Origin of the sequence: Microbulbifer guangxiensis (assembly GCF_021729075.1) — a bacterium.
Taxonomy (GTDB): Bacteria; Pseudomonadota; Gammaproteobacteria; order Pseudomonadales; family Cellvibrionaceae; genus Microbulbifer; species Microbulbifer guangxiensis.
In genome coordinates this window covers 710,712-823,925 of sequence record NZ_JAJSAQ010000001.1, presented here as the reverse complement: position 1 = coordinate 823,925, position 113,214 = coordinate 710,712, and the positions used below count along the sequence as shown (strand labels likewise).

115 protein-coding genes (1 of these 115 cut by a window edge) are annotated in these 113,214 nt (G+C 61.5%); 73 read left to right on the top strand and 42 right to left on the bottom strand.

What is annotated here, in order from left to right:
• Positions 1–40: 40 nt before the first annotated feature.
• From LVD12_RS03670 to LVD12_RS03650, 5 genes are all read right to left on the bottom strand, one after another.
• Positions 41–799 (bottom strand): pyridoxine 5'-phosphate synthase, encoded by a 759-nt coding sequence (locus tag LVD12_RS03670; RefSeq protein ID WP_237065684.1) that lies wholly within the window; start codon positions 797–799, stop codon positions 41–43.
• A 3-nt stretch (positions 800–802) separates the two neighbouring features.
• Positions 803–1,387, bottom strand: coding sequence for a peptidylprolyl isomerase (locus LVD12_RS03665; RefSeq protein ID WP_237065683.1), 585 nt, complete (start codon positions 1,385–1,387; stop codon positions 803–805).
• Between the two features lie 66 nt (positions 1,388–1,453).
• Positions 1,454–2,140: a TIGR04211 family SH3 domain-containing protein gene (locus LVD12_RS03660; RefSeq protein WP_237065682.1), complete on the bottom strand. Its 687-nt coding sequence runs from the start codon at positions 2,138–2,140 to the stop codon at positions 1,454–1,456.
• A gap of 41 nt (positions 2,141–2,181) precedes the next feature.
• The gene (locus LVD12_RS03655; RefSeq protein WP_237065681.1) at positions 2,182–2,481 is read right to left on the bottom strand and encodes a YciI family protein; all 300 of its coding nucleotides are present in this window, start codon (positions 2,479–2,481) and stop codon (positions 2,182–2,184) included.
• 42 nt (positions 2,482–2,523) lie between these two features.
• Positions 2,524–3,240 carry a VC0807 family protein gene (locus LVD12_RS03650; protein WP_237065680.1) on the bottom strand — a complete coding sequence of 239 codons (717 nt, stop codon included), beginning with the start codon at positions 3,238–3,240 and terminating at the stop codon, positions 2,524–2,526.
• A 182-nt stretch (positions 3,241–3,422) separates the two neighbouring features.
• Here LVD12_RS03650 and LVD12_RS03645 point away from each other — a divergent pair, with 182 nt between their 5' ends.
• From LVD12_RS03645 to rluB, 5 genes are all read left to right on the top strand, one after another.
• Positions 3,423–4,334: a PHP domain-containing protein gene (locus LVD12_RS03645; protein WP_237065679.1), complete on the top strand. Its 912-nt coding sequence runs from the start codon at positions 3,423–3,425 to the stop codon at positions 4,332–4,334.
• A gap of 44 nt (positions 4,335–4,378) precedes the next feature.
• Positions 4,379–5,002 (top strand): L-threonylcarbamoyladenylate synthase, encoded by a 624-nt coding sequence (locus LVD12_RS03640; protein ID WP_237065677.1) that lies wholly within the window; start codon positions 4,379–4,381, stop codon positions 5,000–5,002.
• A gap of 58 nt (positions 5,003–5,060) precedes the next feature.
• Positions 5,061–6,086: a segregation and condensation protein A gene (locus LVD12_RS03635; RefSeq protein ID WP_237065675.1), complete on the top strand. Its 1,026-nt coding sequence runs from the start codon at positions 5,061–5,063 to the stop codon at positions 6,084–6,086.
• An 84-nt stretch (positions 6,087–6,170) separates the two neighbouring features.
• Positions 6,171–7,298 (top strand): SMC-Scp complex subunit ScpB, encoded by a 1,128-nt coding sequence (gene scpB / locus LVD12_RS03630; RefSeq protein WP_237065673.1) that lies wholly within the window; start codon positions 6,171–6,173, stop codon positions 7,296–7,298.
• Entirely contained in the window at positions 7,298–8,152 is an 855-nt protein-coding gene (gene rluB / locus LVD12_RS03625; protein ID WP_237065671.1) for a 23S rRNA pseudouridine(2605) synthase RluB, read from the top strand. Before scpB ends, rluB begins: the two co-directional genes overlap by 1 nt.
• A gap of 98 nt (positions 8,153–8,250) precedes the next feature.
• Here rluB and LVD12_RS03620 read toward each other — a convergent pair whose 3' ends face one another.
• The 3 genes from LVD12_RS03620 to LVD12_RS03610 form a co-directional block, all read right to left on the bottom strand.
• A complete protein-coding gene (locus LVD12_RS03620) occupies positions 8,251–8,973 on the bottom strand; it encodes an SRPBCC family protein (RefSeq protein ID WP_237065669.1) in 723 nt (240 codons plus the stop codon).
• A gap of 92 nt (positions 8,974–9,065) precedes the next feature.
• Complete coding sequence (locus LVD12_RS03615; protein WP_237065667.1) at positions 9,066–10,439, bottom strand: ATP-binding protein; 1,374 nt, start codon at positions 10,437–10,439, stop codon at positions 9,066–9,068.
• Positions 10,439–11,146, bottom strand: coding sequence for a response regulator transcription factor (locus LVD12_RS03610; RefSeq protein WP_237065666.1), 708 nt, complete (start codon positions 11,144–11,146; stop codon positions 10,439–10,441). The genes LVD12_RS03615 and LVD12_RS03610 overlap by 1 nt, the downstream gene beginning before the upstream one ends.
• A gap of 180 nt (positions 11,147–11,326) precedes the next feature.
• Here LVD12_RS03610 and LVD12_RS03605 point away from each other — a divergent pair, with 180 nt between their 5' ends.
• From LVD12_RS03605 to LVD12_RS03595, 3 genes are all read left to right on the top strand, one after another.
• Positions 11,327–11,836 carry a Spy/CpxP family protein refolding chaperone gene (locus LVD12_RS03605; RefSeq protein ID WP_237065665.1) on the top strand — a complete coding sequence of 170 codons (510 nt, stop codon included), beginning with the start codon at positions 11,327–11,329 and terminating at the stop codon, positions 11,834–11,836.
• A 224-nt stretch (positions 11,837–12,060) separates the two neighbouring features.
• Positions 12,061–12,612, top strand: coding sequence for a flavodoxin (locus LVD12_RS03600; RefSeq protein WP_237065664.1), 552 nt, complete (start codon positions 12,061–12,063; stop codon positions 12,610–12,612).
• Between the two features lie 5 nt (positions 12,613–12,617).
• A complete protein-coding gene (locus tag LVD12_RS03595; RefSeq protein ID WP_237065663.1) occupies positions 12,618–13,010 on the top strand; it encodes a hypothetical protein in 393 nt (130 codons plus the stop codon).
• A gap of 48 nt (positions 13,011–13,058) precedes the next feature.
• On the opposite strand, the gene LVD12_RS16200 is transcribed toward LVD12_RS03595, so the two are convergent.
• From LVD12_RS16200 to map, 9 genes are all read right to left on the bottom strand, one after another.
• A complete protein-coding gene (locus LVD12_RS16200) occupies positions 13,059–15,062 on the bottom strand; it encodes an alpha/beta hydrolase family protein (protein WP_237065662.1) in 2,004 nt (667 codons plus the stop codon).
• 330 nt (positions 15,063–15,392) lie between these two features.
• Entirely contained in the window at positions 15,393–17,483 is a 2,091-nt protein-coding gene (locus LVD12_RS03585; RefSeq protein WP_237065661.1) for a S9 family peptidase, read from the bottom strand.
• A 170-nt stretch (positions 17,484–17,653) separates the two neighbouring features.
• Positions 17,654–18,787, bottom strand: coding sequence for a succinyl-diaminopimelate desuccinylase (gene dapE, locus LVD12_RS03580; protein ID WP_237065660.1), 1,134 nt, complete (start codon positions 18,785–18,787; stop codon positions 17,654–17,656).
• Between the two features lie 115 nt (positions 18,788–18,902).
• Positions 18,903–19,934, bottom strand: a complete 1,032-nt coding sequence (gene dapD, locus LVD12_RS03575) for a 2,3,4,5-tetrahydropyridine-2,6-dicarboxylate N-succinyltransferase (RefSeq protein WP_237065658.1) — start codon at positions 19,932–19,934, stop codon at positions 18,903–18,905.
• A complete protein-coding gene (locus LVD12_RS03570; protein ID WP_237065656.1) occupies positions 19,934–20,290 on the bottom strand; it encodes an ArsC family reductase in 357 nt (118 codons plus the stop codon). Before LVD12_RS03570 ends, dapD begins: the two co-directional genes overlap by 1 nt.
• Positions 20,287–20,961, bottom strand: coding sequence for an endonuclease III (gene nth / locus LVD12_RS03565; RefSeq protein WP_237065654.1), 675 nt, complete (start codon positions 20,959–20,961; stop codon positions 20,287–20,289). The genes LVD12_RS03570 and nth overlap by 4 nt, the downstream gene beginning before the upstream one ends.
• A 47-nt stretch (positions 20,962–21,008) precedes the next feature.
• Entirely contained in the window at positions 21,009–22,181 is a 1,173-nt protein-coding gene (gene dapC / locus LVD12_RS03560; protein ID WP_237065652.1) for a succinyldiaminopimelate transaminase, read from the bottom strand.
• A gap of 29 nt (positions 22,182–22,210) precedes the next feature.
• Positions 22,211–24,934 (bottom strand): [protein-PII] uridylyltransferase, encoded by a 2,724-nt coding sequence (locus tag LVD12_RS03555; RefSeq protein ID WP_237065650.1) that lies wholly within the window; start codon positions 24,932–24,934, stop codon positions 22,211–22,213.
• 199 nt (positions 24,935–25,133) lie between these two features.
• A complete protein-coding gene (map, locus tag LVD12_RS03550; protein WP_237065648.1) occupies positions 25,134–25,904 on the bottom strand; it encodes a type I methionyl aminopeptidase in 771 nt (256 codons plus the stop codon).
• Between the two features lie 330 nt (positions 25,905–26,234).
• Between map and rpsB the strand changes: the two genes are divergently transcribed.
• From rpsB to rnhB, 15 genes are all read left to right on the top strand, one after another.
• Positions 26,235–26,984, top strand: a complete 750-nt coding sequence (gene rpsB, locus LVD12_RS03545) for a 30S ribosomal protein S2 (RefSeq protein WP_237065646.1) — start codon at positions 26,235–26,237, stop codon at positions 26,982–26,984.
• 122 nt (positions 26,985–27,106) lie between these two features.
• Complete coding sequence (tsf, locus tag LVD12_RS03540) at positions 27,107–27,970, top strand: translation elongation factor Ts (RefSeq protein ID WP_237065644.1); 864 nt, start codon at positions 27,107–27,109, stop codon at positions 27,968–27,970.
• A 192-nt stretch (positions 27,971–28,162) separates the two neighbouring features.
• Entirely contained in the window at positions 28,163–28,900 is a 738-nt protein-coding gene (gene pyrH / locus LVD12_RS03535; protein WP_067079836.1) for a UMP kinase, read from the top strand.
• Positions 28,897–29,454, top strand: coding sequence for a ribosome recycling factor (frr, locus tag LVD12_RS03530; RefSeq protein ID WP_237065642.1), 558 nt, complete (start codon positions 28,897–28,899; stop codon positions 29,452–29,454). Before pyrH ends, frr begins: the two co-directional genes overlap by 4 nt.
• On the top strand, positions 29,454–30,209 hold the full coding sequence (gene uppS / locus LVD12_RS03525) for a polyprenyl diphosphate synthase (RefSeq protein WP_237065640.1): 756 nt from the start codon (positions 29,454–29,456) through the stop codon (positions 30,207–30,209). The genes frr and uppS overlap by 1 nt, the downstream gene beginning before the upstream one ends.
• A 30-nt stretch (positions 30,210–30,239) precedes the next feature.
• Complete coding sequence (locus LVD12_RS03520; protein ID WP_237065638.1) at positions 30,240–31,085, top strand: phosphatidate cytidylyltransferase; 846 nt, start codon at positions 30,240–30,242, stop codon at positions 31,083–31,085.
• A 29-nt stretch (positions 31,086–31,114) separates the two neighbouring features.
• Positions 31,115–32,332: a 1-deoxy-D-xylulose-5-phosphate reductoisomerase gene (ispC, locus tag LVD12_RS03515; RefSeq protein WP_237065636.1), complete on the top strand. Its 1,218-nt coding sequence runs from the start codon at positions 31,115–31,117 to the stop codon at positions 32,330–32,332.
• Between the two features lie 85 nt (positions 32,333–32,417).
• Entirely contained in the window at positions 32,418–33,773 is a 1,356-nt protein-coding gene (gene rseP, locus LVD12_RS03510; protein WP_237065634.1) for an RIP metalloprotease RseP, read from the top strand.
• A 67-nt stretch (positions 33,774–33,840) separates the two neighbouring features.
• On the top strand, positions 33,841–36,408 hold the full coding sequence (bamA, locus tag LVD12_RS03505) for an outer membrane protein assembly factor BamA (RefSeq protein ID WP_237065632.1): 2,568 nt from the start codon (positions 33,841–33,843) through the stop codon (positions 36,406–36,408).
• Positions 36,409–36,483: 75 nt separating this feature from the next.
• The gene (locus tag LVD12_RS03500) at positions 36,484–36,999 is read left to right on the top strand and encodes an OmpH/Skp family outer membrane protein (protein WP_237065630.1); all 516 of its coding nucleotides are present in this window, start codon (positions 36,484–36,486) and stop codon (positions 36,997–36,999) included.
• A 16-nt stretch (positions 37,000–37,015) separates the two neighbouring features.
• On the top strand, positions 37,016–38,077 hold the full coding sequence (gene lpxD / locus LVD12_RS03495) for a UDP-3-O-(3-hydroxymyristoyl)glucosamine N-acyltransferase (protein ID WP_237065628.1): 1,062 nt from the start codon (positions 37,016–37,018) through the stop codon (positions 38,075–38,077).
• 128 nt (positions 38,078–38,205) lie between these two features.
• Positions 38,206–38,643, top strand: a complete 438-nt coding sequence (gene fabZ / locus LVD12_RS03490) for a 3-hydroxyacyl-ACP dehydratase FabZ (protein ID WP_237065626.1) — start codon at positions 38,206–38,208, stop codon at positions 38,641–38,643.
• 98 nt (positions 38,644–38,741) lie between these two features.
• A complete protein-coding gene (gene lpxA, locus LVD12_RS03485; protein ID WP_237065624.1) occupies positions 38,742–39,521 on the top strand; it encodes an acyl-ACP--UDP-N-acetylglucosamine O-acyltransferase in 780 nt (259 codons plus the stop codon).
• A gap of 37 nt (positions 39,522–39,558) precedes the next feature.
• A complete protein-coding gene (gene lpxB / locus LVD12_RS03480) occupies positions 39,559–40,716 on the top strand; it encodes a lipid-A-disaccharide synthase (RefSeq protein ID WP_237065622.1) in 1,158 nt (385 codons plus the stop codon).
• Positions 40,713–41,327: a ribonuclease HII gene (gene rnhB, locus LVD12_RS03475; RefSeq protein WP_237065620.1), complete on the top strand. Its 615-nt coding sequence runs from the start codon at positions 40,713–40,715 to the stop codon at positions 41,325–41,327. The genes lpxB and rnhB overlap by 4 nt, the downstream gene beginning before the upstream one ends.
• 33 nt (positions 41,328–41,360) lie before the next feature.
• Here the strand turns inward: rnhB and LVD12_RS03470 are convergent, their stop codons facing one another.
• Both LVD12_RS03470 and LVD12_RS03465 read right to left on the bottom strand, forming a co-directional pair.
• Positions 41,361–42,632 carry an HlyC/CorC family transporter gene (locus LVD12_RS03470; protein ID WP_237065619.1) on the bottom strand — a complete coding sequence of 424 codons (1,272 nt, stop codon included), beginning with the start codon at positions 42,630–42,632 and terminating at the stop codon, positions 41,361–41,363.
• A gap of 81 nt (positions 42,633–42,713) precedes the next feature.
• Positions 42,714–43,514 carry a cytochrome C assembly family protein gene (locus LVD12_RS03465; RefSeq protein ID WP_237065618.1) on the bottom strand — a complete coding sequence of 267 codons (801 nt, stop codon included), beginning with the start codon at positions 43,512–43,514 and terminating at the stop codon, positions 42,714–42,716.
• Between the two features lie 178 nt (positions 43,515–43,692).
• On the opposite strand from LVD12_RS03465, the gene ffh reads away from it, so the two are divergent.
• The 15 genes from ffh to lysS all read left to right on the top strand — a co-directional run bounded on the left by ffh (position 43,693) and on the right by lysS (position 59,178).
• Positions 43,693–45,105, top strand: coding sequence for a signal recognition particle protein (gene ffh / locus LVD12_RS03460; protein WP_237065617.1), 1,413 nt, complete (start codon positions 43,693–43,695; stop codon positions 45,103–45,105).
• A 149-nt stretch (positions 45,106–45,254) separates the two neighbouring features.
• A complete protein-coding gene (gene rpsP / locus LVD12_RS03455) occupies positions 45,255–45,494 on the top strand; it encodes a 30S ribosomal protein S16 (RefSeq protein ID WP_069948357.1) in 240 nt (79 codons plus the stop codon).
• 28 nt (positions 45,495–45,522) lie between these two features.
• The gene (rimM, locus tag LVD12_RS03450) at positions 45,523–46,062 is read left to right on the top strand and encodes a ribosome maturation factor RimM (protein WP_237065616.1); all 540 of its coding nucleotides are present in this window, start codon (positions 45,523–45,525) and stop codon (positions 46,060–46,062) included.
• A gap of 4 nt (positions 46,063–46,066) precedes the next feature.
• On the top strand, positions 46,067–46,834 hold the full coding sequence (trmD, locus tag LVD12_RS03445; RefSeq protein WP_237065615.1) for a tRNA (guanosine(37)-N1)-methyltransferase TrmD: 768 nt from the start codon (positions 46,067–46,069) through the stop codon (positions 46,832–46,834).
• A 79-nt stretch (positions 46,835–46,913) separates the two neighbouring features.
• Positions 46,914–47,264, top strand: a complete 351-nt coding sequence (rplS, locus tag LVD12_RS03440) for a 50S ribosomal protein L19 (RefSeq protein ID WP_237065614.1) — start codon at positions 46,914–46,916, stop codon at positions 47,262–47,264.
• Between the two features lie 109 nt (positions 47,265–47,373).
• Positions 47,374–48,276 carry a site-specific tyrosine recombinase XerD gene (xerD, locus tag LVD12_RS03435; RefSeq protein ID WP_237065613.1) on the top strand — a complete coding sequence of 301 codons (903 nt, stop codon included), beginning with the start codon at positions 47,374–47,376 and terminating at the stop codon, positions 48,274–48,276.
• 135 nt (positions 48,277–48,411) lie between these two features.
• A complete protein-coding gene (locus LVD12_RS03430) occupies positions 48,412–49,158 on the top strand; it encodes a thioredoxin fold domain-containing protein (protein ID WP_237065612.1) in 747 nt (248 codons plus the stop codon).
• 297 nt (positions 49,159–49,455) lie between these two features.
• Positions 49,456–50,796: a homoserine dehydrogenase gene (locus tag LVD12_RS03425; protein ID WP_237065896.1), complete on the top strand. Its 1,341-nt coding sequence runs from the start codon at positions 49,456–49,458 to the stop codon at positions 50,794–50,796.
• Positions 50,797–50,889: 93 nt separating this feature from the next.
• Complete coding sequence (gene thrC, locus LVD12_RS03420) at positions 50,890–52,287, top strand: threonine synthase (RefSeq protein ID WP_237065611.1); 1,398 nt, start codon at positions 50,890–50,892, stop codon at positions 52,285–52,287.
• Between the two features lie 68 nt (positions 52,288–52,355).
• Complete coding sequence (gene recJ / locus LVD12_RS03415; RefSeq protein ID WP_237065610.1) at positions 52,356–54,083, top strand: single-stranded-DNA-specific exonuclease RecJ; 1,728 nt, start codon at positions 52,356–52,358, stop codon at positions 54,081–54,083.
• Between the two features lie 254 nt (positions 54,084–54,337).
• A complete protein-coding gene (locus LVD12_RS03410; protein ID WP_237065609.1) occupies positions 54,338–55,246 on the top strand; it encodes a DMT family transporter in 909 nt (302 codons plus the stop codon).
• Complete coding sequence (locus LVD12_RS03405; RefSeq protein ID WP_237065608.1) at positions 55,246–55,884, top strand: LysE family translocator; 639 nt, start codon at positions 55,246–55,248, stop codon at positions 55,882–55,884. Before LVD12_RS03410 ends, LVD12_RS03405 begins: the two co-directional genes overlap by 1 nt.
• Positions 55,885–55,934: 50 nt before the next feature.
• Positions 55,935–56,369 (top strand): hypothetical protein, encoded by a 435-nt coding sequence (locus tag LVD12_RS03400; RefSeq protein WP_237065607.1) that lies wholly within the window; start codon positions 55,935–55,937, stop codon positions 56,367–56,369.
• A 131-nt stretch (positions 56,370–56,500) separates the two neighbouring features.
• A protein-coding gene (prfB, locus tag LVD12_RS03395) for a peptide chain release factor 2 (protein WP_237065605.1) occupies positions 56,501–57,596 on the top strand; the annotation gives its coding sequence in 2 pieces (ribosomal slippage) (positions 56,501–56,572 and positions 56,574–57,596; 1,095 coding nt in all).
• 94 nt (positions 57,597–57,690) lie between these two features.
• A complete protein-coding gene (gene lysS / locus LVD12_RS03390) occupies positions 57,691–59,178 on the top strand; it encodes a lysine--tRNA ligase (RefSeq protein ID WP_237065604.1) in 1,488 nt (495 codons plus the stop codon).
• A gap of 98 nt (positions 59,179–59,276) precedes the next feature.
• On the opposite strand, the gene LVD12_RS03385 is transcribed toward lysS, so the two are convergent.
• The 5 genes from LVD12_RS03385 to LVD12_RS03365 form a co-directional block, all read right to left on the bottom strand.
• A complete protein-coding gene (locus tag LVD12_RS03385) occupies positions 59,277–60,161 on the bottom strand; it encodes a PDZ domain-containing protein (RefSeq protein ID WP_237065603.1) in 885 nt (294 codons plus the stop codon).
• Between the two features lie 272 nt (positions 60,162–60,433).
• Positions 60,434–61,270: a PDZ domain-containing protein gene (locus LVD12_RS03380; RefSeq protein WP_237065602.1), complete on the bottom strand. Its 837-nt coding sequence runs from the start codon at positions 61,268–61,270 to the stop codon at positions 60,434–60,436.
• A 29-nt stretch (positions 61,271–61,299) separates the two neighbouring features.
• Positions 61,300–61,911 (bottom strand): TPM domain-containing protein, encoded by a 612-nt coding sequence (locus LVD12_RS03375; RefSeq protein WP_237065601.1) that lies wholly within the window; start codon positions 61,909–61,911, stop codon positions 61,300–61,302.
• Positions 61,911–62,663 carry a TPM domain-containing protein gene (locus LVD12_RS03370; RefSeq protein WP_237065600.1) on the bottom strand — a complete coding sequence of 251 codons (753 nt, stop codon included), beginning with the start codon at positions 62,661–62,663 and terminating at the stop codon, positions 61,911–61,913. Before LVD12_RS03370 ends, LVD12_RS03375 begins: the two co-directional genes overlap by 1 nt.
• 16 nt (positions 62,664–62,679) lie before the next feature.
• Positions 62,680–63,309: a LemA family protein gene (locus LVD12_RS03365; protein ID WP_237065599.1), complete on the bottom strand. Its 630-nt coding sequence runs from the start codon at positions 63,307–63,309 to the stop codon at positions 62,680–62,682.
• 87 nt (positions 63,310–63,396) lie between these two features.
• On the opposite strand from LVD12_RS03365, the gene LVD12_RS03360 reads away from it, so the two are divergent.
• Genes LVD12_RS03360 through ung form a run of 5 tightly spaced genes read left to right on the top strand, consistent with a single transcriptional unit; the run spans position 63,397 to position 66,785 of the window.
• A complete protein-coding gene (locus tag LVD12_RS03360) occupies positions 63,397–63,933 on the top strand; it encodes a YaeQ family protein (protein WP_237065597.1) in 537 nt (178 codons plus the stop codon).
• Between the two features lie 59 nt (positions 63,934–63,992).
• Entirely contained in the window at positions 63,993–64,475 is a 483-nt protein-coding gene (locus LVD12_RS03355) for a YajQ family cyclic di-GMP-binding protein (RefSeq protein WP_237065595.1), read from the top strand.
• Positions 64,476–64,483: 8 nt separating this feature from the next.
• Entirely contained in the window at positions 64,484–65,479 is a 996-nt protein-coding gene (locus LVD12_RS03350; protein WP_237065593.1) for an esterase-like activity of phytase family protein, read from the top strand.
• Positions 65,476–66,066: a uracil-DNA glycosylase family protein gene (locus LVD12_RS03345; protein WP_237065591.1), complete on the top strand. Its 591-nt coding sequence runs from the start codon at positions 65,476–65,478 to the stop codon at positions 66,064–66,066. Before LVD12_RS03350 ends, LVD12_RS03345 begins: the two co-directional genes overlap by 4 nt.
• Complete coding sequence (gene ung, locus LVD12_RS03340; RefSeq protein ID WP_237065590.1) at positions 66,063–66,785, top strand: uracil-DNA glycosylase; 723 nt, start codon at positions 66,063–66,065, stop codon at positions 66,783–66,785. The genes LVD12_RS03345 and ung overlap by 4 nt, the downstream gene beginning before the upstream one ends.
• A 42-nt stretch (positions 66,786–66,827) precedes the next feature.
• Here the strand turns inward: ung and ygfZ are convergent, their stop codons facing one another.
• Positions 66,828–67,871 carry a CAF17-like 4Fe-4S cluster assembly/insertion protein YgfZ gene (ygfZ, locus tag LVD12_RS03335; RefSeq protein WP_237065589.1) on the bottom strand — a complete coding sequence of 348 codons (1,044 nt, stop codon included), beginning with the start codon at positions 67,869–67,871 and terminating at the stop codon, positions 66,828–66,830.
• Between the two features lie 235 nt (positions 67,872–68,106).
• Here ygfZ and LVD12_RS03330 point away from each other — a divergent pair, with 235 nt between their 5' ends.
• On the top strand, positions 68,107–68,352 hold the full coding sequence (locus LVD12_RS03330; RefSeq protein WP_237065588.1) for an FAD assembly factor SdhE: 246 nt from the start codon (positions 68,107–68,109) through the stop codon (positions 68,350–68,352).
• Positions 68,327–68,785: a protein YgfX gene (locus LVD12_RS03325; protein ID WP_369413353.1), complete on the top strand. Its 459-nt coding sequence runs from the start codon at positions 68,327–68,329 to the stop codon at positions 68,783–68,785. Before LVD12_RS03330 ends, LVD12_RS03325 begins: the two co-directional genes overlap by 26 nt.
• Positions 68,786–68,795: 10 nt before the next feature.
• Here the strand turns inward: LVD12_RS03325 and nadB are convergent, their stop codons facing one another.
• The gene (gene nadB / locus LVD12_RS03320) at positions 68,796–70,403 is read right to left on the bottom strand and encodes an L-aspartate oxidase (protein WP_237065586.1); all 1,608 of its coding nucleotides are present in this window, start codon (positions 70,401–70,403) and stop codon (positions 68,796–68,798) included.
• 177 nt (positions 70,404–70,580) lie between these two features.
• Here nadB and rpoE point away from each other — a divergent pair, with 177 nt between their 5' ends.
• The 5 genes from rpoE (at position 70,581) to ycjG (ending at position 74,620) form a co-directional block, all read left to right on the top strand.
• A complete protein-coding gene (gene rpoE, locus LVD12_RS03315) occupies positions 70,581–71,195 on the top strand; it encodes an RNA polymerase sigma factor RpoE (RefSeq protein ID WP_237065585.1) in 615 nt (204 codons plus the stop codon).
• Positions 71,196–71,378: 183 nt separating this feature from the next.
• Positions 71,379–72,089 (top strand): sigma-E factor negative regulatory protein, encoded by a 711-nt coding sequence (locus tag LVD12_RS03310; protein ID WP_237065583.1) that lies wholly within the window; start codon positions 71,379–71,381, stop codon positions 72,087–72,089.
• Positions 72,090–72,091: 2 nt separating this feature from the next.
• Positions 72,092–73,150 (top strand): MucB/RseB C-terminal domain-containing protein, encoded by a 1,059-nt coding sequence (locus LVD12_RS03305; RefSeq protein WP_237065581.1) that lies wholly within the window; start codon positions 72,092–72,094, stop codon positions 73,148–73,150.
• Positions 73,151–73,154: 4 nt separating this feature from the next.
• On the top strand, positions 73,155–73,622 hold the full coding sequence (locus LVD12_RS03300; RefSeq protein WP_237065580.1) for a SoxR reducing system RseC family protein: 468 nt from the start codon (positions 73,155–73,157) through the stop codon (positions 73,620–73,622).
• Between the two features lie 50 nt (positions 73,623–73,672).
• The gene (gene ycjG / locus LVD12_RS03295) at positions 73,673–74,620 is read left to right on the top strand and encodes an L-Ala-D/L-Glu epimerase (protein WP_237065579.1); all 948 of its coding nucleotides are present in this window, start codon (positions 73,673–73,675) and stop codon (positions 74,618–74,620) included.
• On the opposite strand, the gene mpaA is transcribed toward ycjG, so the two are convergent.
• On the bottom strand, positions 74,608–75,336 hold the full coding sequence (gene mpaA / locus LVD12_RS03290) for a murein tripeptide amidase MpaA (RefSeq protein ID WP_237065578.1): 729 nt from the start codon (positions 75,334–75,336) through the stop codon (positions 74,608–74,610). The genes ycjG and mpaA overlap by 13 nt on opposite strands.
• Positions 75,337–75,556: 220 nt before the next feature.
• On the opposite strand from mpaA, the gene LVD12_RS03285 reads away from it, so the two are divergent.
• From LVD12_RS03285 to acpS, 9 genes are all read left to right on the top strand, one after another.
• Positions 75,557–76,954 (top strand): DegQ family serine endoprotease, encoded by a 1,398-nt coding sequence (locus tag LVD12_RS03285; protein WP_237065577.1) that lies wholly within the window; start codon positions 75,557–75,559, stop codon positions 76,952–76,954.
• A 167-nt stretch (positions 76,955–77,121) separates the two neighbouring features.
• Positions 77,122–78,927 (top strand): translation elongation factor 4, encoded by a 1,806-nt coding sequence (gene lepA, locus LVD12_RS03280; RefSeq protein ID WP_237065576.1) that lies wholly within the window; start codon positions 77,122–77,124, stop codon positions 78,925–78,927.
• A gap of 29 nt (positions 78,928–78,956) precedes the next feature.
• Positions 78,957–79,736 (top strand): signal peptidase I, encoded by a 780-nt coding sequence (gene lepB / locus LVD12_RS03275; protein WP_237065575.1) that lies wholly within the window; start codon positions 78,957–78,959, stop codon positions 79,734–79,736.
• Positions 79,737–79,748: 12 nt separating this feature from the next.
• On the top strand, positions 79,749–80,234 hold the full coding sequence (locus LVD12_RS03270) for a DUF4845 domain-containing protein (protein ID WP_237065574.1): 486 nt from the start codon (positions 79,749–79,751) through the stop codon (positions 80,232–80,234).
• Positions 80,227–80,907, top strand: a complete 681-nt coding sequence (gene rnc / locus LVD12_RS03265; RefSeq protein ID WP_439651317.1) for a ribonuclease III — start codon at positions 80,227–80,229, stop codon at positions 80,905–80,907. The genes LVD12_RS03270 and rnc overlap by 8 nt, the downstream gene beginning before the upstream one ends.
• Before the next feature lie 108 nt (positions 80,908–81,015).
• Positions 81,016–81,915: a GTPase Era gene (gene era, locus LVD12_RS03260; RefSeq protein ID WP_237065572.1), complete on the top strand. Its 900-nt coding sequence runs from the start codon at positions 81,016–81,018 to the stop codon at positions 81,913–81,915.
• Between the two features lie 2 nt (positions 81,916–81,917).
• The gene (locus LVD12_RS03255; protein WP_237065571.1) at positions 81,918–82,337 is read left to right on the top strand and encodes a GFA family protein; all 420 of its coding nucleotides are present in this window, start codon (positions 81,918–81,920) and stop codon (positions 82,335–82,337) included.
• A 45-nt stretch (positions 82,338–82,382) separates the two neighbouring features.
• Complete coding sequence (gene recO / locus LVD12_RS03250; RefSeq protein ID WP_237065570.1) at positions 82,383–83,138, top strand: DNA repair protein RecO; 756 nt, start codon at positions 82,383–82,385, stop codon at positions 83,136–83,138.
• Positions 83,135–83,530 (top strand): holo-ACP synthase, encoded by a 396-nt coding sequence (acpS, locus tag LVD12_RS03245; RefSeq protein WP_237065569.1) that lies wholly within the window; start codon positions 83,135–83,137, stop codon positions 83,528–83,530. Before recO ends, acpS begins: the two co-directional genes overlap by 4 nt.
• Positions 83,531–83,546: 16 nt before the next feature.
• Here acpS and LVD12_RS03240 read toward each other — a convergent pair whose 3' ends face one another.
• Entirely contained in the window at positions 83,547–86,387 is a 2,841-nt protein-coding gene (locus tag LVD12_RS03240) for a response regulator (protein WP_237065568.1), read from the bottom strand.
• A 147-nt stretch (positions 86,388–86,534) separates the two neighbouring features.
• Between LVD12_RS03240 and cysM the strand changes: the two genes are divergently transcribed.
• The 3 genes from cysM to mazG are packed head-to-tail and all read left to right on the top strand — an operon-like array spanning position 86,535 to position 90,536.
• The gene (cysM, locus tag LVD12_RS03235) at positions 86,535–87,425 is read left to right on the top strand and encodes a cysteine synthase CysM (RefSeq protein ID WP_237065567.1); all 891 of its coding nucleotides are present in this window, start codon (positions 86,535–86,537) and stop codon (positions 87,423–87,425) included.
• Positions 87,426–87,443: 18 nt separating this feature from the next.
• Positions 87,444–89,687: a GTP diphosphokinase gene (gene relA, locus LVD12_RS03230; protein WP_237065566.1), complete on the top strand. Its 2,244-nt coding sequence runs from the start codon at positions 87,444–87,446 to the stop codon at positions 89,685–89,687.
• A gap of 27 nt (positions 89,688–89,714) precedes the next feature.
• Positions 89,715–90,536 (top strand): nucleoside triphosphate pyrophosphohydrolase, encoded by an 822-nt coding sequence (gene mazG / locus LVD12_RS03225; RefSeq protein WP_237065563.1) that lies wholly within the window; start codon positions 89,715–89,717, stop codon positions 90,534–90,536.
• A 30-nt stretch (positions 90,537–90,566) separates the two neighbouring features.
• Here the strand turns inward: mazG and LVD12_RS03220 are convergent, their stop codons facing one another.
• Positions 90,567–91,562, bottom strand: a complete 996-nt coding sequence (locus LVD12_RS03220) for a 2-hydroxyacid dehydrogenase (protein WP_237065561.1) — start codon at positions 91,560–91,562, stop codon at positions 90,567–90,569.
• A 234-nt stretch (positions 91,563–91,796) separates the two neighbouring features.
• Here LVD12_RS03220 and adk point away from each other — a divergent pair, with 234 nt between their 5' ends.
• The 7 genes from adk (at position 91,797) to LVD12_RS03185 (ending at position 98,371) form a co-directional block, all read left to right on the top strand.
• Complete coding sequence (adk, locus tag LVD12_RS03215; RefSeq protein WP_237065559.1) at positions 91,797–92,450, top strand: adenylate kinase; 654 nt, start codon at positions 91,797–91,799, stop codon at positions 92,448–92,450.
• 139 nt (positions 92,451–92,589) lie between these two features.
• Positions 92,590–93,600, top strand: a complete 1,011-nt coding sequence (hemH, locus tag LVD12_RS03210) for a ferrochelatase (RefSeq protein ID WP_237065557.1) — start codon at positions 92,590–92,592, stop codon at positions 93,598–93,600.
• Between the two features lie 287 nt (positions 93,601–93,887).
• Positions 93,888–94,649 (top strand): hypothetical protein, encoded by a 762-nt coding sequence (locus LVD12_RS03205; protein ID WP_237065556.1) that lies wholly within the window; start codon positions 93,888–93,890, stop codon positions 94,647–94,649.
• A gap of 210 nt (positions 94,650–94,859) precedes the next feature.
• Positions 94,860–95,561, top strand: coding sequence for a tRNA (adenosine(37)-N6)-threonylcarbamoyltransferase complex dimerization subunit type 1 TsaB (tsaB, locus tag LVD12_RS03200; RefSeq protein WP_237065553.1), 702 nt, complete (start codon positions 94,860–94,862; stop codon positions 95,559–95,561).
• A gap of 6 nt (positions 95,562–95,567) precedes the next feature.
• Positions 95,568–96,365, top strand: coding sequence for an undecaprenyl-diphosphate phosphatase (locus LVD12_RS03195; protein ID WP_237065552.1), 798 nt, complete (start codon positions 95,568–95,570; stop codon positions 96,363–96,365).
• 3 nt (positions 96,366–96,368) lie between these two features.
• Entirely contained in the window at positions 96,369–97,262 is an 894-nt protein-coding gene (locus tag LVD12_RS03190; RefSeq protein WP_237065551.1) for an NAD(P)-dependent oxidoreductase, read from the top strand.
• A gap of 14 nt (positions 97,263–97,276) precedes the next feature.
• The gene (locus LVD12_RS03185; RefSeq protein ID WP_237065550.1) at positions 97,277–98,371 is read left to right on the top strand and encodes a tRNA-queuosine alpha-mannosyltransferase domain-containing protein; all 1,095 of its coding nucleotides are present in this window, start codon (positions 97,277–97,279) and stop codon (positions 98,369–98,371) included.
• Between the two features lie 346 nt (positions 98,372–98,717).
• Here the strand turns inward: LVD12_RS03185 and LVD12_RS03180 are convergent, their stop codons facing one another.
• A complete protein-coding gene (locus tag LVD12_RS03180) occupies positions 98,718–98,957 on the bottom strand; it encodes a hypothetical protein (RefSeq protein WP_237065549.1) in 240 nt (79 codons plus the stop codon).
• A 452-nt stretch (positions 98,958–99,409) separates the two neighbouring features.
• On the opposite strand from LVD12_RS03180, the gene LVD12_RS03175 reads away from it, so the two are divergent.
• From LVD12_RS03175 to LVD12_RS03165, 3 genes are all read left to right on the top strand, one after another.
• Entirely contained in the window at positions 99,410–100,417 is a 1,008-nt protein-coding gene (locus tag LVD12_RS03175; protein ID WP_237065548.1) for a tryptophan--tRNA ligase, read from the top strand.
• Between the two features lie 52 nt (positions 100,418–100,469).
• Complete coding sequence (locus LVD12_RS03170; RefSeq protein WP_237065547.1) at positions 100,470–102,047, top strand: AbgT family transporter; 1,578 nt, start codon at positions 100,470–100,472, stop codon at positions 102,045–102,047.
• A 61-nt stretch (positions 102,048–102,108) separates the two neighbouring features.
• Positions 102,109–102,438: a DMT family transporter gene (locus LVD12_RS03165; RefSeq protein ID WP_237065546.1), complete on the top strand. Its 330-nt coding sequence runs from the start codon at positions 102,109–102,111 to the stop codon at positions 102,436–102,438.
• A gap of 27 nt (positions 102,439–102,465) precedes the next feature.
• Here the strand turns inward: LVD12_RS03165 and LVD12_RS03160 are convergent, their stop codons facing one another.
• From LVD12_RS03160 to LVD12_RS03125, 8 genes are all read right to left on the bottom strand, one after another.
• On the bottom strand, positions 102,466–102,930 hold the full coding sequence (locus tag LVD12_RS03160; RefSeq protein ID WP_237065545.1) for a GNAT family N-acetyltransferase: 465 nt from the start codon (positions 102,928–102,930) through the stop codon (positions 102,466–102,468).
• 155 nt (positions 102,931–103,085) lie between these two features.
• On the bottom strand, positions 103,086–104,081 hold the full coding sequence (locus tag LVD12_RS03155) for a mechanosensitive ion channel family protein (protein ID WP_237065543.1): 996 nt from the start codon (positions 104,079–104,081) through the stop codon (positions 103,086–103,088).
• Between the two features lie 119 nt (positions 104,082–104,200).
• Positions 104,201–104,920, bottom strand: coding sequence for an esterase/lipase family protein (locus tag LVD12_RS03150; RefSeq protein ID WP_237065542.1), 720 nt, complete (start codon positions 104,918–104,920; stop codon positions 104,201–104,203).
• A gap of 99 nt (positions 104,921–105,019) precedes the next feature.
• Positions 105,020–105,529 (bottom strand): BLUF domain-containing protein, encoded by a 510-nt coding sequence (locus LVD12_RS03145; RefSeq protein WP_237065541.1) that lies wholly within the window; start codon positions 105,527–105,529, stop codon positions 105,020–105,022.
• Positions 105,530–105,738: 209 nt separating this feature from the next.
• Complete coding sequence (locus LVD12_RS03140) at positions 105,739–107,073, bottom strand: tetratricopeptide repeat protein (RefSeq protein WP_237065540.1); 1,335 nt, start codon at positions 107,071–107,073, stop codon at positions 105,739–105,741.
• 111 nt (positions 107,074–107,184) lie between these two features.
• Positions 107,185–107,595, bottom strand: coding sequence for a hypothetical protein (locus tag LVD12_RS03135; RefSeq protein WP_237065539.1), 411 nt, complete (start codon positions 107,593–107,595; stop codon positions 107,185–107,187).
• Between the two features lie 132 nt (positions 107,596–107,727).
• Positions 107,728–108,222 carry a PH domain-containing protein gene (locus LVD12_RS03130; protein WP_237065538.1) on the bottom strand — a complete coding sequence of 165 codons (495 nt, stop codon included), beginning with the start codon at positions 108,220–108,222 and terminating at the stop codon, positions 107,728–107,730.
• A 12-nt stretch (positions 108,223–108,234) separates the two neighbouring features.
• On the bottom strand, positions 108,235–108,660 hold the full coding sequence (locus LVD12_RS03125) for an MAPEG family protein (protein ID WP_237065537.1): 426 nt from the start codon (positions 108,658–108,660) through the stop codon (positions 108,235–108,237).
• A 228-nt stretch (positions 108,661–108,888) separates the two neighbouring features.
• On the opposite strand from LVD12_RS03125, the gene LVD12_RS03120 reads away from it, so the two are divergent.
• Positions 108,889–109,794 (top strand): patatin-like phospholipase family protein, encoded by a 906-nt coding sequence (locus LVD12_RS03120; RefSeq protein WP_237065535.1) that lies wholly within the window; start codon positions 108,889–108,891, stop codon positions 109,792–109,794.
• Here LVD12_RS03120 and LVD12_RS03115 read toward each other — a convergent pair.
• The 4 genes from LVD12_RS03115 to LVD12_RS03100 all read right to left on the bottom strand — a co-directional run.
• Positions 109,791–110,363 carry a DUF1415 domain-containing protein gene (locus LVD12_RS03115; protein ID WP_237065533.1) on the bottom strand — a complete coding sequence of 191 codons (573 nt, stop codon included), beginning with the start codon at positions 110,361–110,363 and terminating at the stop codon, positions 109,791–109,793. The genes LVD12_RS03120 and LVD12_RS03115 overlap by 4 nt on opposite strands.
• Before the next feature lie 7 nt (positions 110,364–110,370).
• Complete coding sequence (locus LVD12_RS03110; RefSeq protein WP_237065531.1) at positions 110,371–110,907, bottom strand: DUF2058 domain-containing protein; 537 nt, start codon at positions 110,905–110,907, stop codon at positions 110,371–110,373.
• Between the two features lie 61 nt (positions 110,908–110,968).
• Positions 110,969–112,570, bottom strand: coding sequence for an AbgT family transporter (locus LVD12_RS03105; protein ID WP_237065529.1), 1,602 nt, complete (start codon positions 112,568–112,570; stop codon positions 110,969–110,971).
• A gap of 130 nt (positions 112,571–112,700) precedes the next feature.
• On the bottom strand, positions 112,701–113,214 hold the end of the coding sequence (locus LVD12_RS03100; protein ID WP_237065527.1) for an alpha/beta hydrolase. The gene runs 653 nt beyond the window's last position; only the last 514 of its 1,167 coding nucleotides appear in the window; the start codon falls outside the window, past its right edge — the gene reads right to left on this strand; it ends in the stop codon at positions 112,701–112,703.

The following is a 113,214-nucleotide window of genomic DNA, read 5'->3' as shown; positions in this document are numbered from 1 at the left end:
GTCAGGCCGGGGTGAAATGGCGGGCCGGGCCCGCCCGGAGTCACTTGCCGCTGAGGCAGTTGAGGTAGGCCGAAACCGCGTTGGCAAGACCCATATTCAGGGCATCGACTGTCAGTGCATGGCCAATCGAAACTTCCTGCAGGCCCGGCAGTGTCCGGTAGCGGGGCAGGTTGATCAGGTTCAGGTCGTGGCCCGCATTGATCCCCAGGCCGAGTGTGCGGGCGTGTTCCGCCGCGGCGCAGTGAGCGGCAAAAATCGCTTCCAGCTGGTCGTTCTGTTTGGCCACAGCTTCCGCATAGGGGCCGGTGTAGAGTTCGATGCGGTCGGCACCGACATCACGGGCAAGGCTGATCTGCTCCAGGTCCGGATCCATGAACAGGCTCACACGAATGTTGGCATCCCTGAGTTGCCGGATGATCGGTTCGAGCCGGCTGCCATCGCGCTTCAGGTCAAAGCCGTGATCGGAAGTGAGCTGGTCGTTGCTGTCCGGTACCAGGGTGCACTGATCCGGTGCTGTCTCCAGGACCAGTGGCATCAGGCCCGGATAGTCGCCCTGGGGGCCGGCGAAGGGGTTGCCCTCCACATTGAATTCGATACCGTCATGGCCCGCGCAGAGTCTGGCCAGGTCGCGCACGTCCCCCGGGCGGATATGCCGCTGGTCCGGGCGTGGGTGCACGGTAATTCCCTGAGCACCGGTTTCCAGGCAGATGCGGCCGTGGGCAACGACATCCGGGAAATTACCCTCGCGGGAATTGCGGATCAGGGCGATCTTGTTCAGATTGACGCTCAGGTCGATCATGGCTCAGCCCTCCTTTGACTGTTGGTTTGGCCCGGCGCCGTCGAGACGCTCTGCCTTGAGGATCCTGACTGGCACATTGGGTGCATTGGGATAGGCCCGGTACAAGCCCTGAGGTTCTGCGGCGATCTTTTCCACGACTTCCATTCCATCGACAACCCGCCCAAAAACCGTATAACCGGGCTTGTCTTCTCCGGCGTCCAGATGGGTGTTGTTCGCCAGGTTGATGAAAAATTGCGAGGTGGCGCTGTCCGGGTCGCTGTGGCGCGCCATGGCGAGGGTGCCGCGTTTATTTCGCAGCCCGTTGTCGGATTCGTTGGCGATGGACTCGCCGGTTTCTTTCTTCTGAAAGTCAAACGTCAGGCCGCCGGTCTGGGCCATGAAACCGGGAATCACGCGATGGAAGATCACGCCGTCGTAGAAGCCGCTGTCTACGTAGCCAAGGAAGTTTTCAACGGTGACCGGTGCCTTGTCGGTGAACAGTTCGACCCGGATGGTGCCCAGGTCGGTCTGCAGGGCCACTTTGGGGTTGGCTGCGGCGGCGGGAAGAGCCGCCAGTACACTCAGGATAAGCGCGCACAGGATACGCATTGGGTTTTCCTTGTCCTTGGATGCGCCCCCATCGGGCGGGGGCGCGTCGATACCTGCAAAAGTGCGTCAGTTGGCCCACTCAGAGTGGCGGCGACGCCGGCGGAAATGGGGTGCAATCATGGCGAGGATAGCACCGGCTGCCACAGACACGGCACCATACATATACCATTTGTGCTGCTCACTGGCGGAAAGACGCTGGATTTCCGCCTCAGCCATGATCTGCTTCTGCTTGAGCAGCTCGTGCTGATGCAGCAGCTTCTGGTGGCGCTCGTTCAGGGCCACCGCATCGGCGGAGAGATTTTTCAGCTCCTTGAGCTCTTTCGCCAGCTGGTCAGCGTTTTCCTCTGCGCTGGACAGCTTGCTGGCCAGCTCCTGGTTTTCCGCTTCCAGGCGGCGCACCTCTCCACCGAGGTTGCCTTCCATTTTCTCAAACCGTTCCAGGTTGGCCTGGGCGCGCTGGAGTTTGATCTCGGCCGTGGGTTCACCCACCAGGTACTGGCTGCGAATCCAGCCCTCCTCACCTGCGGGGGTGCGAACCCGGGCCCAGCCCTGCTCCGATTTGTCTTCCAGTAGCACCAGCTTGGTACCACTCGGCAGGCCCCGGTGGAGGATGCGGAATTCATTGCCCATGCCAGAGCGCAGCGGCACATGTAGCTGGTCGGTGATGTAGCGATTGCCCCCGCTTTGCGCGAATGTGTTGAAGCTCGCCGCAAGCAGGGCGGCGGAAGCGAGTCCGGTCAGTGTTTTCATCATTTTGATACAGCGTTTTTTATCGGTTTGCGGTTCGGTGCCAGTCAGGGCAGCACGGCCTTGAAGGGTTTGACGGTGACTCTGGCGTACACGCCGGCGTCAACGTAGGGGTCGGCATCGGCCCAGGCCTGCGCCTCATCGAGGGAGGGGAATTCGGCGATCACCAGGCTGCCGGTAAAGCCGGCCTCACCGGGTTCCTCACTGTCGATGGCCGGGTGCGGGCCGGCGACCAGCAGGCGCCCCTCATCCTTGAGCCGGTTCAGGCGCGCCAGGTGGTCCGGGCGTGCGACCTTGCGCTTGGCCAGGCTGTCGCTCACGTCTTCACTGATAATGGCATACCACATGGTCAATTTATGCTCTTATGTTCTGGAAAAGTTGTCGGGAAGTTACTGCACTACCATCACTTCTTCGAGCTTGAGGCCCGTGAGTTTGCCGATGCGATGGAACAGGAAAAACAGGGCGCCCATCAGGATGATGGTGGCCGGCAGGGCAATGACCGGGAAGCTGAGAGCCGTCATCTTACCCAGCTCCTCATTAAATGCCGCAGTACCCGGCGGGCTCTGCAAGAGCACCTTGGCGAGGATGTAGTTCAGGGCGGACGACAGGAAAAAGGACCCGGCGATCATCCACGATGCGTGCTGCAGGCTGCGCTCGAAGGCCGGCAGGTTGCCGCGCCCCTCGAGTTCGCGGGCGATCTTGGCGGTATCGAGAATCCGGTCGTTGTACAGCAGGGTCCGCACCAGCGGCCAGCGGGTGTAGAGGGATCCCAGTGTGGCCAGGCCCAGGAGACCGGGTATCGCGGCTTCCTTGATGGCGATGTATTTGGCGTCCAGCTCCAGCAGACTGATGCCACCGGTAAGCAGGATGCTGATGATGCCGAGTGCCGAAAAGAAGTTGATTTTGCCGGACTGGGTGAAGTCGCGCAGGCCATAGACCAGCGGAAACGCCAGGGCCACGACAATCGCCAACTTTGTGCCCAGCCAGTCATCTCCGGACAGCTTGGTCAAGATCAGCGTCGGGATGACGATATTGAGCAGCAGGTTGAGCAGTAGGCTCTCCCGCTTCGGTTGCTGAACAGTGGTAGTGGGGTTGGTTTCGGTCATGCTCGGTTCCGGTGATAATGCCCGCGGTCGAGAAACGACACCGCCGGGGCCCATCCTGCCTGCCGGTGTCCGGGTCGGTGGCCTGGCCGCCGACAGTTGCGGGCGCAGCTATGACAGCTTTTTTGCCCGTTGGTTCAACGCGGATTATCCGATCCGCTGCCGAGAGATAGAGAGAGGCCGATGTGAAAGCCCTGCCGCCGACTGCGTTAACCGGTCTGGTCGACCTGCACTGCCACAGCACGGCGTCGGACGGTATTTTAAGTCCTGCACAGCTGGTGTCGAGGGCGAAATCACGGGGAGTGAGCCTGTTGTCCCTCACCGATCACGATACGGTGGCCGGCATCCCCGAAGCCCAGACCGCTGCAAGGGAGGCCGGCATCACGCTGTTGCCCGGGATCGAATTCTCCAGCCGTTGGGGCAAGCAGCAGGTGCACCTGGTGGGGCTGGGGGTGGATCCGGAGTCAGTCGCGCTGCAGCATGCCATCCAAAAGCGTGACCAGCTGCGGGCCGAGCGTGGGGAGCGCATTGCCGCGCGCCTCGAGAAACGGGGTTTTACGGGGGCTCTTGACGGGGCCCGTCGACTGGCGGGCGACGGGGTCCTGGGGCGGCCGCACTTTGCCCGCTGGTTGGCGGAGGCCGGTCATGTCGAAGATACCGCCCGCGCGTTCAAACGGTACCTCGGGGCAGGCAAGTGCGGCGATGTGACGGTCGAGTGGCCACAACTTGAACAGACCGTGGCGGAAATCCACAGCGCCGGTGGAATGGCAGTGCTGGCGCACCCCCTCAAGTACGGCATGACGCGCACCCGGTTGCTGCGACTGATGACCGAGTTCCACGGCGCCGGCGGCGATGCGGTAGAGCTGCTCAGTGGGCGCCAGAACCCGGTGCAGACCCGTGAGGTGGCGCAGTTGATGGCGAAGGCGTCGGCCGCAACGGACGCCCCGCAAGCGCTCCGCTGCTCGGTGGGCAGTGACTTCCACCAGCCGGATCAGCCGTGGCGGGAACTGGGCTGTGCGCAGTTGCCTGCGGACGTCGAGCCGGTCTGGAATCTGTGGCAAACTAGTGCCAATGAAACGGCCGCAACCCGCGACTGATGACCGGTCCGGGCGGTCGGCGAGAGCATTCTCAGGGGGTCACTTTGGCGCAGTTTTTCCAGATTCATCCGGACAACCCGCAGGCACGGCTGGTGAGGCAGGCTGCGGACATCGTCGCCGCCGGCGGCGTGATCGTCTTCCCCACGGATTCTGCCTATGCCATCGGCTGCCGGGTGGGGGAGAAGCTGGCGGTAGAGCGTATCCGTGTCCTGCGACAGCTGGACAAGCAGCACAATTTCACCCTCATGTGCCGGGACCTGTCCGAACTGGCCAGCTACGCCAAGGTGGACAACCAGATGTTCCGCCTGCTCAAGGCGCATACCCCCGGGCCATACACCTTCATCATGCCGGCAACCGCTGAAGTGCCGCGGCGGCTCATCCATCCCAAGCGCAAGACCATCGGGCTGCGAGTGCCCGACCATGCGATTGTGCAGGCCATCATCGAGGAACTGGGCGAACCGCTGATGAGCTGCAGCCTCATCATGCCGGGTGACACCCAACCGCTGACCGACCCCTACGAGATTCGCGACCTGCTCGAGCACCAGGTGGAGTTGATTATCGATGGCGGTTTCTGCGGCCTGGAGGCGACGACCGTGGTGGACCTCACCGGTGATGAGCCGGAGCTGATTCGCCAGGGGTGCGGGGCCATCGATGAGATCATCAGCTGACGACGCTGTCAGGGTAGCGGTGTATAATCCCGCGTTTGCATTTCGAGGGTAGGGCAGCGTGTCCAGTGAAGAGTTACTAGCCGAGGCAGAGCAGCAGATTCTCGCCGACGTGGCCGAGGCCGCGGAGCCGGCTGCCGAAGGCGACGCTGGAGATGACGCGGCAGTCAGTGCCGCTTCTCCCGACGGGCCCCGGCAGGGCGAGATGCCATTCGCCATGGTACAGGGCCAGGCGTTTACTGAGCTGCCTGCGGACCTGTACATCCCACCCGACGCCCTGGAAGTCATCCTGGAGGCCTTCGAGGGCCCCCTGGACCTGCTGCTGTACCTGATCCGCCGGCAGAACCTCGACATCCTCGAGATCAATGTCGCTGACATCACCCGTCAGTACATGGGCTATGTGGAGATGATGACCGCCATGCGTTTCGAGCTGGCGGCCGAATACCTGGTCATGGCCGCCATGCTGGCGGAGATCAAATCGCGCATGCTGCTGCCGCGACCGCCGGAATCCGAGGAAGAGGACGGTGAGGATCCCCGTGCAGCGCTGATCCGGCGCCTGCAGGAGTACGAACGTTTCAAGACCGCCGCCGAGGATATCGATGAGATTCCCCGCATGGGGCGGGATATCCACCAGGCCAGCGCCAAGGCCCCGGATCGCAGTATCACCCGCCCCGACCCGGAAGTGTCGCTGCAGGAAGTGCTGGTGGCGCTGTCGCAGGTGTTGCGCAGGGCGGATATGTTCGAGAGCCACCAGGTGTCGCGGGAGAAACTCTCTACCCGTGAGCGCATGACCCAGGTGCTGGACCGCATCCGCCACCGCCAGTTTGTCCCGTTCGTCAGCCTGTTCAAGGTCGAAGAAGGGCGTCTCGGCGTAGTCGTGACCTTCCTTGCAGTGATGGAACTGGTGAAGGAATCACTGGTAGAGCTGATCCAGAACGAGCCCTTTGGCGCCATTCACGTGCGCGCGGCCGGCCAGGGAGCTGAGGACGATGGTGACGGGGAGTTCTCCGCAGAGGCGGGTGAGAACGATGGTCCGCAGGAAGCCCTGCTGGAACCGGCCACCGAGCCGGCCGATCCGGCGGAGTGACCCGACACATCATCATTAATGATGCAGACTAGAAACAATTGAGGCCGCGCCTTTGCGTGGCCTATCTTGAACCAGAGTGAAGCAATGACCATTGCCCCGGAATTACTGCGCCGCATCGTCGAAGGCGCCCTGCTGGCATCGGGCCAGCCGCTGTCGGAGGACCGCCTGCTGTCCCTGATCGACGAAGGTGAACGCCCGGAAAAGAGCGCGCTGCGCGAAGTCCTGCAGGAGATCGCCGAGAACTGTGCCGAACGTGGTTTCGAGCTGTGCGAGGTGGCCAGCGGCTGGCGTTTCCAGGTGCCCGAGGACCTGGCGCCCTGGGTGAACCGCCTGTGGGAGGAAAAGCCGCAGAAGTATTCCCGCGCGGTGCTGGAGACCCTGGCGATCATTGCCTACCGGCAGCCGATCACCCGCGGTGATATCGAGGAGATCCGCGGGGTCGCGGTGAGCTCCCATATCGTCAAGACCCTGTCCGAGCGCGGCTGGATCAAGGTGGTGGGTCAGAGGGATGTGCCGGGCCGGCCGTCTCTCTACGCCACTACCCGGGAATTCCTCGACTACTTTAACCTCCGCACCCTGGACGATCTGCCGACCCTGGCGGAGATCCGTGATATCGACAGCCTCAACCAGGCCCTGGACCTCGATCAACACATGGATCAGGGGGGCGCTGCTTCTGACGGAGAGGCGCCGGAGGGCGAGGTTGCCGCGGAGCATGCAGCCCCTGAATCCGCTGAACACGCGGAAGCGGCTGCCGAAGTCGCCGATGAGCCCGATACGTATGACGGATCCGAATCGGGTGTCGAGTCGGTGAAAGAGCCGTTTGGCGATGAGTCTGTGGCTGATACCGCGATCGCCGGCGAGAGCGAACAGTCGGAAGAGGGCAGTGAGACCGGCCCTGAGGTCGGGCCCGGTGAGGATATGCCGGAAGCACGGCTCCCTGCTGACGACAGTCACCCCGAGGTTCCCGATGATCTGGAGCCCCTGACCGGATTTGACACTGTGTCCGGCGGTGAGGCTCCCGAAGCGGCGGCCAAAGAGACAGAGGAATCTGTGCCGGAGCAGGAGGAATCCTCAGCCGAACTGCCGCATGCACCGGAGGCCACGGCAGAGCCCCTGAATGGGGATTCTCCCGAGTCAACCACCAAACAGGAAGAACCCGCGGCAGAGGAGAGTGTGGTGCGGCGACGGAATGAACTGGAACCGGCAACCTGATGAGTGACGAAACGGCCCCGCAAGGGGAAAAATTACAGAAGGTGCTGGCGCGCACAGGACTCGGATCCCGCCGTGAAATGGAGCGGGCGATCGAGGCTGGCCGGGTGACCGTCAACGGCAAGGTGGCAGAGCTCGGTGAGCGGGTCACCGGCGACGAGCATATCGAGCTAGATGGCCGCCGTCTGCCCGCCGCCGAAGAAAACCGTTGCCGGGTGATCGTGTACAACAAGCCTGTCGGCGAGATCTGTTCCCGGCACGACCCGGAAGGGCGGCCGACGGTCTATGATCGCCTGCCGAAACTGCGCTCGGGTCGCTGGATTTCCGTGGGCCGCCTGGACTTCAACACCAGTGGCCTGCTGCTGTTCACCAACAGCGGTGAGCTGGCGAACCGGTTGATGCACCCTTCATCGGTGATCGATCGCGAGTACCTGGTACGCATTCAGGGCCAGGTCACCGATGAAATGAAAAAGCACCTGCTCGAGGGCGTGCTGCTGGAAGACGGGGTTGCCCGTTTCACCGATATCGTCGAGAGCGGCGGTGAGGGCAACAACCGCTGGTTCTACTGCGTGGTGATGGAAGGGCGCAATCGCGAGGTGCGTCGCCTGTGGGAGTCCCAGGGCGTTCGCGTCAGTCGCCTGAAGCGGGTGCGCTACGGCAGTGTCTTCATTCCCTCCAATGTGCGTGTGGGCCAGTGGATCGAAATGGAACCGAAAGAGATCGACGATCTCTGCGTGACCGCCGGTATGCCCAAACTGGGCCAGCGTCCGCTCACCCAGGCCGAACGCCAGAACCTGCAGCGACAGAGGCGCAAGCTGCGCAAACCGCCGGCCCGTCGCAAACCGTCGAAAGGCTGACAGTCCGCAGGTTCAGCTCCTGAATATTAGTAAGGCCGGAATTATCCGGCCTTTCTCGTTTAAGCCCCGGCGGGTTTAAGCCCCAGGCAGGGGCTGTCTCAGGTCGTCTCTTCTTCAACCGGTTCCTCGGCCTCTTCCTCGAGCATCTCATCGTCGAGCACTTCTCCCTGAATGCCGGGGTCCATCTCCCCGGGGTCAGTTTCCATTTCGTCCATGCCCTCGGGGTCTGCCAGCGGTAATTCGCTGTCTGAACCGTCGTCCTCGACCGGGTTATCGCCCAGGTCAGGCTCCGGTGTTCCCGCTTCAGATTCGACCAGGTTCTTCAGCTTCTGCAGGCCCTGTTCATAAGACTGGCCGATCATACGCTTGACCATCAGGCCGAACCAGCGGGCGATGGGGCTGCCACCGAGGTCTGTGCTGAACCACCAGGTGACATTGGTGCCGCTGCCCTGGGGCTGCAGACGGATCTCCGAAGTGGCCTGTCCCTGCGCGGCGAAGTCCAGGTCCATGCGCACCAGTGAGTGCGGTTGGCTGGTAACGATAGTCTGGGAGCCGGTGCCGACACTGGGGTTCTCACTCTGCCAGCTCATTGTCGCGCCGATGCCGGCATCCGGGCCGCTGTACTCATACTCGGTCGTCGGGTCCAGCTGGTACCACGGGGACCAGGCGTTGAAATTGCGCACGTTGTTGACATAGCTGAACACCGACTCGGGGGGCTTGGTGATGTAAACGCTGCGTTCGACGGTGATTTCACGGGGCAGCAGAAAGCCTGCCAGGATCAGCAGGGCGATAAATACCAGTGTGTAGAGAATCCAGCGCATATCGGACACCTTTTATTGTGGGATTGGCCCGGACCGCAGCCTTGCGCCAATGATCTTTGATCGCTTCGCTATGTGCAATGGCGGACGCCCGGCTACTCACCCAGTGACAGCAGTGGCAGGGAGATATCCACGCAAAGGCCGGCACCGGCCATATTGCGTGCGGTAATGCTGCCCCCGTGATGGCTGATGGTGCGCTGCGCGATGGCCAGGCCGAGACCGACGCCGCCGCTGTCCCGGGTGCGGGCGCTGTCGGTGCGGTAGAAGGGACGGAAAATTGCCTCCAGCTCGCTGTCCTCGACACCGCTCCCGGAATCGATCACCTGGATTTTACAGTGTTGTCCGTCGCTGCCGGCCACGACCGAAACGGAGCTGCCGGCAGGACTGTATTTGATCGCGTTGCGGAGGATGTTCTCCAGCGCAGCGGTCAGGGAGCTGCCACGGGTGGCCACCAGCAACTCCTCCTCTGCCTGTTGCAACCTGACCTGCAGGTTCTTCTGCTGCGCCTCGAGGTGCAGATCGTCGGTAAGGGCATGCAGCAGGGCAGCGACATCGACGACGTCGTCCAGCGGTCGCTGGTCCGCGCCGGCTACCGGCAGGGAGAGTACGTCCGCAATGATATCTTCCAGGTAGTCGGCAGCTTTGCCGATCCGGTCCAGTTCCCCATCCAGCTTGCCATCACTTTTCTGGCGGGCGATACCCAGGGCCACCTGCAGGCGGGCGAGGGGAGAGCGCAGTTCGTGGGACACATCCTTGATCAGCCGGCGCTGTTCTGCCATGGCGGACTGAAGCTGGGCGGTCATGGAGTCGAAATCCTCTGCCAGCTCCGACAGCTCGTCACCGCGCTTCGCCAGCGCGGGTGCGACGCGGTAATCCAGTTCCCCGACGGCAACCTGCCGGGTGGCCGCACGCAGTTTGTCCAGCGGGCGACTCAGGTAGCGCGCCAGCCAGTAACAGGCCAGACCGGATGCCAGTGCCGACAACAGCAAAATAGGCCAGAAATTGCGCAGGATAAAACGCAGCAGTAATTCTTCCTTGCTGCTGCCGGCAATGAACGCTACCCGCAGGCTGTCACCACCCCGCTGGGGCACGAAGAGGGCCACGGTCGGCTTGTTGCTCACCAGCCCCTGATCCTCGCGGTTGCGAAAATTCAGTACCTGGAGCAGAGGCACCATATCCCGGGGAATCGCACGGCCGAGTATTTCCGCACCGCTGCGGTCGATGGCGTAGATCCGCTCGCGCACCTCCGGAGGCTGTCGCTCGAGCCAGAAACGGAAGTACTCCGGGCCGTGGCGGCGTGTGCGCCTCAGGTGCCAGTTTAACTGCCGCATGATGGACCCGGCTTCCCAGCGATCCTCAAGGAGCGGGTCGCCCACCTCGCGAACCTGGGTGACATAGACTGTGGCGATCACCATGACCACGGCGGTGATCCAGGCACCGAAGAACATCTTCCAGAACAGGGAGCGCATCAGGCCTGGCCGCCCTTGGTCAGCTTGTAACCGGCACCACGAATATTGATGATCAGTTCGCGGCTGGCTCCCTGCTCGGAAAGCTTCTTGCGGATGTTGCTGACGTGCACGTCAATGGAGCGGTCGTATGGCATCAGCCGGCGACCCAGGGCCTTTTCCGTGAGTATCTCCTTGCTGACCACTTCCCCCGCCTGCTCCAGTAGTACCCGCAATACGGAAAACTCGGCACCAGTCAATGTGAGTGGTTGGTCGTGCCAGTAGGCCTGGTGCTCATCGGGTACCAGCTTCAGCGGCCCGCTGCTGAGAGGGCTGGCGCCGGAGTCTTCCGCCTCGACGCGGCCCCTGCGCAGCACGGCACGGAGCCTGGCCGCCAGTTCCCGCGGATTGCAGGGCTTGGGCAGGTAGTCATCGGCGCCCATCTCCAGGCCGACGATACGATCCACGGTATCCCCCTTGGCGGTGAGCATCAGCACGGGCAGAGAGCGAGAGGGGCCGGCTTCCTCACGCAGCTTGCGCAGCACATCGAAGCCGGAATGAACCGGGAGCATTACATCGAGAACCAGTGCATCAAAAGTCTCGCGCTGGGCGAGCGCAAGGCCGCTGGCACCATCGTTGGCCACAGTCACGTCAAAGCCCTCCGCGCTGAGGAACTCCCGCAGCAGGTCGGTCAGCTCCGTGTCATCGTCGACGAGAAGAATGCGGCTCATGTCTGGCTCCTGTCAGTTGCGGACCCATTATATGCAATGATCTGTCGGGGGATTCGACGCGCAAACCCGCTTTTAACCGTTCTTAACAGTTGTTAACCGCACTTATCCCCGTTCGTTGTTCACTCACTCTACTATCCATTGGACCGACAGAGAGAATCCCCCGAGGATGACGAGGACCTCATGATGAAAACAACTGGATTGAAGAAGCTGGCCGGCAGCGCGCTGCTGGCGACCCTGCTCGCTGCGCCGATGGCGACACTGGCCGATCACCACAAAGGTCAGGGCGAGGGCTTGAAGGAAGAACACCACGAGCGGATGCTGGAGCGCATGGCGGAGCGGCTGGAGCTCACGGAGGGGCAGAAAGCCCAGCTGAAGGTCAATCACGAGGCCAACCGGGAGCAGCGCATGGCCCAGCGCCAGGAAATGCGGCAGCTCCGCCAGCAGATCAGGGAAGCCATCGATTCGGGCGCGGACCAGGCCACCCTGGACCGCCTCGGAGCCCAGCTGGGTCAACTCCAGGTCAGCCAGATGCAGGACAGGCATCGCCGTCACCAGGAGCTTGAGTCAATTCTCACTGACGAACAGAAAGCCAAGCTGGAGGAAATGAAGTCCGACCGCAAAGCTCGCTGGCGCGAACGTCACAAGGGGCACCATAAGGGGCAGTCGAAGGACCCTGCGGAAGCGCAGTAAGCCCGGCGCACTCCCCCCCGACTCCGCCCTCTGCGCTCTCCCTGCCCCGGGAGGCTGGAGGTCATCCTGCTCGCCCCGCCAAGCGGGGCTTTTTTGTCCTCCAGACCCGGCCCATCGCCGGTTTTCCATGCCGGTGGCCCCTTGGCTACCTCCTTGCCCATGTCCGCCTTAGCTGGGAAAATACCGCGCCGCCGATCGTCGGCAGAGCGGACTGAGGAGTGATTGTGAGCAAAATCGGCTTGTTTTTTGGCAGTGACGAGGGCAACACCGAGGCAGTAGCCCAACGGATCGTCGCACGGCTTGGTGAGGATCGTGTCGATGTGCACGATATCGCCGATGTCACCCAGCTGGAGATCGAGAACTACCAGCAGCTGATTTTCGGCATCCCCACCTGGGATTTCGGCCAGATCCAGTCGGATTGGGAGGAATTCTGGGAGGACCTCCAGGAGATCGATTTCAGTGGCAAGACGGTAGCGCTGTTCGGGCTGGGCGACCAGTTCGGCTATGGCGACTACTTCCTCGATGCCATGGGCATGCTGCACGATGTGATCGTGGAGCGCGGCGCGACCGTTGTCGGCCAGTGGTCTACCGAGGGCTACGAATTCGAGGCGTCGAAGGCGGAGCTGGAGGGGCAGGGCAAGTTTGTTGGCCTGGGCATCGACGAAGACCAGCAGGAGGAGCTGACCAGCGACCGCCTGAACCGCTGGTGTCGCCAGGTTGCCGAGGAGTTCGGTCTCGATGGCGGCGCCGACAGCGTTGCAGAGCTGGACGACTGAGCCCGATGAAAACCTCCCTGACGTTCAAGGAGTTCTGGCCCTGGCTGGCCGAGCATCCCAACTGCATTCTCCGCGCCGGCAGTGCCGATTCGGTTGTCTACGACGATGACGACTACCACTGGCGCTTCACCGAGGAAGACCCGCGGACCCTGCTGGTTCAGGTCATGCGCGGCAAGCGTCCGGTCGCCGAGCTGTTCATCGAACCCGAGCACATTGCCTCTGTACAGGCGAGCCCGGGGGAGAGTGGCGAGTACAATTTCGATCTGCTGGTGGAGTGGCAGGGCCAGACACAGGTGGCTTATTTCTTTGTCCTGACCCACGGATTCGAGGATGGCGACAAGAAACCCGAGCCCCGGCGAGGCGGCAGCCCGGGTACACCGCGGGGGCGCCTGCACTAGCCGGGAATCCGGGCGCAGCGCCGATTGCGCCCGGAGAGGAAGTTTGTCCTACAGGCTGGCAGCAGCCCCCTGATCGCGATTTCCAGACTGTTCGCGCTCGGTTGAGCCGACCCCAATATGCCGGTCGAGAAATTCCAGCAACTGACCGTAAAGTTGCAGGTTGCTGTCCTCGGCGTAGAAGCCGTGTCCCTCGTTGGGCAATATCAGGCTCTGGTAGGGCTTGTTCGCGGCCTCCAGCTGCTCGATCAGCGCTTCCGCGTGTTCCACCGGTGCCCGCTGGTCCTGGGCGCCATGAACGATGAAAACCGGCAGTTCCAGCTTCTCGACGTTGTACAGCGGAGAGTTTTCCCGCAGAAACGACTCGTCCCGGCTGACCACTTCTTCCAGGTAGGCCACCCCCCGGTCCCGCCGGCGGATGTCTCCCCGCTTGTACAGCATCTCCAGGTCGTACACGCCCACGTATCCCGCAGCACACTGGTAGAGATCGGGGTATCGGATAGGGTTCATCAGGGCGGAATAGCCACCGAAACTGGCACCGAAGATACACACTCGTTCGGGGGTGGCGTATCCCTGGTCGATTGCCCACTGTGCGGCCTCGGCAATGTCGCGCTGGATCTTGTCGCCCCACTCGCGTGTGCCGGCCTGCAGGAAATGGTCGCCGTAACCCGTGGAGCCACGGAAATTCACCTGCAGCACCAGATAGCCGTTTTGTGACAGTATCTGGGCCTGGCGATCATACTGCCAGTAGTCCCGTGCACGGGGGCCGCCATGTGGGATCACCACCATCGGCAGGTTTTCCCGTCGCCCCTCCGGGAAGGTGAGGTAGACACCCACGCTGAGCCCATCCCGAGCCGTAAACGTGGCTGCCTCCATGGGGTTGAGGTGATCCGGTTGCAGCCAGTCCGCCGATGGCAGGAGAAAATCCGCGCGCTTTGTCTTCAGGTCAAGGAGAAAATAGTCTCCGGGCAGCCTGTCACCGGAGACCCTGAGAATGGCTTTGCCACCGTCTCTGGTGGCGCTGGTGAACTGGATCCGGTATCCCTCGAAGGCCTGCAGCAAGCCGCGGTAGAACGCCGCAAAGCCCTCTCCCTCATCGAAGAAATAGGTCTCCGGATAGCCGGGATCGACGTTGACCCCGAGGGGCTGGTTGGAAATCGGGTGGGAGATGATCCCGGAAATATCCACCTGTTCGTGACGGAAAACAGGTGTGATCTCCCCGGACTCCATGTCCATCCTGATGAGCTGTTCCGTCGCTCCTTCTCTCTCCCGGATCAGGTAGGCAGCTTTGGCCTCTCGGTCAAAACCCACCGGGACACTATCGGAGAGCTGCTCATCCTCGACCGGGGCCCAGCTGTTTTCCGCTTTGCGGTACAGCTCGTAATTGTTCTCCTCATCTGTACCATTGGCAAAGATCAGGTTACCCGCGCCATCGCTATACGCCCTCCCGCCAATCTGGGGAAGGTTGATGACCCGGTCCCTTACGCCCGTATAAATATTCACCCTATAGACACTGCCATGGCTCTCGAAATCGCGCGCCCAGGGGCGGGTCGAAACGAGGATTTCATCCCGATTTCCGGTCAATGGGTCGATGATCGTTGCATGGGCGCGGGTGCTTTCCGCCTTCTTGATCTTTGATCCGGTCTGCTGTTCCCCGGCGCGCCAGCCAAAAATGAGCTTTCCGCGGGATCCATCCGCGTTGATGGCGTAGAGGGAGCCATAATTTACCGGCTGCTCCAGTGCTGCCCGGCGTGACAGCAGTTCTGCCACCACTCGCTCGTCGTTTGCCCAGTAAAACTCCCCCACTTCTTCCTTGCCGCGGCCCCGCAGGCCACCGGTTATCTTTAGTGGTGACAGGGACATGAAGACCAGGACATGTTCACCCTCGTGCAGTTTGCGCACGGCGAGATGCTTGCCATCGGGAGAGATTTTCACCTGCTGGATTTCCGTGTGGCGAATCAGGTCTTCCAGGGGCAGGGATGACGCGGATGCCTGTGCGGGGCTGAGGAGAAACAGGAGTATCAGGGAGGAGAACAGGGAGACAACTGGGAGCACGGCAATTTCCTTGTGCTGGTAAAGAGATTGCCGTTGATTATGCCGGGGCGCAGCAGAGCCCTAAAGCCCTGCTGCGGAACTGGTTCACAGTTCACGGTTTCACATGAATACATATGAAATGTGGCTGACAGTCTGGCCGCTTGAGTAAATGAGCCAAGTAGAAAAGTAAATGGAACATCAATCGGCGTCATGCTGCCGGGAAAGACGCCAATCGTCAGCTTCGTCAATCTGCTTGGTGGACCCCAGAGCTACAAGAAACTGGCCTGCAACGCCAGTGTGGCAGTTTTTCACAATGGCGTTGCCAGGCTATTTGTTTGAGTAAGAATGGGCTTACCCTTTGGTTTCGTCACTAATATTGGTGGCTTGCTGTTCCCCGGGCTCCTCACTTTCCGGAGTGTATTTTTCAAACCAGTAAAGCACAGACGCAACCTTGGCAATCAACTGGCTCGGCCGGGCGGCAATTCCATGTGAGGCGCCCGGTATCCGGACCATCGCCGTCGGAACCTGACGTAGTTTCAGGGCTTGGTAGAACTGTTCACTCTCTGAAATTGGCGTACGAAAATCTTGTTCTCCCGTCAGCAACATCGTTGGTGTTGTCACATTGCCCACATATGTCAGAGGGGATCGCCGGCGATATTCCTCAGGCTTTTCCCAAGGCATTCCCGAAAACCAATACTTGCTAAAAAAGCGCGAGAAATCGGCCGTCAGTACGAAGCTTTCCCAGTTGATGACTGGTTTGGCCACCACTGCTGCTCTGAACCGATCTGTCTTACCAACGATCCAGGCGGTCAGTACACCGCCGCCACTGCCGCCCGTTACGTAAAGGCGCTTCTCATCGATGTAACCCTGATCTACTACCGAATCTACGGCAGTCATCAGGTCGTCATAATCATGACTTGGGTAGTTGTGATGAATCAAGTTGGCAAATTCTTCACCGTAGCTGGTAGAGCCTCGAGGATTTGTAAACAGCACCACGTAGCCAGCTGCGGCATAGAGCTGTATTTCAGCGGCAAAACGCGGCCCATAGTTGGCAAATGGCCCGCCATGGATCTCGAGCATCAATGGGTATTTTTTCGAGGTGTCAAAATCTGGTGGGAAGGCGAGCCAGCCCTGTATCTCACGACTATCATGACGCGATTGGACAACGATCTCCTGAAGGTGGGCGAGCTTGCGGTGGGGCAGAAAATCGCCATTCAAGTTCGTCAAATTGCGCGGAGCAGATGTATCGGCTTTTGCCAGTTCTGCGGGATAAAGCCCATTGGTACGTGTGTAGACGATATCGCCACGGGGGGATACGGCAAAATCGCTGCCGCCATATGGGCGGCCCAGGGAGAGGCCGCCGGCATCGGATGCAAGGACACGGTTACGCCCGCCGAGTCGCTTGACTGCAATTTTGGTATTGCCTCGGTCGTCATAGCTATATGCGATACTGCGGCTATCCGCCGTCCACTTGAATTGGTCAACACTACGATCACTCGCTGTTTCTATTTTGCGGCTCTCTCCGCTGTCCAGTTCCATCACATAGAGTGAGGTGTTTTCGTAGCCGCGGTGTTGGTCGTCAAAGCCCAGGTATGCGATTTTCTTGCCATCGGGTGAGACTTGCGGCGCAGCATCAGGGCCGTAGCGGTCTGTCAGTACAGCGACATCCAGCGTATCAAGACCGACACGGTATATTTCGGTGTTGAGCGGTTCCAGTTCATGATTTTCATGCCTGTTGGCTGAAAAATAAATGGCCTTCCCGTCTGCGGACCAACTGATCCCACTGAAACTCATTGGGTCATATTTACCGAAAGTCAGTTGTCTGGGGGTGCCGCCTTCTCGAGGGAGAATGAAAATCTGATCATTGCCCTGCTTGACGTATCCTCGTCCATCGACTCGGTAAGTGGCGCTATCAATAAATTTCGGGCCTTCAGCCCACTCGGCGCCCTTCGGCTTTTTGGGGAGCTCAACTGGCAGTGTCGAGTCCTCTGGTACGAACATGGCAAAGGCGAGGTGGTTGCCATCTGGTGACCAGGTAACGTTCGACGGGGGCTCTGGCAGTCTCGATATTTGTTGGAAGTCTCCCGTATCCAGCCATAGTAAGTGGATTTGTGCCGATCCACTTCTGTCACTGATGAATGCAATAACTTCTCCATCTGGTGATAGCTTGGGAGAGTGATCATTGTAAGCGCCAGAGGTCATTGGTCGGGACCTACCTGAAGCCATTTCAACCTGCCATAGATTGGAGCGCTGGAGATCTGCTTGTTTGTCCATGTAGTGACGCACGAAGTAGACTTTGTCACCTTTCGAATTGAATTCGGGGCTGCTGGCATATTCCAAATTGAAAACATCTTCGTACTGGAATTTTGAAACAACTGGTGAGAGTGTGTCAGCAGAGGCAGGAGTGAGAGAATTCAAAGCGAGGAAAATCGAGGATACCACGCATAGTTTCCTGATCATGGGTCCATCCCTTTTTTATTGTTGTTACTTTTTAACCGGCGAAATCAAGCGTAACCGATATCTTTTGGCTAGCACAGCCTAGATATGGCCGATTTGCCGGTTTGGCACACAATGCTCCCTCGGAAAAAACATGCCATCTAAGAGGGTGAGCGCTAGGTAAATAATCTTTTTAATATTTCTCTATATATATCCTTCAGCTGATCCAGGTCCGACGCGCGCACACACTCATCGACCTTATGGATCGTTGCATTGACCGGCCCCAGTTCCACGACTTGCGCTCCTGTAGGCGCTATAAAGCGTCCGTCTGAGGTGCCTCCCGCTGTGGAGAGCTCGGTGTCTTCGCCGGTGACCTGGCGAATGGCGGCTTGCGCGGCTTCTACCAGTGGACCTTCCGCGGTGAGGAAGGGCTGGCCGGAGAGGTTGAACCTGGCTTCATACCTGAGTCCATGCCTGTCCAGAATTGCACGCGTCCTTTGCCCTAATTCCTCGGCAGTGGTCTCAGTGGAGAAGCGCCAGTTACACACCACCTGCACTTCACCGGGAATGACATTGGTGGCTCCGGTACCGCCGTTGATGTTGGAGACCTGGAAACTGGTCGCGGGGAAGAACTCGTTGCCCTGGTCCCATTCCTCGCCGGCCAGTTCCGCCAGTGCCGGCGCCAGTCGGTGAATCGGGTTTTCCGCCAGATGCGGGTAGGCTACATGGCCCTGGGTGCCGAATACCGTGAGCTCGAGACCCAGTGAACCCCGGCGGCCGTTCTTGATGACGTCGCCAATCCGCTCGGTACTGGAGGGCTCCCCCACCAGGCAGCAGTCAATTTTTTCCCCTTTATCCTCGAGCCATTCCACTACCTTTACCGTGCCGTCTTTCGCCGGGCCCTCCTCGTCGCTGGTGATCAGGAAGGCGATACGACCACAGTGGTCGGCATGCTCCGACACAAACTCTTCGCAGGCTACCACCATGGCGGCAAGTGAGCCTTTCATATCCGCCGCGCCGCGGCCATACAGGTAGCCGTCCTCGATCACAGGCTCGAAAGGGGGGTGCTGCCAGTTTTGCTCCGGTCCGGTGGGCACGACATCGGTGTGGCCGGCAAAGGCAAACAGGGGTCCTTCGCCTTTGCCTTCGCGGACGGCCCAGAAATTGTCGGTATCGCCGCGTCGCAATCGGGTCGCCCGAAAACCGATTTTTTCCAGGCGCCCGATCATCAGGTCCATGCAGCCTGCATCCTCCGGAGTGACAGAGCGGCGTCGGATCAGGTCGCAGGCGAGTTGGGTGGTTGGGGTCACAGCTGTCGGTTCCTTGTGGTTTTTCCTGGCGGGTGTCGGGCCTCATGCCCCCGGGGCGCATCCTTGCGACTGCGGCGGCCCTCCCTGGCCGTCGCGTCTGGCAATGTTGGCGCACTCAGTTGCTGTGCAGGGCCTCATTCAGTTCGATGGCGCTCTTGTTGGTCAGGCACTCGACTGCACCATTGGTGGAGTTGCGGCGGAACAGCAGGTCGGATTTGCCGGCCAGGTCGCGGGCTTTCACATTTTCCACCAGCTTTCCACTGTCATCCAGCAATGCCACTTTGGTACCGGCGGTGATGTAGAGGCCGGCTTCCACGGTGCAGCGGTCCCCGAGGGGGATGCCGATACCGGCGTTGGCGCCCAGCAGGCAGTTCTTACCCACCGAGATGACGATATTGCCACCGCCGGAGAGCGTGCCCATGGTGGAGCTACTACCACCGAGATCGGAGCCTGCGCCGACGAATACGCCGGCGGAGATGCGGCCCTCGATCATGCCGGGACCTTCGGTACCGGCGTTAAAGTTAACGAAGCCCTCATGCATGATGGTGGTGCCCTCGCCGAGGTAGGCACCCAGGCGCACGCGGGCGGTGTGGGCGATGCGCACGCCGGCGGGTACCACGTAGTTGGTCATCTTGGGGAATTTGTCCACGCAGGCAACGTCGAGTACCTCGCCCTTGAGTCGTGCCTCGAGCTGGCGCTCCGGCAGCTCTGCCAGGTCGATGGCGCCCTGGTTGGTCCAGGCCACATTCACCAGCTTGCCGAAAATGCCGTCGAGTTTGGTCTCATGCGGTTTGACCAGGCGGTGGGAGAGCAGGTGCAGCTTCAGGTAGGCATCGGGGACCGACTGCGGCGCGGCGTCGCTGGCGAGCAGGGTGGCGACCAGCGGTCGCTGGGTCTGGGAGAACTGGCGCAGGATTCCGGCCTGGTCTTCGGCGCCGGCGGACTCCAGACGCTCGGCCAGTGGGGCGAGCTGGGCCGGATCGAGGGCGATGATTTCATTGCCACCGGTGGGCTTCAGGACCCCGGTAACCGCCTCCACCACCGCCGCCGGCGGGTTCAGTAGCGGTTTGGGGTAGTAGACTTCGAGCCATTCGCCCTTGCGGTTGCAGGTGCCGACCCCGAATCCGAGGCTGTACATCGCGTTCATCAGTTATTCCCCTTAAGTAACAGTTCTGAAAATTCATTCTCTTTGAAGCCAAACCGGGTTTGGCCTGCGCTCTCGGTCACCGGACGCTTGATCAGCGTCGGTGTCTCGCTGGCCAGTGTGAGCGCGAGGGCGTTGTCCATCTTCGTTTTCTGTTCATCCGTCAGGGCACGCCAGCTGGTGGAGCGGCGATTCAACACGTTTTCCCAGCCTGCCTCTTTCAGCCATTTTGCCAGTGGCACGGGGTCCATGCCGTCGTCGCGAAAATCGTGAAAGCTATATTCGATGCCATTCTTTTCCAGCCACTTGCGGGCTTTCTTGACGGTGTCACAGTTCTTGATGCCGTAGAGAGTAATCATGCCTTCTTCGTCTTTTTGGGGTGTTTGCGCGCGGGATAACAGGTGGTGCAGATATCACAGACGGTGCCATCGCAGCCTCGCGCCGTGCAGTATTCGCGGCCATAGAAAATGATCTGTAGGTGCAGCTTGTTCCATTTTTCCCGCGGGAAAAGTCGTTTCAGATCCTTTTCGGTCTGGGCAACATTTTTGCCGCTGGTCAGTCCCCAGCGCTGCGCCAGTCGGTGAATATGGGTGTCCACGGGAAAAGCCGGCTGGCCGAAAGCCTGGGCCACCACCACGCTGGCTGTCTTGTGCCCCACGCCCGGCAGGGTTTCCAGTGCCGCCAGATTCTCCGGAACCTGGCCATGGTATTCGTTGACGAGGATCTGGGAGAGTTTGCTGATGGCGTTGGCCTTTTGCGGGGACAGGCCGCAGGGGCGGATTACCCGCTGGATTTCCTCGACCGGAACCTTTGCCATGTCGGCCGGGTTGTCCGCCAGCTCCCACAGGGAGGGCGTGACCTGGTTGACCCGCTCATCGGTGCACTGCGCGGAGAGCAGTACTGCCACAAGCAGTGTGTAAGGGTCCTTGTGATCCAGGGGCACTGGTGTTTCGGGGTAGAGTTCTTCCAGGCGTTCGAGGATGTAGTCCACCCGCTCTTTCTTCAGGAGATTTTTAACTGCTGTCTCCACGTTGTTGCTTTCCTGTATCGTTTTTTTCTGTGAGAGGGTAGCGGAGCTCAGCCGCAGAATTGCCGGATGCGCCGCGCTGCTTCTGCGCATTCTTCGTGCGTCGCCACCAGTGCCATGCGTACGTACTCGGTGCCGGGATTTTCGCCTCCGGCCTGGCGGGCGAGGAAACTGCCCGGCAGGACAGTGATGTTCTGCTCGCGGAACAGCTCGCGTGCGAAGGTCTCGCCATCGCCGACCCGGGGCCAGAGGTAGAAGCCGGCCTCCGGCAGTTGCACATCCAGGCAGCCGCCGAGAGTGTCCAGTACCGAGGCGAACTTATCCCGGTAGAGGGCCCGGTTCTGCCGCACGTGCTCCTCATCCTGCCAGGCGGCGATAGAGGCGAACTGTGTCGGCAGCGGCATGGCGCAGCCGTGATAGGTGCGGTATAGCAGGAACTGCTCGAGGATTGCTGCATCGCCGGCGACAAACCCGGAGCGGAGCCCGGGCAGGTTCGAGCGCTTGGACAGGCTGTGGAATACCACGCAGCGGCGGTAATCAGTGCGGCCCAGTTGCTCGCACACCTGCAGCAGCCCCACCGGCGGCTGTGCCTCGTCGAAATAGAGTTCGGAATAACATTCGTCGGAGGCGATGGTGAAATCGTACCGGTCGGCCAGGGCGATCAGTTTTTTCAGGTCGTCGACACCGAGCAGGGCGCCTGTGGGGTTGCCGGGCGTACACAGGAACAGCAGCGAGCACGCCTGCCAGGCCTCGGCCGGCACGGCGTCAAAGTCTGGCCGGAAGCCATTGTCTGCGCGGCAATTGACGAAGTAGGGTTCGGCCCCTGCCAGCAGCGCCGCGCCCTCGTAAATCTGGTAGAAGGGATTCGGCATGATCACTTTGCTGCCCGGGGTCACTGCCGCCTGGGCGAACGCAAAGAGAGCCTCGCGGGTACCATTGACCGGTAGCACCTGGCTGTCGGGGCAGACTCTGGCAAGGCCAAAGCGGTGTTGCAGCCAGTCGGCAATGGCCGCGCGCAGCGGGTCGATTCCCTTGGTGGCGGGGTAGGCGGCCAGCTTGTCCAGGTTTCCGGCCAGCGCCTCGGCGGCGAAGGCAGGCGGTGCGTGCTTGGGTTCGCCGATTGACAGGGCGATATGGGGCTTGTCCGCCGGCGTGACACCCTGCTTCAGTGCAGCCAGCTTGGCAAATGGATAGGGCTGCAGTAGTTCCAGTCGATTGTTCATTGCGCGTCCGATCCTTAACGGCCTGTTTTTTAATGCGCCTGGTCTTTTACCTGGTGGGCGTCCAGCTCGCGGCAGATTGCCTGTTCGAGTTCGCGGTTTGCTGTCTCGTCCAGCAGCGGCTCGCCCTCGGCATCGGTAATGTGGAATACGTCTTCCACCCGCTCGCCCAGGGTCGAGATCTTGGCGTTATGCAGCCGCAGGTCGTGGGCGATAAAGATACGGGCGATACGGGCCAGCAGGCCGGGCCGGTCGGCGCTGATGATTTCCAGCGTGCTGTACTGGTCATCCGGTTCGGTGGTCAGCGTGGCGCGGCTGGCGAGCTCGAACATCTTCAGGCGACGGGGTGTGCGTCGCTTGATCACCTTGGAGTAATCCTCTACCAGTGACAGTTCCTGCTGCAGGGTATCGCGGATCTGCTCCAGCCGGCCGGGTTCGTCCAGCAGCGGTTGCCCGGATTCGTCCAGCACGTAAAAGGTATCGAGGGTGTAGCCGGCAGCGGAGCTGTACAGGCGTGCGTCGTGGATGTTCAGGTTCAGCATATCCAGACCGGTGACCACCGCGGCGAACACGTTGGCGCGGTCCGGCGTATAGACGAAGACCTCGGTTGCCCCGTCGTGCTCCCCCTGGCCGGAGTTGCGGGTCAGCACCAGGGTGTCATTGGGGTCGCCCTTCTCGTTGGCGCAGCGCAGCTGGTGGATTGCCGCCGTATGCCAGGTGATGTTGTCGGCGCTCTCGCGCACGAAGTAGTCCTCACCCATCTGGTCCCAGATCTCGCCGATGGCCTCGCGCTCGAGTCCCATGTCGAGCAGCCGCCTGCGGGCCTGGGCGTGGGTCTCCTCGATGATCTCTTCACGGTCGATGGGGTTTTCCAGTCCCCGCCGCAGTGCCTGGTGGGTGCTCTCGTAGAGCTGGCGCATCAGGCTTGCGCGCCAGCTGTTCCAGAGCTCCGGGTTGGTGGCGTTGATGTCCGCCACTGTCAGGGCATAGAGGTAGTCCAGGTGCTCGCGATCACCGACGACACGGGCAAAATCGAGCACCACTTCGGGATCGGAGATGTCCTGCTTCTGGGAGACGAAACTCATCAGCAGGTGCTTTTCCACCAGCCAGCAGACCAGGCGGCGGTCGCGGGACGAGAGGTGGTGGCGCCGGCAGAAGGCATCGGCATCGATCACGCCCAGCTTGGAGTGATCCCCGCCGCGCCCCTTGGCGATATCGTGATACAGGCCGGCGATGTACAGCAACTCAGGCTTGCGCATCCGGGCCATGATCTCTGCGGCGATGGGAAATTTCTGCCAGGCCTCCGGGCTGCGGAAGCTGCGCATGTTGCGCACCACCTGCAGTGTGTGGGCATCGACCGTATAGATGTGGAACAGGTCGTGTTGCATCTGCCCGGTGACGCGCCCGAACTCCGGCAGGTAGCGCCCGAGCACGCCGTAGCGCGTCATGCGGGTGAGCTGGGTGGATAGCCCCCGCGGCGAGCGCAGCAGCTGCATGAACAGCTCGGCGTTGCGCGGATCGCGGCGGAAAAGGTCGTCGATCAGGTGGCGCTGCTCGCGGATCAGGCGGATGGTGGAGGCGCGCACGCCCGCGATATCCGGGTTTTCCGCCATCAGCACGAAGATCTCCAGCAGCGCCGAGGGCTGCTCCACAAACACATTGGTCTGGGTGACCTCGATGGTGTCGTCCCGCAGCTGGAAGCGCTCGTTGATCGGTGTGACGGACTGCCGCTCACCGCGCTGCAGGATGGCCTCGTCGAGGAACTGCAGGAGCACGTCGTTCAGTTCCCGCAGCGCCATGACGATGCGGTAGTAACTGTGCATGAACTGCTCCACCGCCAGCTGGGTGCCGCTGTCCACGTAGCCGAACTGCTTCGCCAGCTCGCGCTGGTAGTCGAACAGCAGGCGCTCCTCGGCGCGGCCGGCCAGCAGATGCAGGCCGTAGCGGACCCGCCAGAGAAAGTCCTCCCCCGATTGCAGGATGGCGAACTCCTCCTCGGTGAAGAATCCCTTGCCCTGCAACTGTTTCAGGGTGCGCACGCGGAAGTACCGCTTGGCCACCCAGCCGATGGTCTGGATATCCCGCAGGCCCCCGGGGGCGTTCTTGATATTGGGTTCCAGGTTGTATTCTGTATCCCGCTGCCGGCTGTGACGCTCGCGCTGTTCGGCGTACTTCGCCGCGAAGAAGTCCTCGGCCGGCCACAGCTGCTCGGGGGCCATGCGCTCGTTCAGCCTTGCGCACAGGCTTTCGTCGCCCACCACGGTGCGGCACTCCATCAGGTTGGTAGCCACGGTGATGTCCTCGGCCGCCAGCTCGACGCAGTGGTCGACGGAACGCACCGAATGGCCGATATCCAGACCGAGGTCCCACAGGAAGGCGACCAGGCGCTCGATATTTTCAATCGTGTGCGGTGCGGAGGCGTCGTCGGTGAGGATCAGCAGGTCGATGTCGGAGTGGGGGTGCAGTTCTCCACGGCCATAGCCGCCCACGGCGAGCAGGGCGATACCGGCGGGCCAGTCATATTGATGCCAGGCGTAGTGCAGCAGGCAGTCCACGAACAGTGCCCGCTCGTGCACCAGGGTGCGCACGTCCTCGCCTTCGCGGAAGCGCTGGGCCATCTGATGGTCTGCGGCACCGACGGCGTCCTTGAAGATTTCCAGTGGCGGCTTGCTGCCGTCGGCCAGGGCACGGCGGAAGCGGGCCTGGTCGAAGAAGAACAGGGGGCGTTCGAAGTAGGGGATACTGGCCGGCTGCATGGAAGATCCGTTGGTGCTGAATTCAGTTGGCGCTGCTATCGAAACCTGGCGGCCCTGATACCGGAAGCCCCCGGCGCGACACGCCGTGCATACATCCCTGTAGGCTTGTCGGCCGGGTCCCTCCGACCGACAGTCGCGCCGGGGGCTTCCGCCACCAGGGCCTTAACATCTGGCGCCGTGCAGGCGCCGATGCCCTGATTTAAAAGTTCTCCTCGCTTCGCGCGGTCAGTACCTCAACACCGTCTTTGGTCACGACCATGGTGTGTTCCCACTGGGCGGACAGGCGGCGGTCCTTGGTTATGGCGGTCCAGCCGTCGCCGAGGACCCGGGTGCCGGCTTTGCCGGCATTGATCATCGGCTCGATAGTGAAGGTCATGCCCTCTTTGAGCGCCTCGCCGGTTCCGGGCTTGCCGTAATGCAGGACCTGCGGATCCTCGTGGAAGACGTCGCCAATGCCGTGGCCGCAGAAGTCGCGGACAACGGAGTAATAATTCTTCTCGGCGTGCTGCTGGATGACGTGGCCGATGTCGCCAAGGGTGGTGCCAGGGCGCACGATCTCGATGGCCTTGTAGAGGCACTCCTGGGTGATGCGCACCAGCCGCTCGGCATGGGGCGCCGGCTCACCGACGAAATACATCTTGCTGGTGTCGCCGTACCAGCCATCCTTGATGACGGTGACGTCAATATTGATGATGTCGCCCTTCTTCAGCACCTTGCTCTCGGAAGGGATGCCGTGGCAGACCACCTCGTTGACGGAGGTGCAGATGGACTTGGGGAACCCGCGGTAGCCCAGGCAGGCGGGGATGCCCTTCTGCACATTGACTATGTGGTCGTGGCAGCGGCGATCCAGCTCCTCGGTGGTGACGCCGGGGACCACGTACTCGCCTATCATTTCCAGGACTTCCGCGGCCAGGCGGCCAGCGGTGCGCATTTTGGCGATCTGTTCCGGGGTCTTGATGCTTGAACTCATACGGTTCCCTGAATTGGTTGCACGGCGGCGGGCAGAACCCGCGGGGCGCGCCATTGTAGCGGATTCGCCGCCGCCGGGCATTAAATGGCGGTTCCGGTCGCCCGCGGCGCTTTCCGTGGGGTTCGCGATATGGTATAAAGCGCGCCGCTTCGGGCCGCTGTGGTCCGCAGCGATTGCCAAAACGTCACACACACACCGGCACATGCGCCTGGGTGTCCTGCCTCGTGGTAACCGTCGAGCGGGATTGGTGCATGGGGTGTGTGGAGGATATAACCCGGGAAGCAGCCGCCAAAACACATCGGTGAGCTTCCACGATATTGAGGTTTAGTTATGCCGCAAGTCAGCATGCGCGATATGCTGCAGGCTGGTGTCCACTTTGGTCACCAGACCCGCTACTGGAACCCGAAAATGGATCAGTACATTTTCGGTGCCCGCAACAAGATTCACATTGTCAACCTTGAGCACACCGTGCCGGCTTTCAACGAAGCCCTGCAGGTAATCAAGGGTATGGCTGCCCAGAAGAAGAAGATCCTCTTCGTTGGTACCAAGCGCGCCGCTTCCAAGTCCATCAAAGAGCAGGCTGAGCGCTGTGGCCAGCCCTACGTCAGCAACCGCTGGCTGGGTGGTATGCTCACCAACTACAAGACCATCCGTGCTTCCATCAAGCGCTACCGCGACCTGGAGACCCAGGCCCAGGACGGCACTTTTGAGAAGCTGACCAAGAAAGAAGCCCTGATGCGCACCCGTACCATGGAGAAGCTCGAGCGCTCCATCGGTGGTATCAAAGACATGGGCGGCCTGCCCGACGCAATGTTCGTGATCGACGTAGAGCACGAGCGCATCGCGATCCAGGAAGCCAACAAGCTGGGCATTCCGGTGATCGGCGTTGTGGACACCAACAGCGATCCGGCTGGTGTCGACTACGTGATTCCCGGCAACGACGACGCCATTCGCGCAATCAAGCTGTACACCACTGCCGTGGCTGACGCTGTGATCGCCGGTACCGCTGAAGCGGGCGGTGCTGCTGCGAAAGACGAGTACGTTGAAGCGAGCGACGACGAAGCCGCTGCGGACTCTTAATTGAGAGAATCGCAGGGCAGAGCGGTGTAACACTGAATAGTTACGCTGCGAATTCGGAAAGGGGCCCAAGCATCGGCCCCTTTTTTCTAATTTTTTTGTGACAGAACCCCGAGGATTGAATCATGGCGATTACCGCGTCTATGGTAAAAGAACTGCGCGAACGCACCGGCCTGCCGATGATGGAGTGCAAGAAAGCACTGACCGAGGCGGACGGCGATATCGAAAAAGCGATCGAAGACCTGCGCAAGGCCTCCGGCCTGAAAGCCGCCAAGAAAGCCGGTCGTACCGCCGCTGACGGTGTGGTTGCTACCAAAGTGGCCGACGATGCCAGCTACGGTGTCCTGGTCGAAGTCAATTCCGAGACCGACTTCGTTGCCCGCGACGACAACTTCAAGGCATTCGTAGAGAAGGTTGTCGACAAGGCCTTCGCCGAGCGCCAGCAGGATGTTGCTGCGTTGATGGAAGGCGAGCTGGAGCAGGCCCGCGAAGCCCTGGTTCAGAAGATCGGTGAGAACATCGGCGTGCGCCGTATCCAGGTGCTCGAGGCGCCAGTGGTCGGTTCCTACGTACACTCCAACAACCGTATTGCCTGCCTGGTTGCCCTGACCGGTGGCGACACCGAGCTGGCCCGCGACGTGGCCATGCACGTTGCAGCGAACAATCCGCAGGTCAACAAGCCGGAAGACATGCCGGCCGACGTGCTGGAGAAAGAGAAGGAAATCATCAAGGCCCAGCCCGATATGGAAGGCAAGCCCGCCGAGATCGTCGAGAAGATGATGGGTGGCCGCATCAACAAGTTCCTGAAAGAGAACAGCCTGGTCGAGCAGCCGTTCGTCAAGAACCCGGATGTGACCGTCGGCAAGCTGGTGAAGGAAGCTGGCGCTGATGTGGCAACCTTCGTGCGCTTTGAAGTGGGCGAGGGCATTGAGAAGGAAGAAGTGGACTTCGCTGCCGAAGTGGCTGCGCAGGTCAAGGGCTCTTCCTGATTCGACCGCTACGAGCCGATATCGCCCTGAACGGCGCGATATCGGCACTCAGCCACCGGCAAGGTGGCTGACCGGACGGGGTGCCGCCGGCAGTGCTCTACAGGGTGCTGTCGGGGCACCCCTCTGTGTAAATGACCGAAATTGTTGTAATGTTCGGCGGCAGTGCCTGATTGCGCCACAGAGGACCCGAGAATGCCCGGAGTAAAAGACCGCAAGTACAAGCGAATCCTGCTCAAGCTCAGTGGAGAGGAGCTGATGGGGGATCAGGGCTTTGGAATCAGCCCCAAAGTTCTGGACAAGATGGCCCTGGAAATCGGCCAGCTGGTAGGTATCGGTGTGCAGGTGGGTCTGGTGGTTGGCGGTGGCAACCTGTTCCGCGGTGCTGCCCTGCACGCGGCTGGTCTCGATCGGGTGACCGGCGACCACATGGGTATGCTGGCCACCGTGATGAATGCCCTGGCACTGCGCGACGCGCTGGAGCGCTCTAATATCTCCTCCCGGGTCATGTCGTCGATCCAGATGAGCGGTATCGTCGATCACTACGACCGCCGCGCAGCCATTCGCTACCTGGAACGGGGCGAAGTGCTGATTTTTGCTGCCGGCACCGGCAATCCCTTCTTTACCACCGACTCTGCCGCCTGCCTGCGCGGCATTGAGATTGAAGCCGAGCTGGTCCTGAAGGCCACCAAGGTGGACGGCGTCTATTCCGCCGACCCGGTGCTCGAGCCCACGGCGACCCGTTACGACCGCCTCACCTTCGATGAGGTGCTGGACAAGAAGCTCGGGGTAATGGATTTAACCGCAATCTGCCTGTGCCGGGATAACAACTTGCCCGTGCGGGTCTTCCGCATGAACAAGGCCGGCGCGCTGCTCAATATCGTTGTGGGCGGCGAAGAGGGCACGCTAATTGAAGAGGAAGTGAAACAGTGATCGAAGACATCAAGAAAGATGCGCAGACCCGCATGAGCAAGGCGCTCGACGCGCTGGCCAGCAACTTCAACAAGATTCGCACCGGCCGCGCGCACCCGAGTATTCTCGACAGCATCCGTGTCTCCTACTACGGCTCTGACATGCCGTTGTCGCAGGTGGCCAATATCAACGTCGAGGATGCGCGCACCCTTTCCGTAACCCCGTGGGAAAAGAACATGGTGCCGGAAATCGAGAAGGCGATCATGAAGTCCGACCTGGGCCTCAACCCCAGCACGGCCGGTTCCGTGATCCGCATCCCGATGCCGATGCTCACCGAGGAAACCCGCAAGAACTTTATCCGCGAAGCCAAGGGTGAAGCGGAAACCGCCCGCGTCTCCATCCGCAACATCCGTCGCGATGCCATGGCCGAGATCAAGGCGTTGGAGAAGGAGAAGGAAATCTCCGAGGATGAGGAGCGCCGCGCCTCTGATGAGATCCAGAAGATCACTGACAAGTTTGTGGGTGACGTGGACAAGGCGCTGGCGGCGAAAGAAAAAGACCTGATGGAAATTTGATGTCTTCCAGAGGTACCGGAGACAATGTGCCGGCGGCGCCGCGCCATATAGCCATCATCATGGATGGCAATGGGCGTTGGGCGGCGCGCCGTGGGCTGTCCCCCTCGGCGGGCCACAAAGCCGGCGTCGAGCGCATCCGCGACCTGCTCTCCGCCTGTCGGGAGCGGGGCGTCGAGGTGCTGACGCTGTTCGCTTTTTCCAGTGAAAACTGGCAGCGCCCACCGACAGAGGTGGAGTTGCTGATGAGCCTGTTCCACTCTTATCTCGGCCGCGAGGCGCGCCGGATGCGGGAGGAGGGCGTGCGCCTGAGAGTGATCGGCAGGCGGGATCGCTTTTCACCGCGTCTGCAGAAAGCCATTGCCGATGCGGAGGCCGTGACCGCTGCCGGTGAGCGCGGCACCCTGGTAATCGCTGCCGATTATGGCGGCCGCTGGGATATTGCCCGGGCAGCCAGGCAGATGGCGGAGGAGGTGGCAGCGGGCACCCGCACCGCCGAATCCATCAGCGAAGAGTCGCTGGGTGGTTATATGGCGCTGGCGGACCTGCCGCCGGTGGACCTGGTGATCCGCTCCAGTGGCGAGCAGCGGATCAGCAATTTTATTTTATGGCAGGCGGCCTACAGTGAATTCTATTTCACAGATACACTGTGGCCTGACTTCGGCACGGAAGAGCTGGATAAGGCGATTGAGGCCTACCAGCGCCGGGACCGCCGTTTTGGCGGTCGCAGTGACGGCGGGCTGGCGGCACAGGCCTGACGCCGGGAGATTCAGAAAAAGGGTTTGACGGTGCTAAAACAAAGAATAATTACCGCGCTGGTATTGGTGGCTCTGTTTCTCGGGGCGTTGTTTCTTCTCCCCATCCAGTGGTTCACAGTGGCAACCGTGGTTGTCATCCTGCTCGGCGGCTGGGAGTGGGCGAACTTGTCCAACCTGAACCGGGCGCTCCGTTTTGTATTCCTGGCGGCGCTCGGTGCTGTGTTGATCGCCGTTGCCCAATATGTATTTGCCATGGACTTTGCCCGGCCGGACACCTCCCGGGCGCAGGAAGTCCTGGCGGTGGCCTGTGGCTGGTGGGCGCTGGCCTTCCTGTGGGTGCAGAGCTATCCGGCCAGCGCCATCCTCTGGGGCAATCGCTGGGTGCGCGGCTTGATCGGGCTGGTCGTGCTGGTCCCGGCCTGGCTTTCCATGGTGATCCTGCGAGGGCTGGATCAGGGTGCCTGGCTGGTACTGTTCGTTGTGGCGGTGGTGGTTGCAGCGGATGTCGGCGCCTACTTTGTCGGGCGCAGGTTCGGCAAGCACAAGCTGGCCCGCGAGGTGAGCCCGGGTAAGTCCTGGGAGGGTTTCTTCGGCGGCCTGGCGGCCTGCCTGATCCTTGCCATTGTGGTGTCTGTCGTCCTGTCCTTGCCGATGAAAAACAGCCTGCTGTTTTCCTTCGGTATCCTGGTGACCGCGGTGGCTTCCGTGATCGGTGACCTGGTGGAGAGCATGTTCAAGCGTCACCGGGGCATCAAGGACAGCAGTCGTATCCTGCCCGGACACGGCGGCATCCTCGACCGCTTGGACAGTCTCTCTGCAGCATTACCGGTCTTTACCATGGCTGCCCTCGCCAGCGAACTGCCCAAATACCTGTAACGATTCCCGCAACCCGCACAAGGGTCCGGATGACAGAGGCCCGAGAGGTACTGAACGAGCCTATGCCAGCTTCGCAGCAACAATCCGTCACCGTCCTGGGTTCCACCGGATCCATCGGCGTCAGCACCCTGGATGTGCTGGCGCGCCATCCCCAGCGCTATACCGTCTTTGCCCTGACTGCCCGCGAACGGATCGCTGAGCTTGCTCAGCAGTGCCGGCGCTTCGAGCCCCGCTATGCGGTGGTGCCGGAGTCCCGGTCAGCGGAACTGCGCGATATGCTCTCGATCGACGGGCTGTCAACAGAGGTGCTCACGGGTGTTGACGGGCTCTGCCATGTGGCCGCGGCCGAGGATGTGGATGCGGTGATGGCGGCGATTGTCGGCGCCGCCGGCTTGCGGCCGACCCTGGCGGCGGTCGAGGCGGGGAAGAAAGTACTACTCGCCAACAAGGAGTCGCTGGTCATGGCGGGCCCGCTGTTCATGCAGGCGCTGGCCGCGAGTGGGGCGGAGCTGTTGCCGATCGATAGCGAGCACAACGCCATCTTCCAGTGCCTGCCGCACCCATGCACTGACCTCGAGGCCGCGGGTGTGGAGAAGATCCTCCTCACCGGATCCGGGGGGCCCTTCCGGAAGCGCGATCCAGAGGCGTTGCACAATGTCACCCCGGAAGAGGCGTGTGCGCACCCGAACTGGTCCATGGGGCGCAAGATCTCCGTGGATTCCGCCACCATGATGAACAAGGGGCTTGAGTTCATCGAGGCCTGCTACATGTTCCATGCCCGCCCGGAGCAGATCGACGTGGTGGTGCACCCGCAGAGCATCGTGCACTCCATGGTGCAGTACCGGGACGGATCCCTGTTGGCGCAGATGGGCAACCCCGATATGCGCACGCCCATCGCCCACGCGCTCGCATTCCCCCACCGTATCGACAGTGGTGTGGCGGCGCTGGACCTGATCATGCAGGGGCGGCTCGACTTCGAGGCCCCGGATCCCGAGCGCTTCCCCTGCCTGCGGCTGGCCCGCGAGGCCATCGATGTCGGCGGCAGCGCCCCGACTGTGCTGAATGCCGCCAATGAAGTGGCGGTGGAGGCATTTCTCGGTGGCCGGCTGTCGTTTACCGGTATCCCGCGGTTGATCGAACGGGTCATGAAAAGCACCCGGGTCATTGAACTGACGGGTCTGCAGGCAGTCGAAAGTGCGGATCGGGAAGCGCGTGCGCTGGCGCGTGACTATCTCGGGTCGGACTGAAACCGTCATCCGGCTGCGGGTGCGTTATGATGTGCGCCCCGTCGGCGCTCGCCGCCGACCAATTAGGTGAATCAGTAGTCAGTATATGGATTTTATTCAGACAGTAATCTGGGCCCTGGTGGCTCTCGGTGTGCTGGTCGCGTTCCACGAGGCCGGTCATTTCCTGGTGGCGCGCCTGTGCGGTGTGAAGGTGCTGCGTTTTTCTATTGGCTTTGGCCGCCGCCTGCTGTCCCGCTACGACCGTCACGGTACCGAGTTCACCGTTTCCGCCATCCCCCTCGGCGGTTACGTGAAAATGCTGGACGAGCGCGAGGGGCCGGTGTCCGCTGACCAGCTCGACCAGGCCTTCAACCGCAAGAGTGTCTGGGCCCGCATTGCCATTGCGGCCGCTGGTCCTGCCGCCAACTTCCTGCTGGCGATCCTGCTGTTCTGGGTAGTCTTCATGGGTGGCGCCGCCGGTCCGGTACCGATCGTTGACCGGGTGGAGCCGGGCAGTATCGCCGCCCGTGCCGGCCTGGAAGGCGGGCAGGAGATTATCGCGGTGGATGGTGAGGCCACCCCGACCTGGCAGGCGTTGAACTGGCGTCTTGCAAACCGCCTCGGCGACACCGGCACCATCGAATTTACCGTGCGCTACCCGGATTCTGATCTCGAGTACCATTCCTCCGTCGATATCGAGCGCTGGCTCGCCGCGCAGGAAGTGCCGGATCCCCTCGCCGAGATTGGCCTCACCCTGTGGACACCCTCCGTCACCCTGACCCTGTCCCGCGTCACTGAAGACAGTGCCGCAGAACGGGCGGGCCTGCTGGCCGGTGATACTGTCCTAGCCACCGATGGTGAGCGTTTTGAGGCCTGGGAAGCCTGGACCGAGTATGTCCGCGCGCAGGCAGGGCAGGTGATCCAGGTGGAGGTGGACCGCGATGGCGAGCGTCTGCTGCTGCCGGTCAAGCCGGAAGCGGTGACCCTCGAGGACGGGCAGGTGATCGGCCGTATCGGTGTGCTGCCGGTGGTGGAGACCTGGCCTGAAGACCGGGTCCGCACCTACCACTACGGATTTGCGGGCGCGGCGCTGAAAGGGCTGGAAGAGACCTGGGATAAGACCCGTTTCACCCTCAACAGCCTGAAGAAACTCATCTTCGGAGAGCTCTCCACCAAGAACTTGAGTGGCCCTATCACCATTGCTAAAGTGGCCGGCACCTCGGCGGAGGCCGGCTGGCAGTCGTTCCTGTCGCTGCTGGCGCTGCTCAGTATCAGCCTCGGGGTGCTCAATCTGTTGCCCATCCCCGTCCTCGATGGTGGACATCTCCTTTACTACGGTATTGAGGCGATCAAGGGCTCACCCGTCTCTGAGCGGGTGCAGATGATCGGGCTTCAGGTGGGGATGGTGCTGGTGCTCGGCATCATGGGGCTCGCCCTCTATAACGATATCCTGCGCCTGTAGCGGCGCTGAGTGCCGGCGGGGTCCGGTGACCAACTGGAATTGCGAATAAGAAACTCGGATTTAGTCAATGAAAGATTTCCTCAAAGCGGCCTCGCTGGGCCTGGCCCTTCCCATCAGTGCCGTGGCCCAGTCGTTTGTGGTCAACGACATCCGCGTGGAGGGCCTGCAGCGGGTGTCCGCCGGCACCGTGTTCGCAGCACTGCCGGTGCGCGTGGGTGACCAGATTGAAAGCCTGGAGATCCAGAGCGCGACCCGCGCGCTGTTCCGCACCGGTTACTTCCAGGATATCCAGATCGGCCGTGAAAACGGTGTGCTGGTGATCACCGTGCGCGAGCGCCCGGCGATCTCCAAGATCGAGATCACCGGTAACAAGGCCATCAAGACCGAGGACCTGCTGAAGGGCATGGAGGAAAACGGCCTCGCCGAAGGTCAGATTTTCAAACGCGCGACCCTCGAGGGCCTGGCTCAGGAACTTGAGCGGCAGTACGTCGCCCAGGGCCGTTACGGCGCCAGCGTGACTACTGAAGTGAACGAGCTCCCGCGTAACCAGGTGGAGCTGAAAGTGGTGGTGGACGAGGGTTCCGTCGCCGCCATCAAACATATCAATATCGTCGGCAATCGCGCCTTTTCCGATGAGGAACTGGCCGAGATCTTTGAGCTGCAGACTACCGGCTGGCTCTCCTGGCTGCGCAGCGACGACAAGTATTCCCGCGAAAAACTCACCGGCGACCTCGAGCGCCTGGAATCCTACTACCTGGACCGCGGTTATCTGGAATTCCGCATCGATTCCACCCAGGTGTCCCTGAGCCCGGACAAGCGCAGTGTATTCATTACCGTCAACATCAGTGAGGGCGATGTGTACACCGTCAGCGAGGTGGACCTGGCTGGCGACCCGGTGGTGGCGGAAGAGGAGATCGAGCGGCTGCTGCTCGTGCGGGAGGGGCAGACTTTCTCGCAGGTGCTGATGACCACCACCTCCGATTACATCACCAAGCGCCTGGGTAATGAGGGCTACACCTTTGCAGAAGTAAACGGCATGCCCGAGCCCAATGAGGAAGACAAGACGGTCAAGGTGACCTTCTTCATCGACCCGGGCAAGCGCGCCTACGTGCGCCGTATCAATTTCCGCGGTAACACCCGTACCTCCGACGAAGTACTGCGCCGGGAAATGCGCCAGATGGAGGCGGCCTCTGCCTCGTCTGCCCGTATCGAGCAGTCCAAGGTCCGCCTGGAGCGCCTGGGTTACTTCAAGGAAGTCCAGGTGGAGACCACTGAGGTCCCCGGGACCTCCGACCAGATCGACGTGGAGTACACTGTCGAGGAGCAGCCCTCCGGTACCATCGGCGGAACCGTGGGCTATGCCCAGGGCAGTGGTCTGGTCCTCGGTGCCAATATTCAGGAGAACAACTGGCTCGGCACCGGCAAATCCGTGGGCGTTGCGATCAACACCTCCCGCTACCAGACCGTGGCGAATTTCTCCTATACCGATCCGTATTTCACTCCGGATGGTGTCAGCCGCGGTTTCAACGTCTTCTACCAGGAGCGGGATTACTCCGAGATCAACCTCGCCAGCTATAACACTACGACCTATGGTGCCGGCCTCAGCTTTGGCTACCCGATCTCCGAGATCTCCCGCGTCGGCCTGAACTTCGGTTTCTCCCACCTGGAGCTGGGCAACAGCCGCAACTCGGTGAAGGAAATCAGCGAGACACCGCGCCCGATCGAGGGAGTAGAGGATTTCATCCTCTCCACGGATCTGGAGGCATCCCAGGAAGAATTGCTGGCGGCCGCCGAGGCGGGGGAGTCCCTGAGCCTGGGCACGCCGGTGGAGCCTGAATTGCTGAACACCGACCTGAACGGCTTTGTCGATGTGTACGGTGACACCTTTGATACCTTCTCGGTGACAACTTCCTACGCCCGTTCCACCCTGAACCGCGGTATCCTCGCAACCCGCGGTGCCTCTCAGCGGGCCTCGCTGGAAGTGGCGGTACCGGGTGGTGATCTCGAGTATTCCAAACTCGTTTACACGGCGCAGTACTTCCGCCCGCTCACCAAGGACCTGACCCTGCGGCTGCGCACCCGCCTGGGTTATGCGGACGGATTTGGCGATACCCCGGACCTGCCGTTCTTCGAGAATTTCTATGCCGGCGGCTTCGGTTCCGTGCGCGGCTTCGAGCGCAATACCCTGGGTCCGCGCTCCACTCCGGCCACGCCCTACCGCCTGGTGAGCTGTGGTACAGAGAATGGTGTGATCACCGAGAGTTGCTACGTGTTGGATGCCGACACGGACAGCCTTGCGGTGATCGACAACCGGCGCGAGCCGCAGCCTTTCGGCGGTAATATCCTGATCGAAGGCAGCGCCGAAGTGATCTTCCCGCTGCCGTTCGTGAAAGACCAGCGCTCCATGCAGTCGACCTTCTTCATCGACGCGGGTAACGTGTTTGATAGCAGCTGCGGAGAGACACAGCTCAACTGTTACGATGTGGACCCGGATTTCCTCAACGTGTCCGCTGGCATTGGCCTGACCTGGATTACCGGCTTCGGCCCGCTGCAGTTCTCTGTTGCCAAGGCGCTGCAGAAGAACGACGAAGACGAAGTCGAAGTGTTCCAGTTCACCCTTGGTAACAGCTTCTAAAATGCATGTGCGCCGCGTGATGTGGCAGAAACGTAAGTAAACCAACGATAAATAGAGCAAAACGGAGAATACGACGTGCTTAAAACCTTAAAGATTACCGCAGTACTGCTCGCCGGCTTCCTGGCTTCCGCTTCTGCGCTGGCCCAGACCAAAGTGGCAGTCTTCAACCTGCAGGCGGCCATCATGAGCACCGAATCCGCCAAGTCTAAGGTCAACGCGCTCAAGACCAGCTCCGAGTATTCAAAGCTCCAGAGCAGCGCTGAGTCCATCCGCGCCGAGGTGCAGAAACTCGCTGAAGACGCGCAGAAGAACGGCGTGACCTGGTCCGAGGAGCAGAAGGCCGAGCACCAGCGCAAGATGAACTTCAAGCGCTCCGACTTCGAAACCGCGGTGAAAAAACTGCGCGCCATGGAAGCGCAGGTAGGCCAGGACATCCAGAAGACCATGGCCCCCAAGGCCAAGACCGCTCTCGAGGCGATCATCAAGGAGCAGCAGCTTGACCTGGTTCTGGATGCCAGCACCGCCTATTTTGCCGGCCCGAAAGTCGACCTGACTGCCCTGGTTGTCGAACGCATGAACGCCGACAACTAACGACGCCCGTCCCTTCATGAGTGACAATCCGACTCTCGCCCAGCTGGCCGAACAGCTGGGCGCGGACCTGCGGCTGGCAGAGGGCGCCTCTGCCGGGCTGGTCCCCACCGGCCTCAGTACCCTCCAGGACGCGAGTCCCACCCAGGTCAGTTTCCTTGCCAGTGCCAACTACCGACGCTTCCTGACGGAGACCCGTGCCTGTGCGGTGCTGGTAACCGAGGACATGGCCGAAGTGTGCCCGGTTACCTCACTGGTGGTGGCCAACCCTTATCACGCCTTTGCCTTGGCCACGGCCATCTACGATCGCACGCCGAAACCTGATGCGGGTATTCACCCAGCAGCCACAGTCCATGCGGATGCGGAGGTGGATCCGACTGCCTGCGTGGCTGCCGGTGCAGTGATAGAGGCCCATGTACAGGTCGGGGCAGGCGCCGTGATCGGCCCCAACTGCGTGGTGGGGCAGGGCAGCGTCATCGGTGCGCGCACTCGCCTCAACGGGAACGTGACCGTCTATCATGGCTGTGCCATCGGCACTGACTGCGTCATTCACAGCCACGCGGTGATTGGTGCAGACGGGTTCGGCTTTGCCCCCGGTGGAGGGCAGTGGACCAAAATCCACCAGCTCGGCAGCGTGGAAATTGGCGATGAGGTTGAAATCGGAGCCTGTACCTGTATCGATCGCGGAGCCCTTGGCAATACGGTGATCGGGCGCGGTGTGAAGATCGACAACCAGGTGCAAATCGCGCACAATGTCCAAATTGGTGACTACTCAGCCATTGCTGCCTGTTCGGCGGTGGCGGGCAGCGCCAAGATCGGCAAGCACTGCACCATTGCTGGAGGTGCCGGGGTGGTCGGCCACGTGACTGTGGCGGACAAAACCCACGTAACCGCCATGACGCTGGTAACCAAATCCATCGACAAGGCCGGGTCCTACTCCAGCGGTACGCCCTTCTCAGACAGTCGCAGCTGGCGCCGCAGTGCGGTGCGCTTTGCGCAACTGGATGAAATGGCGAGGCGCCTGCGCGATCTCGAGAAGCAGTTGGCCAGTGCCAGCACCGGTTCCGGTGAAGGCGACTGACCCGGCCGGCCGCCTGGTTACTTTCTGAGCGAGTTATCTTTTCGGGGCGAGAGTCCTGTCTCACGTTAAAGTGATTTAACCTGTAGACAGTCTCTTTCGCCCCGAATGTTTTTGTGGGGACATTTCAAATGATGGACGTTCGCGAGATTCGTCAATACCTGCCGCACCGCTACCCTTTCCTGCTGGTTGACCGGGTAATCGAGCTGGAAGAGGGCAAATACATCAAGGGGTACAAGAATATTTCCATTAACGAGGAAGTATTCAACGGGCATTTCCCCGAGGTGCCAATCTTCCCGGGAGTCATGATTGTCGAGGCTCTGGCGCAGGTATCCGGTATCCTCGGTTTCAAGACATTGGGCCAGAAGCCGGAAGATGGCTACCTTTATTTATTTGGTGGTATCGACGATGTGCGCTTCAAGCGCCAGGTGGTGCCGGGCGACCAGTTGATGCTGGAGTCGGAAGTGGTTTCCGAGCGCCGGGGCATCTGGAAGTTTGCCTGCAAGGCCACCGTGGATGGTGAGCGGGCGGCCACAGCCAACGTGCTCTGTGCGGTGAAGAAAGTCTGAGTCCGGGTGGCCGGGAAATGGTGACCAATTCGGTTCCTTTATTCCCTTGGCGCATTTAAAGTAGCCGGATTTTTCAGCTTCGAGGAACGGGACGCAACATGCAGACAGAAATTCACCCCACGGCAATTGTCGACGAATCGGCAGTGATTGGTTCCGGGGTGCGTATTGGTCCCTACAGCATTGTTGGCCCCAAGGTAGAGATTGGCGACGGCTGTGAAATCGGCCCACACGTGGTCCTCAGTGGCCCGACCAGGCTCGGGCGCAACAACCGGATCTACCAGTTTTCTTCGGTGGGCCAGGATACGCCGGACAAGAAGTACCAGGGCGAAGACACCACTCTGGTGGTCGGCGACAACAATGTCATCCGCGAGGGTGTCACCATTCACCGCGGCACGGTGCAGGATCGCGGTGAGACCACGATCGGCAATGACAACCTGATCATGGCCTACGCGCACGTCGGCCACGACAGCGTGATTTGCAACAACACCATCCTCGTCAACAACGTGGCCCTAGCGGGCCATGTGGAAGTCCGGGACTGGGCCATCCTCAGCGGTTTCAGCCTTGTGCACCAGTACTGCACCATTGGTGAGCATGCGTTCACCGGCATGGGCGCTGCTATTGGCAAGGACGTGCCGGCCTATGTGATGGTGGCGGGCAATCCCGCGGAAGCAAAAACCATCAATGCCGAGGGACTGCGCCGACGCGGCTTCTCCCGTGATGAAATCTCCCTCATCAACAAGGCCTACAAGATTGTCTACCGCCGCGGCCTCACCCTGCAGGAGGCGCTGGAGGCCCTGATCGAGCTGCGTGAGCAGTCCGCAGTGGTGCAGCCGTGGATCGATTCCCTCAAGTCCTCCAGTCGCGGAATCGTTCGCTGAGACGCTCGCCATCCTGACTCCAGAAACCAGACCCGCTATGAGCGACAAAACAACCACCCTGCGGATCGGCATCGTGGCCGGAGAGGCGTCCGGAGATATTCTCGGCGCCGGCCTGATTGCGGCACTGCAACAGCGTTTTGACAGGGTCGTCGTGGAGGGCATTGCCGGTCCGCGCATGCTTGCGCTGGGTGCCGAGTCCCTGTTTCCCATGGAGCGGCTGTCGGTGATGGGCCTGGTGGAGCCGCTGAAGCGGTTGCCGGAACTGCTCGGCATCCGCAAGCGCCTTCGACAGCACTTCCTCGCCAATCCGCCGGACGTATTCGTCGGTATCGATTCGCCCGATTTCAACCTCGGCCTCGAGGAAGCGCTCCGGGCCGGCGGCATCCCCACGGTCCACTACGTCAGTCCCTCGGTGTGGGCCTGGCGGCGCGGTCGGATCAAGAAGATTGCCCGCGCCGTGGATCATATGCTGACCCTGCTGCCGTTCGAGGCAGATTTCTATCAGGAACACGGGGTGCCGGTGACTTTCGTCGGCCACCCGCTGGCCGATGACCTGCCGCTGGAGCCCGATGTACAGGCCGCCCGGGAGGCTCTGGGCTTTGCAGCGGAAGATCGCATTCTGGCCCTGTTGCCCGGCAGTCGGGGCGGCGAGGTGCGCTACCTAGGGCCTCTGTTCCTGCAGGCGGCGCGCTGGTGTCACCAGCGCCAGCCGGATCTGAAGTTCGTCCTGCCGGCCGCCAATGAAGCGCGCCTGGCCGAGATCCGGGCGCTGCTCGAGGGCTTCCCGGAATTGCCTCTGACATTGCTGGATGGCCGTTCCCATGAGGCGCTGACCGCCAGTGATGCGGTGCTGATCGCTTCGGGCACTGCCACCCTGGAGACTCTGTTGCTGAAGAAGCCGATGGTGGTCTCCTACAAGATGGGCAGTATGTCCTATGCCATTTTCTCCCGTCTGCTACAGACGCCATGGGTGTCCCTGCCCAACCTGTTGGCGCGCCGGGAACTGGTGCCGGAAATACTTCAGGACGCGGCTACGCCCGAGAGCCTCGGAGCCGAGGTACTCAAGTTCTTTCAGGATCCCCTGCTGCGTGACCAGCTGCAGCGGGAATTTGACGATATTCATCAGCAGCTGCGCCGCAATGCTTCCGCAAGGGCGGCAGATGCGGTCTGTGCGCTGGTCAAGGCAAAACAATGAGCAAAGTCGAACTGCCCCCGTATGTCTGCCCCTATACGGGCAATCTCCTCGCCGGTGTCGATGAGGTCGGCCGCGGCCCGCTGGCCGGCGATGTGGTGGCGGCTGCCGTCATCCTCGACCCCGCACGCCCAATCGAGGGGTTGGCGGATTCCAAGAAGCTGACCGAGAAAAAGCGTGAGCGCCTTTTTGATGAGATCCTCGAGCGGGCGCTGTCCTTTGCCATTGCCCGGGCGACGGTCGAAGAGATCGACCGCCTCAATATTCTCCACGCCAGCCTGCTGGCCATGCGACGTGCGGTGGAGCAGTTGTCCGTGCAGCCCGAGTTTGTGCTGGTGGACGGCAACCGCAAACCGGACTGGTCCTATGCCTGTGAGACCGTGGTGAAAGGGGACGGGCGTGTGGCGGCCATTGGCGCCGCTTCGATCCTGGCCAAAGTGACCCGGGACCGGGAAATGGCGGAGCTGGATCACCAGTACCCGGGTTACGGGCTCGCCGGCCACAAGGGGTACCCGACCAGGGCGCACCTGGAGGCACTGGAGCGACTCGGGCCGAGCCCGATCCATCGCAGAAGCTTCGGGCCAGTGAAGCAGCTCGCTATGGACCTTGCCTAGCAGGCAGACCGGTGAGTTGGGGGCACGGCGGGATCAGTGCCCCATTTTGCGCACCCGGGCGCGGGTGATCATCTTGTCGGAGACTTCCACGATCTCCACCAGGTAATCCAGGATGAAGAAGCTGATGTTGCCGTCCGGGATGCTTTCCAGGTGTTCCATCGCCAGCCCGTTGAACGTCTTGGGTCCGTCCGTGGGCAGTTCCCAGTGCAGGGTGCGGTTGATGTCGCGGATGGAGGTGCCGCCCTCGATCAGGAACCAGCCGTCGCCAAGCGCGGTGATCTCCTCGTCATCGTTGGGTACCGGGCTGGCCGTGAAATCGCCGACGATCTCCTCCAGCAGGTCCTCCAGCGTCACGATTCCCATGACCTCGCCGTACTCGTCCACCACCAGGCCCATGCGGCGCTTCTGCTTCTGGAAGTTCATCAGCAGGGTGGGCAGCGGGGTCGCCTCGGGCACGAAGTAGGGGTCATCGGTGTAGGCCTTCAGTCGATCGGCACTGAACCCCTCCGGGCCGTCGCGCAGGATCTGCGCTGCGCGGCGCAGGTGCAGTATCCCCACCACCCGGTTGATGTCGCCCTGGAAGACCGGCAGGCGGGTGTAGCTGCTCTCCGCCAGCTGTTGCAGGATTTCATCCCCGGTGTCTTCCAGGTCGACACCAACCACCTCATTGCGGGGGATCATGATGTCCTCCACCGTGGCCTGGTCCAGGTCGAGCACATTGAGCAGCATGCCCTTGTGCTTGCTGGGCAGCAGGGCGCCGGATTCGAACACCACCGTGCGCAGCTCCTCCGGTGCCAGGTGCTCGGCTTCGGAGCCGGCAGTGGCCTCGACCCCGACCAGGCGCGCGAGACCGTTGGAGATGCTGCCCACCAGCCAGACTACCGGGGCGAGCAGCCACAGTAGTGGTTTCAGGATCACAGAGGCGGGAAAGGCGATCTTCTCCGGATGCAGCGCGGCGATCGTCTTTGGTGTGACCTCGGCAAAGATCAGGATCACCAGGGTCAGGATGATGCCGGCGTAGGCGAGGCCGGCGTCACCATACAGGCGTGTGGCAATCGCCCCGGCAATCATGGAGGCGAGTACATTGACCAGGTTGTTGCCGATCAGGATCACGCCGATCAGTTTGTCCGGGCGCGACAGGAGTTCCATTGCCCGCTTGGCGCCGCGGTGTCCGCTTTTGGCCTGGTGGCGCAGGCGATAGCGGTTGAGCGTCATCATGCTGGTTTCGGAGCTGGAGAAAAAGGCGGAAATGGCAATGAGCAGGGCCAGCAGGCCGAACACCAGGCCGGGCGGTATCTCGTTCAATGTGGAACTCTGGTTATTGGCGAACGGGGATAGTGAAACAGAATTCCTGCAGCCGCAAGTGCAGGGACCTCGAAGCGGGCCTCAGTTGCGCTGGAGGATCACCTCGAGCACCAGTTTGCTGCCGAAGTAGGCCAGCAATAGCGCCGCAAAAGCAGCCAGAGTCCAGCGCACGGCGGTGTTGCCCCGCCAGCCCCATTTCCAGTGCCCCCAGAGCAGGATGCTATACAGCAGCCACGCCAGCATGGAAAGAGTGGTCTTGTGCACCAGGTGCTGGGCGAAGAGGTCGTCCAGGAACAGGAAGCCGGTGACCAGGGAGGCGGTCAGCAACAGTTGTCCGAAAGCGATGAGGCCGAACAGCAGGGATTCCATCGTCTGCAGCGGCGGCAGGAAGCGGCTGATGGCGCCCGGGCGGTGATTGTGCAGCTGCTGGTTCTGGTAGTAGAGGTAGATGGCCTGAAGGGTCGCCAGAGTCAGCAGGGCATAGGCGGAGATCGAGAGCAGGGCGTGCACGGCCACGCCGGCGGAGAGCTGTTCGCGGGGCACGCTTCCGCCCCAGCCATGGGCAGCGGCGAGTTCGGCCAGGGCACCCAGTGGGGCGAGAATCAGGATCAACAGGTGCAGCGGACGCTTGAACGCCAGTATCAGGATCAGCAGGTTCACCGTCCAGGCCACCAGTGACAGCATGGCCGTGAAGTCGAAGCGGTAGCCGGCCGGGGATATCAGGGTGTTGACCAGCGAGATGCCATGGGTCAGCAATGCGCCGGCGAGCAGGCCCAGCAGCAGATGGTTATCCGGTTGGCGCTTTCTGGTGACTGCCGCTGCAGCCACGAGGGTGGTCGCCAGGTAGAGAATGATTGCCGTCCAGTGGGCCAGGGCCGCCATCGATGAGTCCGTGTCTCGTTTGCGATAGGGCGGCAGTTTGTCACAGGCCGCGGTGGCAGGAAAGCCCGCCCCCGCGGGAGTTTCTGCCAGCCCCCGTCCTACGCTATACTGCCGCGCCTCAAAGACCGCACCGACGGCGCCCCGGGGCAGTCGTCACCAGAAATACCGAGACGTATCTATGTTCGACAATCTCAGTGACCGCCTCTCGTCGGCGCTCAAGAAAGTCACCGGCAAGGCCCGCCTCACGGATGACAACATCCGCGATACCCTGCGGGAAGTGCGCAAGGCGCTGCTGGAGGCGGACGTGGCGCTGCCGGTGGTCAAGGCTTTCGTCCAGCAGGTGCGCACCGCCGCGGTGGGCCAGAAGGTCAGCAAGGCGCTGAATCCCGGCCAGCAGTTCGTCAAGATCGTGCAGGACGAGCTGGTCAAAGTGATGGGGGAGGCAGCGACGCCCCTGAACCTGGCAGTTCAGCCGCCGGCGGTCATCCTCATGGCTGGCCTCCAGGGTGCGGGTAAGACCACCAGTGTCGCCAAGCTGGCCAAGCACCTGCAGGCCCGCGAGAAGAAAAAAGTGATGGTGGTCAGTGCGGACGTGTACCGCCCCGCCGCCATCAAGCAGCTGGAGACCCTGGCGGGGGAGGTGGGTGCGCTGTTCCATCCCTCGACACCGGAGCAGAAGCCGCTGGAGATCGCCAGAAGTGCCGTCGATGCCGCGCGCAAGCAGTTCGCCGACGTGCTGATCGTGGATACCGCCGGTCGCCTGCATATCGATGAGCAGCTGATGGACGAGATCCGCGAGCTGCACGGCGCCCTCGATCCGGCGGAAACCCTGTTCGTGATCGACGCCATGATCGGCCAGGATGCGGTCAATACCGCCAAGGCCTTCGATGAGGCCCTGCCGCTGACCGGTGTCATCCTCACCAAGGCGGACGGCGACGCCCGCGGTGGTGCGGCGCTGTCCGTGCGGCATGTGACCGGCAAGCCGATCAAGTTTATCGGTGTCGGTGAGAAGACCGATGCCCTGGAGACTTTCCACCCCGACCGGATCGCTTCGCGCATTCTCGGCATGGGTGACCTGCTGTCGCTGATCGAGGAGGCGGAGCAGAAGATCGACAAGGCCAAGGCCGAGAAGCTGGTCAAGAAGGTGCAGAAGGGCAAGGGCTTCGACCTGGAGGACCTGCGTGACCAGCTGCAGCAGATGCAGAACATGGGTGGCTTTGGCTCACTGCTGGAGAAGATGCCCGGCATGGGCAACATGGCCCAGATGGCCCAGCAGGCCGACATGGGTAAGGAATTCAAGCGGATGGATGCCATTATCAGTTCCATGACGCCAGCCGAACGCCGCAATCCGGACATCCTCACCGGCTCCCGCAAGCGCCGTATCACGGCGGGTTCCGGCACCCAGATTCAGGATCTGAACCGCCTGCTCAAGCAGCACAAGCAGATGGGCAAGATGATGAAGAAGCTCAAGGGTGGCGGCATGAGCAAGATGATGCGTGGCATGGGCGGTATGTCGGGCATGGGCGGCGGTGGTATGGGCGGCCTGGGTGGAATGCCGGGCGGTTTGCCACCGGGCTTCCGCAAGAAATAAGGGCGTGTAAACCCGATCAATTACACGCTATACAAAATTCAGGCGGTACATTAGAATACGCCGCCTTTCAGCCGGGTGAGCTACCGGCAGAGTTGTTGTAGGTGGTTGCCAGTCGCGACCACCCAGTGTTGAAACTACAGGAAAGCTACATGGTAACCATTCGTTTGGCTCGTGGCGGTGCAAAGAAGCGCCCGTTCTATCACCTGACAGTCACTGACAGCCGCAAATCCCGCGACGGTCGTTTCATCGAGCGCGTTGGCTTCTTCAACCCGGTTGCCCGTGGTCAGGAAGAGCGTCTGCGCATCGACCGTGAGCGCGTTGACTACTGGGTAAGCCAGGGCGCGCAGGTTTCCGATCGCGTCAGCAAGCTGCTGAAAGAAGCCGCTTAAGTTTTTGTCCCTGCTAGCGAGTACGCCCGTGGCTGATAAAGGTCCCGAATCCGGTGAGCTGGTCACAGTTGGGCGTATCACCGCTGTATACGGGGTCCGGGGGTGGGTCAAGGTCCACTCCTTTACCGACCCGATGGACAATATCCTGCAGTTCCAGCAATGGTGGCTGCAGGGTGAGAGTGGTTGGCAGCCCCTCGCGATCGATGGCGGCAAACGCCATGGAAAGGGGCTGATCATTCACATCAAAGGTGTGGATGACCGGGATGTGGCCGCTGGTTACTGCCAGCGGGATGTCGCTGTTTCCGCTGCGGAGATGCCTGCCCTTCAGGCGGGTGAGTACTACTGGCACCAGCTGGAAGGTCTGCGGGTGATCAGTCAGTTCGGCGGTGCAGAGCACGACTTTGGCCAGGTGGTCCGGTTGATGGAGACCGGCGCCAACGACGTCATGGTGGTGCGCGGGGGCAGTGATCGGCGCGAGCGTCTGATTCCCTATATCCCCGGGGAATTTGTCACCGATATTGACCTGGAAGCCGGTGTCATCACCGTCGACTGGGACCCGGAATTCTGAGCTGATGGCCGCCAAGCGAATCGCTCTGGTGACCATCTTCCCGGAGATGTTCGCAGCCCTGACGGACTACGGCATTACCGGCCGGGCCGTCAAAGACGGCCTGCTGGAGGTGCGCTGCTGGAATCCGCGGGATTTCACCAGCGATCGTCACCGGACCGTGGATGATCGACCCTATGGCGGTGGTCCCGGAATGGTGATGCTGGCGGAACCGCTGTACCAGGCCCTGTCCGAGGCTCGCACCTGGGCGGAAGAGGGCGGCGCTGCGGCGCGTTCCATCTATCTGTCGCCCCAGGGGCGGCAGCTGGATCAGTCCGGTGTGCAGGCCTTGTCCGGGGTCGGCAACCTGGTGCTGCTGGCGGGCCGCTACGAGGGCGTCGATGAGCGACTGATCGAGATGCTCATCGATGAAGAGTGGTCCATCGGCGACTATGTTTTAAGTGGCGGCGAACTGGCCGCCATGGTGATGGTGGACGCCATCACGCGGCTGATCCCCGGCGCGCTGGGGCACGATCAGTCCGCGGTGGAGGACTCCTTCGCCCAGGGCTTGCTGGACTGCCCGCACTACACAAGGCCCGAGCAATATCGGGGCTCGGTGGTGCCTGAGGTGCTGTTGTCCGGCAACCACGAGAGAATTCGTCGCTGGCGGCTGAAGCAGTCGCTGGCGCGCACGCTGCAGCGGCGTCCCGACCTGTTGGAAGGGTTGGCGCTCAGCGAGGAGCAGTTGCAAATGCTGGAGGAGATCCGGCAGGAGCACGACTCCGAAAATACTTGATGCCGGATTCGCCGGGAGGCGTGAGTAGTTCGGTGAACTAGCTGAGAAGCTACACAAACTCTGTTTGGGAGTATTCCAAATGACCAACAAAATCATCCAGCAGCTGGAACAGGAACAGCTGAAGAGCGAAATTCCGGCCTTTGCTCCGGGCGACACCGTCGTCGTACAGGTAAAGGTAAAGGAAGGTAACCGCGAGCGTCTGCAGGCGTTCGAAGGTGTGGTGATCGGCAAGCGCAACCGCGGCCTGAACTCCTCCTTCACCGTACGCAAGATTTCCCACGGTGTGGGCGTAGAGCGTACCTTCCAGACCCACAGCCCGCTGGTTGACAGCATTGCCGTCAAGCGTCGCGGTGACGTGCGCCAGGCCAAGCTGTACTACCTGCGCAACCTGACTGGTAAAGCAGCGCGCATTAAAGAGAAGCTCAACTAAGTTTCTCCCGCGTTATGCAGAAAGACCGGAGCTGAAGAGCTCCGGTTTTTTTTTGCCAAGATAACGGTGCACTTCGGTCTGCCCGCAAGGGGTGTGGTTAAATAAGTCGATGCAGAACTCACCGCAACAGGATACTTATATCGCCCGCTGGCTGGACATGCTCTGGGCCGAGCGTGGCGCCAGTGAACATACCCGCGCGGCTTATGGGCGCGACCTGCGCGCCTTTGCCGGTTTCTGTGCGCAGGCCGGCACCGGTTTGCTGGCGGTGGGGCGCGAGCATGTGCAGCGGTTTCTCGCCGAACGGCACCAGCAGGGTATTTCTGCCCGCTCCACCGCCAGGGCCCTGGCGGCGCTGAGGGGGTTTTACCAGTACTGCCTGCGGCAGGGTTTGATCCAGGAGGATCCGGTTGCGCTGGTGGAGAACCCGAAGCTGCCAAAACCCCTCCCCAAGTCCCTTTCCGAGGCCGATGTCGAAGCCCTGCTGGAGGCGCCGGACCTGGATGGGGCGCTGGGGGTGCGCGATCGCACCATGCTGGAGTTGCTCTACGCCTGCGGACTGCGCGTCACAGAGCTGGTCGGCCTGCGGGTCTCCCAAATCAACCTTCGTCAGGGGGTGGTGCGGGTGACGGGTAAGGGCCGCAAGGAGCGGCTGGTGCCCATGGGCGAGTCTGCGCAGTCCTGGTTGCAGCGTTACCTGAGCGAGGCCCGGCCGATGTTGTTGTCGCCGGGGCAGAGCGATGTCTGTTTTCCGGGGCGGGCTGGGCAGCCCATGACGCGCCAGGCATTCTGGTACCGGATCAAGCACTGGGCCGGGGTGGCAGGCATCGAAAAACCCCTGTCCCCCCACACTCTGCGCCACGCATTCGCCACCCACCTGCTGAACCACGGTGCGGACCTGCGCGTGGTGCAGCTGCTGCTGGGCCACACGGATCTATCCACCACACAGATCTATACCCAGGTGGCAAAAGCGCGGCTCAAGTCGCTGCATCGAGAACATCATCCCCGGGGGTGATCTGTTGCCATTGCCCCGTGATCCGGCGGTATCTGCTGCCACCGGCGACAAAGGGCGCCGTTTGATGCCATACTCGCGGGAACTGTGTGCCGGCGGCAACGTCGAAGCCATGAATAGATAGAGGAGCTATCCAGAATGAAGTATGTCAAGAAGCCGCTGGTGCTGGTCGGCGCTGTGCTGGCCCTGCTCGGTGGTGCCGCTCACGCGGAGGTCGATGCAGAGACCGCCAAGGCCATCAAGGCCCGCCTGAAGGAGGGCAACCCCAAGGCCACCTACGGCGAGGTGCGCGAGAGCCCGATGAAAGGGGTCTACGAGGTGGAAATGGACGGCGGCAACACCCTGTTCGTATCAGAGGATGGCAAGCACTTCATTTTCGGCGACCTCTACCAGGTGGAGGCCGGTAACCTGGTGAATGTTTCCGAGCAGCGCCGCGCCGGAGGGCGGGCCCAGGTGATGGCCGCGCAGAACCTCGACGACATGATCATCTTTTCCCCGAAGGGGAAAAAGAAAGCGCATATTTACGTGTTCACCGATGTGGACTGCGGTTACTGTCGCAAGCTGCACGATGATGTGCCGGAGCTCAACAAGCGCGGCATCGAAGTGCGCTACCTTGCGTTTCCCCGGGCGGGCCTGAATTCGCTCGGCTACCGCAAAGTCGCCACCGCCTGGTGTGCGGATGATCCGAACAAAACCCTGACCGCGCTGAAGAACCGCGAGAATGTGCCACTCAAGGTCTGCAAGGACAACCCGGTGGCCGCCCAGTACAAGCTGGGTAACGACGCCATCGATGTGCGGGGCACTCCCACCATCGTGATGGAAGACGGCACAGTGGTGCCCGGCTACCTGCCGCCGGACACACTGGCGAAAGCGCTCGGAATCTGATTCCTTCCCCGGGTGGCAAGCCCGCCCGGGTCTCCCGCCCTCTCCCGAGCTCCGGGGCCGGCCAACAGTCCCCGGGGTGTCTCCGACAACTTGCTCCAAGTGCGCAATTTTATTGACATTTTGCCCTGCCAGTCAGTAAGGTTGACTTCCTTTTTCTATTTTTAAAATCAATTATTGCGCTGTAACCTGGCTGCAATCCCGCTACCGGGCCCCGCTGTGAAGTGATGGGGCAGGTTCTGCGGGAGAGGGAAGCCGTTTGCGCGGGGGGAAGTTGTGAGCGCAACCGTCGAAGAAACCATCCAATACGTATCGCAGGAAAATCCGGATAAAAAACGGCGCACAGTGCGGGTCGGCATCTGTGGCCTGGGTACCGTGGGTAGCGGTACCGTGAATGTGATGGATCGCAACGCCGCGGAGATCACCGCGCGCTGCGGCCGCCCGGTGGAGGTCGTGCAGATTGGTGCCCGCCGTGACAACCCCGCCTGTGACACCACCAATGTGCCGGTCTCCCGCGAGATTTTCGACGTGGCCACCAATCCCGAGGTGGATATTCTGGTGGAGCTCATCGGCGGCACTACCGTTGCCCGGGAGCTGATCCTTACCGCTATCGAAAACGGCAAGCATATTGTCACCGCCAATAAAGCCCTGATCGCCGAGCACGGCAACGAATTGTTTGAAGCCGCTGCTAAGAGAGGCGTGACCATCGCTTACGAAGGGGCAGTGGCCGGTGGAATCCCGATCATCAAGTCCCTGCGTGAGGGCCTGGTAGGAAATCGCATTCAGTGGCTTGCCGGCATCATCAATGGCACCGGCAACTATATCCTCACCGAAATGCGGGAGAAGGGCCGGACCTTCGACGAAGCACTGGCCCAGGCACAGGCGCTGGGCTACGCCGAGGCCGATCCCACCTTCGATGTGGAGGGCATCGACGCGGCCCACAAACTGGTGATCATGGCATCACTGGCTTTCCGTATGCCGTTGGCCTTCGACAAGGTCTACACCGAGGGCATCAGTGCTATTTCCATCGAAGACATCCGCTACGCGGACGAGCTGGGTTACCGCATCAAGCACCTGGGTATTGCCCGCGGTACCGAGCAGGGGGTGGAGTTGCGGGTACACCCGACCCTGATTCCCCAGCGTCGCCTGATTGCCAGCGTCAATGGCGTGATGAATGCCGTGCTCGTCAGCGGCGATGCGGTGGGCCCCACGTTGTACTACGGCGCTGGCGCAGGTGCCGAAGCAACGGCCTCTGCGGTGATCGCGGACATCGTCGATGTGGCCCGCACACTTGAGGCCACCCCTGACCAGCGCGTGCCGCTCGCGGGTGTGGCAGCTGGAGGCCATGGGCAGAATGCTGTGCTGCCGATGGACGAGGTGGTGACCAGTTATTACCTGCGGATATCCGCGCACGACAAGCCCGGCGTCATGTCGCAGGTAGCCAAGATCTGCAGTGACCAGGGCATCAGCATCGAGGCGCTGATCCAGCACGAGCCGGCAGAAGGTGAGGCCCTGGTGCCAGTGGTCATTCTCACCAGTCGCGCCAGGGAGGCGCGCTTGCGGGAGGCTGTCAGCCAGATCGAGGCCCTGGATACCGTCGAGGGCGATGTCGTGCGCATCCGGGTCGAGCCGCTCGGCTGAGCCGCAGAGTGCGCCCGATACAAGGGGGAGCTTCGGGCTCTCCCTGCGTCCTCATGAAATCGTTCCCTGTTCCAACCAGCTAGCAGAAGCACCGTGAAATTTATCAGTACCCGCGGCCGCGCGCCGTCGCTCTCGTTTTCCGATACCGTCCTCGCCGGACTCGCCAGTGACGGTGGCCTTTATGTGCCGGAATCCCTGCCGAGCTTTTCTGTGGACGAGATCCGCGCGATGTCCGGTCTGGACTATCGCGAGCTGGCGTTCCGCATTATTCAGCCGTTTGTGGGCGGTGAGCTCACCGACGAGGAACTGCGTGGCATCATTCAGCGCGCTTACCGCAATTTCCGCCATAGCGCCGTGGCACCGCTGGTACAGACCGGCAGTAACGAATGGATTCTGGAGTTGTTCCAGGGCCCGACGCTCGCGTTCAAGGATTTTGCCCTGCAGTTCCTCGGCCAGCTTTTCGATCACCTGCTGAAGAAACGCGGCGAGCGGGTCGTGGTCATGGGGGCGACTTCCGGGGATACCGGCTCTGCCGCCATCGAAGGTTGTCGCCACTGTGAAAACATCGACATCTTCATCCTGCACCCGCACAACCGGGTATCCGAGGTTCAGCGCCGGCAGATGACTACGGTGCTGTCGGACAATGTCTTCAATATCGCCCTCGAAGGCAATTTCGACGATTGCCAGAACATGGTGAAAGCCAGTTTCGCCGACCAGTCCTTCCTCCCGGATGGGCGGCGACTGGTGGCGGTGAACTCCATCAACTGGGCGCGGATCATGGCCCAGATCGTTTACTATTTCTACGCGGCGGTCAGCCTGGGCGCACCCGACCGCACGGTGAATTTCTCGGTCCCCACCGGCAACTTTGGCGATATTTTTGCCGGCTACCTCGCCCGCGAGATGGGGCTCCCCATCGACCAGCTGGTGATTGCCACCAATGCCAACGATATCCTGCACCGCTGCATCAGCGATAACGACCACACGCCCCGGGAGCTGGTGCACAGCCTGTCGCCGAGCATGGATATCATGGTGTCGAGCAACTTTGAGCGTCTGCTGTTCGACCTCTATGGCCGCGACGGTACCGCCGTGGCAGAGCTGCTTGCCGATCGCTCTGCTCCCATGCACCTCAGCGAGGCTGCTTTGGACAGGGCCCGGCAGGTGTTCTCCTCGTGGACCGTGGATGACCAGCGCACCGTGGCGGTGATCCGCGAGGTCTACGAGTCCTGCGGCTACCTCCTCGACCCCCACACCGCCATCGGCGTGGAGGCGGCGCGGAAGGTGCGTCGCTCGCCGGCCGAGCCGATGGTTTGCTTATCGACGGCGCACCCGGCAAAATTCCCGGATGCGGTGGCCCGCGCGCTGCCGACAAAACAAATTCCCCTGCCGGCCCATATGGACGACCTGTTCCAGCGCGAGGAACGCATGAAAGTGCTTCCGAACGAGCTTGGAAGGGTGCACGACTTTATGGCCACGGCGCTCGGGGCCGGCTAAGGCGTTCACTTTCCATGCTGAGTGATCGGTTGAGAGGCTCCGGGGTACAACCGACCAGCTGAGCGAGAATGAACAAGAAAATTCAGCGACGGCCAGTGGACTTGTCCACTGGCCGTTTTGCTTCTGATACGCCGGAAATCCTGCAGCGAGTGCTTCTCGGTCGCGGTGTCACCAGTGACGAGGCGCTGGATCACCGGCTCAATCGCCTGCATGCCCCGGAAGCCATGCGCGGCCTTACGGAGGCTGTGCATATCCTCGAGCACTCCGTGCGCGCCAGTGAACGAATCCTGATCGTCGGTGATTTCGATGCTGACGGGGCCACCAGCAGCACGCTGGCGGTCCTGGCTTTGGGGGCCATGGGTGCGGCAGGAGTGGATTTCCTGGTGCCCAATCGCTTCGATTATGGCTACGGCCTTACTCCGGAAATCGTCGAGGTGGCGAAAGACTATCGCCCGGATCTGCTGATTACTGTGGACAACGGTATTTCCAGTATCGACGGCGTCGCCGCAGCGCGGGCCGCAGGCATGAAAGTGGTGGTGACCGACCACCATTTGCCCGGCAGCGAGCTCCCGGATGCCGACGCCATCGTCAACCCGAACCAGCCCGACTGCGATTTCCCGAGCAAGAACCTGGCGGGCGTCGGGGTGATTTTTTACCTCCTCAGTCGCCTGAAGACCGCGCTGGAGCAAAGCGGCTGGTTCGGGGAGGCGGGTATCGAGCCGCCGAATATGGCGGAGTACCTGGATCTGGTGGCCCTCGGTACCGTGGCCGACCTGGTGCCCTTGGATCATAACAACCGCATCCTGGTGCATCAGGGCATTGCCCGGATCCGCGCCGGTCGCTGCCGGCCGGGGATCGAGGCCCTGCTCGAGGTGGCGGGGCGGGACCGCCGGCGCCTGTCCACCACCGATATCGGTTTCATCCTCGGTCCGCGCATCAATGCTGCCGGCCGCCTGGATGATATCGGCACCGGCATCCGTTGCCTGATGACCCGCGATCCCCAGGAAGCCCGGGAGCTGGCGGCGGAGCTGGACGCCCTGAACCGCGACCGCAAGGCCATCGAGCAGGGCATGCAGCGGGAGGCCATGGCAGCACTGGAACAATTACAGCTGGGTGGGGAGATTCCCTGGAGCCTGTGTCTCTATGACGAGCAGTGGCACCAGGGGGTAGTGGGGATTCTCGCCAGCCGTATCAAGGAGAAATTCCACCGCCCGGTAATCGCGTTTGCCGAGGGCGACAACGGCCTGATCAAGGGTTCGGCCCGCTCGATTCCCGGCCTGCACATCCGCGACGCCCTGAGCGACGTGGCGGCCAGCCGCCCGGATCTGATCAGCAAGTTCGGCGGCCACGCCATGGCAGCGGGGCTCAGCCTGCCGCGGGAAAACCTGCCGGCGTTTACCGAGGCCTTCGAAGCGGCGGTGCGCAATCGTCTGACGGAAGCGCAGTTGCAGGCGGTAATCGACTCCGACGGTGCCCTGCAGCCGGAAGATTTCAACCTGCAAATGGCAGCGGCGCTGCGCGCGCTGGCACCCTGGGGGCAAGCCTTCCCGGAACCGGTTTTCGATGGCGATTTCCTCTTACTGCAACAGCGCATCGTCGGTGAGCGGCACCTGAAGATGGTGGTGGCACCGGAGTCCAGCCCCCAGCTGGCCCTGGATGCCATCGCCTTCAACGTGGACACCGACCAGTGGCCGCAGCCCGCGGAGCGGGTGCGGCTGGCTTACAAACTGGATATCAACGAGTTCCGTGGCCGGGAGTCGCTGCAGCTGCTGGTGAGTCACCTGGAGCCGGCTTGAGGTCGGCGAGTGTTTTCTCTCCTTATTACTGGGGCGGCCACGAAACCTGCCGGATCCGTCGGGGTAACTCCGCCCGGGACCGTCGGAGGCAGGGATGCCGACGCCGAGCGTGCAGGGATGCATTCACAGCGTGTCCCGGGCAGAGTTGCCCCGGCGGATCCCCGCTCGAAGCCGGGGGCTTTATCTGCTGGAAGTGATGCGGTGGCTTGGTAGCGACCCCGTTGGTTTTTATCTTTATTCAAGGTTTATCGGTAATGAAAACAGAACAGGCAAGAGCGGAGCTGCTGCTGTTGCTGGCCGCCTTTTTCTGGGGGCTGGCGTTTGTGCCGCAGAAGATTGCCATGGATCACCTGCCGCCTCTGGCCTTCAATGCCTGGCGCTTTATCCTCGGCGGACTGATCCTGATCCCGATCGTCTACTGGCTGTCTTCCCGCCGTGATGTGGCGACTCCGCAACCCGGAGTGCCGATCCGCAGTCGCTGGCGCGACTGTCTGGGCCCCGGCGCCATTCTCGGTTTCTGGCTGTTCCTCGGTGCTGCATTGCAGCAGGGCGGCCTGGTGTACACCAGTGCCGGCCGCGCCGGGTTTATCTCCGGCATGGAAATGCTGCTGGTGTCGGTGATCGGCCTCTCCCTCGGCAAGCCGACCAACCGCTGGACCTGGGGTGGTATCGCCATTGCCCTGTTGGGGCTCTATTGGCTCAGCGACTTCACCCAGGAAGCACAGCTCATTGGCGACCTGCTGGTGTTTGCCGGCGCTTTCGCCTTCGCGATTCAGGTGCTGACAGCCGATCGGCTGGTCCGTGGTTTCCACGCCCTGCGCCTGGCGGCGGTGCAGTTTCTCTGCTGTGGGGTGCTGTCGGCGATCGCTTCGCTGATCGTGGAGGACGCCTCCTTGGAGGGCGCAGTGGATGCGGCCTGGCCGATTGCCTACATGATGATCTTCTCCACCGCGGTCGCCTTTACCTTCCAGTTGCTGGGCCTGCGCCACGCGGCGACGTCGCACGCGACCGTGATCATGAGCCTGGAGGCAGTATTCGCACTGGTGGCGGGCTGGCTGATCCTCAATGAGGTGCTGGCATTGAAAGAGCTGATTGGCTGCAGCCTGATGCTGGCGGGTATGCTGCTCAGCCGCTATGGCGCCCATGCGGGGAGTCACCACTGATGCTGGAAGTGATCGACCTGTCCGTGCTGGCGCTGTTCGTGCCGACTTTTTTCTTCGTATCCATCACGCCCGGTATGTGCATGACCCTGGCGCTGACGCTGGGTATGACCGTGGGTGTCCGTCGCACCGGCTGGATGATGCTGGGCGAGCTAGCCGGTGTGGCACTGGTGGCCGTGTCAGCCGTGCTTGGCATCGCCGCGCTTATGTTGCGATATCCCGAGGCCTTCCAGCTGTTTAAATATGCTGGCGGCGCCTATCTGGCATGGCTCGGGATTCAGATGTGGCGTGCCCGCGGGCGGATGGTGATGGTGGCGCCGGAAGATCGCGCCAAGGGGCCGCCGCCGGCCCGCGCCGCGCTGGCACTGCAGGGATTTCTCACCGCCGTGGCCAATCCCAAGGGCTGGGCGTTCTTTATTGCTTTGTTGCCGCCATTTATCAGTGATGATCGGCCCCTGGCGCCGCAGCTGGTGGTACTGATTGCTATCATTCTGCTATTGGAAACCCTGTGCATGTTGATCTACGCCACCGGTGGCCGCACCCTGAGTCGTTTGCTCGAAAGGGGCGAAAACGTGCGCCTGATCAACCGCATTGCCGGCACGCTGATGCTGTCGGTAGGGGGGTGGCTGGCGTTCGGCTGAGTTGCTGCAGCCTGCATTTCGCGCGCCGGGATTCTCAAGGAGGAGAACTGATGAGACTGCAAACCTTTTGCCTTTTGATGCTGGCGTTCTTTGCGCTGGCTGGCTGTGCCCCTGAAGAGAAGGCGAAGCCCGCCGAGAAGCAGCAGGAGGCGAAACCCGAGGAGAAGAAAGAGGATCAGCCCCCCGCCAGGGCCGAGGAGCTGATCTGGGTGTTCCAGAGTCGTGGCAGCCTGCAGTGCGAGGGTGGGGGGACGACGCTCGCAGAGAGCCGCTCCCGTCTGGCTGCCGAGGGCGTGACAGTCCAGGAGTCCCGTTGTGGCGTCCGCACAGACCGTATGTACCCGTCAGTCTGTGGTGGCGCGACCGGCGACATACACCTCCACCTGATCGCCAAAAAATCCCTCGATACCGCCTTGCAGCTCGGATTTGACCCGGCGCAACAGGCCGAGTACCGGAGCAAGGACTGTCCCTCCGGGGAAAATTGACCTCCGGGATGCCGTCCGTTTCCTGAACCGGGCCCGGGGCGTGACCCCGGCCTCGCGCCCCCTCTGGCAGTACCCCATCGCGCTACGGTAGAATGCGCGCCGCCCTAAATTTGCCCGGAAGTCGAGCGACAATGGAAATCAACCCTCTCCTGAACCAGCTGAAAGACCTCGAGGAGCGCACTGACGTTCTTAGGGGGTATCTTTGACTATGCCAGCAAGAAAGAGCGACTGACTGAAGTCGAACTGGAACTGGCAGAGCCGTCCGTCTGGGACAATCCCGATCGGGCCCAGGAGCTGGGCCGCGAGCGCGCCTCCCTGGAAACCGTCGTGACCACCATCGAGAGCCTGGACTCCGGCATCGCCGACTGCCGCGAACTGCTGGACATGGCAGTGGAGGAAAACGACGAGGATTCCGTGGCAGAGGTCGCCAGCGAGATCGAGGGCCTGCAGAAGCAGCTGGGGGTGCTGGAATTCCGCCGCATGTTCTCCGGCGAAAACGACCCGAACAACGCCTATCTGGAAATCCAGGCCGGTTCAGGCGGCACCGAGGCCCAGGACTGGGCGGAGATGCTGTTGCGCATGTACCTGCGCTGGGGCGAGGCTCACGGCTTCAAGACCACCCTCGAGGAGGCCTCCGCAGGAGAGGTGGCGGGCATCAAGAGTGCCACCATCCACTTTGTCGGCGACCATGCATTCGGCTGGCTGCGCACCGAAACCGGTGTTCACCGCCTGGTACGCAAGTCGCCGTTCGATTCCGGCAATCGCCGCCATACCTCGTTCACCTCGGTTTTTGTCTCCCCGGAGATCGACGACAACATCGAGATCGAAGTGGACAAGTCACAGGTTCGCGAGGATACCTACCGCGCTTCCGGTGCCGGTGGCCAGCACGTGAACAAGACCGATTCCGCCGTGCGGCTGACCCATATTCCCTCGGGAATCGTGGTGGCCTGCCAGAGCGAGCGTTCCCAGCACCAGAACCGGGACAAGGCCTGGAAGATGCTGCGCGCGAAGCTGTACGAACAGGAGATGCTGAAGCGCAACGCCGAGAAACAGGCCATGGAAGACAGCAAGGCCGATATCGGCTGGGGCAGCCAGATTCGCTCCTATGTACTCGACGACCAGCGCATCAAGGACCTGCGCACCGGAGTGCAGACCAGTAACTGCCAGTCGGTACTGGACGGCGACCTGGACCAGTTTATCGAGGCCAGCCTCAAGGCCGGTCTCTGACACCTGTCGGGGTGCCCGCAGCCACAGAGGCCGGGCACCCGCTCAACCTTATTGAATCGCTTTCACCACTCAACATTCCGTATTGGAAGTTCCCATGACCGAGATCCAGCAAGACGAAAACAAGCTGATTGCCGAACGCCGCGCAAAACTGGGCGCGCTGCGGGAAAAGGGCAATGCGTTTCCGAACAGTTTCCGCCGCGAAAACCTGGCTGCCGACCTGCAGCAGGCGTTTGGCGAGAAGAGCAAGGAAGAGCTGGAGGCACTGGGCAAGTCCGCCTGTGTGGCGGGTCGTATCCTGGCGAAACGTGGTCCCTTTATGGTGATCCAGGATGTTTCCGGTCGTATCCAGCTGTACGCGGACAAAAATACCCAGAAGGATCTCAAGGAGCGCTTTGGCGGCTGGGATATCGGTGACATCGTTGGCGTGCAGGGCACCCTACACAAATCCGGCAAGGGCGACCTGTACGTGAACTGTGAGGAGTACACGCTGCTCACCAAGGCACTGCGTCCGCTGCCGGAGAAATTCCATGGTATCGCCGACCAGGAGCTGCGCTATCGCCAGCGCTATGTGGATCTGATTGCCACGCCGGAATCCCGGGATGTATTCCGCACCCGCTCACAGGTGATCAATTACATCCGGAGCTTCCTGAATGGCCACCACTTCATGGAGGTGGAGACGCCGATGCTGCAGGTGATTCCGGGTGGCGCCACCGCGCGCCCGTTTGTGACCCACCACAATGCGCTGGATATCGATATGTACCTGCGCGTGGCGCCGGAACTCTACCTCAAGCGCCTGGTTGTCGGCGGCTTCGAGCGGGTCTATGAGATCAACCGCAATTTCCGCAACGAGGGGCTGTCCACGCGGCACAATCCTGAGTTCACCATGCTGGAGTTCTACCAGGCTTACGCCGATTACAATGACCTGATGGATCTCACCGAGGAGATGCTGCGCGGTATCTGTGCCGACGTGATCGGTTCCACCACAGTGGAGTACCAGGGCAGCACCTACGATTTCGCCAAGCCGTTCACGCGCCTGTCGGTGTTCGACTCCATCCTGCGCTACAACCCGGGCCTGTCGCATTCCGATATCGACAATATCGAGGGTGCCCGCAAGGTGGCCGGAGACCTGGATATTCCGCTCAAGGACAGCTGGGGCCTGGGCAAGGTGCAGATCGAAATTTTCGAGAAGACCGTGGAACACCGCCTGGACCAGCCCACATTCATCACCGAGTATCCGACCGAAGTCTCCCCGCTGGCGCGTCGCAATGACGACAATCCGTTTGTTACCGATCGCTTCGAGTTCTTCGTCGGTGGCCGCGAGATTGCCAATGGTTTCTCCGAGCTGAATGATGCGGAGGACCAGGCCGAGCGTTTCAAGGCCCAGGTGGCGGAGAAGGATGCCGGTGACGATGAGGCCATGCACTACGACGCGGACTATATCCGCGCGCTGGAATACGGCCTGCCGCCGACAGCCGGTGAAGGTATCGGTATCGATCGCCTGGTGATGTTGCTGACCAACTCACCATCGATCCGCGATGTACTGCTGTTCCCGCATATGCGCCCTGAGGTCAGCGGCGAATAATAGGGGCCGGCATGCCCCCTGGGCAGGGCGGCTGCGGGTGAATACCCGCTGCCTGCAGCCCCTGGTCCCGACGCAACCAGTTTGCCTGGCAGGAATTGTCAGGGACTGTTTCCGCCCGAATTCCTTCCGGCAAAGACCGCGTTGAACGCGGTCTGTACGCCCAGTGGTCCGGCTGCAACATAGACCGTTTCCTCGGCGTCACCCTCCTGACGCCTGATTACCACTGGCACGCTGCTGCCGGGCACTGACTCGTTTAATAGTGAGCGCATGGTGGGTGCATCCGTCACGGGAACGCCGTTGTAGGACAGCAGCAGATCCCCGGGGCGTATCCCGGCACTGGCGGCGTTTGAGCCCTCCAGCACTGCTGTGATCACCATTCTCTCCCGGGGTGTTGTCGCCTCCCGGTACCGCTCATACTCAGACGGACTCAACTCACTACCGACGAGCTTCGGAATGTTGTCATAGCGCTCCAGCTCCCGGGCAACGGCGACAGCCTCGGCCGTCGATTGATCCTCCAGGTGCTTGTACTGATGGCCTAGTTGTTGCCGTTCGTATCTGAGCTCCCACTCCCGGCGCAGGATCCTTTCGGCCCGCTCCCGGCTGATCCCGGCCTCGATCAACAGCTCCCGACGTGACCTGGAAAAGTTGCGAGTGGGCGGACTGGTCGGCATGGCGCTTTCACGGGGAGCCCCATCGGCGGCCATCACTTTTCCCTCCGCTCCGGAAAGAGACTTAGTGCTCACTGGCTGCCCGTGCATTTCCTCAATCAATGCCAGCAGGTTTTCCTGTATTTCCCTGGCTCTGGCCATCGAGTTCTCGAGTCTGGCAAGGCGATTTTCCAGCGCAGGTGCAGACGTTTCGACGGTTGCGCCATCCCTTACCGGGGTTGTCGGGAGCAGCGGGAGACTGAAGAGAAAGCCGGTAACGGCTGCGAGCAGAAGAATGATTGGCGCTGGTATCGAGCGTTGCTGCAGGGCATGCATGGCGGCTCCATAAATTTTTTATTGTCAAATCAGTGCGAAATGGATCACTGCAGACAGATTTCTGGCGATCGGTTTATTGCCGTTATCGCTCCGATTCTGTCAATCCAGGGTTAGTTCTGCTTTGCTGTGGTTTTCGATGACAAAAGTATTCTGGCGCGCAGGGCAATCACTGGTCGGGTATTTACGCCCGTGTGTAATCAAGTTTCCTAGGGCGAGAGAAACCCTTGTGCAGAATCCTCGCCTATCGGTCAGTGGAGGCACCAGCCGATGTTCTATCCCTGTATCCCCAGCGGTCCGCTGGGTACATAGATGGTCTCGCGGTTATTGCTGCCGGCGCGCTCGATCTCGACGGCAACCATTTTCCCCGGCGGTACCCGATAGACCTGCTGACGCAGATCGCCCATGTGGAAGATCCGCTCGCCATTGTAGGAGATGATCCGGTCGCCGGCGCGCAGACCGGCATCGTGTGCCGGTGTGTCGGGTACGATGCGATCGATACTGATCTGCTGCCGCCGCCCGTTGGCTTCCAGATAGAGGTCGAACTCCTCGGGGCTGAGGAGGTGAGAGAACATCCGCTGCGGATTGCTGTGGATTTCCAGTTCCCGGCGCAGGGCCAAGGCTTCCTCAGAGGACTTGTCGGCCAGGTGACGGTACTGGTAGGAGAGGCGGGTATGTTCGAACTGGAAGCGCTCGGTCTTTTCCAGCACGAACTGGGCCCTGGCCGGGTCCATGCCTGCGTCGATCAGTCGCTCCAGCTGGGAATCGCGATACTGCTGTAGACGCTTGCTGCGGCCTGCTGTTTCATGCCGTCGCCGTCCGCTGTCTGCGGCATCCATTGTGGCGCTGTTTGTAGTGGGCTCGCCCACATAGGTGTCGCCCTCAATGGACTGGCGCAGTTCCTCGACGAGATCGAGGAGCTGGCGCTGGAACCGTCGGGATTCCTCCAGTTCTTGTTCCAGCCGCTCCAGACGCTCTGTCACGGACTGCGGCTCCTGTGCTTTCTGTTGGTATGCGGCTGTCTGGCTCTCGTTGCGGCTGGAGAGGGTGGCCGCCCCCACTGCGAGGGTTGCCACTGTGCCAAGGAAGATACCTGCAAGTCGTCGGTTCAATGGTTTTCTCTCCCGCACGCCGGCGCGCGCTATTCGAGCACCACCAGGTGATCGGGCAGTTCGTTCTTTGCCACTGTCAGCGGTGCGGCTTCCTCGAGGAGATCGCCGCTGCGCTGGATGCAGTGGATGAAGGCATCTGCGGTTCTGCCCCGTTTTACCTCACCGATAAACTGCTCGACGACTTCCCGCCAGGCTTCGTCGGTAACATGTTCTGCGAGTCCGCGGTCGGCGAGTATTTCCACGTAGTGTTCGGCTTCGGAGACAAAGATCAACAGCCCGAGTCGGCCGCGGGTGCTGTGCAGTTCCTGCTCGAGAAATTCCCTTCGGGCCAGGTTGGCGGCGCGCCAGTATTTCACCCGCTTGGGCACCAGTAACATGGTCAGCGGGCGCCAGCGGAAGAGGATCGCCAGCAGGATGAACAGCACCCACTGCAGGGTGAATGCCTCGTAGTACTCGATCCACCAGGGCAGGAACTGCAGCAGGGGCGCCAGCAGCAGGGCAAGGAACGCTGCCCAGAGCGTGGAGATATACAGGTAGTTGTCAGACTCCCGCGCGAGCACGGTGACCAGCTCGGCGTCCGTGCGGGACTCCGCCTCCCGAATGGCCTCGGATACGCGCCGGCGTTGCTGGCTCGTAAGCATTACCATCCCCCTGAAGCGCCTCCACCGCCAAAGCCGCCGCCGCCACCGCCGAAACCGCCACCAAAGCCACCGCCGAATCCACCACCGAATCCGCCACCGCCGTAATAGCCGCCGTAGCGGCCGCGCCGGTAGGTGCCGCGGCTGGGGGGAGGCCCCATCATCGAGCCGCCAAACAGCTGCAGCATGATCAGCAGCAGCACCAGTCCCACCAGCAATGCCACCCGGCGATCAGTGCCGGTCTCCGTGGGCTCCGCCACGTATTCGTTCTTGATCGCGGCGATGATCGATTCCAGACCCGCGGTCACGCCACCGTCGAAGTCTCCGTTGCGGAACCGGGGCAGGATTTTGGTGTGGATGATATTGGAGGAAAGGGCATCAGTCAGTGCCCCCTCGAGACCATAACCGACCTCAATCCGGACCTGGCGCTCGTTCGGTGCGACGATCAGCAGCGCGCCGTTATCTCTGCCCTCCTGGCCAATACCCCAGTGCCGGCCCAGCTGGTAGCCATACTCGGCGATGGTCTGCCCCTGCAGGTCCGGCACTGTCACCACCACCACCTGGTTGCTGGTCTCCTTCTCATGGGCCTGGGCCAGCTCTGTCAGTCGGTACTCGGCGGCCGGGCTGAGCAGGTTGGCATTGTCCACCACCCGGCCGGAAAGGGTCGGGAACTGGATCTGGGCCCAGGCGAACAGGGCACACAGGGTGGCCAGCAGTCCGGTCAGTGCAACGGTGGTAGCACGGCATCGCATCATTGCTGTTTCTGGGCGCTTACTGGAAGTCCACTTCCGGCGCTTCCTCGGCACCTTCTTTAGTCGCCGTGAACGTCGGGCGCAGGGGCATGTCGCTATAAAGGATTTTGTGCCAGATCAGGCCGGGGAAGGTGCGGATCTCCGTGTTGTAGGACTGCACGGCGGAGATATAATCACGCCTCGCCACACTGATGCGGTTCTCCGTGCCTTCCAGTTGCGACTGCAGCGCAAGAAAGTTCTGGTTGGACTTGAGGTCGGGGTAGCGCTCAACCACCACCATCAGCCGCGACAGGGCGCCGCTCAGCTGTTGCTGGGCCTGCTCGAACTGCTGCAGCTTGGCGGGATCGTTGATGATGTTCTCATCCACCTGCATCGAGTTGACCTTGGCCCGCGCCTCGGTGACCGCCTGCAGGGTCTCGCGCTCCTGGTCGGCGTAGGCCTTGACCGTCTTGACCAGGTTCGGGATCAAATCCGCGCGCCGCTGGTACTGGTTTTCCACCTGGGCCCAGGCGGCTTTCACCTGTTCGTCATTGGTGGGGATGTTATTGATGCCACAGCCGGTCGCGGAGACGACGAACAGCACCAGCAGTGGCCAAAAACAGAGGCGCCACGGAGCAAAGCCCCCGCGGCGGGATTTTACTGAAACCATACCCGAAATCCGTGTTTGTCTGACAAGCCCGACAATAATAGCCCCCCGCCGGCCGGCAGCCGGTGCCCTGCGATAACGAGACAGCGAATGGCACTCAAAGCGACAATTTTCAAAGCCCACCTGCAGATCGCAGACATGGACCGGGATTATTACGACAGTCATCAGCTCACACTGGCGCGGCATCCATCAGAGACCGACGAGAGAATGATGGTGCGCCTGCTGGCATTCGCGCTCAATGCCAGTGAACGACTGGAATTTACCCGCGGCCTTTCTTCCGACGATGAGGCGGACCTGTGGCAGTGGAGCCTTGGCGGCGAACTTGAGTCCTGGATTGAGGTAGGGCTGCCGTCGGAGGAACGGATACGCAAGGCCTGCGCCCGTGCCGGTCAGGTGTTGGTGTACAGTTACGGTCGCCGCACCGCTCCGGTATGGTGGCAAAAGGCGGCAGGTGCGCTGGCGCGTTTCGATAATTTGCGTGTTCTCCTGCTCCCCGCCGACGCCTGCGAGGCGCTCGCTGCCCTGGCCGACCGCAATATGGAATTGCAGGCAACCATTCAGGATGGTCATATCTGGATGAATGCCGGTGCAGAGAGCGTGGAAATAATTCCTGAAACACTGAAATAAACAGCCTGAAATAAACAGCCTGAAATAAACAGCCCGCACACAAGAAAACGGAGAAGCCAATGCCTTCCTTTGACATCGTGTCTGAAGTGGACAAGCACCAACTCACCAATGCCGTGGACCAGGTGAACCGCACTGTCGGCAACCGGTTTGATTTCAAGGGTGTCGACGCCGAAGTTGAAATGAACGAATTCACCCTGCTGATCCGTGCTGAATCGGAAATGCAGATCACGCAGATCGTGGATATGCTGCGCGGTTCGCTGATCAAGTGCGATATCGATCCCCTGGCAATGGAGATTGGTGAGATGGAGCAGTCCGGCAAGGCGGTAAAGCAGAGCGTGACGATGAAAAATGGCCTCGATAAAGAGCTGGCAAAGAAAATCGTCAAACTGATCAAAGACGAGAAAATGAAAGTCCAGGCGTCGATCCAGGGCGATCAGGTCCGGGTTACCGGTAAGAAGCGGGATGACCTGCAACAGGTGATTGCTCTGTTGCGGGGAAAAGACCTGGGCCAGCCGCTACAGTTCAATAATTTCCGCGACTGAGTTTGCGCATGGGACGCTTCCCACAGTTTCTCTTCGCTGCCATCGTGGCCGGCTGGGCGAGTGCCTCTCCGGCGCAGGTTGTGCATCGTGCGGAGCTGTTGGGAGCCTGGTGGCTTGCGTACAGCGCAGGTCTGGATATCTCCGGGCTGAGTGAATGCGGGGGGCAGTTACTGGCGGTCTCCGACAAGCGGGATGACCGTATCTACGAGATCCGCTTACCGGCAGTCGCACAAGCGCGGGTGGCCGGCCTTTCCGTTCACTGGCAATTCGAGGCCCCCCGGGCTCCGGCAGGTGGCGACCTGATCAGCCAGCTGGCGGCGCTGGTTCGCCCTGACACCCAGATGGATTTCGAGGGCCTGACCTGCGATGGAGAATTTACCTATCTGGTCAGCGAGCGCCATGATCGCATCACCCGCCTGAAGGGGACTGCTGGTGAGGTGGAGCTGGAGTGGCTGCCATTGCGCTGGCGGGAAGTGGCGCAATCACAGGATTACCTGCAGGTTTTCAATGCCGGTAGCGAAGGTATCGCACATTCCGGCGGTGTTGCGACTTCGGTTTTCTGGGTTGCCCTGGAGCGGCAGCCCCGTGGGCTGCTCCGTATCGCCACGCATGGTGTGGGCGAGGGCGCCGGGGAGGCTGCGACAGCAGCCCTGCAGCTGCTGAAACTCCCCCCGGTAGGTGGACTGGACTTCCGTGGCCGGGCGGAGGATCTCACCGGCCTCGATTTCTACGAAGGTGGACTGTACACCCTCGAGCGCAATGCATCGGCAGTGTGCCGTCGTTCACCGGAAAACCTTGAAGCTGGCTGGTGTATCGATTTCCATGCGATCGAGCATGCCCCCGAATTTGTCTATGCGGATACCCGGTTTGGCAAGGCGGAGGGACTGGCGGTAACCGCAAAAGGGATTTTTGTGGTTCTGGATAACAACAATGTGGCCCGTGCCGCTGATGTTACGGACAAGCGCGCACTGTTAATGTTGCTCGCGCACCCCGATCGCCCATGAGTAAACTGATTTCCCTGCTGGAGGAGGTGCGCGCCTGCCGCCTCTGTGAAGACGAATTGCCCCTCGGTGCGAAACCGGTCCTGCGTGCTTCGCCCACAGCGCGCCTGCTGATTGTCGGCCAGGCGCCGGGCACCAGAGTGCATGCGAGCGGCATTCCCTGGAATGACCCCTCCGGCGACCGGTTGCGGCAATGGCTGGATATGGACCGGGACACCTTCTACGATGAATCCCGAATCGCCATCATTCCCATGGGGTTCTGCTATCCCGGCCGCGGCAAGGGTGGCGACCTGCCGCCGCGAAAAGAGTGCGCACCGACCTGGCACGCCCGCTTACTGGAACAGCTGCCGAACCTGAAGCTCACCCTGCTGATTGGCCAGTATGCGCAGCGCTATTACCTGCCGCACTGGTATGGCAGCATCACCGAAAATGTCCGTCATTTTCGCGATGCGCTCGCCGCGGGCTTTTTTCCGCTGCCGCACCCCAGCCCGCGCAATACACTGTGGCTGAAACAGCGCCCCTGGTTTGAGAAGGATGTCGTGCCCGCGCTGCAAAAAGAAATAAAGAAACTTTTCCGGGACGAACCATGACCGCAGAGCAGAACATAAAAATCGATCCTTCCTGGCGCAAGGTGCTCGACGGTGAATTTCGCAAGCCCTATATGGCCCAGCTGCGGCAATTCCTGCAGGCGGAGAAGCAGGCGGGCAAGCGCATTTATCCGCCGGCCTCGCAGATTTTCAACGCCTTCAATTCCACACCTTTCGATAAGGTGAAGGTGGTGATCCTGGGGCAGGATCCCTACCACGGGGCGGGCCAGGCGCATGGCCTCTGCTTTTCGGTGATGCCCGGTGTGCGTATCCCGCCGTCGCTACAGAATATTTACAAGGAGTTGCACGCGGATCTGGGTATCGCGCCGGCAAAGCACGGCTGCCTGCAGCCCTGGGCAGAGCAGGGGGTGCTGCTGTTGAATACCACGCTGACGGTGGAGGACAGCAAGGCCGGTGCCCACCAGGGCCGCGGCTGGGAGCAGTTTACGGATGCCGCAATCCACGCACTGGCGGACCAGCGCGACGGGCTCGTGTTTGTTCTCTGGGGCAGTTATGCGCAGAAGAAGGGGGCGTTTATCGATCGCAAGCGCCACCTGGTGCTGAGGGCGCCGCATCCCTCTCCGCTGTCGGCCCACCGTGGCTTTTTCGGTACGCGCCCTTTCTCCCAGGCAAATGACTGGTTACAGCAGCATGGCCAGGCACCGATCGAGTGGGCGCTGCCGGAGGCTGCTGCGCTGCGGCGGGTGGCCGTGGAGATTTGATCGAGTTGAATGGCAGTGCTGCGCTGTCAGTCAGTCAGTCAGTCAGTCAGTCAGTGGGTCGGCATCCGCGTCGTAGGGCAATTCGAGCAGTTCGAGGGTACGTCCGTCTTCCAGCTGTAACGGACTTCCCCCGGCGACGCTGGCATTGGCGAGGACGGCCAGCAGGTCGATGCCGTTTTCGCTGCGTTCCGCGACCACCACTTCACCACAATTTTTCTGGCCCGGTGTTTCCACGATCGACTGACCCGGCGCCGGCAGTTTGCCTGATTCACAACGTGCCCGGTACATGCGGCGTTTGGCCTGTCCCAGGTACTGCAGGCGTGCGACCACTTCCTGGCCGGTATAACAGCCCTTCTTGAAGCTCACACCGCCGAGCAGGTGCAGGTTCACCATCTGCGGGATGAAGATGCCACTGGTTTCCGGGTGCAATTGCGGCATGCCATCGTGGATCAGTTGCAGTTGCCAGTGGCAGAAGCCGGCCGGCGTTGCCCCGGCAGACAGTTGTTCCCAGAGGGCGGGGGCGGCATCGATCGGTACCAGGATGGCGGCCTGCTGCCGGTTCACCATATGGATCAGCGCCTCCCCGTCGTCGAAGGTAAACGGGCGGGCGGCGCCGGGTTCCAGGTGTGCGATCTCCGGTACAGCCAGCAATTCCGCCGCGCGTGTTGCCGCATCGGTACCCTGCAGGCCGAGCCAGTGGTGGCTATGGTTGAGTTCCTTCAGGTCGGTCTTAAAGAACACGGCATACTTGGCCAGGGCGGCCAGCGCGATGGGCGCCAGCTCGCGGGGCAGGCTCAGGAGGATGTCATCCTGGGATTTCTTCAGCGCGTGAAAGGCGCTGATCATACGCCCTTTGGGATTGCAGTGGGCGCCGGCGGTACTGTGTCCGTCGGGGAGATTGACCAGGTCGCAGGTCAGCTGTCCCTGCAGGAATTTCTGGCTGTCCGGGCCGTGCACGGAAACGGCGCCCACGGGACTGAGATCGACCAGGTACAGATCCGACTGGATCTCAGGGAAATGGGCACTGTCGCCTTCCCACTTCGCGCCCTTGCCGGAGAGAAATTCCTGCCACTGTGTTCGATCCATTGTCATCGTCTGCTCGCTGTTCCTGACTGCCCGTGGGAGGGGAGTATCTTGGGTTGGCGGCACCGTTTTCAAGCGCGGCCTTCCGGTTTCCGGATCGGGTCTGCACGCCCGGCGCTGGCTATCCATGGAAGTGGGCGGCGGTTATACTGCGCGCAAAACACAGACTGAATTGAAAAGCGGCGCAGTTTCGCGCCGCCGCCGGCTCCCCGCCGGCCGCAGATACCGGATGAGAAGTATGGATCGTAACCGACTGTTCTGGGCCAGCCGCCGCGGCATGCTTGAACTGGACCTGGTGCTGTTGCCCTTCCTGGAGAACGTGTACGACACCCTCGACGAGGCTGACCAGCAGCGCTATGTCCAGCTGCTGGAGAGCGAGGATCAGGACCTGTTTGCCTGGTTCCTGCGCCGCGAGGATCCCTCTGATCCGGAGCTGCTGCGAATCGTGCAGATTATCCGTGACAACACCGGACTGCAGGAGTAACACCGCTTCCGAGCCTCTTATTGCCGGGCGCAGTGCCCGGTTGCGCTGCCCCGTGTCACCCTCCCGGCTTCTCTCCCTGTTGTTTGCTCTGATCATCACCCAGGCTTTGCTCGTGCTGTGGTTTGCCGGCTTCGCCGTGAGCCTGCTGTTGCCCGGCGCACTGTTGGTGATTGCCCTTGGGCTGCGCGAGTGGCGTCGCCTGCAGGGATACCGCGGTGAGCTCTCTACGACGGATCGGCGCTGGTTCTGGCGTGCGGCGGATGGGGAGATGGAGGAGCTTACGCTGTGCGGTGAGCTGGTGCTCTGGCCCTGGCTGATCGTGATCAACGCCCGCAACCCCCGTGGCCACCGCCGGCGCCTGCTGCTGGGCCGGGACAGTGTGGCGCCCGACGACTGGCGCCGGCTGCAGGTGGCGCTGCGGTACTCCCGCTGACTTTTTCCTGTCAGATGAACTGTCGCTGGTCGGCAAAGTTCTCCGGCACCAGGATGGTGTCCATGGCCAGTTCGCGCAGCTTCGGGTAATCCAGCGAGTAGTGCAGACCGCGGCTTTCGCGCCGGTCCAGCGCAGACCGGATAATCAGCTCGGAGACCAGGGCCAGGTTGCGCAGTTCGATCAGGTCACTGGTGATGCGGTAGTTGGCATAGAACTCCCGTATCTCACCCTGCAGCATTTTGACCCGGTGCTGTGCCCGCACCAGGCGCTTGCGGGTACGCACAATTCCCACATAGTCCCACATAAACCGCCGCAACTCGTCCCAGTTGTGCGAAATCACCACATCCTCGTCCGAGTCGGTAACGCGGGAGGCGTCCCAGGCCGGTGCCAGTCTCGGCGGCTGCACTTCCGAGAGGGTGGCATCTATATGCAGAGCGGCAGCGCGGGCGTAGACCACGCACTCCAGCAGCGAGTTGCTGGCGAGGCGGTTGGCACCGTGGAGGCCGGTAAAGGTGGTCTCCCCGATGGCGTAGAGCTGGTCCAGGTCCGTGCGGCCGTGTTCGTCCACCATCACACCACCGCACGTATAGTGCGCGGCCGGCACCACGGGAATAGGCTCTTTCGTGATGTCGATGCCGTACTGCAGGCAGTTCTGGTAAACGGTGGGGAAGTGCTCGCGGACGAACCTGGCATCCTTGTGGGAAATGTCCAGGTAGAGGCAGTCGGCACCCAGGCGTTTCATTTCGTGGTCGATTGCGCGGGCGACAATATCCCGCGGCGCCAGCTCCCTGCGCTTGTCGAAGCGGTGCATGAACCGCTGCCCGTCCGGCAGCTTCAGCTGTGCGCCCTCACCGCGCAGGGCCTCCGTGACCAGCAGCGCCTTCGCCTTGGGGTGATACAGGCAGGTGGGGTGGAACTGGTTGAATTCCATGTTGGCTACACGGCAGCCGGCGCGCCAGGCCATTGCGATACCGTCGCCACTGGCGCCATCCGGATTGCTCGTGTAGAGGTAAGCCTTGCTGGCGCCGCCGGTGGCCAGCACCACGGCGCGGCCCTGGAACAGCTCTACTTCGTCCGTGTTTTTGTTGTAGACGTAAGCACCGGCACAACGGAAGCGCCCCCGTTGCGGGTCGGGCTGGCGGATCAGGTCCAGGGCAATGTGGTGCTCGAAGCAGTCGATGTTGTCAGCGGCGCGAACTTTCTCGATCAGGGTGCTGTGTACCGCCATGCCAGTGGCGTCGGCACTGTGGATGATGCGCCGGTGGCTGTGGCCGCCCTCTTTGGTGAGGTGGTAATCACCAGCCTCGCGGGTAAAGTCCACCCCCTGGTCGATCAACCACTGGATGGCAGCGGCCCCATTCTCTACCGTGTGGCGCACCGCGTCCGGGTGGCACAGGCCTGCGCCCGCGTCTAAGGTGTCAGCGATGTGCGATTCCACGGAATCCGTGTCATCCAGCACGGCGGCAATGCCGCCCTGGGCGAACCAGGTGGAGCCGTCGCGCAGGCGCTGTTTGGACAGCAGGGCAACCCGGTAGCGAGCGGCCAGGTGCAGCGCCAGGGTAAGCCCCGCGGCGCCGCTGCCGATCACCAGTACATCGTAATTTGCCTGAGCGTTCATAATTTTCATTGTTGATGGGGGTGGCGTAGTATAGCGCCTCCTTCAAATTCGTCGATTTGGCACGGAACTTATGTCCTATCGCCAGTGTCTCGGACACAATAGAAAATACGCTTGTGCCGTCCGCTCCGGAACTACCCGGGCCATCTCCCGCGGTGCAGCTGTAAACGGGGGTAGGGGATGACATCGCAAAAGGCGTCACCGAGTGATCGCCAGCTGGTGGAGCGTGTCCAGAAAGGCGACAAGCGCGCCTTCGACCTGCTGGTATTGAAATACCAGCACAAGATCGTTGCTGTGATCAGCCGCTTTATCAAGGACCACGCGGAGGTCCAGGATGTGACTCAGGAGGCCTTCATCAAGGCTTACCGGGCCCTGGCGAATTTCCGCGGTGAAAGCGCCTTCTATACCTGGATGTACCGTATCGCCATCAATACGGCCAAGAACCACCTGGTATCCCGCGGCCGGCGCCCGCCGTCCTCCGACGTGGATCTGGAGGATGCGGAGTTTTACTCCGGAGCCGATCTCCTGCGAGACAATGAAACCCCCGAGAATCAGCTGTTCCGTGACCAACTGGAGACTGCGGTTCATGAGGCCATCCGCGCCCTGCCCGAGGACCTGCGCTCGGCGGTCACCCTGCGGGAAATGGAGGGTCTCAGTTACGAGGAGATCGCAGAGGTAATGGATTGCCCGGTGGGTACTGTGCGCTCGCGCATTTTCCGTGCGCGGGAGTCCATCGACCGTACAGTTCAGGCGGTCCTGGCTGGCGAACCAGAGCCCCTGGGGGATCGAAGCTGAGTGATGTGCTCCTTTTGCGATAAAAGGCGCAATTTTTTGTCTTCGGCGCGAAACAAATTCCGCTGCGCCCGGTCAGAACTGTTAACCGGCGTTAAGCAGTGTTAAGCAGCGTCGCAGAAACAGATCGTGAGCGGGAAGCCGTTTTGCGGTCACAGCGAGTTACTACAGAGAGGATCGGCCCGTATGTCCAACGGGAATCATGAGGATCGGCTAAACGAATCCCTGTCTGCACTGATGGATGGGGAGGCGAGTGAGCTGGAGCTACAGCGCCTGCTGAAGAGCAGTGCCACCGACTCCGAGTCGGGGCAGCGCTGGTCGCGCTACCAGCTGGCCGCCAGTGTCATGCGCGGTGACTCTGTCGCCAGGCCCGACAGTGACCTGGCGGCGCGGATTTCCGCCGCCGTGGCGCGGGAGGAGCCGCTGCAGCAGGCTGCACCTGATCGCGCCGTGGCAGCCAACGATGCCGGTGCCCGCTGGCGCCAGATGCTCTCTCGCGGCGCTGTGGCGGCCACGGTGGCTTTTGCGGCAATTCTGGGCGTGCAGCAGGTCTCCCAACCGGGCAGCGCCCCCGGGGTGAATACGGCCCCAGAGCTGGTAGCGGAAGCGGAGCGTCCCGTTCAGCAGCCGGCGCTGCAGCCGTCTCCCCAGCCGAGCAGTATTTATGTGCCCGGCCCCAGCACTCGCGCGGTGAGTACAGCGAGCCCCCGCGTGATGTTTGAGCCCCGGGGCGGTGTTCCCGGACAGGGGGCCATGATCCAGCAGGTGCCCACACCGGAACTGATGCGCCACCTCAATCGGGTGATGATCCAGCACTCCGAGCAGGCGGCCCATGTGGGCAACCAGGGTATGGTGCCTTTTGCCCGTGCCACTTATGGCGAGCAAGATGGTCAGTAGCATTGCAAACCACTGAATTCTTCAATACCCAACTGAAAGCCAACAGCCTGCTGTTGGCTTTGTTCTTGTGGGCCACTGCTCCTGCGCTGTCAGCGCAGACCACGGTCGTACCCAACCCCGGGCAGGACCAGCCGCAGCCTGCACAGCAGGCCCCGCAGCAACCCCAGGTCCAGTCACCGGCGACAGTGCCCGGGGACAGTCCGCAGGCCGGCACTGCCAGTGCCACCCCCTGGCTGGAAAAACTGGGTCGCGCGGTCAGCGAGCTGGAGTATTCCGGCCTGGTGACCTTCGAGCATGCCGGCATGCTGGAAACGCTCCGGGTCGTGCACGCCGTGCGCGATGGGCAGCAGGTAGAGCGGGTGCGTTACCTGAGCGGCGATCCTCGAGAGCTCGTCAGCCACGGGGTTACCCGTGCCTGTGAGGGGGCCGCTGGCCCCTTCAACCGTGCTGCACTGTTGAGTGCCGCCGGGCAGGAGCGTCTGCAGCAGGCCTACCAGTTCATCCTGCGCGGTGAGGAGCGCATTGCCGATCGGCCCACAGTGGTCATCGAAGCGCGTCCACGGGATCGTCACCGTCTCGGCATGCTGGTCAACCTCGACCGGGAGACGGGCCTGCCCCTGCGATCCATGCTGATAGGCCCGCAGGGCAAAGTGCTGGAGCGCTACCAGTTTGTCGAGCTGGATCTGGCGCCGGTAAAGGACAGTGATCTGCAGCCGCAGTCGGGCTCCGCGCGACGTATCGATAACAGCACGCCGTGCATTGCCGCCCAGACCCGCTGGCGCATGGGCTGGTTACCCAATGGCTACCGCCCGGTGGCGGTGCAGACTCTGACCGATGGCGACATGCTGGTGTTCAGCGACGGCCTGAGCGTGTTTACCGTCTTTGTGCAGCGCCTTGGCCCGGAACTCAATTTCCAGGGTAAGGCCATACGGGGTGCGACGGTGGCTTATATGGATCAGGTTGAAGCGGATGGCATCAACTATACCGTGACCGTGGTCGGTGAGATTCCCGACAGCACTGCCCAACTGCTGGCGCGTGCCGTGACCACCACCGGGGGCTGATCCGGTGATCGAGGAGCGCGGCCGGATCGTCGCCATTGAAACCAATGCCATCTGGGTGGAGACGATTCAGCGCAGCGGTTGCCACGGCTGCGCCGCCAAGCCCGGCTGCGGCACCGGCCTGCTGGGGGACTACTGGAGCAGTGCTTCGAGAATCCGTGTGGCACTGAACAGCTGGGATTCCCAGCGTATCCACCTGAACGACATCGCCGTGATCGGTATTGCCGAGCACACGCTCACCACGGCCGCGCTGCTGGTCTACCTGGTCCCGCTGTTGGCACTGCTGGTGCTCTCGTATGTGGGGCACCTCGCCGCCGGTGAGCCCGGCGCCATCGGCGGCGCCGTCGCCGGACTGCTACTGGGCGCCATGGCGGTGCGGTGGTTCAGCCGCCGCCACGACAGCGACCCGAATTTCTCTCCCTTACTCCTGCGTATCGAGCCCCGACAAGCGGGTCAATTGCCCCCCAGCGCCTAAACTGGGAGCAGGGCCCGCATCCGCGGTGCCCGGTTCGCTTGGAGACCCCAATGCGCGCTCGCTGCTATGCGGAAACCTGGCCCCTGCGCACCAGCTTTGTCATTTCCCGCGGTGCACGCACCCACGCCGAGGTGGTGGTGGTGGAACTGCATACCGGTACTCACCGGGGAATCGGTGAGTGCACCCCTTACCCCCGCTACGGGGAGAGTGTCAGCTCGGTCCTGGCGCAGCTGGAACCGGTGCTCAGGGATGTGCAAGCGGGTCTGGATCGTCAGCAGCTGCAGTCCCGGATGCCTGCCGGCGCTGCCCGCAACGCCCTGGATTGCGCCCTCGCGGATCTGGAAGCGGCTGCAAGTGGCGGGGTTGGTGGGCAGCCCGAATCGCTGACTACCGTCCAGACCCTGGTGGTGGACGAGCCGGAGGCGATGGCGGTGGCCGCCGCTGAGGCAGTCGCCGACGGTGTCAGCGTGCTGAAGCTGAAGCTGGATGATCGGCTGGTACTGGAGCGGGTCGGGGCGGTCCGGCAGGCTGCACCAGAGGCCCAGCTGGTGATCGACGCCAACGAAGCCTGGTCCCGGGACACGTTGATCGGGCGCTGCCAGCAGATCGCAGAACTGGGCGTCGCCATGCTCGAGCAGCCGCTGCCAGCCGATGACGATGAATTCCTCGCCACCTTTAGCCATCCACTGCCCATCTGTGCCGATGAGAGCTGCCATACCCGCAAGGACCTGCCACGCCTGCAGGGGCGCTACGAGATGATCAACATCAAGCTGGACAAGACCGGTGGCATCACCGAGGCACTGGCCTTGGCAGAGGCGGGTAAATCCTGCGGCTTCGACTTGATGCTGGGCTGCATGCTGTGCACGTCCCGCGCCATCCGCGCCGCCTGGCCCCTGGGCAGCAAAGTGCGGTTTCGCGACCTGGATGGTCCCACCTGGCTGGCGAAGGATGTGGATCCGCCGCTGCGCTTCACTGGCGGTCGCGTTTACTGGGGCTGACCTCGCGGCTCGCCGTCCTCGTAGGTGAGCAGGTCATACAGGGTGGGGAGGTAGTCCTCACTGGCGATATCGGCGGAGATCGGCGGAAATTCCATGGTGATACACGGCAGATTGCGCTCGGCACACCATGTCCCGAAGGAGCCGGGAGTCGGATAGCCGACCTCGGTGACCAGTGGCAGTTTCAGCCGCTCCGACAGCCAGGTGCCAAGGGCGCTCTCATCGGGGTCCTCGATACAGGCCAGGGGCTCGTGAATCGTCACCACCCAGGCCGGTGCCATCTTGTCGATCAGCTGGCACAGCGCTTCGGTTTCGGGCTCCGAGCCGCCGGTGTGACCGGTCTTGAGCCGTACATCGCGCTCTTCCGCCTGGCTGTTCCAGCGGTAGACACTGCCCTCGGCGGTCCAGTTACTGGTGGCGAAGTTGCGATTCAGATCCACACCGTTGGCGTTGGCCCGCAGTCCCAGCTGGCAGCCATCGGGGTTCACCGCCAGAACCACGTGGTGGCGTAGCAATTCCGGGGGCAGGGCGCGCAGAGCACAGGACAGGGCGATTACCGCGGCGGTCTCGTCACCGTGGGTGCCGGCGATGATCAGTCCGTGCTGTTTGCCGTGCTGGGCGGGGAAATAGAGCAGCGGAGCACCGAGTACGGACTGGCCGTACTGCTCACGGGGATGGGTAAACTGGCCCCGTTCGGGCCGGGGGCGCATGGTGGGCATAGAGTGTCCCGGCAAACTGCTGTTCCGGTGTTCAGTGAATCCTTACACTGCTTTACACTGGAAAAGCGAACTTTCGCGGCCAAAACGCCACTAAATGGTTACCGAAAACCCGTGGCTCACCGCGGTAAAACCGCACCACACAAGGGGTACGCCGTGGCTGAGGTCGATTTCTCGACACTTCGATTGGATAGTAGATGGGATAATCAAAGGTAACAAACCGATGCTAAAGCGCATTACGCATTCCTTTTTCATTCTTTGCCTGATGATCTCGGCATCCGCCTGCGCCCGGGGCTTCCCCGAGCTGACGGATCTGATCGAGGATAATTCGCCGGCTGTGGTGAAAATCAACACGGTCGAGCGGTCACGGGCCACCAGCGCCGTGCCGCCGCAGTACCAGCAGGATATCCCGGACATTTTCCGGCACCTGCTTGAGCCCCGCGGCAGGGAGCGACGCCCGGTGGCCAGCATGGGCTCAGGCTTTATCATCTCCAAAGACGGTTACGTGGTGACCAACAACCATGTGGTCGAAGGTGCTGACCAGGTGGTCGTCACCCTCACCGATCGCCGCGAGTACGACGCACAGGTGATCGGCACCGATGCCCGTTCCGACCTCGCCCTGCTGAAGATCGAGGCCGATGACCTGCCGACTGCGCGCTGGGGGGATTCCGAGTCACTGGAAGTGGGTGAGTGGGTCGTCGCCATCGGCTCCCCGTTCGGTCTCGACTACTCCGCCAGTGCCGGTATCGTCAGTGCCATGGGGCGCAGTATCCCCAACAACGAGAGTGGTGAGAACTACGTGCCGTTTATCCAGACGGATGTGGCCATCAACCCGGGCAATTCCGGTGGGCCCCTGTTCAACCTGAAAGGTGAGGTGATCGGTATCAACAGCCAGATCTACACCCGCAGCGGTGGCTCGATCGGCCTTTCATTCGCCATCCCGGCACGCCTGGCCCAGGATGTGGTCGCCCAGTTGCGTGACAAGGGGCGCGTGGATCGCGGCTGGCTGGGTGTCGGTATCCAGGATGTGGACCGCAATATGGCCCAGGCCATGGGACTGTCCCGCCCGGTCGGTGCCCTCGTTGCACAGGTACAGTCCGGTGCGCCTGCCGCTGAGGCCGGGATCCTTGCGGGCGATATCATTACCCGCTTCGACGGCCAGAAGATCATGGAGTCCGGCGACCTGCCCCATGTGGTCGGCCAGACGCGACCGGGTGCCGAAGTGCCGGTGGACCTGATGCGCAAGGGCAAGAGCATGCGTATACAGGTCACTGTCGGTGCGCTGGCTGGTGAGGATGACCCAACCGAGCAGGCTGCCGTCAACCCGACCAATGATGTCGGCGGTCGCCTGGGTCTGGTGGTGGAGGAAATACCGGCGGCGATGAAACAGCGCTGGGGTGTGCAGAGCGGCGTGCTGGTCAAGCAGGTGGTGCCCGGCAAACCCGCTGCCCGTGCAGGCCTCCGCAGTGGTGACATCGTCGCCCAGCTCGGGTTTGAAGAGGTCAACGACATGGAGGACTTCCAGCGCGTGGCCAAGACCCTGCCCAAGGGCGAGCTGCTGCCGATCCGCTTCTTCCGCGGGGGGCAACCCACGTTCCGTACCATCCAGATCGATGACTGATCGCCCTCCGGCGGGGTCGCCCCCGCCGGATTGCCCGGGCCACCGCCACCGGGATGGCGCGGTGTCACCGGGCACTCACTACTGATCCACAGTTCTGATAGACTTGCGCCACGCAACCGGAGCCATTCCGGTCTAACATTCTGATTTTTAAGGGTTTCTACTCCGCAGTGGCCACAGATCTCACCCATATCCGCAATTTCTCCATCATCGCCCATATCGATCACGGCAAATCGACCCTGGCGGATCGGTTTATCCAGGTCTGCGGCGGCTTGACCGACCGGGAGATGGCCGAGCAGGTCCTGGACAGCATGGACCTGGAGCGAGAGCGCGGCATCACCATCAAGGCCCAGAGCGTTACGCTCGACTACACCGCGCGGGACGGCAAGACCTACCAGCTGAACTTCATCGATACCCCCGGCCACGTGGACTTCTCCTATGAGGTGTCCCGTTCCCTGGCTGCCTGTGAGGGTGCACTGCTGGTTGTGGATGCCGCGCAGGGCGTCGAGGCCCAGTCGGTGGCCAACTGTTATACCGCCATCGAGCAGGGGCTGGAGGTTATTCCGGTCCTGAACAAGATGGACCTGCCGCAGGCGGATCCGGACAAGGTGGCGGAGGAGATCGAGGACATCATCGGTATCGACGCCACTGAGGCCACCCGCTGCAGTGCCAAGTCCGGGCTGGGTGTGGAGGACGTGCTGGAGGACCTGGTGCGCCTGGTGCCGCCGCCCGAGGGTGACGTGAACGCGCCGCTGCAGGCCCTGATCATCGACTCCTGGTTCGACAGCTACCTGGGGGTGGTATCCCTGGTGCGTGTGGTGCAGGGCACCCTGAAAACCAAGGAAAAGATAGTCACCAAGTCCATCAACCGCGCCCATGTGGTGGACAGCGTGGGTATCTTCACGCCCAAGCGCAAGGAGACCGGTGTGCTCCGTGCCGGAGAGGTGGGCTTTGTAGTGGCCGGGATCAAGGACATTCACGGTGCACCGGTAGGCGATACCCTGACCCACGCCAAAGGCGCCGAGGAAGTGGCCATGCTGCCGGGCTTCCAGAAGGTGAAGCCGCAGGTCTACGCCGGCCTGTTCCCGGTCAGTTCCGACGATTACGAGGCCTTCCGGGACGCGCTGGAAAAGCTGTCCCTGAACGATGCCTCCCTGTTCTATGAGCCGGAGACGTCTGACGCCCTCGGTTTCGGTTTCCGCTGTGGCTTCCTCGGCATGCTGCACATGGAGATCATCCAGGAGCGGCTGGAGCGTGAATACGACCTGGACCTGATCACCACCGCGCCGACCGTGGTCTACGAAGTGCTGCAGACTGATGGTACCGTGGTGAGTGTGGACAACCCGTCGCGTCTGCCCGAGGTGGGCTCGATCGAGGAGATGCGCGAGCCCATCGCCGAGGTGAATATCCTGGTACCGCAGGAGTACCTGGGCAATGTCATCACCCTGTGCGTGGAAAAACGCGGTATCCAGAAAGACATGCAGTATGTGGGCAGCCAGGTTTCCCTGCGCTACGAGTTGCCCATGAGCGAGGTGGTGATGGACTTCTTCGACCGCCTCAAGTCCGTGAGCCGGGGTTTCGCCTCACTGGACTACAGCTTTGCGCGCTTCGAGCCGGCAAAGCTGGTGCGCCTGGACATCCTCATCAACGGCGACCGGGTCGATGCACTGGCGCTGATCGTGCATCGGGATCACGCGCAGCAGAAAGGGCGTGCCATGGCAGAAAAAATGAAGGAGCTGATCCCGCGGCAGATGTTTGATGTCGCCATTCAGGCGGCCATCGGCGGCCAGGTGGTGGCGCGGACCACGGTCAAGGCCCTGCGCAAGAACGTCACCGCCAAGTGTTACGGTGGCGACGTGACCCGCAAGAAGAAGCTGCTGGAGAAGCAGAAGGCGGGAAAGCGCCGCATGAAGCAGCTGGGTCGTGTTGAAGTGCCGCAGGAGGCGTTTCTGGCGGTTCTGAAGGTGGACCAGTAGAATCCACCGGAACAACGAGAGAACGATAAATGGATATTAATTTCCCGCTGTCCTTTAATTTCAATTTCCCGCTGCTTCTGCTGTGGCTGGTCATTGTCACCGGTGCCATCTGGCTGGTGGACAGCCTGTTTTTTGCCCGCCGTCGTCAGCGGGACGCCGAAGAGCCGGCCGTGGTGGAGTATGCCAAGTCCTTCTTCCCGGTGCTGGCCATCGTCTTTGTCCTGCGCTCCTTCGTGGTAGAGCCGTTCCAGATCCCGAGCCGCTCCATGGTACCGACGCTGGAGGTGGGCGACTTCATCCTTGTGAACAAGTACGCCTACGGCCTGAGGCTGCCGATTTCCCGCAAGAAAGTGCTGGATATCGGTGAGCCGGAGCGGGGCGATGTGATGGTGTTTTTCCCTCCGCACCAGAATGAGACCTACTACATCAAGCGGGTGATCGGCCTGCCCGGTGACGAGATCCGCATCGAGGACAACGTGCTGTATATCAACGGCAAGCGCGCCTCACAGGAGCTGATCCAGGCACTGCCCCCGGCCAACCCGCAGTTCGAGGTGATGTGGGAGGAAATCGACGGCGAGCGGCACCTGATGGCCAAGCACGTGGTACCGAGCCCCTATGCCAATTACAGTGCAGTGGTGCCGGAAGGGCATTACTTCATGGTGGGTGACAACCGGGACAACAGCCTCGACAGCCGCAAGTGGGGCTTCGTCCCCGAGCGGGATATCGTCGGCAAGGCGTTTGCCATCTGGATGCACTGGGACGAGCTGCTCAGCCTGCCAAGTTTCAAGCGGGCGGGCTCGATCCAGTAGGTCCCTCCGTCAATGGAATCGAAAACTGGTCACAATAACAATATCGAGGGCTTTTCCATGTCTGGGCAATTGCAAACCTCCCTTCGCCGTCAGCGCGGCATGAGCTTCTGGACCCTTATTCTTTATGTATGCGGCTTTGCGCTCATCATCCTTTTTTCGGCCAAGTTGGCTCCGGCTTATGTGGATGCGATGCATGTCGAAAATGGACTGAAAGGCCTTGCGGAAAAGGAAAATCTTCGGGACATGAGCCGGGGTGAAATCGTTCGCGATCTGCAAACCTACTTCACGCTCAATAATGTCCGTGGTGAGCCTGCGAAGTCAGTAAAGGTCATTCGAGGCGCTGATGGGGTGCTGGTGAGTATCGACTACGAATTGCGCGAGCCATTGCTCCACAATATTGATGTGGTCATGAAGTTCAACAAACAGCTCAATACCGCCAAGCCGGAGCTCTGCTGTGAGCCGCTGGTAGAATTGGAACAATACCGCAAACGTGACTGATATCCTTCTCGAGCGCCTGTGCCTGCGGCTCGGCCATCAATTTTCCCGGCCTGACCTGCTGGAACTGGCGCTGACCCACCGCTCTGCCGGAAGCCGTAACAACGAACGGCTCGAATTCCTCGGCGACTCCATCCTCGGCTTCACCATTGGTGCGGCCCTGTTCGATAAATTCCCCCAGGGCAGGGAGGGGCAGTTGAGCCGCCTGCGTGCGCAACTGGTCAGCGGCGAGACCCTTGCCAAGCTGGCGCGGGAGATGGACCTCGGCGATTGCCTGCGTCTGGGTGAGGGGGAAATGAAGAGCGGTGGCTTCCGCCGTGCCTCCATCCTTGCCGATGCAGTTGAAGCGCTGATCGGGGCGATCTACCTCGACGCGGGCCTCGAGGCCGCGCGGGAGCGGGTGCTGGCCTGGTTTGCCAGCCGGCTGGAGAACCTCTCACTGGAGACCGCCAAAGACCCCAAGACCCGCTTGCAGGAATGGTTGCAGGCGCGTCAGCGACCGCTGCCCGAATATACTGTGGTGGATGTCTCCGGTGCCGAGCACGCCCAGCGCTTTGTGGTGGAATGCCGGGTAAAGGGCCTCAATGCCCCGGTCCGCGGGGAGGCGAGCAGCCGCCGCAGTGCCGAGAAGCTCGCCGCCACCGAGGCTTACAACCGCCTGACCGGCGAAGATTGACCTTACACTTTGATCGGATTCCCGCCCGGCCTGACCCACTGGTTTCGGTCACCGCCCGGCGGGTAAATCGCAGTCAAATGATGACGGCGCAAACCCCTGGAGAACACCTTGACTGAATCATCCTCCCGTTGCGGTTATGTGGCCATTGTCGGCCGCCCGAACGTGGGCAAGTCCACCCTGCTGAACCACCTGCTGGGGCAGAAACTGGCCATTACCTCACGGAAGCCGCAGACGACCCGCCACAACATGCTCGGCATCAAGACCGTCGGCAGTAACCAGATCATTTTTGTCGATACCCCGGGCTTGCACGCGGATGCCGACAAGGCGATCAACCGCTACATGAACCGTGCCGCCAGCAGTGCGGCCCGGGACGTGGACGTGGTGGTATTCGTGGTGGAGAGAACCCGCTGGACCGAGGGTGACCAGTTGGTAGCGGACAAGCTGCGCGGGCTGAAGTGCCCGCTGATCATTGCCGTCAACAAGGTGGACCAGCTGGAAGACAAAAACAACCTGCTGCCGCAGTTGCAGGCCCTCGCTGAACAGCATCCCAATGCCGAGATCGTGCCCATTTCTGCCCTGCGCAACGTCAACCTGGATACCCTGGAAGAGGTGATCGTCGAACGGCTGCCCGAGGGCGTGCACTTTTTCCCCGAGGACCAGATCACCGATCGCAGCTCCCGCTTCCTGGCGGCGGAGATCGTGCGGGAGAAGGTCATGCGTCAGCTTGGCGCTGAAGTGCCCTACCAGGTCACGGTGGAAGTGGAGGAATTCAGCCAGGATGGTCCCATCCTGCATATCAGCGCGGCGATTCTCGTCGAGCGTTCTGGTCAGAAGCGCATCATCATTGGCAACAAGGGCGAGCGCATCAAGCAGATCGGCAGTCAGGCGCGCGTGGATATGGAGCGCCTCTTTGACAGCAAGGTGATGCTGAACCTCTGGGTCAAGGTCAAATCCGGCTGGTCCGACGACGAGCGCGCCCTGCGCAGCCTCGGCTACCGGGACGACTGAGTATGCCCGTCACCGACAGCGGTTCCGCTGTCGAGAGGCTCGCCACCTGTAGCTGCGGTCAACTGCAGCTGCGGGCCAGCGGGGAGCCGGTGCGCATTTCCGTGTGTCACTGCCTCGCCTGCCAGCGCCGCACCGGCAGTGTCTTCGGGGTTCAGGCGCGCTTTCCGTTGGACAGGGTCTCCGTGCACGGGTACAGCAAGGCCTATCTGCGGATTGCCGACAGTGGTAACCAGCTTACTGGTCACTTCTGCCCGGAATGCGGCGCCACCGTTTACCTGACACTGGATATCGAGCCGGATCTGGTGGGTGTGCCTGTGGGGGCTTTCGCCGATCCGTGTTTCCCGCCACCACCGGCATCGATCTACGAGCAGCATCGTCATCCCTGGGTCGGTTTGCCGGAAGATATCGAACACTGGCGCTGACGGGTAGAATGGCCGCTCGACAGCGACTTTGACCGCACGATATTCATGGCGCAACCGCAATCACCACTGCTGCCGGCGTATATCCTCCACTCGCGCCCCTACAGCGATTCGAGTCTGATTCTCGAATTGCTCACACCGGAGCACGGGCGGATCGGCTGTGTGGCCCGGGGGGCGCGCCGCGACAAACAGCGCCGCCAGCAGGCCCTGCAGCCTTTCAGCCCGTTGTTGGTGACACTCATGGGGCGGGGTGAACTCAAGACCCTGGGGCCGGTGGAGAGTGCCGGCAGTTCGCACTGGTTGCGTGGTCGTGCGGTCTACGGTGGCCTCTATGTGAACGAATTGCTGGTGCGCATGCTGCCGGTCGCGGAAGCCCAGTATCAGGTTTTTGCGGCCTACCAGGACTTGCTGGGCGACCTCAACGCCCTGGGTGGCGAAGACTCAAACGAATTGCTGGCTCCCCTGCGGCGTTTTGAATTGAGGCTCCTCGGCGAGCTGGGCAATTGCCCCTCGCTGGACTACTGTGCGGGCACCCGGGGGCCGCTGGACAAGAGCGGGCGTTATCGACTGGTGCGGGAAACCGGTTTTATTCCCGTACACCGCGGCGAAGGTGCCGCTGCCCGCGTCGACGAGTTTACCGGTGCGGAACTCCTGGGGCTCCACAGTGTTTTACAGGGGGAACATTTTTCACCTGAATTTCTGGGGGCCGCCAAACGCCTGACCGGTTTGTTGCTGGGGCCGCTCCTCGGCGAAAAGCCGCTCCGGAGCCGGGAATTGTTCAGACAGGTTTACGGAAAACAGTGATCGTTAGTATCGGCACGGATATCTGCAGCTATACCCGTATCGAGGCGGCCTGGCGCCGCTTCGGGGATCGCTTTGTCGAACGGGTGCTCTGTGCCCCGGAGCGCGAGGCCTTCTATCAACTGGCGGTGCCCAACCGGGCTGCCTACCTGTGCAAGCGCTTTGCCGCCAAGGAGGCCCTGGGTAAGGCGCTGGGCACCGGCATCGGTGCGGGAATTTCCTGGCAGGATATTGAAGTGCGCCGCCGGCGGGGCCTCGGCCCGCAAGTATTGCTCAGCGGGGAGGCCCGTCGGCGGGCAGATACCCTCGGTGTCGGGAATATTCACCTGACGCTCTCCGACGAGAAGGATTTTGCCCTCGCGTTCGTGATCTTCGAGGGGGTTTCGGTCCTTTAGCCCGAAGGGCGAACCCTCAGTGCTCGTTGGCTTCCTGCAATTCAGCGAGGCCGAACAGCACATCCAGGTCCTGCTCTGAAGCCCACTCCCGCAATGCCCGGATCTGTCGGATCACCGCGTCCACTGCGACTTCATCGATCGTCGCCTCGTCCTGTCCCTGCAGGGGACGCAGCAGTTCCTGCAGGTGACCGGTGGCTTCCCGCAGGCGCGGAACACCGCAGTAACAACAGCCGCCGTGTACCCGGTGTACCAGTTCATAGAGGCCGCGGTGATCACCGGCGGCGAACAGGCGGTGTATCTCCTGCTCGTCGGCCAACAGCCCGCGGATCAGCATCTGCAGCATGTCCCGTGCAAGCGTTGCGTCGTTGTTACTCAGTTCCAGGCTCTCAGTGATATCCACCAGCCGCGGAAGATCGAGCGCGATTCGCTCAGTGCGCTCCGGGGCCAGTATCTTCATCCATCGCTGGATCGTATGAGTGAGCTGAGCCTCGCTGACTGGCTTGCTGAGGTAGTCGTCGAGCCCGGCGGCCAGCAGTCGCGCTTTCTCTTCGCTGCCTACATGGGCGGTAAGAGCGATGATGGGGGTGCGTTGGTCTCCCTCCTCGGCGCGGATCTGGCGCGTCGTTTCGATGCCGTCCATGCCCGGCATCTGAATATCCATCAATACCAGGTCGAAAGACCCCTGCCGGAACTGCGCCAGCGCTTCCTCGCCGCTGGCGGCGAGCACCGTTTCCACGCCGAGGCCCCGCAGCAGTTCGCTGATCAGCAGCCGATTGGCCTCGTGGTCGTCCACGGCAAGGACCCGGGTCGTTGTCGGCCCGGGCAGTGCCTGCTGGAGGCCTGTCTGCTTCACGGAGCTCTGGTGGGGGGCGGCACGGCGCAGTGCGCGCAACAGGTTGTCCCGGGTCACCGGCTTGGCCAGGAATGCCAGCGCGCGGGTGCGCAGCGGTTCATAGCAGCGGCGCAGCTCCACCGGCGAGCCCTGCACGATGATTCGGCACTGGTAGGTATCTGCGAGGCATTGAACGCAGCGGATAAACGGCTCGAAATCACCCTCAGCCATGGCGGTGTCAATGATCACTGCGTCGGGCAGGGCGTCGTGACGCCACATCTGCTCGATGGCGGGCTCAAGGGTGTCAGGCTCGGAGAGTTCGACGGGTTCCACCTGCCAGTGCTGAAGCAGCTGGGCCACTTGCATGCGCGTCATGCGGTTGGGATCTGCCAGAAGAACCCGGGCTCCCGGGAAGCGCTCGCGGATGGGGGCGGTGCGGTTGCGCTCCAGCCTCAATGGCAGGTGTATCCAGTAGGTCGCGCCGCCGCCCGCGGCCTCGTCCACACCGATACTTCCACCCATCTGTACGATCAGGCTGCGCGCGATGGCAAGTCCTAGCCCGGTACTACTGAGCTGCTGGTCCTGCTCGTGGGGCGAAGTTTCCAGCAGCTTGTGCAGTTCGACCCGGTCGTGCCCTACGGCCCGGTTGCCGAGATCGGTGACGCTGACGCGCACCAGCAGCTCGGAGTCCTTGCTGCTCTGCACGCTGATACGGATGGGGATATTGCCCTCGGCGGACTGGCGCACGGCGTTCCCGACCAGGCTGGTGAAGATCTGCTTGATGCGCAGGGGATCGCCAATCAGCGTGCTCGGGAGCTTGCTGTCGATCAGGGGCACCAGCTCCAGGCGATGATCGTAGGCGAAGGGGGCGAGGATCTGCAGGGTTTCCTCCAGCACCAGTCCAAGATCCATGGGGGTGTGGTCCAGCACCAGGTTGCCGGACTCGATGCGGGAGAAATCCATGATGTCGTTGATGGTCGTCAGCAGGTTCTCTGACGAGCGCAGAATTGTCTGCAGGTAATCCTGCTGCAGTTCGTCCAGCTCCGTTTTCAGCAGCAGGTTGGTGAAGCCAATAATGCCGTTCAGTGGCGTGCGGATTTCGTGGCTGGTATTGGCGAGGAAGGTGGATTTCACCCGGCTGGCCTCCACGGCTTTTTTCCGTGCCAGGTCCAGCTCGATATTCTGCTCTTCCATGGCATCCAGGGACTGGCGCAGGTCCTCCATGGACTGGAGGACATTCGACTTGTACTCCTCCTGGTAGCTCCGCAGGTTTTCGGCCATGGTGTTGATCCTGCTGGCCAGGCGGTGCAGCTCGCGGTTGTCCACCTCCTCATCGCGGGTTTCAAAGTGGCCGCGACCGATCGATTCCAGGCGGTCGCCCAGCCGCTCCAGCGTGCGGCTGAACTTTTCAGAAATAAAGGTGGACCAGATGAGTGCACCGAGGGTGCAGAGAATCAGACCCAGCAGTGTGACCAGCAGCACCTGGTAAGTTCCAACGGCGAAGTAGGGACGATGCAGCTCGATGCTGATCCAGCAGGTGATCTCTGGTCCCTTGAGCGGGTGCAGGACCTGCAGGCTGTCGCCCTTCTCGAAAATGAACGGGCCATTGCGCGCCACATCCCTGGCCGTGATCTCGACCCTTGGCCGGGGCCCCTGCTTGGAAAGCACCTTCAATTCGGCTTCGCCGGAGGCCCCGGCGCTCTTGACGGAGTAGACGCGGACCGAGCGTACCATGTCCTTCTCGAGCATCAGAGCCAGCAGGCTTTTCTCGAGCCATTCGCGACGCAGGTGGGTCGGGTGGTCACCGCTCAACTCGATCAGTTCGGCCAGTTGCTCGGCACTGGCGCTGCCGTGTGCCAGCAGCAGCTGGCGGCGCTCATGCATCTGCTGCAGCGTGAACAGCACGCCCAGCACCACAGCCAGTGCCAGTGCAGGCGCCAGGGTGAAGCGGAATACCAGGGCCCGCAGGGAGCGGAGGTGGGCCGGGGGCTGGTGGGCCTGTCCCGGAGACTGGGTTGCTGCCATGGGGGAACCCCCGATTGGTGGTCGTGTTATTTTTGTTCGATTCTACCCCCTTGGGCCCGATACTGGTAGGCGCCGGGAGTTGAGGTCGCGAGGGGCCCCAAGGGCAGGTAGAATGGCGCTCCGCTTTTCGTTGGATCAAGCTCGCATATGGAATACCCGACGATTGCCGACTGCGTCGGCAATACGCCACTGGTCAGACTGCAGCGCCTGCCGGGGCAGACCAGCAACACCATCCTGCTGAAGCTCGAGGGCAACAATCCCGCGGGCTCGGTCAAGGACCGGCCGGCCCTGTCCATGATCAGCCACGCCGAGGCCCGCGGCCAGATCAAACCCGGGGACACGCTTATCGAGGCGACCAGCGGTAACACCGGTATCGCACTGGCAATGGCAGCTGCCATCAAGGGCTACCGCATGATCCTGATTATGCCGGAGACCGCCACCGACGAGCGCAAGGCAGCCATGACGGCTTACGGTGCCGAGCTGATCCTGGTCTCCGGTGAAGCCGGTATGGAGGGTGCCCGCGACCTGGCCCTGGAGATGCAGTCCGAGGACAGGGGGCTGGTATTGAACCAGTTTGCCAATGCCGACAACCCGCTGGCGCATATGGAGGGTACCGGCCCGGAGATCTGGCGCCAGACCGGGGGTGAGGTGACCCACTTCATTTCCTCCATGGGCACCACCGGCACCATCATGGGCTGCGGCCGTTTTCTCAAACAGCAGAACCCGGAGATCCAGATTATCGGCCTGCAGCCTACCGAGGGATCGAGCATCCCGGGTATCCGCCGCTGGCCTCAGGCCTACCTGCCGCAGATCTTCGTGCCCGAGGAAGTGGATCGGGTCATCGACATGGATCAGGGGGAAGCAGAGGAAATGGCACGGCGCCTGGCGCGGGAAGAAGGCATATTTGCCGGCGTCTCCTCGGGCGGGGCGGTTGCGGCGGCGCTGCGGTTATCCGCCGAAGTGGAGAATGCGACCATCGTCGCCATCGTCTGTGATCGGGGGGACCGCTACCTCTCCTCGGGATTGTTCAGCCAGTAAACCGGTCGCGATTTATCCATGGTCCAAGTCCGTAAGCATCACTCCATCGGCACAGACGGCGAGCTGGATATCGAGTCCTGGCTGCGCCATGTGCAGACCCTGGCGAGCCTCGACGGCGGTGCGCTGGTCACCCTGCGCCGGGCGGCGGAGGTGAGTGCCGAAGCGGAAAAGCAGGCGATCGCCGCAGAGAATATCTGGGCCGAGGGAGCCAGCAGTTTCCTCACCGGCCTCGAGATGGCCGAGATCCTTGCCGACCTGCAGATCGACGGTGAAGCACTCTGTGCGGCGGTGCTGTACCGGGCAGTGCGGGAGAAACGCCTGCCGTTGAAGAGGGTCGAGGACGAGTTCGGCAAGACCGTCGCCAAGCTGATTCGCGGTGTCCTGCGTATGGCGGCAATCCGCAGCCAGAGTGCCGAGACCGGCAAGAATCAGAGCGTCGCGGTGGAGGAGCACTCCGAGAATATCCGCCGCATGCTGGTGGCGCTGGTGGATGATGTGCGCGTTGCGCTGATCAAGCTGGCCGAGCGCACCTGTGCCATTCGTGCGGCCAAGAACGCCGACCCGGCCAAACGCCGTCGGGTCGCCCGGGAAGTCGCCGATGTCTATGCGCCGCTGGCACACCGCCTCGGCATCGGCCACATCAAGTGGGAACTGGAAGACCTTTCCTTCCGCTACCTGGAACCTGACGATTACAAGCAGATTGCCAGGCTGCTGGACGAAAAGCGGCTGGCTCGCCAGAAATACATCGATGAAGTCCTGGAGCTGCTGCGCGGTGAACTGGAACGCGCGGATATTCAGGGCGAGGTCTACGGTCGAGCCAAGCACATCTACAGCATCTGGCGCAAAATGCGCCGCAAGAATATCGGCTTCTCACAGGTCTACGATATCCGCGCTGTGCGCATCCTGGTGCCGACCGTGCGCGACTGCTATGCAGTGCTGGGTATCGTGCACAACCTGTGGCGCAACATTCCCAATGAATTCGACGATTACATCGCCTCACCCAAGGAAAATGGCTACCGCTCACTGCATACGGCAGTGATCGGTCCGGAGCGCAAGGTGCTGGAGGTACAGATCCGCACCTTCGCCATGCACGAAGAGGCGGAGTACGGCGTTTGCGCTCACTGGCGATACAAGGGCACCGACCAGAAATCCGAGGGGCAGGACGGCTACGAGCAGAAGATCTCCTGGCTGCGCCAGGTGCTGGACTGGCACGAGGAAGTGGGGGGCAACCCGCTGCAGGACGACCTGCAGTCCAGCGATGTCGATACCCGCATTTATGTGTTTACCCCGGACGGCCATGTCGTCGACCTGCCCCGAGGTGCGACGCCGCTGGACTTTGCCTACAAGATTCACACCGAGATCGGCCACCGCTGCCGTGGTGCCAAGGTGGACGGTCGTATCGTGCCGCTCAACCACGAGCTGCTCACCGCCAACCAGGTGGAAATCCTGACCGGCAAGCGGGAGGCGCCAAGCCGCGACTGGCTCTCTCCGGGGATGGGTTACATCACCACCTCGCGGGCCCGCGCCAAGGTCATTCACTGGTTCAAGCAGCAGGCCCGCGATCAGAATATCGCTGATGGCCGCAGCATCCTCGACGGGGAGTTCAAGCAGCTGGCGTTGATCGACTTCGACTTCGAGAAGCTGGCGGCCAAGCTCAACATGCATTCCCTCGACGACCTCTACGCGGCCGTTGGTGCCGGGGATATCGGTGTTGGCCAGGTGCTCAATGCCGCCCAGCGCATGGTCAAGGTGGACCGGGTGGAGCCGACTCCATCGCTGACTGCCTCCGTGGCCCGCGGCGAGGGCATGGCGGATGTGTATATCGATGGTGTCGGCAACCTGATGACCCATATCGCCCGCTGCTGCAACCCGGTTCCCGGTGACGACATCATGGGCTACATCACCCTCGGTCGCGGTGTTTCGATTCACCGCAAGGACTGCCCCAATATGTTGCGTATGCATGCCGACGAGCGCGAGCGGGTCCTGCAGGTGGAGTGGGCGGAAAAGCCCAAGGAGCTCTACGCGGTGGAAATCATGATCGAGGCATACGACCGCCACGGCCTGCTGCGCGATATCACCGCGATGCTGGACAGCCAGCGTATCAACATCACCGCCATGCAGACCCGCTCCAACAAGCACAAGCACACGGTGGATATGGTACTGACGGCAGAGATCCACAATTTCGAGGAATTGAGCCGCGTGCTCCACCGCATCAACCAGTTGCCCAACGTGGCCTCAGCAAAGCGGCGCATGCTGCACTGACGGCCACTGGCGGAAAGGGACCCGACCATGGAAGCACATTACTCCGTTGACGACCTGCTTTTCCTCATGGCGCAGCTGCGCAGTCCGGATGGCGGCTGCCCCTGGGATTTGAAACAGGATTTCTCCACCATCGTGCCTTCGACCATCGAAGAGGCCTACGAGGTTGCGGAGGCCATCGAGAAGGAGGACTTCGAGCACCTGCATGAGGAACTGGGGGATCTGCTCTTTCAGGTGATTTTCTATGCGCAGCTGGGACGCGAGGCCGGGCACTTCGATTTTTCCCGTATCGTCGACACCCTGGTGCGCAAGCTGGTCCGGCGACATCCCCACGTTTTTCCCAGTGGCGAACTGTACGGTGATAACCGCGGCGGGGCAGTGGACGAGGCTCAGGTGAAGCAAAACTGGGAAGCCATCAAGGCCGGGGAGCGCGATGCCAGGGGTGAGGGCGGCACACTCGACGGTGTAGCGGCAGGGCTGCCCGCGCTGACCCGCGCCGCCAAGCTGCAAAAGCGGGCCGCCGGGGTCGGCTTCGACTGGCCCGCAGTGGATGGTGTGCTGGCGAAAATTGAGGAAGAGATCGCTGAATTGCGTGCTGCCATTGCCTCGGAAGATCGGGAGCACGTCCGGGAGGAGCTGGGTGATCTCCTGTTTTCCTGCGTCAATGCCGCGCGCCACCTGAATGTGGACCCGGAGACTGCACTGCGGCATTGCAACCGCAAGTTTGAACGACGTTTCAACATCGTTGAGCGGGAACTGCAGGCGCAGGGGCGCCAGCCGTCCGATGCACCCCTGGAGGAGCTGGATCAGCTCTGGAACCAGGCCAAGGGGCAGGAGAACGGGCTGAAATAGCGCGGCCGGGGCACGCCCGGCCCGGGGAGATCAGCCGGCGACCAGCCGGTTGGTGCAGTTGCCGGTTTTTTCGAATTCCCCGACATTCTCCAGCGTGGCCCTGGTGATATTGCTGATCGCTTCATGGGTGAAGTAGGCCTGGTGGCCGGTTACCATGACATTGTTGAACGTCAGCAGTCGCGCAAATACGTCGTCGCTGATCACCGAGTCGGAGTGATCCTCGAAGAACAGGTCTTCCTCTTCCTCGTAAACGTCCAGTCCCAGGTAGCCAATTTTGCCGGACTTGAGCCCGCGGATAATCGCCGCGGTATCGATCACACCGCCCCGGGAAGTGTTGATCAGGCACACCCGGTCACGCATCTCGCTGATCGCCTTTTCATTCACCAGGTGACGGGTATCGGGCAACAGCGGGCAGTGCAGGGAGATGATGTCAGAATTCCTGCAAAGCGTATCGAAATTCACGTAACGCATGCCAAGTGTGCGACAGTCCTCGCTCTCCACCGGGTCGCAGCCAAGCAGTTCGCAGCCAAAACCGTGCATGATGCGGGCAAACACCGAGCCGATCTTGCCGGTGCCCACAATCCCCACGGTCTTGCCGTGCAAATCAAAGCCCATCAAGCCCTCGAGGGAAAAATTTCCCTCGCGAACACGAGCCTGGGCTCGCACCAGGCGTCGGATCAGGGCGAGGATCATGCCAACGGCATGTTCGGCGACCGCATAGGGGGAGTATCCGGGCACGTTGGCCACCAGAATGCCCAGCTCGTTGGCCGCGGCGATATCCACGTGATTGAATCCCGCAGAGCGCAGTGCCAGCATACGGATGCCCCTTTCCCGCATGCGTTTCAGCAGTGGTTTCGGGACCGGGTCGTTCACGAATACACAGATGACCTCGGCATCGTCAGCCAGGACGAGTGTTTGCTCGTCCAGGTGCGTATCCACATAATGCAATTCATGGCGATGCTGACGGTTGTAGCGATCGAAGTAACGCTTGTCATAGCTGCGGGCATTGAAAACGGCGATCTTCATCGGTTATCCCCTTCGATGGGCAGGGCGATATGGTGTGTAGGCACCCACGATAATGAGCATAGTCACGGGCTTGTGACTGGTTGTTCAGTTATCGTCCTGGTTGGCTGTATGCCCCTGCCGGCGGGGCCGGGAGGGCGTTCGGCAACCTTGCCCTAGTCAGGGGCAGCGTGTAAGGTAGCGCTCTTTTGGCGCGGCGGGCATTGGCACGTCCGATAATCTGGAGGCAATCTGACTATGCGAATCATTCTCTTGGGGGCGCCGGGGGCCGGCAAGGGCACCCAGGCTCAGTTCATTACAGAGAAATTCGGCATTCCGCAGATCTCCACCGGTGACATGCTGCGGGCAGCGGTGAAAGAGGGGACTCCCCTCGGTCTGGAAGCCAAGGACATCATGGCCGCCGGCAAACTGGTGTCGGACGATCTGATCATCGCACTGGTCAAGGAGCGTATCGCACAGCCTGACTGCGCCAACGGCTTCCTGTTCGACGGTTTCCCCCGCACCATTCCCCAGGCTCAGGCTCTGCTGGATGCAGATGTGCCCATCGATCACGTACTGGAAATTGCGGTTGACGACGAAGAGATTGTCAAGCGTCTCTCCGGCCGCCGGGTGCACGAGGGCTCCGGACGTGTTTACCACGTCATATACAACCCGCCCAAGGATGAGGGTAAGGATGATGTCACCGGCGAACCGCTGGTCCAGCGCGCCGACGATACCGAGGAGACTGTCCGTAACCGTCTCAAGGTCTATCACGAGCAGACTGCGCCCCTGGTAGGTTTCTACCGGGAGCTGGCGGAGCGCGCACCCGAGGCTGCCCCGAAATGCAGCAAGGTGGAAGGCGTTGGTACCATGCAGGAGATTCGCGAAAAGGTCATGGCGGCACTGAGCTGATCCAGTCTGCCTCACCGATCGTAAAAGAGCCCCCGCCCTGGGGGCTTTTTTGTGTCCGTCCAGCGCGCAAATGGCGGATGGTGTAGCCTTTTGCGTGACTGATTTTCTGCTCACACCGATTACCGATAGGATCAAATACATGTCGACAGCGGTCATCCTGATGAACCTGGGGACTCCTGCTGAGCCGAGCGCCCCGGCGGTGCGACAATTCCTGCGGGAGTTCCTCTCCGATCCGCGAGTGGTGGAAATCCCCCGCCTGGCCTGGTTGCCCATACTGCACGGGATCATCCTGCCCCTCAGGCCCGCGCGTATCGCGCCGGCCTATGCGGAAATCTGGAACACCGGCCTGGATGGCGAGCCGGTGAAGGGTGCTCCGCTGTTTTACTACACCCGCCGCCAGGCCGAATTATTGCAGGAGCGGCTGTGGCAGAAGCGCCCGGACGTCCGTGTCGACTTTGCCATGACTTATGGCGATCCCCGGCTTTGTGATGTCATAGAGCGTCTGCAGCGGGAAGGCTTTGATTCCTTTATGGTTTTTCCTCTGTATCCACAGTACTCGGCGACCACAACAGGTTCTATTTACGATCAGGTGGCGCAAATCTATCGCCACAGCCGCAATATTCCGAATATCTCCCTGGTGCACGATTATTACCGGCACCCCATGTACGTGCGTGCCCTGGCAAATTCCGTACGTGAACACTGGGAAAAGCACGGTGCGGCGAAAAAACTGCTGCTGTCTTTCCATGGTATTCCCAAGGCAAATGTGGACAAGGGCGATCCCTATTACGATCAATGCCGGGGAACTGCCGAGCACCTGGCGGCGGAACTGGGGCTGGAAAAGGATCGCTGGCAACTCTGCTTCCAGTCCCGCTTCGGCAAGGCTGAATGGCTGCAGCCTTATACGGATAAAACACTCATCGAGTGGGGCAAGCAGGGCCTGGAGAGCGTCGATGTTATCTGTCCGGCGTTTGCGGCGGATTGCCTGGAGACCATCGAGGAAATCGCGGAGGAGAATCGCGCTAATTTTGTCGAAGCCGGTGGGGGGGAGTATCGCTATATCCCCGCTCTGAATATCCGCCCTGATCATATTGAAACCCTGGCCCGGATTGTTGAAGAGAGGCTTCCTCAGTTCTCAAAAGTATCCGGCTGAACGATAGGGATTCCTGTTTGCCGCCCCTTTAATTGGATTGGCGGCGGCAAATTTCCGCAAAAGTTATTTTTTATTGGCCTAAACACGGTTTTTTTTCCCTTTTTCCTTGCAAAGCAATTTTTTTTTATTAACTTTGATAAAGTTGCAGCGTTTACAACGTTGCGGCTTGCTGCAATTAAAGCCCGGGAGGTGGGTAAAAAGTCCCGGGGCAGCAAAACGGCAATACTGCCAGCACACTTTCAGATTGATTGCAGAGGTAGTTTTCCGACTCTGACAGGAGACAAGGGATGGCACGAGTAGCGAAGAAGAGAAAGCAGGCCAAACGCCCTGCGAAGGCAAAAGCCACAGCAGCCGTTTCACCGGTCGTCAGCAAAGCTGAAAAAGCAGTGGAGTCCGCAACCAAGTCCCTGGACACCCAGATGGATCGGGTTGCCAAGGCGCGTGAGCGGGCACAGAAAACCGGTACCGCCGCTGCAAAGAAAGCCCTGACCAGCGCAAATGCCAAGGCGAAGGATTTGCGCGCCAAGGTGGCATCGGCCAAGGTGGAACTGGCGAAGGCCAAGGCGATGGATTCGGTTCGCCAGGCGGAAGAAGCTGCCAAGGCAAAAATCAGCGATATGGCTGCGAAGCTCTCCGATAAAGCCGAGAAGGATCTGGCGGCAGCGGTGAAGGCATTTGAAAGCCGCTGGAGAAAGACCCGCGCCAAGGCTGATGCCAAGAAGGTGAAGGCTGCCGAGAAAAAGGCTCAGGCCAAGCTGAAGGCCTCGGCCAAGAAGGCGGCGGCCAAGGCCAAGGCCCTGGAGAAGAAAGCGGCGGCCAAGGCCAAGGCTGAAGCCAAAAAGGCAGCCAAAAAGTCGGCCAAGAAGAAGGCTGGTCGACCCAAGAAGGCAGCTGCGAAGAAGAGCGCAGCCAAGAAGGCGGCTACCAAGAAAACTCCCGGTCGACCGAAGAAGTCCGCTCGCCGCGGTCGTCCGCCCAAGGCGGCCAAGACCAAGGCCACAGCCAAAAAGACCATGGCTCGCCGCGGCCGTCCGCCAAAGAAGCAGTAATGTCCCCTTCAGGGCCTGCCAACCACGCCGGTGGCTGGACAGGGTCTGGATAAGGTGCAGCCAGAAGCCCCGCTCAGCGGGGCTTTTCTGTTTCAGCGGGCTCCACTGCCTTTCAGCCGGGCCTTTCCCTGCAAGTGGGACCCGTAAACATGACTCTCTCCCCCGACCGTGCCACAATTCGCCCCCGAGAAGTTGTCAGCCGAGTTACCCGTGAAATTACTAGCCCTGGATACCACCTCTGGCGCCTGTTCCGTTGCCCTCTATGAAGACGGCCGGGTTACCGAGCAGTTCGTCAGGGCAGAGCGGGATCATACCCGCCGGCTCCTGCCGATGGTCGACGAGGTACTGGCCCAGGGCGGTGTGGAAATTGCTCAGCTGGATGCGTTTGCGGTCAGTCGTGGTCCGGGCTCATTTACCGGCCTGCGCATCGCGATCAGCTGCGTACAGGGTCTGGCTTTTGCCGCCGACAAGCCCGTGGTGCCCGTCTCGAGCCTGGCCGCACTGGCGGCCGGAGCGCACCGGCAGCATCCGGAGTGGCAGCAGGCTCCGGTGGTGGCGGCACTGGATGCCCGCATGGGGCAGGTGTACTGGGGCGTATACTCGCCGAAAGCCCCCAACTGCAGCCTGTTACCTGAGGCAGTACAGGATCCCGCGCAGGCAGCGCAGCAATTGCGCGAATCCGACCTGCCGCAGGAGCTCTATGGCGTGGGGCCCGGCTGGCATTATGAAGAACTGGCTCAGGCACCGGTCCGGGCTGTGGAGGTGGAGGCTCTGATCCACGCCCGGGATATTGCCGAGCTGGCAGCACTGTTGTGGCAAAACGGGGTCAGTGTGCGTGCAGAGGAGCTGGAGCCGCTTTACCTGCGCGACGAAATCACCTGGCAAAAACGACAAAAAATCCGTTCGCAGTAACCATCCATGGAATTTTTTCATATCGTTATCCTGGCCCTGATCCAGGGCCTTACCGAGTTTTTGCCCATTTCCAGCTCGGCCCACCTGATCCTGCCGAAGGAAGTGCTTGGCTGGCCCGATCAGGGGCTCGCCTTTGATGTGGCGGTGCACTTCGGCTCCCTGACGGCGGTCATTATCTATTTCCGCAGTGAAGTCTGGGCTCTGCTCCGCGATGGTCTGGGCGGACTGGTGAATAACCGCTTCACCGATGACGGTCGGCTCGCCTGGCTGATCGTGCTGGCGACCATACCCGCCGGTCTCATTGGCCTGGCATTCAAGGGGTTTATCGAGACCCACTTGCGTTCGGCCGCGGTGATTGCCGCCACCACCATCGGCTTCGGCTTGTTGCTCTGGTGGGCGGATGTTTTCGGACGGCGCAAGGAGTCCCTCGCAGATCTCAACTGGAAAAAGGCGCTGATGATCGGTCTCGCCCAGGCGCTCGCTCTGATCCCCGGTACCTCGCGGTCCGGCATTACCATGACGGCGGGCCTGATGCTGGGAATGAAGCGCGAGGACGCCGCGCGCTTCTCGTTCCTGATGTCGATTCCGGTGATTGCGCTGAGCGCCATGCTGCTGACTTTTGACCTGCTGTCCCTCGATGCTGTGCCCTGGGGGGATATCCTGTTGGGCACGGTGCTGTCGGGTATCAGCGCCTACCTGTGTATTCACTTTTTCCTGCAATTTATCAGCCGCATCGGCATGGCGCCGTTCGCGATTTATCGCCTGTTGCTGGGTGCGGCACTGATCTGGATGATCTGGGGGTAAACCATGGCGACTGTCGCATTTCTCGGGCTCGGCGTAATGGGGTATCCGATGGCGGGCTTCCTGGCCAACGCCGGCCACAGCGTGCGCGTCTATAACCGCACTGCGAGCCGCGCCCGGCAATGGCTCGATAGCTATCCCGGGGAAGCCTTCGCAACCCCGGCCGAAACCGCCAGTGGTGCCGAACTGGTATTTGCCTGCGTCGGCAATGACAACGATCTACGGGAAGTCGTGACCGGTGAACAGGGCGCTTTTGCGGGAATGCAGGCCGGCAGCCTGTTCGTGGACCACACCACCGCCTCGGCGGATGTGGCCCGTGAGCTGGCGGCCATAGGTGCCGAGCGGGGTATTGGTTTCCTCGATGCTCCGGTTTCCGGAGGTCAGACCGGCGCGGAGAATGGTGCGCTGACCATCATGGTCGGCGGCGAACAAGCGGATTATGAGCGCGCACTGCCTTTTCTGCAGTGCTACGCCCGCGCCACCAACCTGCTGGGGCCGGTGGGCAGTGGCCAGTTGTGCAAAATGGTCAACCAGGTCTGCATCGCCGGTATCGTACAGGGACTCGCCGAGGGGCTCCATTTCGCCCGTGCGGCGGGCCTGGACGCGGAACAGGTGGTGGAGGTGATCTCCAAGGGCGCTGCCCAGAGCTGGCAGATGGAGAATCGCTACAAGACCATGTTGGCCGGTGAATACGAGCACGGGTTCGCAGTCGATTGGATGCGCAAGGACCTGGGCATCGTGCTGGACGAAGCCAAGCGCAACGGTGCCCTGTTGCCAGTGACCGCGCTGGTGGACCAGTTCTACAGTGAGGTGCAGGCACTCGGAGGTGGCCGCTGGGATACTTCCAGCCTGTTCGCACGGCTCATGCATGTGCGCCCCTTCGAAGACAAGACAGATTAGCCCACCCCTCCACCATGAAGGTCCTGCTCCTGTCCGCCTACGATGCCGGCAGCCACAAGCACTGGCGGCGCGGCCTGGTCGAGGCGATTCCGGACTGGCAATGGACCGTACTGACCCTGCCGCCGCGCTATTTCAGCTGGCGGATTCGCGGCAACAGCCTGAGCTGGGGCAGGGGGGAGGATGCCGCCGAACTCCGCCAGCCATGGGACCTGATTGTCGCCACCTCGATGACGGATCTGTCGGCGCTGCGGGGCCTGGTGCCGGAGATCGCCCGGGTGCCCACGGTGGTCTACTTTCACGAAAACCAGTTCGCTTACCCGCGCTCGAAAGACGCGTTCCAGTCTGTCGAACCGCAGCTTCTGAATATCTATACGGCCCTCTGCGCTGACCTGTTGCTGTTCAACTCTGAATTTAATCGCCGGACCCTGCTGGATGGTGCCCGCCGCCTGCTCAAGCGCTTTCCGGATTGCGTGCCGACGGGTGTCTGCGAGGAGGTCGAGGGCAAGTCCCGGGTGTTGCCGGTTCCAGTGGAGAACGACCTGTTTCAACCTGGCAGTTCCCGGGCTGAGCTGCCGGAGGAGACCCTGGTAATCACCTGGGCTGCGCGCTGGGAATACGACAAGGGGCCGGAACGGCTGCTGCAGATCCTTGACGGGCTTGTGGAGCGCGGAATCGGGTTCAGGCTGAACCTGCTCGGTGAGTCCTTCCGTAACAGCCCCGCGGAGTTTGAGGAGATTCGTCGGCGCTTCGGTCAGCAGTTGCAGGCTCTGGGCTATCAGGCCTCGACAGAAGCCTATCGGCAGTTACTGGGAGGCAGCCATGTCTTCCTGAGTACCGCTCACCACGAATTCCAGGGCCTCGCAGTGATGGAGGCTTGCGCACTCGGCTGTTCTCCGCTGGTGCCTGACGAGCAGGCATACCCGGATTACTATCCCGCGCAGTGTCGCTATGGCTCGGTCGGTGAGGCAGTCAACCGGCTGACCGCCCTGGCAGAGGTAGCGAAGTTGCGCCGACCACTGCCACAGGTGGATATGTCACCACTGTGCTGGAGCCGACTGGCCGGGGAATACCGGCGCTGGCTGGCACGAACGGCTGAAAGGAGCAGCTGAAAGGAATCGCTGGAACGACGCGTAGCCAGCGGTACCGGACCTGAGCCTCAGCGGCAGTCTTCATTACATGATCTTGCTGGGGTCGTTCAGCAGGAAAAGCTGGTCAGCAGGAACAGGAGTGCGAACACTCCGAAATCAACCGCCAGCGTTACCGGGCTGAAGGGTTCACCGAAAAGTTCATAGGCTCGGGGGGGTGCCAGTTGAGTTTTCAGGGGCTCGTTGGATTAGCGTTGAGATAAGGCTATCAGCAGGATCTGGAAGAGGTGCTCTCGCATTTGCGAGATCTTGCTTCAATTCCAGCCTGTGAAAAGGACTCCGTGGCAGGCCAGCAGAGGGCGCCTGCTGTTTACGGCTTGTTCGCCGCCGATGGGTTACGGGTCTCCGCTTTGGAGCCATTTTTCATCAGCAGTGGTCGGACAAGGATCAGGGCCGAAACAACACCCAGGCCCTGGAGCAGAATGAAAATGCCAACGGGAATCTCTGCACGGATTTTAACCAGTATGAATATGTAGGCGGCGAGTATTGCAATCATGATCGCCACCGCTGCCAGTCCCATCACTTTGATCAGCTTTGATTTTCTATCCACCGCTGAGCCCTTTTGCTGGAGAGCGCGAAAAATAAGACAGCGATCAGAATGCTGATAAACCCCGCAGTATTTTCCAGGCAGGCTCAGTGCTCTGCCTTACATTCTGTCCTGTCTGTGAAGCTTTTTCAGCAACCTGATCGATGGCCATGCTTCCCGGCGGCCCTGAGTCCGCGATACCTGAGCAGCAGCTAAGGTGGCCGTGTAAGGCAGTGGCCGGGGAACAACACAGTCGCAAGACGCTGCCATCATCTTATCTCTTTTTCCCGAACCACAATGTCGACTGTTACCGCTGGCGGGCAATTTTCCGGTTGGTCATTTTATGTCCGAAATCCTGGTTTTGCGGCTGCCTTGATTGGCGCCAGCCCGGGGCTAGGCGGCGTACAATCCAGTGTCCGAAAAGGGTATTATTCGCCCCTGACTCCCGAGAATGCAGCACGGAATTGATAGCGTTTATGAGTAAACAGCGTGTACTGACCGGTATTACCACTACCGGCACCCCTCACCTCGGCAACTATGTGGGTGCGATTCGCCCGGCGATCGCCGCCAGCCAGGACCAGAATAACCAGTCCTTCTACTTTCTGGCCGACTACCACGCGCTGATCAAGTGCCAGGATCCGGAGCAGGTGCACCAGTCCACCCTGGAGATCGCCGCTACCTGGCTGGCACTGGGGCTGAACACCGACAATGTGGTCTTCTACCGCCAGTCCGATATTCACGAGATCCCCGAACTCACCTGGCTGCTGACCTGTATGACGGCCAAGGGCCTGATGAACCGCGCCCACGCCTACAAGGCAGCCGTGGATGCCAACCGGGCCGATGGTGAGGACTCTGACTTCGGTATCACCATGGGCCTCTATAGCTACCCGATCCTGATGGCGGCGGATATCCTGATGTTCAATGCCAACAAAGTGCCGGTGGGCAAGGACCAGGTCCAGCATATCGAGATGGCGCGCGACATTGCCCAGCGCTTCAATCACCACTACGGCGAGCACTTCGCGCTGCCGGAGGCCGTAGTGGATGATCATGTGGCGGTCCTGCAGGGCCTCGATGGCCGCAAGATGAGCAAGAGCTACGGCAACACCATCCCGCTGTTTTTGACCGAGAAGCAGCTGAAGAAGCACATCAACAAGATCAAGACCAACCTGCTGGAGCCGGGAGAGCCGAAGGATCCGGATACCTCTACCGTGTTTCAGGTATGGCAGGCGTTTGCGACTCCGGAGCAAACCGCCGAGATGCGCAGGGCTTTCGAGGAGGGCATCGCCTGGGGCGAGGCCAAGAAGCAGCTTTTCGAGCTGATCAATGGCCAGATCGGCGATGCCCGGGAGCGCTATAACGAACTCCTTGCCAATCCGGCACAGATCGAGCTGGAGCTGGAAAAGGGGGCGGAAAAGGCACGGGTCTACTCGGCACCGTTTATCGACAAGCTCCGTCACGCGGTCGGTATCCGCAAGATCGGCTGAAGGCAGGTACGATATGGCTGGTGAGCAAAACAATAACAAAGAGGACAAACCGATGAGTGAATCTCCGGCAAATACCGCCGCACCGATGGATGCACCCAATGGCCCGGGCAAGGGCAGTTGGGTCGATCGTGCGCTCAACTTTATTGAAGTGGTGGGCAACCGGCTGCCGGATCCGGCGGTGTTGTTCCTGATCCTGATGGTGACGGTATGGGTGCTGTCCATGCTGCTCTCCGGCGTCAGTTTCGATGCCATCCACCCGGCTACCGGTGAGGCGGTCCAGGTGACCAACTTGCTGTCCGGCGACAACTTTGCCTATTTCCTCTCCAACATGGTCACCACCTTTACCGGTTTTGCGCCTCTCGGCGTAGTGCTGGTCGCCATGCTGGGTGTGGGTGTGGCGGAGCAGAGTGGCTTCATCAATGCGGTGCTCAAGAAGCTGCTCGGCGTGACCCCCCAGATGCTGCTGACGCCCATGTTGATCCTGGTGGCCATCGTCAGCCATACGGCGGTGGACGCGGGTTACGTACTGGTGATCCCACTGGGCGGTGTGATTTTCTACGCTGCCGGCCGCCATCCGCTCGCCGGTATTGCCGCGGCCTTTGCCGGGGTTTCCGGTGGTTTCTCGGCCAACTTCGTGCCCTCGGCGATCGATCCTTTGCTGCAGGGTTTCACCCAGTCGGCGGCGCAGATTGTCAGCCCGGAACTGCAGCTGAACCCGCTCAACAACTGGTTCTTTACCTCTGCCTCCTGCCTCGTCATCGTGCTTTTGGGCTGGTGGCTGACGGACAAGGTGATCGAACCGCGACTGAAAAAAGTGGCGATCGACGGCGACCCGGAAGATATGCCGGTGATGCAGGAAGTCGGTGCACGCGAGCGCCGGGCGCTGCGGCTCTCCACCCTGGTGATGCTGGTTGGCATCGGTGCACTGATTGCCTGGATGCTGCCGGGGGATTCTGCCCTGCGCGACAGTGCGGGTAACCTGGCGGCCTTCGGTGCCCCGGCGATGAAATCCATCGTGCCGCTGATCTTCCTGCTGTTCGTCATTCCCGGTGTGGTGTTCGGCTATGCGGCGGGTACCTTCCAGAAGTCCAAGGATGTCATCGATGCCATGTCGAAAACCATGGGCTCCATGTCCTACTACATCGTCATGGCATTCTTCTGTGCCCTGTTCATCGCCGAGTTCGGGCGCTCCGGGCTGGGCACACTGCTGGCGGTGGAGGGTGGCAACCTGCTGGCGGCGATGGCGCTGCCGGGGCCGGTAACCCTGATGGGCATTATTCTTCTGGTCGGCTTCGTGAACCTGTTCGTGGGCTCCGCCTCCGCCAAGTGGGCGCTGCTGGCACCCATTTTCGTTCCGATGCTGATGCAGGTGGGCTTCTCCCCCGACCTGACCCAGGCGGCCTACCGGGTGGGTGACTCCTCCACCAATATCATCACGCCGCTGATGCCCTATTTCCCTCTGGTGGTGGTTTACTGCCAGCGCTACGTGAAGAGCACGGGAATCGGCACGCTGGTCTCCCTGATGTTGCCGTACTCGTTGGTGTTCCTGCTGTGCTGGTCGATTTTCCTGGTGATCTACTGGTCACTGGGTATTCCCCTGGGCCTGCAGGCCAGTTACACCTACCCCTGATACAATCCGGGTTCACAGAGTGATGGGGGCCTTCGCAGCCCCCATTTTTTTGGATTGGAAGATGGCTTACGTTTATCTCGCGATCGCAATTCTGGCCGAGGTGGCCGGTACCACGGCACTGAAGGCTTCCGAGCAGTTTACCCGGCCGCTGCCGTCGGTGATTGTCGTTGTCGGTTACGGGCTCGCGTTCTATATGCTGGCGCTGGTGCTGCGAACCATCCCGGTAGGGATTGCCTATGCCATCTGGGCGGGGGTTGGGATTCTGCTGGTGGCGCTGGCAGGTGCAGTCATTTACCGGCAGATTCCCGACTGGCCGGCGGTAGTCGGGATGACGTTTATCATTGCCGGCGTTGTGATTATCAACCTGTTTTCCAAGACCTCTGCCCACTGAAGTGGAGACCGGTAGTGTCAGGGGCAGTCATTCATCTCCTGGGCGCAGCATCTCGATATGGGGGATGCCGTCCTCGTCGTAGGGCTCAGAGACCTGCGCAAAACCGAACTCCCTGTAGAAATCCGCCAGGTACTGCTGGGCAGAGATGCGGATAGGGCTGGGCCCAAAATGCGTATCGCACAGTGCCAGCCCCCGCGCCATCAGTTCGCGGCCGAGGCCGGTTCTCCTTGCAACGGGTGCCGTCAGTACCCGACCGATCGACGGCTCGGAGTACTTGTAGCCCGGGTCGACCACGCGCAGATAGGCCAGTAACTCCGGCTCGCTTTCCTGTGGTTGCCAGGCGGCGAGGTGCCAGCTGTGCTGGTCCCTCCCGTCTGCGTCCTGGTAGACACAGTCCTGTTCCTCCACGAAGACTGCCTGGCGGAGTCTCAGGATGCTGTAAAGCTGCTGCAGGGTGAGGTCTTCGAAGCGTGACCAGTGCCAATCTTGCATGGTGAATGCGAGTCTTATCGTTGCCAGGGAAGGTTCACCAGAATACCGGATTCCCGGACCTGAATCCCGCTCCGGGCTGCCTTTCGTTAAGGGCTGTTTTACGCTCGGGGCTGTTTTACGCTCGGGGCTGCTTTCCGGTCAGGGCTGCTTTCCGCTCAGGGCTGTTCCCCATCTGCTTGCGCACGCCAGCGGGGGCGGGTGCTGCCGTCCCGGGGGGCGGGCCAGCCTTCCCGCTGTTGCCCGCGGTCCCCATCGCTCTCCTCGGTCTGGTCGTGGAATAGCTGCACCCGGGTTTCGTAGGGCATGTCGATGCGGGCCTCATCCAGGGCCAGTTTGATGGCCCTGATGACATCCGAACCAATGTGATTGGCATTGGTTTGCCGGCTGTTGGTCCACCAGCGCATGCGGATGGTGACCCAGCTCGCGGCCAGTTCCCAGGGCAGGGCTTCTACGGGGGGCCTTTTCTGCACACCCTCGACTTTACTGACCGCATCCACCAGCACTTCGCAGGCGCGGTCGATGCCGTCGCCATAACCGATACCCACATCGTATTCGCTGCGCCGCAGGGGGTGGGCCGTCTTGACCACGACTGCATTGGTGTAGATATCACTGTTGGGGATGACCACCCGCTGGCCGTCATAGGTGCGAATCAGCGTTGCGCGGTTTTCGATTCTCTTGACGGTGCCTTCGAATTCCCCGACGCGGATCTGGTCGTTCACGCGAAATGGATGCCTGATCAGGATCAGCAGTCCGGCCAACCAGTTCTGCAGGATATCCTTGAACGCAAAGCCGAAGGCGACGGAGCCCACACCCAGACCTGCAACCAGGTCACCGGGATTCAGGGTGGGCATGACAATGGTGGCGCCAAGCAGGAAACCGATGCCGACCACGATCCACTTGACGAGACCACCGAGAACTTCCCCGAGGTTGGTGCGATCCCGGCGGGCAAAATGGCGACAGGTAAGGTAGCTGAACAGCAGGCCGAGCAAATAGAACAGCAGCAGGACGATCAACGCGGCAATGACGTTCGGCAGATGCTGAATGCCATCGGCAACCCAGGTATCCACCTTGTCCAGGGCAGTCTCCACACCCCGGTCCACCTGTTCCGGGAGTTCCTTGATCGCCTCAGTGCTGTCCTGCTGTGCTGCCATCACCGCTGTCCATTGCCGGGAACCCGCCTGTTAATTGGCGGGTCCCTCGGCAGCAGTTTAGCTGAGACGTGACGGTGGCATGTCAGCCTGCGGTCAAGGGGCAGGCGATGGGGCTGCGCTCAGGATGCCGGTGACTCCGTACGCTGGAAATGGCCGTGGCGCAGAAAGTGGATCACCTGCGTAATGACGGCATCATTCTGCATCATGAAAACATGGGTGACGGGCATCTCCAGGTGGTCGCTCATACCCTCGAGCCTGGTGCTCTCCACCGAGACCTTGCCGTCATCGCTGGCGGGAATGATCTGCGACAGGACGGGGTTGATACTGCGGGTGCCGGCAATGACGCCCACTTCGAAACCCGCTGGGCCCAGCCGGTTGGGCACACTCTCTTTCCCGGTACCGAGCTGCAGGCCGGCATCTCCGAGGATGAGCTGAAATCCGGGCATATCACCCAGGGAATCCACGACTTCGCTGCCCTGGTTCGGTGGGCCGAGCATCACTACACGACCGAGATTGGGGATGGTTACGCGGCTGAGATACTGGCGCACCAGAATACCGCCCATAGAGTGGGTCACGAAGTGCACCTTCGTGCTTCCTGCGCACTGATCCAGCGTGGGGGCGATCGCCTTACCGGCAAGCGCCTCGATGGGGTATTCAGTTGAGGGGTAGTCCACATTGACCACATGGAATCCTGCTGAACCGAGTCGCTCGGCCATTGTCTCCATGGAGCCGTCCGAGCGGCCCAGGCCGTGTAGCAGGATCGCACAATCTCCACTGGCGAATGACGGCAGGGGGAGGAACAGCAGGAGAAGTGAAGCTGCAGTGAGCAGGGCGTTCATGGTGGCAGGATCCGGTTCAGCGATGAGCACGCGCCCCGATGGGCACGCGGATCTCACTATAACGCCGAAATTCGCTGGCTGCAGCCGGGATTGACGGGATTAATTGGCGAGGCGGGATTTGCGAGAGAAGAGCGCACGCAGGTTGAAGCGTTTCGCTTTCCGGGTTGCCTCTGCGTTTTCGTCCCGTGCATGCTCGAAAAACTGCACCAGCGAATCGGCCTCCTCCTCAGAGAAGCGCAGCGGCTGGAAGCGGGTGTAGCCCCGGCGGCCGAGGAACTGTCGCAGGGACTGCTCTGCGGGGACATATTTCATCGACCAGTCGCTAAAGAGCCTTGCCGCGACAGTCTTCAGGGAAAGGGTGGTCACCTGGTGATGGCGGCTGTCGGCGCAGATACGCCGGAACGTTTCGTTCACCACCTCCCGTTCGCCCTCGAGGGCCTGGAAAAAATAACCATCGCCGAAATAGAGAATGCCACCCACATCACTGCGGCTGTTGTTCTGACGGCTCTGCATCAGGATACGGGCGACAGTGGGTTCGACGCCACTCTTGGCGGGTAGCGGGAAGAAGGAAGCCTTGCTGGCGTAGACCAGGCGTACGAGTTCGCCCATGCTGAGTCCCCTTGCTTGCTTTTTTTGTGAGCTATAGCGCACAAGTACGCAGGCGCGCCAGCGACAGATCACTGCGTCACATTTCATGCTCACTGTCTTCAGGTTAGTTGAATTCTGCGCTTGTGTGCGCGGTGCATCCTCCGGCACTTGCCTGGAGCCGGGGTGGATGAAGTTGGGGATCGTCGAGGGCGGAGGTGGCGCCTTGTCTTCTAGCCGGCAGTGGTTGGTTTCGCCCCGCTTGCACGGGCGACCATCTCGCGGACGTGGTTGCTATCGGGTTTCATTGCTAGGCGTTCCTCACAGAACGCCTCTGCAGTGCCGCGTTCTCCCAGTCGGAGGGCGGCCTCGGCCAGCGTCCAGTCGATGATGTCGCGCTGGGCGTGACTACCCCCGAAGGTATTGGCGATGGCACGGGCGCTGTGCAGATGGCGGATGGCACTGCCGTAATCGCCTTCCCAGAAGGCACTGAATCCCTCCACCAGGGGCAGACCGGTCTCCCAGCCCCAATGGCACACCTCGCGGTGGCTGTCGCGCCCGGCGCGCAGGCAGTTACCAACCCGCTCCAGTGCCTGCTGGCGGCCGGCGCCGAGAAATGCCATGGCGCCGTGCCAGTCATTGAACGGGTAGTGGTGACCGTCTGCGTGGGGCTCCCAGCAGTCCGCCAGTTCCTGCCAGCGTTCGCCGACGTCACAGCCGGCAAGGACCAGTCGCCACAGCAGCGCTGCTGCGTCTACGAGATCCAGTGCCATGACACTGGCGTCACGGCGGATCGGGCCGTCGTAGATTTCCAGGGCCTCTTCCGTTTCGCCCTGATCCAGGTGGTAGAGGGCCCGGTGCCACCAGTTGTGCACTTTGAAGAAATTGTCCTCCCCGGCCCAGAAGGGCTCACGTTCCTGCATCCAGCGGATTCCCTCTGCAGTGCGGCCCTGCATTTCCAGTACGTGGGCCACGGCGTGGTGCGCCCAGCAGTCGAAAGGTTCCAGCTCCAGCGCGCTGTGGCCGAAGGCTTCAGCACGTTCGTAGTCCGCGCACTCCTCCAGCCCGAAGGCATACATGCCGAGCAGCAGTGAATAGCCGGGGATTTCCGCCGACCACTGGGGTAGCACCCGCGCGATCCGGTCGCGCAGGTTGCGGCTGCTGGCACGGTAGAAATCCATCAGGTGTCCGCACTGGATGGCTACCAGATCGTGGGGGAAGCGACAGCTGTGGTAGTCCAGTGCCGTTGCCGCCTCGGTCCAGTTGCCACCGGTAAGGGATTTCAGCACCGAGACGTGGGAGCGCTCCTGCTCTGACAGGGGCAGCACCTGGGTGGCCACCAGGATCTTCTGGGCGGCTATATTGGCCGCCGGCTCGGTACTGGTGGCATACAGGTAGGCCTTGAGCAGGTGAGCCATGGCGAAACCGGGAGATTCGGCGATGGCATCTTCCAGCAGTGCGAAGGGATCGCCGCGATAGAGGTTGAAGGCAGTCAGGGCGCGCTGGTAATACTCGAGGGCGGCGGGACTGGCACCGGACAGGCGGTTTCCCTGTTGGTCAAATGGCATGGATATCCTTTTGGGCTAATCATGCATCTTCCGTTGCCTTTTCAGTATGGAAGCTCTGGTGAGGATTGCACGGTCATGCGGGGAGACCCGGGCAGCACAGGCCCTACGGGGTCAGGAGTCCGTGATTGCGATATCCAGGGTATATTCCGCTGTTTCCTCTCGCCTCGCGGCAGAGCGCATCATGTACACCTGAATGGTGTAAACACCATCTTCAGGCAGGGCCTGCATGAAACGGTTGCCATTGATGGACCCGATGAATACTGCCGCGTCACCGGGGCCCTTACCGGGAGGGAAAACATTGAAATAGCTGGCGCTATGACTGGTATCCATCACCACGCTCATCTGCTGGCCCGCCTGCGCGCGCAACTGGTAGGTGACTGTGTCGTAGCCTTTGATCGAGCCGCTGACCTGAGTGCTGCTACTACCCGCGGGAAAACGGATTTCGTGGGACTCTTCTGCCATAGCACCTGTCGCAAAAGCCAGCTGGAGGCAAACAATGGAAATCAGCAGCAATGGCTTCATGGCATTTTTCCAGGAAATTGCGCTCGAGAGAGGCACAGGCCATCGAGTCCCTGAAGAAACTCTAGCCCAGATCCCCTGGATATGAGCAGCGAAGCGATGGGATATGAGGGGTCACCTCGTGCCCGAGGGCGATCACGTTTGCCCGTTCAGGAGTTCCGCAGCCCGTGCCGGCCGATCCGGTGTGATCACCAGGGTGTGGGTCGGGAAACGCAGCACTACCGCATTTTTCTGGTCGGTGGCAAAGGCGCGGTAGCGGCCCAGTTTTTTATTGCGGAAAAGACCAATAAAGCCAAACAGGCCGCCATTGCCAAAGGTGCGGATGGAACCATCCATCGCCTGGGGATCGTGTTCCGCCTGCTCAAGTCCGGTCAGTGACAGGCTGGTCTTCCACAGCGGTCGCAACACCAGCAGGCGATCCGGCTCAATGATGAAACCGCGGATGGCAAACAGGGCGCTCAGGGCCAGAATAGCGAGTGGCAGCCAGATGCTGACCAGGTAAATCGCAGGTGGATTTTCCGGAGCCCGGTTGATCAGGATTGCCGGCAGGCCGAGCAGGAACAGGGTGAACACAACGGTCAGGATTCTGAGCTGGCGACTCCAGGGCGCGCCGAACTTTACTTGCTGCATGAACGCTTCCGCTTAAGTCAGGGCCATGATGGCACGCACCGTCAGTGCAAAGAGTGCCATGGAGGAGAGTACGAAAATCACAAAGCGAATTTCAATTCTGTTGACCAGCGCCTGAAACAGGCTGTGGATCACTCGCGTAACCACATAGACCCAGGTCAGAATCAGGTTCAGCCCGTCACTTTGGCCCACCAGCGCCAGTACCAGGGCGATGGCATAAAAGAGCGTCGGCTGCTCCATCAGGTGATTGTAGTTGTCAGCCTTCCAGCGCACCCGCGCCGGCAATTGCTGCATCTGTGTGCCCTGCGGGGCCGTGGAGTCCAGTTCCAATCCGGCGGCGCGGATTGCCGGCAGGCGCGTGGCGTACATCCAGATCCACATCAGCAGTGACCAGGCGACCAGGGCAACAACCGGCAGCAGTATCGGGGAATGGTTCGGCATGGTGGCCCCTGTTGAAAATCGAAAGTGAACTTTCGCGTCCGTAAAGTCTACGGCGCCGATACTCTAACGCCCGGGGCGGCGTCTGTCAGCCAGTAGCGCACCCGATGGGGCACGGCAGCGCTCTGGTCACTCGATTTGAGCGGGAAGGCGACTGTCGACGGCGGAAGGCAAAGTTAAAATTACCCACAGTAGCGAAACCACAACTGCCGATGCAGCAATGGAGAGTCAATGAGTCGAGATAGCGCAGTTTCCCAGGCGGCGCTCGTGGTAGAGGGCGGGGCGATGCGCGGCATCTTCGCCGCCGGTGTCCTCGATGCCTTTATCGAAGCGGACTTCCTGCCCTACGACTTTGCCATCGGTGTATCCGCGGGCTCCACCAACCTGATCGGTTACCTGGCGGGAGATCACGGGCGCAGTCGCCGTATCCTGATGGATCATGCCCGGCGGGAGGATTTCATCAACTGGCGGCGTTTCCTGAAGGGGGGGCACTTCTGTGACGTGGGGTGGCTGTGGCACGCCTCCTTTGATGAGGTGCCGCTGAGCCTGCAGCGTTACTATGACAACGGTGTGCCACTTTACGCGGTCACCACCAGCATTGACTCCGGTCAGGCGCACTACCTGGAAGTTACGGCAGAAAATATGCACGAGGTGTTTCCCGCTTCCTGTGCCATTCCGTTCGCCTATCGCGGTTTTCCGCGAGTCAATGGCGAGCCCATGACCGATGGTGGGCTGGCGGACTCCATTCCCGTCATTCGCGCCTACGAGCAGGGGGCCCGGGACATCACGGTGCTCCTCTCCCGCCCGCTGGGCTACCGCAAAAGGGAAACCCCGGCTCCGCAGTTCATGAAGCAGCTGTTCCGGGATCACGCGAGCCTGTTCGAGTCAGTGCTGGGGCGTGCCGAGCGCTACAATCGCGCGCTGGAGTTTATTCGGCAGCCTCCTGAGGATTGCCGGGTGCGGGTAATTTCCCCACCGGCCGATTTCCCGGTGGCGCGCTTTACCCAGGAGCCGGATCTGTTACAGCGAGGCTATGAGATTGGCCGCCAGGCAGGTAACGCGCACCTGGACACAGCAGGGAGCGATGGCGCGGAGACGGCTGCCGATCCGGATTGCCTGTCCGCCGACAGGGGTTAGTGCCCCCTGGAGTTGTCGTCCCGGAACAGGTAGGGGAACAATTGCAGGCATTGCTCAGCCGTCAGAGCCCGGACGCGGCGGATATTGTTTTCGGGAATCGATTCCGGGTCCGGGTATCTCTCCAGTACCTGCTCGATACTGGCCTCACGGATCAGGTGGAGGATCGGGTATGGGGCCCGGTTGGTGAGGTTCTCCGCATCCCCGGCGTCGGTGCCGGCAAACTGGTAATCAGGGTGGAAGGTCGCTAGCTGGTAGATGCCGCTGTAGCCCCCTCGTTCGATCAGCCACTCCGCCAGGTCCAGGAACTGGTTGAAGTCTTCAAACCGTTCGAGATGGCAGGGAACGATCACCAGGGTAGTCTCCAGCGTTTCGGCAGGTTCCCGGTCCAGTCGCTCCATTTCCACCCGCAGGTTTTCCATCAGCTCCTCGTCGGAACGGGCACCGCTGATGGCGTAACGGACCTGTCCGGCGCGCATGGGCTTGCGGGCAAAGGGGCACAGGTTCAGGCCCACCACCACATCGGTGAGCCATTGCTCCACTGCCCGCAGGATGTCCTCATCGTGGCTCAAGCGTGACTTACCACATCAGGTCGTCGGGGATCTGGTACTCCGCGTAGGGATCGTCCTCGTCCGGCTGGCCGCTGTCTGCGGGAGGCTGTACCACGGCGTCTGGTTTGCGTTCACTGATCTTCTCTGCGATTACCCGCGGCACCAGCTCGAACTGCTCGTCCAGACCCACAATCATCAGCCGTCCGGCCGCCAGGTGGTCGCGCACTGCCTCAGAGACATAGATCTTTTTGATCTTGCGCTCGAAGGTGAAGTTGTAGGCGATGTCGCCGTTGCCCTTGGACTGCTTGTTGCTTTCCACCAGTTGCTTGATCTGGGCCGTGATCGCCTTCTCTCGCGCGGCAGCGTCACGCTCGGCATTGAGTGCCCGGTCGCGGGCGGCTTTCTCAGCACGGGCCAGCTCTACCGCTTCGCGGGCCTCATCGACCTGCAGCTGGCCGGACTTCTTGGCCACTTTATTCTGCTTGCGCTTTTCCTTGTTGACCTGCTTGGCCTTTTTGGCATCCACCAGGCCGGCCTTGAGCAGTTGATCCTGCAGTGAACTCATGAATGAAACTCTCGCTGTGAAAAGGGCCGCACCTGCGGCGCAGCCCTCGAGTTTAACGCTATTAGCTGCCGAAGTAAGTGGCGGCACCCGGTCCCACCGGCAAGCCGAGCGCAAATACCCAGAGGAAGAACAGGGTGGTCCAGCCGATGAAGAAGAAAATCGAGAAGGGGATCATGGTGGCGATCAGCGTACCGATACCCAGGTCTTTCTTGTAGCGGGTGGCGAAAGACACGATCAGGCCGAAGTAGCTCATCATCGGCGTGATGATGTTGGTCACGGAGTCGCCGATACGGTAGGCGGCCTGGATCACCTCCGGCGCGTAGCCGAGCAGCATCAGCATCGGCACGAAGATCGGTGCGGTGACTGCCCACTGTGCCGAGGCACTGCCCAGCATCAGGTTCACGAAGCCGCACATCATGATGAAGAACAGGAACAGCAGCGGTCCGGTCAGGCCGATGCTCTGCAGGGTATCTGCGCCGACTACGGCGAAGATGGTGCCCAGGTTGGTGACCTTGAAGAAAGCCACGAACTGCGCCGCAAAGAACACCAGCACGATGTACATGCCCATGGTGCCCATGCTCTTTGACATGGCATTGATCACGTCGCGGTCATTCTTCATGGAGCCGGTCACGCGGCCGTAGACAAAACCGGGCACGGCAAAGAACACCACGATCAGGGCCACGATGCCCTTGAGGAAGGGGGAGCCGGAAACCTCGCCCGTTTCCGGATGACGCAGCACACCCCACTCGGGAACGACGGAAAGGGCAAACAGGGCGGAAACCGCCAGTACCGCGAGGCCGGCGAACTTGAGGCCGCGCTTCTCGGCATCGGTGAGCGCTCCCAACTTGTCCTGGGAGAGGTCCACCGATGCTTCCCTCGGGTCGTACTTGCCCAGCTTGGGCTCGACGATCGCCAGCGTTACCCAGCTGCCCACGGCAGTGATGAGGAAGGTGCTGGCGATCATGAAGAACCAGTTCACCTCGGGGCCCACGGTGTAAGTGGGGTCGATCATATGGGCGGCGGACTCGGTAATGCCAGACAGGAGCGGATCGACGGTGCCGATCAGCAGGTTGGCGCTGTAGCCACCGGAGACACCGGCAAAGGCCGCCGCCAGGCCGGCCAGCGGATGACGCCCGAGAGAGTGAAAGATCATCGCCGCGAGGGGAATCAGGACCACGTAGCCCAACTCGGAGGCGGTATTGGAGAGGATGCCGGCGAATACCACGATCACTGTCACGGTGCGCTGGGATGCCTGCAGGACCAGGCCGCGGACGGCAGCACTCAGCAGACCCGAGTGCTCAGCGATACCGACCCCCAGCAGGGCCACCAGCACCGTGCCCAGGGGCGCAAAGCCGGTAAAGTTGGTCACCAGGCTGGTGACGATATAGCGCAGCCCCTCGCCAGAGAAGAGGTTGAACACCTCGATGATGCCATCCGGATCGCGGCCGGCGGCCCCTACCGGACGTGGGTCGGCGACCGACAGGCCAAAGTAGGAAGCGATGCCGCTGATGACGATGACCGCCACCGCAAACATGGCAAAGAGAGTGATCGGGTGTGGCAGCAGGTTGCCGAGCCACTCGACGGTATCCAGGAAGCGGGTAAACGCCTTCCTCTGCGCGGGAGGGCTGTTTTGCTGTTCGCCTGAGGAAGCGGTGGTGCTCATGATGGATACCTGTTGTCTGTGGGCGCCGTATTCACCGGGGCTTTAACTGCGTCAATTACGCCAGATTGGCTAAAAATTGTGCTAAAAGCCCGAGATGATACACAAAAGCGGGGTTGGACTGAATGCCAATCTAATCGCTCAACAGTGGACTCCCGGTCAATTGGGCCGAGCCCCGGGTCAACTGTCGGGGGTGGCGCAGCGGCCGGGGGGCGGGTGCGAATGGCCCCGCCGGTGCGGCCCAGGTCGCCCTCAGCTGCCGGCTGAGAAAGCGCAGCGACTGCTGCAGCGCCAGCCTGCCTGCCGCAATGCCCAGGTTGAACTGGTATTCGTGGGGCAGGGCCGGGGAATAGTCAGCGGGAAAGAACAGGGGCGTGACCGGCACGCCAAGCTCCTTCAGGGTGGCGGCCATGGATTGAGACTGCGCCAGCAGTGGATCCCCGTTGCCGCTACTGATGAAGGTGGGCGGGAAGTCCGCAGTGAGATACTGCCGCACAGAGGCAGTGTCGAATTCCGGGTTGTCGAGAAAGTCCCGGTCGCCGCTGTAGGCCCACAGCACACTGCGCAGGAATTCACCGTGGGGGCCATCAAAGTTCAGTTGTTCCAGGTCGTAGGCGCCTCCATACAGAAGCAGCCCCGACAGCTGG

Excerpts from the sequence above, each read along its gene's own strand:
- LVD12_RS03670 (WP_237065684.1), bottom strand. The coding sequence starts at position 799 with ATGATCGACCTGAGCGTCAATCTGAACAAGATCGCCCTGATCCGCAAT.
- LVD12_RS03665 (WP_237065683.1), bottom strand. The coding sequence starts at position 1,387 with ATGCGTATCCTGTGCGCGCTTATCCTGAGTGTACTGGCGGCTCTTCCC.
- LVD12_RS03660 (WP_237065682.1), bottom strand. The coding sequence starts at position 2,140 with ATGATGAAAACACTGACCGGACTCGCTTCCGCCGCCCTGCTTGCGGCG.
- LVD12_RS03655 (WP_237065681.1), bottom strand. The coding sequence starts at position 2,481 with ATGTGGTATGCCATTATCAGTGAAGACGTGAGCGACAGCCTGGCCAAG.
- LVD12_RS03650 (WP_237065680.1), bottom strand. The coding sequence starts at position 3,240 with ATGACCGAAACCAACCCCACTACCACTGTTCAGCAACCGAAGCGGGAG.
- scpB (WP_237065673.1), top strand. The coding sequence starts at position 6,171 with ATGACCATTGCCCCGGAATTACTGCGCCGCATCGTCGAAGGCGCCCTG.
- rluB (WP_237065671.1), top strand. The coding sequence starts at position 7,298 with ATGAGTGACGAAACGGCCCCGCAAGGGGAAAAATTACAGAAGGTGCTG.
- LVD12_RS03620 (WP_237065669.1), bottom strand. The coding sequence starts at position 8,973 with ATGCGCTGGATTCTCTACACACTGGTATTTATCGCCCTGCTGATCCTG.
- LVD12_RS03615 (WP_237065667.1), bottom strand. The coding sequence starts at position 10,439 with ATGCGCTCCCTGTTCTGGAAGATGTTCTTCGGTGCCTGGATCACCGCC.
- LVD12_RS03610 (WP_237065666.1), bottom strand. The coding sequence starts at position 11,146 with ATGAGCCGCATTCTTCTCGTCGACGATGACACGGAGCTGACCGACCTG.
- LVD12_RS03605 (WP_237065665.1), top strand. The coding sequence starts at position 11,327 with ATGATGAAAACAACTGGATTGAAGAAGCTGGCCGGCAGCGCGCTGCTG.
- LVD12_RS03595 (WP_237065663.1), top strand. The coding sequence starts at position 12,618 with ATGAAAACCTCCCTGACGTTCAAGGAGTTCTGGCCCTGGCTGGCCGAG.
- dapD (WP_237065658.1), bottom strand. The coding sequence starts at position 19,934 with ATGAACGCGATGTACAGCCTCGGATTCGGGGTCGGCACCTGCAACCGC.
- LVD12_RS03570 (WP_237065656.1), bottom strand. The coding sequence starts at position 20,290 with ATGATTACTCTCTACGGCATCAAGAACTGTGACACCGTCAAGAAAGCC.
- dapC (WP_237065652.1), bottom strand. The coding sequence starts at position 22,181 with ATGAACAATCGACTGGAACTACTGCAGCCCTATCCATTTGCCAAGCTG.
- LVD12_RS03555 (WP_237065650.1), bottom strand. The coding sequence starts at position 24,934 with ATGCAGCCGGCCAGTATCCCCTACTTCGAACGCCCCCTGTTCTTCTTC.
- map (WP_237065648.1), bottom strand. The coding sequence starts at position 25,904 with ATGAGTTCAAGCATCAAGACCCCGGAACAGATCGCCAAAATGCGCACC.
- rpsB (WP_237065646.1), top strand. The coding sequence starts at position 26,235 with ATGCCGCAAGTCAGCATGCGCGATATGCTGCAGGCTGGTGTCCACTTT.
- tsf (WP_237065644.1), top strand. The coding sequence starts at position 27,107 with ATGGCGATTACCGCGTCTATGGTAAAAGAACTGCGCGAACGCACCGGC.
- pyrH (WP_067079836.1), top strand. The coding sequence starts at position 28,163 with ATGCCCGGAGTAAAAGACCGCAAGTACAAGCGAATCCTGCTCAAGCTC.
- uppS (WP_237065640.1), top strand. The coding sequence starts at position 29,454 with ATGTCTTCCAGAGGTACCGGAGACAATGTGCCGGCGGCGCCGCGCCAT.
- ispC (WP_237065636.1), top strand. The coding sequence starts at position 31,115 with ATGACAGAGGCCCGAGAGGTACTGAACGAGCCTATGCCAGCTTCGCAG.
- rseP (WP_237065634.1), top strand. The coding sequence starts at position 32,418 with ATGGATTTTATTCAGACAGTAATCTGGGCCCTGGTGGCTCTCGGTGTG.
- bamA (WP_237065632.1), top strand. The coding sequence starts at position 33,841 with ATGAAAGATTTCCTCAAAGCGGCCTCGCTGGGCCTGGCCCTTCCCATC.
- lpxD (WP_237065628.1), top strand. The coding sequence starts at position 37,016 with ATGAGTGACAATCCGACTCTCGCCCAGCTGGCCGAACAGCTGGGCGCG.
- fabZ (WP_237065626.1), top strand. The coding sequence starts at position 38,206 with ATGATGGACGTTCGCGAGATTCGTCAATACCTGCCGCACCGCTACCCT.
- lpxA (WP_237065624.1), top strand. The coding sequence starts at position 38,742 with ATGCAGACAGAAATTCACCCCACGGCAATTGTCGACGAATCGGCAGTG.
- lpxB (WP_237065622.1), top strand. The coding sequence starts at position 39,559 with ATGAGCGACAAAACAACCACCCTGCGGATCGGCATCGTGGCCGGAGAG.
- rnhB (WP_237065620.1), top strand. The coding sequence starts at position 40,713 with ATGAGCAAAGTCGAACTGCCCCCGTATGTCTGCCCCTATACGGGCAAT.
- LVD12_RS03465 (WP_237065618.1), bottom strand. The coding sequence starts at position 43,514 with ATGGCGGCCCTGGCCCACTGGACGGCAATCATTCTCTACCTGGCGACC.
- ffh (WP_237065617.1), top strand. The coding sequence starts at position 43,693 with ATGTTCGACAATCTCAGTGACCGCCTCTCGTCGGCGCTCAAGAAAGTC.
- rpsP (WP_069948357.1), top strand. The coding sequence starts at position 45,255 with ATGGTAACCATTCGTTTGGCTCGTGGCGGTGCAAAGAAGCGCCCGTTC.
- trmD (WP_237065615.1), top strand. The coding sequence starts at position 46,067 with ATGGCCGCCAAGCGAATCGCTCTGGTGACCATCTTCCCGGAGATGTTC.
- rplS (WP_237065614.1), top strand. The coding sequence starts at position 46,914 with ATGACCAACAAAATCATCCAGCAGCTGGAACAGGAACAGCTGAAGAGC.
- xerD (WP_237065613.1), top strand. The coding sequence starts at position 47,374 with ATGCAGAACTCACCGCAACAGGATACTTATATCGCCCGCTGGCTGGAC.
- LVD12_RS03430 (WP_237065612.1), top strand. The coding sequence starts at position 48,412 with ATGAAGTATGTCAAGAAGCCGCTGGTGCTGGTCGGCGCTGTGCTGGCC.
- recJ (WP_237065610.1), top strand. The coding sequence starts at position 52,356 with ATGAACAAGAAAATTCAGCGACGGCCAGTGGACTTGTCCACTGGCCGT.
- LVD12_RS03410 (WP_237065609.1), top strand. The coding sequence starts at position 54,338 with ATGAAAACAGAACAGGCAAGAGCGGAGCTGCTGCTGTTGCTGGCCGCC.
- LVD12_RS03405 (WP_237065608.1), top strand. The coding sequence starts at position 55,246 with ATGCTGGAAGTGATCGACCTGTCCGTGCTGGCGCTGTTCGTGCCGACT.
- LVD12_RS03400 (WP_237065607.1), top strand. The coding sequence starts at position 55,935 with ATGAGACTGCAAACCTTTTGCCTTTTGATGCTGGCGTTCTTTGCGCTG.
- lysS (WP_237065604.1), top strand. The coding sequence starts at position 57,691 with ATGACCGAGATCCAGCAAGACGAAAACAAGCTGATTGCCGAACGCCGC.
- LVD12_RS03385 (WP_237065603.1), bottom strand. The coding sequence starts at position 60,161 with ATGCATGCCCTGCAGCAACGCTCGATACCAGCGCCAATCATTCTTCTG.
- LVD12_RS03375 (WP_237065601.1), bottom strand. The coding sequence starts at position 61,911 with ATGCTTACGAGCCAGCAACGCCGGCGCGTATCCGAGGCCATTCGGGAG.
- LVD12_RS03370 (WP_237065600.1), bottom strand. The coding sequence starts at position 62,663 with ATGATGCGATGCCGTGCTACCACCGTTGCACTGACCGGACTGCTGGCC.
- LVD12_RS03365 (WP_237065599.1), bottom strand. The coding sequence starts at position 63,309 with ATGGTTTCAGTAAAATCCCGCCGCGGGGGCTTTGCTCCGTGGCGCCTC.
- LVD12_RS03360 (WP_237065597.1), top strand. The coding sequence starts at position 63,397 with ATGGCACTCAAAGCGACAATTTTCAAAGCCCACCTGCAGATCGCAGAC.
- LVD12_RS03355 (WP_237065595.1), top strand. The coding sequence starts at position 63,993 with ATGCCTTCCTTTGACATCGTGTCTGAAGTGGACAAGCACCAACTCACC.
- LVD12_RS03350 (WP_237065593.1), top strand. The coding sequence starts at position 64,484 with ATGGGACGCTTCCCACAGTTTCTCTTCGCTGCCATCGTGGCCGGCTGG.
- LVD12_RS03345 (WP_237065591.1), top strand. The coding sequence starts at position 65,476 with ATGAGTAAACTGATTTCCCTGCTGGAGGAGGTGCGCGCCTGCCGCCTC.
- ung (WP_237065590.1), top strand. The coding sequence starts at position 66,063 with ATGACCGCAGAGCAGAACATAAAAATCGATCCTTCCTGGCGCAAGGTG.
- ygfZ (WP_237065589.1), bottom strand. The coding sequence starts at position 67,871 with ATGGATCGAACACAGTGGCAGGAATTTCTCTCCGGCAAGGGCGCGAAG.
- LVD12_RS03330 (WP_237065588.1), top strand. The coding sequence starts at position 68,107 with ATGGATCGTAACCGACTGTTCTGGGCCAGCCGCCGCGGCATGCTTGAA.
- nadB (WP_237065586.1), bottom strand. The coding sequence starts at position 70,403 with ATGAACGCTCAGGCAAATTACGATGTACTGGTGATCGGCAGCGGCGCC.
- rpoE (WP_237065585.1), top strand. The coding sequence starts at position 70,581 with ATGACATCGCAAAAGGCGTCACCGAGTGATCGCCAGCTGGTGGAGCGT.
- LVD12_RS03310 (WP_237065583.1), top strand. The coding sequence starts at position 71,379 with ATGTCCAACGGGAATCATGAGGATCGGCTAAACGAATCCCTGTCTGCA.
- ycjG (WP_237065579.1), top strand. The coding sequence starts at position 73,673 with ATGCGCGCTCGCTGCTATGCGGAAACCTGGCCCCTGCGCACCAGCTTT.
- mpaA (WP_237065578.1), bottom strand. The coding sequence starts at position 75,336 with ATGCCCACCATGCGCCCCCGGCCCGAACGGGGCCAGTTTACCCATCCC.
- LVD12_RS03285 (WP_237065577.1), top strand. The coding sequence starts at position 75,557 with ATGCTAAAGCGCATTACGCATTCCTTTTTCATTCTTTGCCTGATGATC.
- lepB (WP_237065575.1), top strand. The coding sequence starts at position 78,957 with ATGGATATTAATTTCCCGCTGTCCTTTAATTTCAATTTCCCGCTGCTT.
- LVD12_RS03270 (WP_237065574.1), top strand. The coding sequence starts at position 79,749 with ATGGAATCGAAAACTGGTCACAATAACAATATCGAGGGCTTTTCCATG.
- LVD12_RS03255 (WP_237065571.1), top strand. The coding sequence starts at position 81,918 with ATGCCCGTCACCGACAGCGGTTCCGCTGTCGAGAGGCTCGCCACCTGT.
- recO (WP_237065570.1), top strand. The coding sequence starts at position 82,383 with ATGGCGCAACCGCAATCACCACTGCTGCCGGCGTATATCCTCCACTCG.
- LVD12_RS03240 (WP_237065568.1), bottom strand. The coding sequence starts at position 86,387 with ATGGCAGCAACCCAGTCTCCGGGACAGGCCCACCAGCCCCCGGCCCAC.
- cysM (WP_237065567.1), top strand. The coding sequence starts at position 86,535 with ATGGAATACCCGACGATTGCCGACTGCGTCGGCAATACGCCACTGGTC.
- relA (WP_237065566.1), top strand. The coding sequence starts at position 87,444 with ATGGTCCAAGTCCGTAAGCATCACTCCATCGGCACAGACGGCGAGCTG.
- mazG (WP_237065563.1), top strand. The coding sequence starts at position 89,715 with ATGGAAGCACATTACTCCGTTGACGACCTGCTTTTCCTCATGGCGCAG.
- LVD12_RS03220 (WP_237065561.1), bottom strand. The coding sequence starts at position 91,562 with ATGAAGATCGCCGTTTTCAATGCCCGCAGCTATGACAAGCGTTACTTC.
- adk (WP_237065559.1), top strand. The coding sequence starts at position 91,797 with ATGCGAATCATTCTCTTGGGGGCGCCGGGGGCCGGCAAGGGCACCCAG.
- hemH (WP_237065557.1), top strand. The coding sequence starts at position 92,590 with ATGTCGACAGCGGTCATCCTGATGAACCTGGGGACTCCTGCTGAGCCG.
- LVD12_RS03205 (WP_237065556.1), top strand. The coding sequence starts at position 93,888 with ATGGCACGAGTAGCGAAGAAGAGAAAGCAGGCCAAACGCCCTGCGAAG.
- LVD12_RS03195 (WP_237065552.1), top strand. The coding sequence starts at position 95,568 with ATGGAATTTTTTCATATCGTTATCCTGGCCCTGATCCAGGGCCTTACC.
- LVD12_RS03190 (WP_237065551.1), top strand. The coding sequence starts at position 96,369 with ATGGCGACTGTCGCATTTCTCGGGCTCGGCGTAATGGGGTATCCGATG.
- LVD12_RS03185 (WP_237065550.1), top strand. The coding sequence starts at position 97,277 with ATGAAGGTCCTGCTCCTGTCCGCCTACGATGCCGGCAGCCACAAGCAC.
- LVD12_RS03175 (WP_237065548.1), top strand. The coding sequence starts at position 99,410 with ATGAGTAAACAGCGTGTACTGACCGGTATTACCACTACCGGCACCCCT.
- LVD12_RS03170 (WP_237065547.1), top strand. The coding sequence starts at position 100,470 with ATGAGTGAATCTCCGGCAAATACCGCCGCACCGATGGATGCACCCAAT.
- LVD12_RS03165 (WP_237065546.1), top strand. The coding sequence starts at position 102,109 with ATGGCTTACGTTTATCTCGCGATCGCAATTCTGGCCGAGGTGGCCGGT.
- LVD12_RS03160 (WP_237065545.1), bottom strand. The coding sequence starts at position 102,930 with ATGCAAGATTGGCACTGGTCACGCTTCGAAGACCTCACCCTGCAGCAG.
- LVD12_RS03155 (WP_237065543.1), bottom strand. The coding sequence starts at position 104,081 with ATGGCAGCACAGCAGGACAGCACTGAGGCGATCAAGGAACTCCCGGAA.
- LVD12_RS03150 (WP_237065542.1), bottom strand. The coding sequence starts at position 104,920 with ATGAACGCCCTGCTCACTGCAGCTTCACTTCTCCTGCTGTTCCTCCCC.
- LVD12_RS03145 (WP_237065541.1), bottom strand. The coding sequence starts at position 105,529 with ATGGGCGAACTCGTACGCCTGGTCTACGCCAGCAAGGCTTCCTTCTTC.
- LVD12_RS03140 (WP_237065540.1), bottom strand. The coding sequence starts at position 107,073 with ATGCCATTTGACCAACAGGGAAACCGCCTGTCCGGTGCCAGTCCCGCC.
- LVD12_RS03135 (WP_237065539.1), bottom strand. The coding sequence starts at position 107,595 with ATGAAGCCATTGCTGCTGATTTCCATTGTTTGCCTCCAGCTGGCTTTT.
- LVD12_RS03130 (WP_237065538.1), bottom strand. The coding sequence starts at position 108,222 with ATGCAGCAAGTAAAGTTCGGCGCGCCCTGGAGTCGCCAGCTCAGAATC.
- LVD12_RS03125 (WP_237065537.1), bottom strand. The coding sequence starts at position 108,660 with ATGCCGAACCATTCCCCGATACTGCTGCCGGTTGTTGCCCTGGTCGCC.
- LVD12_RS03120 (WP_237065535.1), top strand. The coding sequence starts at position 108,889 with ATGAGTCGAGATAGCGCAGTTTCCCAGGCGGCGCTCGTGGTAGAGGGC.
- LVD12_RS03110 (WP_237065531.1), bottom strand. The coding sequence starts at position 110,907 with ATGAGTTCACTGCAGGATCAACTGCTCAAGGCCGGCCTGGTGGATGCC.
- LVD12_RS03105 (WP_237065529.1), bottom strand. The coding sequence starts at position 112,570 with ATGAGCACCACCGCTTCCTCAGGCGAACAGCAAAACAGCCCTCCCGCG.